The 111,428-nt window shown below is 66.3% G+C and carries 111 protein-coding genes and 1 tRNA gene (1 of these 112 running past the window's edge); 60 read left to right on the top strand and 52 right to left on the bottom strand.

The annotated features are described in order from the left end of the window. From Q0996_RS07190 to Q0996_RS07165, 6 genes are all read right to left on the bottom strand, one after another. Nucleotides 1-442: the beginning of an aminotransferase class V-fold PLP-dependent enzyme gene (locus tag Q0996_RS07190; RefSeq protein WP_299617132.1), read on the bottom strand. Its footprint begins 836 nt before the window's first position; the window shows 442 of its 1,278 coding nt (coding positions 1-442); it begins with the start codon at nucleotides 440-442; its stop codon lies off the left edge, out of view. Beyond that, complete coding sequence (locus tag Q0996_RS07185; protein WP_299617130.1) at nucleotides 439-2,067, bottom strand: ABC transporter ATP-binding protein; 1,629 nt, start codon at nucleotides 2,065-2,067, stop codon at nucleotides 439-441. Before Q0996_RS07185 ends, Q0996_RS07190 begins: the two co-directional genes overlap by 4 nt. Beyond that, nucleotides 2,064-2,915 (bottom strand): nickel transporter permease, encoded by an 852-nt coding sequence (gene nikC, locus Q0996_RS07180; protein ID WP_322096654.1) that lies wholly within the window; start codon nucleotides 2,913-2,915, stop codon nucleotides 2,064-2,066. The genes Q0996_RS07185 and nikC overlap by 4 nt, the downstream gene beginning before the upstream one ends. Before the next feature lie 50 nt (nucleotides 2,916-2,965). Then, on the bottom strand, nucleotides 2,966-3,985 hold the full coding sequence (locus tag Q0996_RS07175; RefSeq protein ID WP_299617126.1) for an ABC transporter permease: 1,020 nt from the start codon (nucleotides 3,983-3,985) through the stop codon (nucleotides 2,966-2,968). Nucleotides 3,986-4,049: 64 nt separating this feature from the next. Next, entirely contained in the window at nucleotides 4,050-5,651 is a 1,602-nt protein-coding gene (locus Q0996_RS07170) for an ABC transporter substrate-binding protein (protein WP_299617124.1), read from the bottom strand. A 71-nt stretch (nucleotides 5,652-5,722) separates the two neighbouring features. Continuing rightward, entirely contained in the window at nucleotides 5,723-7,222 is a 1,500-nt protein-coding gene (locus Q0996_RS07165) for a M81 family metallopeptidase (RefSeq protein WP_299617122.1), read from the bottom strand. A gap of 314 nt (nucleotides 7,223-7,536) precedes the next feature. On the opposite strand from Q0996_RS07165, the gene Q0996_RS07160 reads away from it, so the two are divergent. Beyond that, entirely contained in the window at nucleotides 7,537-8,205 is a 669-nt protein-coding gene (locus Q0996_RS07160) for a GntR family transcriptional regulator (protein WP_299617120.1), read from the top strand. A gap of 228 nt (nucleotides 8,206-8,433) precedes the next feature. Here Q0996_RS07160 and glp read toward each other — a convergent pair whose 3' ends face one another. From glp to Q0996_RS07135, 5 genes are read right to left on the bottom strand one after another with little or no spacing between them, the layout of a single operon-like run. Next, on the bottom strand, nucleotides 8,434-9,651 hold the full coding sequence (gene glp / locus Q0996_RS07155) for a gephyrin-like molybdotransferase Glp (RefSeq protein ID WP_299617119.1): 1,218 nt from the start codon (nucleotides 9,649-9,651) through the stop codon (nucleotides 8,434-8,436). Further along, entirely contained in the window at nucleotides 9,651-10,127 is a 477-nt protein-coding gene (gene moaC, locus Q0996_RS07150) for a cyclic pyranopterin monophosphate synthase MoaC (RefSeq protein ID WP_299617118.1), read from the bottom strand. The genes glp and moaC overlap by 1 nt, the downstream gene beginning before the upstream one ends. 9 nt (nucleotides 10,128-10,136) lie before the next feature. Beyond that, on the bottom strand, nucleotides 10,137-10,961 hold the full coding sequence (gene trpC, locus Q0996_RS07145; RefSeq protein WP_299617117.1) for an indole-3-glycerol phosphate synthase TrpC: 825 nt from the start codon (nucleotides 10,959-10,961) through the stop codon (nucleotides 10,137-10,139). Then, a complete protein-coding gene (gene trpD / locus Q0996_RS07140) occupies nucleotides 10,958-11,995 on the bottom strand; it encodes an anthranilate phosphoribosyltransferase (protein ID WP_299617116.1) in 1,038 nt (345 codons plus the stop codon). Before trpD ends, trpC begins: the two co-directional genes overlap by 4 nt. A 30-nt stretch (nucleotides 11,996-12,025) precedes the next feature. After that, nucleotides 12,026-12,613: an aminodeoxychorismate/anthranilate synthase component II gene (locus Q0996_RS07135; RefSeq protein WP_299617115.1), complete on the bottom strand. Its 588-nt coding sequence runs from the start codon at nucleotides 12,611-12,613 to the stop codon at nucleotides 12,026-12,028. A 166-nt stretch (nucleotides 12,614-12,779) separates the two neighbouring features. On the opposite strand from Q0996_RS07135, the gene cueR reads away from it, so the two are divergent. Together cueR and Q0996_RS07125 are read left to right on the top strand one after the other, a co-directional pair. Next, a complete protein-coding gene (gene cueR / locus Q0996_RS07130) occupies nucleotides 12,780-13,184 on the top strand; it encodes a Cu(I)-responsive transcriptional regulator (RefSeq protein ID WP_299617114.1) in 405 nt (134 codons plus the stop codon). Nucleotides 13,185-13,236: 52 nt separating this feature from the next. Next, nucleotides 13,237-14,409: a divergent polysaccharide deacetylase family protein gene (locus Q0996_RS07125; protein ID WP_299617113.1), complete on the top strand. Its 1,173-nt coding sequence runs from the start codon at nucleotides 13,237-13,239 to the stop codon at nucleotides 14,407-14,409. A 46-nt stretch (nucleotides 14,410-14,455) separates the two neighbouring features. On the opposite strand, the gene Q0996_RS07120 is transcribed toward Q0996_RS07125, so the two are convergent. After that, the gene (locus Q0996_RS07120) at nucleotides 14,456-15,184 is read right to left on the bottom strand and encodes an ABC transporter substrate-binding protein (RefSeq protein WP_299617112.1); all 729 of its coding nucleotides are present in this window, start codon (nucleotides 15,182-15,184) and stop codon (nucleotides 14,456-14,458) included. A gap of 304 nt (nucleotides 15,185-15,488) precedes the next feature. Between Q0996_RS07120 and Q0996_RS07115 the strand changes: the two genes are divergently transcribed. After that, entirely contained in the window at nucleotides 15,489-16,943 is a 1,455-nt protein-coding gene (locus tag Q0996_RS07115) for an ATP-binding protein (RefSeq protein ID WP_299617111.1), read from the top strand. 74 nt (nucleotides 16,944-17,017) lie between these two features. On the opposite strand, the gene Q0996_RS07110 is transcribed toward Q0996_RS07115, so the two are convergent. Continuing rightward, entirely contained in the window at nucleotides 17,018-17,953 is a 936-nt protein-coding gene (locus Q0996_RS07110) for a LysR substrate-binding domain-containing protein (protein ID WP_299617110.1), read from the bottom strand. Between the two features lie 161 nt (nucleotides 17,954-18,114). Here Q0996_RS07110 and Q0996_RS07105 point away from each other — a divergent pair, with 161 nt between their 5' ends. The 4 genes from Q0996_RS07105 to Q0996_RS07090 all read left to right on the top strand — a co-directional run bounded on the left by Q0996_RS07105 (nucleotide 18,115) and on the right by Q0996_RS07090 (nucleotide 22,296). After that, on the top strand, nucleotides 18,115-19,137 hold the full coding sequence (locus Q0996_RS07105) for a glutamate cyclase domain-containing protein (protein ID WP_299617108.1): 1,023 nt from the start codon (nucleotides 18,115-18,117) through the stop codon (nucleotides 19,135-19,137). 83 nt (nucleotides 19,138-19,220) lie between these two features. Then, nucleotides 19,221-20,306, top strand: coding sequence for a TRAP transporter substrate-binding protein (locus Q0996_RS07100; protein WP_299617107.1), 1,086 nt, complete (start codon nucleotides 19,221-19,223; stop codon nucleotides 20,304-20,306). A gap of 102 nt (nucleotides 20,307-20,408) precedes the next feature. Beyond that, nucleotides 20,409-20,999 carry a TRAP transporter small permease subunit gene (locus tag Q0996_RS07095; protein ID WP_299617106.1) on the top strand — a complete coding sequence of 197 codons (591 nt, stop codon included), beginning with the start codon at nucleotides 20,409-20,411 and terminating at the stop codon, nucleotides 20,997-20,999. A gap of 13 nt (nucleotides 21,000-21,012) precedes the next feature. Continuing rightward, nucleotides 21,013-22,296 (top strand): TRAP transporter large permease, encoded by a 1,284-nt coding sequence (locus Q0996_RS07090; protein WP_299617105.1) that lies wholly within the window; start codon nucleotides 21,013-21,015, stop codon nucleotides 22,294-22,296. Between the two features lie 100 nt (nucleotides 22,297-22,396). Here the strand turns inward: Q0996_RS07090 and Q0996_RS07085 are convergent, their stop codons facing one another. Further along, nucleotides 22,397-23,194: an AraC family transcriptional regulator gene (locus Q0996_RS07085; RefSeq protein WP_299617103.1), complete on the bottom strand. Its 798-nt coding sequence runs from the start codon at nucleotides 23,192-23,194 to the stop codon at nucleotides 22,397-22,399. Nucleotides 23,195-23,325: 131 nt separating this feature from the next. On the opposite strand from Q0996_RS07085, the gene Q0996_RS07080 reads away from it, so the two are divergent. Continuing rightward, nucleotides 23,326-23,922: a LysE family translocator gene (locus Q0996_RS07080; RefSeq protein WP_299617101.1), complete on the top strand. Its 597-nt coding sequence runs from the start codon at nucleotides 23,326-23,328 to the stop codon at nucleotides 23,920-23,922. A gap of 384 nt (nucleotides 23,923-24,306) precedes the next feature. Then, the gene (locus tag Q0996_RS07075) at nucleotides 24,307-25,041 is read left to right on the top strand and encodes a DUF4410 domain-containing protein (RefSeq protein WP_299617099.1); all 735 of its coding nucleotides are present in this window, start codon (nucleotides 24,307-24,309) and stop codon (nucleotides 25,039-25,041) included. A gap of 20 nt (nucleotides 25,042-25,061) precedes the next feature. Here Q0996_RS07075 and Q0996_RS07070 read toward each other — a convergent pair whose 3' ends face one another. The 3 genes from Q0996_RS07070 to Q0996_RS07060 are packed head-to-tail and all read right to left on the bottom strand — an operon-like array spanning nucleotide 25,062 to nucleotide 29,161. Then, on the bottom strand, nucleotides 25,062-25,712 hold the full coding sequence (locus Q0996_RS07070; protein ID WP_299617097.1) for a glutathione S-transferase family protein: 651 nt from the start codon (nucleotides 25,710-25,712) through the stop codon (nucleotides 25,062-25,064). 29 nt (nucleotides 25,713-25,741) lie between these two features. Further along, nucleotides 25,742-27,253, bottom strand: a complete 1,512-nt coding sequence (gene trpE, locus Q0996_RS07065; protein ID WP_299617096.1) for an anthranilate synthase component I — start codon at nucleotides 27,251-27,253, stop codon at nucleotides 25,742-25,744. 21 nt (nucleotides 27,254-27,274) lie between these two features. Further along, the gene (locus Q0996_RS07060; RefSeq protein ID WP_299617095.1) at nucleotides 27,275-29,161 is read right to left on the bottom strand and encodes a peptidylprolyl isomerase; all 1,887 of its coding nucleotides are present in this window, start codon (nucleotides 29,159-29,161) and stop codon (nucleotides 27,275-27,277) included. A 223-nt stretch (nucleotides 29,162-29,384) separates the two neighbouring features. Between Q0996_RS07060 and tpiA the strand changes: the two genes are divergently transcribed. From tpiA to Q0996_RS07045, 3 genes are all read left to right on the top strand, one after another. Beyond that, complete coding sequence (gene tpiA, locus Q0996_RS07055; protein ID WP_299617094.1) at nucleotides 29,385-30,131, top strand: triose-phosphate isomerase; 747 nt, start codon at nucleotides 29,385-29,387, stop codon at nucleotides 30,129-30,131. 232 nt (nucleotides 30,132-30,363) lie between these two features. Beyond that, a complete protein-coding gene (gene secG / locus Q0996_RS07050) occupies nucleotides 30,364-30,720 on the top strand; it encodes a preprotein translocase subunit SecG (RefSeq protein WP_299617093.1) in 357 nt (118 codons plus the stop codon). Between the two features lie 263 nt (nucleotides 30,721-30,983). Beyond that, a complete protein-coding gene (locus Q0996_RS07045; protein ID WP_299617092.1) occupies nucleotides 30,984-32,609 on the top strand; it encodes a CTP synthase in 1,626 nt (541 codons plus the stop codon). Here the strand turns inward: Q0996_RS07045 and kdsA are convergent. Beyond that, the gene (gene kdsA, locus Q0996_RS07040; protein ID WP_299617091.1) at nucleotides 32,606-33,466 is read right to left on the bottom strand and encodes a 3-deoxy-8-phosphooctulonate synthase; all 861 of its coding nucleotides are present in this window, start codon (nucleotides 33,464-33,466) and stop codon (nucleotides 32,606-32,608) included. The two genes, Q0996_RS07045 and kdsA, sit on opposite strands and share 4 nt — an antisense overlap. Nucleotides 33,467-33,797: 331 nt before the next feature. On the opposite strand from kdsA, the gene eno reads away from it, so the two are divergent. From eno to Q0996_RS06975, 13 genes are all read left to right on the top strand, one after another. After that, nucleotides 33,798-35,075, top strand: coding sequence for a phosphopyruvate hydratase (gene eno, locus Q0996_RS07035; protein ID WP_299617090.1), 1,278 nt, complete (start codon nucleotides 33,798-33,800; stop codon nucleotides 35,073-35,075). Nucleotides 35,076-35,096: 21 nt separating this feature from the next. Continuing rightward, the gene (locus Q0996_RS07030; protein WP_299617089.1) at nucleotides 35,097-35,654 is read left to right on the top strand and encodes a carboxymuconolactone decarboxylase family protein; all 558 of its coding nucleotides are present in this window, start codon (nucleotides 35,097-35,099) and stop codon (nucleotides 35,652-35,654) included. Nucleotides 35,655-35,789: 135 nt separating this feature from the next. Beyond that, nucleotides 35,790-36,128, top strand: a complete 339-nt coding sequence (locus Q0996_RS07025) for a septum formation initiator family protein (RefSeq protein WP_299617088.1) — start codon at nucleotides 35,790-35,792, stop codon at nucleotides 36,126-36,128. 178 nt (nucleotides 36,129-36,306) lie between these two features. Then, a complete protein-coding gene (pdhA, locus tag Q0996_RS07020) occupies nucleotides 36,307-37,341 on the top strand; it encodes a pyruvate dehydrogenase (acetyl-transferring) E1 component subunit alpha (protein WP_299617087.1) in 1,035 nt (344 codons plus the stop codon). 72 nt (nucleotides 37,342-37,413) lie between these two features. Further along, the gene (locus Q0996_RS07015; protein ID WP_299617086.1) at nucleotides 37,414-38,793 is read left to right on the top strand and encodes a pyruvate dehydrogenase complex E1 component subunit beta; all 1,380 of its coding nucleotides are present in this window, start codon (nucleotides 37,414-37,416) and stop codon (nucleotides 38,791-38,793) included. Between the two features lie 26 nt (nucleotides 38,794-38,819). Continuing rightward, the gene (locus tag Q0996_RS07010; RefSeq protein WP_299617085.1) at nucleotides 38,820-40,157 is read left to right on the top strand and encodes a pyruvate dehydrogenase complex dihydrolipoamide acetyltransferase; all 1,338 of its coding nucleotides are present in this window, start codon (nucleotides 38,820-38,822) and stop codon (nucleotides 40,155-40,157) included. A gap of 36 nt (nucleotides 40,158-40,193) precedes the next feature. Then, nucleotides 40,194-40,853, top strand: coding sequence for a hypothetical protein (locus Q0996_RS07005; protein WP_299617084.1), 660 nt, complete (start codon nucleotides 40,194-40,196; stop codon nucleotides 40,851-40,853). Nucleotides 40,854-41,089: 236 nt separating this feature from the next. After that, a complete protein-coding gene (lpdA, locus tag Q0996_RS07000; RefSeq protein ID WP_299617083.1) occupies nucleotides 41,090-42,493 on the top strand; it encodes a dihydrolipoyl dehydrogenase in 1,404 nt (467 codons plus the stop codon). A gap of 24 nt (nucleotides 42,494-42,517) precedes the next feature. Next, nucleotides 42,518-43,477 carry a lipoyl synthase gene (gene lipA, locus Q0996_RS06995; protein ID WP_299617082.1) on the top strand — a complete coding sequence of 320 codons (960 nt, stop codon included), beginning with the start codon at nucleotides 42,518-42,520 and terminating at the stop codon, nucleotides 43,475-43,477. A 47-nt stretch (nucleotides 43,478-43,524) separates the two neighbouring features. Next, on the top strand, nucleotides 43,525-44,013 hold the full coding sequence (locus tag Q0996_RS06990) for a type II toxin-antitoxin system RatA family toxin (RefSeq protein WP_322096653.1): 489 nt from the start codon (nucleotides 43,525-43,527) through the stop codon (nucleotides 44,011-44,013). A 184-nt stretch (nucleotides 44,014-44,197) separates the two neighbouring features. Next, the gene (locus Q0996_RS06985) at nucleotides 44,198-44,539 is read left to right on the top strand and encodes a hypothetical protein (RefSeq protein WP_299617080.1); all 342 of its coding nucleotides are present in this window, start codon (nucleotides 44,198-44,200) and stop codon (nucleotides 44,537-44,539) included. A 398-nt stretch (nucleotides 44,540-44,937) separates the two neighbouring features. After that, complete coding sequence (gene thrS / locus Q0996_RS06980) at nucleotides 44,938-46,143, top strand: threonine--tRNA ligase (RefSeq protein WP_299617079.1); 1,206 nt, start codon at nucleotides 44,938-44,940, stop codon at nucleotides 46,141-46,143. Nucleotides 46,144-46,247: 104 nt separating this feature from the next. Then, nucleotides 46,248-47,792, top strand: coding sequence for a pentapeptide repeat-containing protein (locus Q0996_RS06975; protein ID WP_299617078.1), 1,545 nt, complete (start codon nucleotides 46,248-46,250; stop codon nucleotides 47,790-47,792). A gap of 10 nt (nucleotides 47,793-47,802) precedes the next feature. Here the strand turns inward: Q0996_RS06975 and Q0996_RS06970 are convergent, their stop codons facing one another. Genes Q0996_RS06970 through Q0996_RS06955 form a run of 4 tightly spaced genes read right to left on the bottom strand, consistent with a single transcriptional unit; the run spans nucleotide 47,803 to nucleotide 50,691 of the window. Beyond that, on the bottom strand, nucleotides 47,803-48,543 hold the full coding sequence (locus tag Q0996_RS06970; RefSeq protein WP_299617077.1) for a CPBP family intramembrane glutamic endopeptidase: 741 nt from the start codon (nucleotides 48,541-48,543) through the stop codon (nucleotides 47,803-47,805). Continuing rightward, nucleotides 48,544-49,017: a nicotinamide-nucleotide amidohydrolase family protein gene (locus tag Q0996_RS06965; RefSeq protein ID WP_322096655.1), complete on the bottom strand. Its 474-nt coding sequence runs from the start codon at nucleotides 49,015-49,017 to the stop codon at nucleotides 48,544-48,546. Nucleotides 49,018-49,031: 14 nt separating this feature from the next. Beyond that, the gene (locus Q0996_RS06960) at nucleotides 49,032-49,508 is read right to left on the bottom strand and encodes a phosphatidylglycerophosphatase A (protein WP_299617075.1); all 477 of its coding nucleotides are present in this window, start codon (nucleotides 49,506-49,508) and stop codon (nucleotides 49,032-49,034) included. 4 nt (nucleotides 49,509-49,512) lie between these two features. Continuing rightward, on the bottom strand, nucleotides 49,513-50,691 hold the full coding sequence (locus Q0996_RS06955; RefSeq protein WP_299617074.1) for a bifunctional 2-C-methyl-D-erythritol 4-phosphate cytidylyltransferase/2-C-methyl-D-erythritol 2,4-cyclodiphosphate synthase: 1,179 nt from the start codon (nucleotides 50,689-50,691) through the stop codon (nucleotides 49,513-49,515). Between the two features lie 260 nt (nucleotides 50,692-50,951). Here Q0996_RS06955 and ccsA point away from each other — a divergent pair, with 260 nt between their 5' ends. The 14 genes from ccsA to Q0996_RS06885 all read left to right on the top strand — a co-directional run bounded on the left by ccsA (nucleotide 50,952) and on the right by Q0996_RS06885 (nucleotide 67,245). After that, nucleotides 50,952-51,752: a cytochrome c biogenesis protein CcsA gene (ccsA, locus tag Q0996_RS06950; protein ID WP_299617073.1), complete on the top strand. Its 801-nt coding sequence runs from the start codon at nucleotides 50,952-50,954 to the stop codon at nucleotides 51,750-51,752. Nucleotides 51,753-51,987: 235 nt separating this feature from the next. Beyond that, nucleotides 51,988-52,986, top strand: a complete 999-nt coding sequence (dusB, locus tag Q0996_RS06945; protein WP_299617072.1) for a tRNA dihydrouridine synthase DusB — start codon at nucleotides 51,988-51,990, stop codon at nucleotides 52,984-52,986. Beyond that, the gene (locus Q0996_RS06940) at nucleotides 52,983-54,137 is read left to right on the top strand and encodes a nitrogen regulation protein NR(II) (protein ID WP_299617071.1); all 1,155 of its coding nucleotides are present in this window, start codon (nucleotides 52,983-52,985) and stop codon (nucleotides 54,135-54,137) included. Before dusB ends, Q0996_RS06940 begins: the two co-directional genes overlap by 4 nt. Beyond that, nucleotides 54,134-55,579 (top strand): nitrogen regulation protein NR(I), encoded by a 1,446-nt coding sequence (ntrC, locus tag Q0996_RS06935; protein WP_299617070.1) that lies wholly within the window; start codon nucleotides 54,134-54,136, stop codon nucleotides 55,577-55,579. Before Q0996_RS06940 ends, ntrC begins: the two co-directional genes overlap by 4 nt. Before the next feature lie 63 nt (nucleotides 55,580-55,642). Further along, nucleotides 55,643-57,922, top strand: a complete 2,280-nt coding sequence (locus tag Q0996_RS06930; protein ID WP_299617069.1) for a PAS domain-containing sensor histidine kinase — start codon at nucleotides 55,643-55,645, stop codon at nucleotides 57,920-57,922. Beyond that, on the top strand, nucleotides 57,915-59,306 hold the full coding sequence (locus Q0996_RS06925) for a sigma-54 dependent transcriptional regulator (protein WP_299617068.1): 1,392 nt from the start codon (nucleotides 57,915-57,917) through the stop codon (nucleotides 59,304-59,306). The genes Q0996_RS06930 and Q0996_RS06925 overlap by 8 nt, the downstream gene beginning before the upstream one ends. Nucleotides 59,307-59,331: 25 nt before the next feature. Continuing rightward, entirely contained in the window at nucleotides 59,332-60,708 is a 1,377-nt protein-coding gene (gene trkA / locus Q0996_RS06920; protein WP_299617067.1) for a Trk system potassium transporter TrkA, read from the top strand. Between the two features lie 61 nt (nucleotides 60,709-60,769). Next, the gene (locus tag Q0996_RS06915; RefSeq protein ID WP_299617066.1) at nucleotides 60,770-61,633 is read left to right on the top strand and encodes a D-amino-acid transaminase; all 864 of its coding nucleotides are present in this window, start codon (nucleotides 60,770-60,772) and stop codon (nucleotides 61,631-61,633) included. A 10-nt stretch (nucleotides 61,634-61,643) separates the two neighbouring features. After that, a complete protein-coding gene (locus tag Q0996_RS06910; protein WP_299617065.1) occupies nucleotides 61,644-62,306 on the top strand; it encodes an HAD family hydrolase in 663 nt (220 codons plus the stop codon). A gap of 208 nt (nucleotides 62,307-62,514) precedes the next feature. Beyond that, nucleotides 62,515-62,766 (top strand): RNA chaperone Hfq, encoded by a 252-nt coding sequence (gene hfq, locus Q0996_RS06905; RefSeq protein WP_299617064.1) that lies wholly within the window; start codon nucleotides 62,515-62,517, stop codon nucleotides 62,764-62,766. A 131-nt stretch (nucleotides 62,767-62,897) separates the two neighbouring features. Further along, nucleotides 62,898-64,247 (top strand): GTPase HflX, encoded by a 1,350-nt coding sequence (gene hflX, locus Q0996_RS06900; RefSeq protein WP_299617063.1) that lies wholly within the window; start codon nucleotides 62,898-62,900, stop codon nucleotides 64,245-64,247. 125 nt (nucleotides 64,248-64,372) lie between these two features. After that, nucleotides 64,373-64,660 (top strand): co-chaperone GroES, encoded by a 288-nt coding sequence (groES, locus tag Q0996_RS06895; protein WP_299617062.1) that lies wholly within the window; start codon nucleotides 64,373-64,375, stop codon nucleotides 64,658-64,660. A 15-nt stretch (nucleotides 64,661-64,675) separates the two neighbouring features. Beyond that, nucleotides 64,676-66,328, top strand: a complete 1,653-nt coding sequence (gene groL / locus Q0996_RS06890; protein WP_299617061.1) for a chaperonin GroEL — start codon at nucleotides 64,676-64,678, stop codon at nucleotides 66,326-66,328. A 113-nt stretch (nucleotides 66,329-66,441) separates the two neighbouring features. Beyond that, on the top strand, nucleotides 66,442-67,245 hold the full coding sequence (locus Q0996_RS06885) for an inositol monophosphatase family protein (RefSeq protein WP_299617060.1): 804 nt from the start codon (nucleotides 66,442-66,444) through the stop codon (nucleotides 67,243-67,245). A 48-nt stretch (nucleotides 67,246-67,293) separates the two neighbouring features. On the opposite strand, the gene Q0996_RS06880 is transcribed toward Q0996_RS06885, so the two are convergent. Then, nucleotides 67,294-67,983, bottom strand: coding sequence for a glutathione S-transferase family protein (locus Q0996_RS06880; RefSeq protein ID WP_299617059.1), 690 nt, complete (start codon nucleotides 67,981-67,983; stop codon nucleotides 67,294-67,296). Between the two features lie 332 nt (nucleotides 67,984-68,315). Beyond that, entirely contained in the window at nucleotides 68,316-68,597 is a 282-nt protein-coding gene (locus Q0996_RS06875; RefSeq protein ID WP_299617058.1) for a hypothetical protein, read from the bottom strand. 895 nt (nucleotides 68,598-69,492) lie between these two features. On the opposite strand from Q0996_RS06875, the gene Q0996_RS06870 reads away from it, so the two are divergent. Further along, a complete protein-coding gene (locus Q0996_RS06870) occupies nucleotides 69,493-70,326 on the top strand; it encodes a hypothetical protein (RefSeq protein WP_299617057.1) in 834 nt (277 codons plus the stop codon). A gap of 228 nt (nucleotides 70,327-70,554) precedes the next feature. Continuing rightward, entirely contained in the window at nucleotides 70,555-71,496 is a 942-nt protein-coding gene (locus Q0996_RS06865) for a DMT family transporter (protein WP_299617056.1), read from the top strand. A gap of 15 nt (nucleotides 71,497-71,511) precedes the next feature. Here the strand turns inward: Q0996_RS06865 and Q0996_RS06860 are convergent, their stop codons facing one another. Further along, nucleotides 71,512-71,991, bottom strand: coding sequence for a GNAT family N-acetyltransferase (locus tag Q0996_RS06860; RefSeq protein ID WP_299617055.1), 480 nt, complete (start codon nucleotides 71,989-71,991; stop codon nucleotides 71,512-71,514). Nucleotides 71,992-72,184: 193 nt separating this feature from the next. Here Q0996_RS06860 and ald point away from each other — a divergent pair, with 193 nt between their 5' ends. The 3 genes from ald (at nucleotide 72,185) to Q0996_RS06845 (ending at nucleotide 76,185) form a co-directional block, all read left to right on the top strand. Further along, nucleotides 72,185-73,303, top strand: coding sequence for an alanine dehydrogenase (gene ald / locus Q0996_RS06855; protein ID WP_299617148.1), 1,119 nt, complete (start codon nucleotides 72,185-72,187; stop codon nucleotides 73,301-73,303). A gap of 91 nt (nucleotides 73,304-73,394) precedes the next feature. Further along, nucleotides 73,395-74,705: a hydroxyacid-oxoacid transhydrogenase gene (locus Q0996_RS06850; protein WP_299617054.1), complete on the top strand. Its 1,311-nt coding sequence runs from the start codon at nucleotides 73,395-73,397 to the stop codon at nucleotides 74,703-74,705. 160 nt (nucleotides 74,706-74,865) lie between these two features. After that, nucleotides 74,866-76,185 (top strand): aminotransferase class III-fold pyridoxal phosphate-dependent enzyme, encoded by a 1,320-nt coding sequence (locus Q0996_RS06845; protein ID WP_299617053.1) that lies wholly within the window; start codon nucleotides 74,866-74,868, stop codon nucleotides 76,183-76,185. Between the two features lie 98 nt (nucleotides 76,186-76,283). On the opposite strand, the gene Q0996_RS06840 is transcribed toward Q0996_RS06845, so the two are convergent. Next, nucleotides 76,284-76,865 (bottom strand): sigma-70 family RNA polymerase sigma factor, encoded by a 582-nt coding sequence (locus Q0996_RS06840; RefSeq protein ID WP_299617052.1) that lies wholly within the window; start codon nucleotides 76,863-76,865, stop codon nucleotides 76,284-76,286. A 16-nt stretch (nucleotides 76,866-76,881) separates the two neighbouring features. Beyond that, complete coding sequence (locus tag Q0996_RS06835; protein ID WP_299617051.1) at nucleotides 76,882-77,316, bottom strand: ArsI/CadI family heavy metal resistance metalloenzyme; 435 nt, start codon at nucleotides 77,314-77,316, stop codon at nucleotides 76,882-76,884. Between the two features lie 259 nt (nucleotides 77,317-77,575). Here Q0996_RS06835 and Q0996_RS06830 point away from each other — a divergent pair, with 259 nt between their 5' ends. Continuing rightward, a complete protein-coding gene (locus Q0996_RS06830; protein ID WP_299617050.1) occupies nucleotides 77,576-79,057 on the top strand; it encodes a PLP-dependent aminotransferase family protein in 1,482 nt (493 codons plus the stop codon). 24 nt (nucleotides 79,058-79,081) lie between these two features. On the opposite strand, the gene Q0996_RS06825 is transcribed toward Q0996_RS06830, so the two are convergent. Together Q0996_RS06825 and Q0996_RS06820 are read right to left on the bottom strand one after the other, a co-directional pair. Continuing rightward, on the bottom strand, nucleotides 79,082-79,633 hold the full coding sequence (locus tag Q0996_RS06825) for a hypothetical protein (RefSeq protein WP_299617049.1): 552 nt from the start codon (nucleotides 79,631-79,633) through the stop codon (nucleotides 79,082-79,084). Between the two features lie 186 nt (nucleotides 79,634-79,819). After that, complete coding sequence (locus Q0996_RS06820) at nucleotides 79,820-80,206, bottom strand: SET domain-containing protein-lysine N-methyltransferase (protein ID WP_299617048.1); 387 nt, start codon at nucleotides 80,204-80,206, stop codon at nucleotides 79,820-79,822. 177 nt (nucleotides 80,207-80,383) lie between these two features. Here Q0996_RS06820 and Q0996_RS06815 point away from each other — a divergent pair, with 177 nt between their 5' ends. From Q0996_RS06815 to Q0996_RS06805, 3 genes are all read left to right on the top strand, one after another. Next, entirely contained in the window at nucleotides 80,384-81,253 is an 870-nt protein-coding gene (locus tag Q0996_RS06815) for an NAD(P)-dependent oxidoreductase (protein WP_299617047.1), read from the top strand. A 53-nt stretch (nucleotides 81,254-81,306) separates the two neighbouring features. Further along, nucleotides 81,307-81,801 (top strand): DUF2938 family protein, encoded by a 495-nt coding sequence (locus Q0996_RS06810; protein WP_299617046.1) that lies wholly within the window; start codon nucleotides 81,307-81,309, stop codon nucleotides 81,799-81,801. 81 nt (nucleotides 81,802-81,882) lie between these two features. Next, nucleotides 81,883-83,064 carry a serine hydrolase gene (locus Q0996_RS06805; RefSeq protein ID WP_299617045.1) on the top strand — a complete coding sequence of 394 codons (1,182 nt, stop codon included), beginning with the start codon at nucleotides 81,883-81,885 and terminating at the stop codon, nucleotides 83,062-83,064. Nucleotides 83,065-83,093: 29 nt separating this feature from the next. Here Q0996_RS06805 and mazG read toward each other — a convergent pair whose 3' ends face one another. Then, nucleotides 83,094-83,924: a nucleoside triphosphate pyrophosphohydrolase gene (gene mazG / locus Q0996_RS06800; protein ID WP_299617044.1), complete on the bottom strand. Its 831-nt coding sequence runs from the start codon at nucleotides 83,922-83,924 to the stop codon at nucleotides 83,094-83,096. 129 nt (nucleotides 83,925-84,053) lie between these two features. Here mazG and Q0996_RS25530 point away from each other — a divergent pair, with 129 nt between their 5' ends. Further along, nucleotides 84,054-84,383 (top strand): PAS domain-containing protein, encoded by a 330-nt coding sequence (locus Q0996_RS25530; protein WP_367575660.1) that lies wholly within the window; start codon nucleotides 84,054-84,056, stop codon nucleotides 84,381-84,383. Continuing rightward, the gene (locus Q0996_RS06795; RefSeq protein WP_299617043.1) at nucleotides 84,329-84,586 is read left to right on the top strand and encodes a hypothetical protein; all 258 of its coding nucleotides are present in this window, start codon (nucleotides 84,329-84,331) and stop codon (nucleotides 84,584-84,586) included. Before Q0996_RS25530 ends, Q0996_RS06795 begins: the two co-directional genes overlap by 55 nt. An 81-nt stretch (nucleotides 84,587-84,667) precedes the next feature. On the opposite strand, the gene Q0996_RS06790 is transcribed toward Q0996_RS06795, so the two are convergent. Further along, nucleotides 84,668-85,306 (bottom strand): hypothetical protein, encoded by a 639-nt coding sequence (locus Q0996_RS06790; RefSeq protein WP_299617042.1) that lies wholly within the window; start codon nucleotides 85,304-85,306, stop codon nucleotides 84,668-84,670. 88 nt (nucleotides 85,307-85,394) lie between these two features. Between Q0996_RS06790 and gph the strand changes: the two genes are divergently transcribed. Then, a complete protein-coding gene (gene gph, locus Q0996_RS06785) occupies nucleotides 85,395-86,144 on the top strand; it encodes a phosphoglycolate phosphatase (RefSeq protein WP_299617041.1) in 750 nt (249 codons plus the stop codon). A gap of 89 nt (nucleotides 86,145-86,233) precedes the next feature. Continuing rightward, nucleotides 86,234-86,749, top strand: a complete 516-nt coding sequence (locus Q0996_RS06780; protein ID WP_299617040.1) for a hypothetical protein — start codon at nucleotides 86,234-86,236, stop codon at nucleotides 86,747-86,749. A gap of 3 nt (nucleotides 86,750-86,752) precedes the next feature. On the opposite strand, the gene Q0996_RS06775 is transcribed toward Q0996_RS06780, so the two are convergent. From Q0996_RS06775 to Q0996_RS06765, 3 genes are all read right to left on the bottom strand, one after another. Next, a complete protein-coding gene (locus tag Q0996_RS06775) occupies nucleotides 86,753-87,397 on the bottom strand; it encodes a hypothetical protein (protein WP_299617039.1) in 645 nt (214 codons plus the stop codon). A gap of 758 nt (nucleotides 87,398-88,155) precedes the next feature. Beyond that, entirely contained in the window at nucleotides 88,156-88,533 is a 378-nt protein-coding gene (locus Q0996_RS06770; protein WP_299617038.1) for a DUF1127 domain-containing protein, read from the bottom strand. Nucleotides 88,534-88,817: 284 nt separating this feature from the next. Then, nucleotides 88,818-89,351 (bottom strand): GNAT family N-acetyltransferase, encoded by a 534-nt coding sequence (locus Q0996_RS06765; protein ID WP_299617037.1) that lies wholly within the window; start codon nucleotides 89,349-89,351, stop codon nucleotides 88,818-88,820. Nucleotides 89,352-89,534: 183 nt separating this feature from the next. On the opposite strand from Q0996_RS06765, the gene Q0996_RS06760 reads away from it, so the two are divergent. Continuing rightward, entirely contained in the window at nucleotides 89,535-91,451 is a 1,917-nt protein-coding gene (locus Q0996_RS06760; RefSeq protein WP_299617036.1) for an ABC transporter substrate-binding protein, read from the top strand. Here the strand turns inward: Q0996_RS06760 and Q0996_RS06755 are convergent. From Q0996_RS06755 to Q0996_RS06700, 12 genes are all read right to left on the bottom strand, one after another. Continuing rightward, nucleotides 91,448-91,726 carry a DUF3303 domain-containing protein gene (locus Q0996_RS06755; RefSeq protein WP_299617035.1) on the bottom strand — a complete coding sequence of 93 codons (279 nt, stop codon included), beginning with the start codon at nucleotides 91,724-91,726 and terminating at the stop codon, nucleotides 91,448-91,450. The genes Q0996_RS06760 and Q0996_RS06755 overlap by 4 nt on opposite strands. A 74-nt stretch (nucleotides 91,727-91,800) precedes the next feature. Further along, nucleotides 91,801-92,118: a hypothetical protein gene (locus tag Q0996_RS06750; RefSeq protein WP_299617034.1), complete on the bottom strand. Its 318-nt coding sequence runs from the start codon at nucleotides 92,116-92,118 to the stop codon at nucleotides 91,801-91,803. A 38-nt stretch (nucleotides 92,119-92,156) separates the two neighbouring features. Beyond that, on the bottom strand, nucleotides 92,157-92,945 hold the full coding sequence (locus Q0996_RS06745) for an MBL fold metallo-hydrolase (RefSeq protein WP_322096652.1): 789 nt from the start codon (nucleotides 92,943-92,945) through the stop codon (nucleotides 92,157-92,159). A 22-nt stretch (nucleotides 92,946-92,967) separates the two neighbouring features. Then, complete coding sequence (locus tag Q0996_RS06740; protein ID WP_299617033.1) at nucleotides 92,968-93,783, bottom strand: TatD family hydrolase; 816 nt, start codon at nucleotides 93,781-93,783, stop codon at nucleotides 92,968-92,970. A gap of 3 nt (nucleotides 93,784-93,786) precedes the next feature. Next, on the bottom strand, nucleotides 93,787-95,334 hold the full coding sequence (metG, locus tag Q0996_RS06735) for a methionine--tRNA ligase (RefSeq protein WP_299617032.1): 1,548 nt from the start codon (nucleotides 95,332-95,334) through the stop codon (nucleotides 93,787-93,789). A gap of 33 nt (nucleotides 95,335-95,367) precedes the next feature. After that, nucleotides 95,368-96,450 carry a DNA polymerase III subunit delta' gene (locus tag Q0996_RS06730; protein ID WP_299617031.1) on the bottom strand — a complete coding sequence of 361 codons (1,083 nt, stop codon included), beginning with the start codon at nucleotides 96,448-96,450 and terminating at the stop codon, nucleotides 95,368-95,370. Then, nucleotides 96,447-97,124, bottom strand: a complete 678-nt coding sequence (gene tmk, locus Q0996_RS06725) for a dTMP kinase (protein WP_299617030.1) — start codon at nucleotides 97,122-97,124, stop codon at nucleotides 96,447-96,449. The genes Q0996_RS06730 and tmk overlap by 4 nt, the downstream gene beginning before the upstream one ends. Beyond that, complete coding sequence (locus tag Q0996_RS06720) at nucleotides 97,121-98,269, bottom strand: D-alanyl-D-alanine carboxypeptidase family protein (protein ID WP_299617029.1); 1,149 nt, start codon at nucleotides 98,267-98,269, stop codon at nucleotides 97,121-97,123. Before Q0996_RS06720 ends, tmk begins: the two co-directional genes overlap by 4 nt. Before the next feature lie 135 nt (nucleotides 98,270-98,404). Continuing rightward, on the bottom strand, nucleotides 98,405-99,385 hold the full coding sequence (locus tag Q0996_RS06715; protein ID WP_299617028.1) for a septal ring lytic transglycosylase RlpA family protein: 981 nt from the start codon (nucleotides 99,383-99,385) through the stop codon (nucleotides 98,405-98,407). Between the two features lie 87 nt (nucleotides 99,386-99,472). Then, a complete protein-coding gene (locus Q0996_RS06710; RefSeq protein WP_299617027.1) occupies nucleotides 99,473-100,696 on the bottom strand; it encodes a lytic murein transglycosylase in 1,224 nt (407 codons plus the stop codon). Between the two features lie 152 nt (nucleotides 100,697-100,848). Further along, on the bottom strand, nucleotides 100,849-101,100 hold the full coding sequence (locus tag Q0996_RS06705) for a hypothetical protein (protein ID WP_299617026.1): 252 nt from the start codon (nucleotides 101,098-101,100) through the stop codon (nucleotides 100,849-100,851). 272 nt (nucleotides 101,101-101,372) lie between these two features. Beyond that, nucleotides 101,373-101,819, bottom strand: a complete 447-nt coding sequence (locus tag Q0996_RS06700; protein ID WP_299617025.1) for a hypothetical protein — start codon at nucleotides 101,817-101,819, stop codon at nucleotides 101,373-101,375. Nucleotides 101,820-102,069: 250 nt separating this feature from the next. On the opposite strand from Q0996_RS06700, the gene Q0996_RS06695 reads away from it, so the two are divergent. Then, nucleotides 102,070-103,191 carry a type III polyketide synthase gene (locus Q0996_RS06695; RefSeq protein WP_299617024.1) on the top strand — a complete coding sequence of 374 codons (1,122 nt, stop codon included), beginning with the start codon at nucleotides 102,070-102,072 and terminating at the stop codon, nucleotides 103,189-103,191. A 4-nt stretch (nucleotides 103,192-103,195) separates the two neighbouring features. Then, entirely contained in the window at nucleotides 103,196-103,699 is a 504-nt protein-coding gene (locus tag Q0996_RS06690; RefSeq protein ID WP_299617023.1) for an isoprenylcysteine carboxyl methyltransferase family protein, read from the top strand. On the opposite strand, the gene Q0996_RS06685 is transcribed toward Q0996_RS06690, so the two are convergent. From Q0996_RS06685 to Q0996_RS06660, 6 genes are all read right to left on the bottom strand, one after another. Continuing rightward, a complete protein-coding gene (locus Q0996_RS06685) occupies nucleotides 103,617-104,675 on the bottom strand; it encodes a branched-chain amino acid ABC transporter permease (RefSeq protein WP_299617022.1) in 1,059 nt (352 codons plus the stop codon). The two genes, Q0996_RS06690 and Q0996_RS06685, sit on opposite strands and share 83 nt — an antisense overlap. Then, nucleotides 104,672-105,535, bottom strand: coding sequence for a branched-chain amino acid ABC transporter permease (locus tag Q0996_RS06680; protein WP_299617021.1), 864 nt, complete (start codon nucleotides 105,533-105,535; stop codon nucleotides 104,672-104,674). The genes Q0996_RS06685 and Q0996_RS06680 overlap by 4 nt, the downstream gene beginning before the upstream one ends. An 11-nt stretch (nucleotides 105,536-105,546) precedes the next feature. Then, complete coding sequence (locus Q0996_RS06675) at nucleotides 105,547-106,248, bottom strand: ABC transporter ATP-binding protein (protein ID WP_299617020.1); 702 nt, start codon at nucleotides 106,246-106,248, stop codon at nucleotides 105,547-105,549. Nucleotides 106,249-106,250: 2 nt separating this feature from the next. Further along, nucleotides 106,251-106,961 carry an ATP-binding cassette domain-containing protein gene (locus Q0996_RS06670; protein ID WP_299617144.1) on the bottom strand — a complete coding sequence of 237 codons (711 nt, stop codon included), beginning with the start codon at nucleotides 106,959-106,961 and terminating at the stop codon, nucleotides 106,251-106,253. Nucleotides 106,962-107,282: 321 nt separating this feature from the next. Continuing rightward, on the bottom strand, nucleotides 107,283-108,026 hold the full coding sequence (locus Q0996_RS06665) for an isochorismatase family protein (protein WP_299617019.1): 744 nt from the start codon (nucleotides 108,024-108,026) through the stop codon (nucleotides 107,283-107,285). Between the two features lie 39 nt (nucleotides 108,027-108,065). Next, the gene (locus Q0996_RS06660) at nucleotides 108,066-109,262 is read right to left on the bottom strand and encodes a substrate-binding protein (protein ID WP_299617018.1); all 1,197 of its coding nucleotides are present in this window, start codon (nucleotides 109,260-109,262) and stop codon (nucleotides 108,066-108,068) included. Nucleotides 109,263-109,508: 246 nt separating this feature from the next. Here Q0996_RS06660 and Q0996_RS06655 point away from each other — a divergent pair. The 4 genes from Q0996_RS06655 (at nucleotide 109,509) to Q0996_RS06640 (ending at nucleotide 111,217) form a co-directional block, all read left to right on the top strand. After that, a tRNA-Ser gene (locus tag Q0996_RS06655) sits at nucleotides 109,509-109,598 on the top strand. 115 nt (nucleotides 109,599-109,713) lie between these two features. After that, nucleotides 109,714-109,950, top strand: a complete 237-nt coding sequence (locus Q0996_RS06650; RefSeq protein ID WP_299617017.1) for a GIY-YIG nuclease family protein — start codon at nucleotides 109,714-109,716, stop codon at nucleotides 109,948-109,950. A gap of 55 nt (nucleotides 109,951-110,005) precedes the next feature. Next, nucleotides 110,006-110,395 (top strand): hypothetical protein, encoded by a 390-nt coding sequence (locus Q0996_RS06645; RefSeq protein ID WP_299617016.1) that lies wholly within the window; start codon nucleotides 110,006-110,008, stop codon nucleotides 110,393-110,395. Between the two features lie 63 nt (nucleotides 110,396-110,458). Further along, the gene (locus Q0996_RS06640) at nucleotides 110,459-111,217 is read left to right on the top strand and encodes a nuclear transport factor 2 family protein (RefSeq protein ID WP_299617015.1); all 759 of its coding nucleotides are present in this window, start codon (nucleotides 110,459-110,461) and stop codon (nucleotides 111,215-111,217) included. The last annotated feature ends 211 nt before the right edge of the window (nucleotides 111,218-111,428 follow it).

The raw sequence follows: 111,428 nt of genomic DNA, 5'->3' as shown, positions 1-111,428 counted from the left end.
TGTTGAAGGCAGGGTGGGCCGAGTAGGGCAGCAGCAGTTCCGGCTCGGTGATCTCCGGCCGCTCCGCGCGCGCCCAGTCGCGCGCCGCCTTCACCGCCAGGAATATGCTCTCGGTACCGCCGGAGGTCATCGAGCCCGCCGCGCCCTCTGGCGCATGCAGCAGGTCGAGGGACATCTCGACTACCTCCGACTCCATGCGCTTCAGGCTGGGAAAGGCGGCCGGGCCGAGGGCGTTCTCAGACATGAACATCGCGTAGGCTTCGCGCGCCACCTCGAGCACTTCGGGGTCGGCAAAGAAGACATATAGCGGGGAGCGGCCACGGCGCCAGTCGACATCGTCCTGCGCGTAGTCACGCATGATACCCTTGAGCTGGCCCCAGCCGTTGCCCTGTTCAGGAAGTGCCCGGCGCGGCACGGGAGAGATTGCGCTCTGAATACTCATCTTACTCCTTCCTTGACAGGCATCGGCCCCACGCTCCCAACCGCCCTCAGGTCATACTTCATCGCGGCGTTCAACAGTTCGGCTGTGTAGGGATGGCGGGACTCGCGGCGCTGTAGTTCGTCAACCGACAGCTCCTCGACGATCTCGCCGAGGTTCATGACGGCGATGCGGTCGCACATAGCGGCGATCACGGCGATGTTGTGGCTGACAAAAACGTAGGTGAGATCGCGCTCCCGGCGCAGCCGGGCCAGCAGCCGCAGGATTTCCGCCTGAACCGAGACATCCAGCGCCGAGGTCGGTTCGTCGAGCAGCAGCACCTGCGGTTCGACGATGAGCGCCCGCGCGATCGCGACACGTTGCCGCTGACCGCCTGAGAGCTGGTGCGGATAGCGGAAGCGGAAACTCTCGTCCAGCCCGACATCGACAAGGATCTGCCGGATGCGGTTCTCGTGGTCGCCGAGGCCGTGAATCTCCAGCGGCTCGGCCAGTGTGCTGTTGATTGTCAAGCGCGGATGGAGTGAGCCGTAGGGATCCTGAAAGACAAGCTGGACCTGGCGGTGCTCCGCGACACTGCGGGCGGCGCGCAGCGACCGCCCGGCCAAGCTCAGCCTGCCGTTCCATTGCCGGACGAGACCGCTGAGGGCGCCCAGCACGGTCGACTTGCCCGAGCCGGACTCGCCAACGATGCCGTAGGATTCGCCTTTTCCCACCGCAAAGGATATGCCGCGCACCGCCTCGACCGTGCCGCGCCCACGTCCGAAGGTCACCGTGAGGTTCTCGGCGCTGAGATGTGGCTGTGGTGGAGCGGCTGGCTGGCCCGTCGGCACCTGCGCGGCGTCGATCCGCGGCACCGCCTCAAGCAGGGTGCGGGTGTAGGGGTGCCGCGACCGATGCAGTTCCCCCGCCTCGCAGGTCTCGACGATCTCGCCCCGGTTCATGATGAGGAGCCGGTCGCAGAAGCCGGCGACGAGGTTGAGGTCGTGGCTGATGAAGATGAGGCCCATGCCGCGTGCTTCCACCAGCTCGTCCAGGATGGCGAGCACAGAAAGCTGAACCGTCGCGTCCAAGGCCGAGGTGGGTTCGTCGGCGATCAGCAGATCCGGGCCGGGCACCAGCATCATGGCAATCATGACCCGCTGGCCCATGCCGCCCGAAAGTTCGTGCGCATGGGCGCGCGCGACACGTTCGGGGTCGCGGATCTTCACGGCCCGCAGCATTTCCAGGCCGCGCGCCCGCGCTTCGGCCCGGCCGACCCGGTGGTGAACCCGGTAGGCCTCTGCGATCTGCTCGCCGACAGGCACTACCGGATTGAGGGAGTACTTGGGGTCCTGCATGATCAGCGAGATCCGCTGGCCGCGAATGCCGCGCATGTCCCGTTCGCTCAGTTGCAGCAGATCGGCACCGTCGAAGCACAGCCGGTTGGCGCGCACTGTCCCGCTGGACGGCACCAAGCGTAGAATTGACCGCCCTGTAACCGACTTGCCCGAGCCCGACTCGCCGACGATGCCCAGCTTCTCGCGCCCCATGCTGAAGCTGACGCCCTTCACCGCGCCGACGATACCGGATGACGTGCGAAAGCGGACGCTCAGGCCGTCGACATCCAGCAGGGACGCGCTCTGCGTCACCGCGTACTCCTCGGATCGAGCACGTCGCGCAGGCCGTCGCCTAGCAGGTTGAAACCCATGCTCACCAAGAAGATCGCGAGGCCGGGGAAGGTGCCGACCCACCAGGCGCCCAGCAGGTACTTGCGCCCGGTGGACAGCATGGCGCCCCATTCCGGCGTCGGCGGCTGCGCGCCCAGGCCGAGGAAACCCAGGCCGGCGGCGATGAGAATGACCGCCGCCATGTCCAGCGTGGCCCGGATGACCACCGACGACAATGACATGGGCACGATGTGGCGGAACACGATGCGCGCGGTGGATGCACCCTGCAGGCGGATGGCGCTGATGTACTCGCTGCGCCGCAGCGTCAAGGTCTCCGCGCGCGCGATGCGGGCATAGGGCGGCCAACGGGTAATGGCGATGGCGATGACCGCGTTCTCGACACTGGGCCCGAGGGCGGCCACGAAGGCCAGGGCCAGGATCAGCGAGGGGAAGGCGAGAACGATGTCGGTCAGGCGCATGAGGATGATATCGACCCAGCCGCCGACGTAACCCGAGACGCAGCCGATCAGCAGGCCGATCGGCGCGGTCAGCACCAGGACCAGGCCGACGATGTAGAGCGTCACCCGGGTGCCGTAGATGACCCGGCTGAGGATGTCGCGGCCGAACTCGTCGGTGCCCATCCAGTGGGACAGAGACGGCGGCTGCAGCGAGCGGTTCAGGTCGATCGCGATGGGATCGTAGGGCGCGAGAAGGGGCGCCGCGGCGGCGACGAATGCCAGCAGCGCAATGATGGCGAGGCCCCAGGTGGCCGTGCGGTTAGCCAGGAACCGCCGCGCGTTGAGGTACTGGCGGCCAAGGTAGGCCTGCAATGGAGAGGATGGCCGCTCCGTGAGCAGCCACGCTCGCGCCCGGGCCGCGCTCACTGCGCCCTCGGGTCGAGCATGCGGTAGAGGATGTCCGAGGTCAGGTTCAGAGTGACGAAGACGGCACCGATGACGATCGTGGCGCCGATGACCGCGTTCATGTCGCCGTTGAACAGCGCCTTGGTGAGGTACTGCCCTAGCCCCGGCCAGGCGAAGACCGTCTCGGTGAGGACGGAGCCCTCCAGCAAGATCCCATAGGTCAGGGCGATGACGGTGACGAGTTGCACAAGGGTATTGCGGAAGGCGTGGAAGAGTACGACCCGCCACTCGGCGAGACCCTTGACCCGCGCGGTGGTGATGTACTCTTGGTTTAACTGATCCAGCATGAAGCTGCGTGTCATTCGCGTGATGTAGGCGCTGGCGGCGTAGCCGAGACTGACTGCCGGTAAGATCATGTGATCTACCGCGTTCCAGAAGATTTCGATCTCGCCGGCAAGCAGGCTGTCGACGAGAAGGAGGCCCGTGCGCACGTCGACGATCCCGTCGTAGTAGACAGCGATGCGGCCCGGGCCGGCGGTCCAACCGAGGACGGCGTAGAACAGCAGCAGCAGCATCAGGCCTTTCCAGAACACCGGCACCGAATAGCCGATGAGCGATACCACACGGATTGTCGAGTCGATCCAGGTACCCTGCCGCGCGGCGGCGACGATCCCCATCGGCACGCCGAGCAGGGTGCCGATGACGGTGCCGATGGTGGCGAGCTCTAGCGTGGCCGGCACGACGCGCTTGATGTCCTCGATCACGGGCTGGGCGGTCGAGATCGACATTCCGAAGTCGCCGCGCAGCACGTCATCAATGTAGATGAGGAACTGCTCATAGAGCGGCAGGTGAAGGCCGAGTTCGCGATAGACCCGGTCGTAGGCTTCCTTCGAAGCGTCCTGGCCGACAATTAGGATCACCGGGTCAATGGGCATGATCCGGCCAATGACAAAGGTCACGGCGATGAGGCCGAGGAAGGTGATCGGAAGAATGGTGACCCATCTGAGAAGAAGGCGGATGCCTGCGCCGGCGCTCAATTCACTGCTCCTCACACGACTCGCGCCGGGCAGACGTCCACCCCTCGGCTGCAAATATCCTGCGTCAGTCCTTGGTTACCAAGCTGAAGCTGGTATCCGTACCCTTGGTGCCGATGACGTAGCCGCTCACGTTCTTGCGCAGGCCGAGAGCGTAAGTGTTGTTGAAGCACCATGCGAAGGGAGAGCGCTCCCATAGCTCCCGCTGAATCTCATGGTACATCTCTCGGCGCCGTGTGGTGTCGCGTTCGCGCACTGCCGCATTGGTGAGCTCGGTCAGTTCCGGGATCTGCCAGTTTAGACGCCACGCAAGAATACTCGGGTCGTCGTCCTCAGGCACTGCCCCCTGAAGCGAGGAGGGATTCATGGCGAACTTGCTGAGCTGCGCGTTGGGATCGCCGTAGCCGCCGGAGTAGGCGAGCAGCAGGGCATCGAGATTGCGATCTCGATAGCGCGGGATGAGCTGGCTGCCCGGCATACTGACAATCTTCACGTCCACGCCTACTGCGCGGGCCGCGGCCTGGAAGGCCGTGGCGATTTCCGCCTCGGGCGAGCGCGTATAGGCCAGAAGTTCGAAGCTGAAGCCCTTCTCCAGCCCGGCCTCGGCCAGCAGCGAGCGCGCCTTTTCCGGATCGTATGCGTAAGGACGCTCGTCGAGCGCGCCGAACATACCCAGCGGAAGCGGGGTCTGTCGCACCTCCGCGAGGTTCTTGAGCACCGAGCGCTCGAGACCGTCGTAGTCGATCAGGTACTTCATAGCCTTGGTGACGCGCGGGTCGTCGAACGGCTCGACCGCCTTATTGAAGCCGAAATACATGATGCGGCGCGCCTTGTTGAGCTGGACCTTGGTCGCCGCGTCCTGGGACACCGCTTCGATGTCCTGAGCCGTCAGATTGAATGCCACATCGACGTCACCCTTTTGTAGCAGAAGCCTTTGGGTCGCGGCCTCTGGAATGTGGCGGACGATTACCCGCTTCATCGCCGGCTCGTAGAGGAAGTAGTTGTCGAAGCGGTCGAACATGACAATGTCGTTAGGCCGCCAAGTCTTCAGCATGAACGGTCCGGAGCCCGCAGAACGGGTGCCCAGCCACTCGACACCCCAGTCGCCATCCTTCTCGTGCTCCTTCAGGAGTTTGCTGTCGACGATGGAGGTGCCCGAGGAGGAGAGGAGGTTCAGCACGTAGCTCGGCGCGAACTGTTCCGGCGTTTCGAGGATGAAAGTCGACTCGTCCTGCGCGCGAATCAGAGACGTCACATTCTCGGCGGTGTAGCCGAGTTGCTTCATGGTGCTGGCGGGTTCTCTGTCCACCAGTAAGAGGCGCCGGAAGGAATACTCTGCGTCGTAGGCGGTCACCGGGTTGCCCGAGTGGAACTTCACCCCGGGCCGCATCTTGAAGGTCAGGGTCTTGCCATCTTCCGACAGCTCATAGCTCTCCGCGAGGCTGGGTTGGAGCTCGGTCGGGTCGCGGGGGTCGTAGTCGAACAGGCGACTGTAGAGGTCGGAGATGTACTCGTTGACCTCGAGGATCTGCGAGACCGCCGGATCCCAATGCGCGATGCCGCTGATCTCGCGGGCGACGACCAGGGTGTCTCTGGGGGTCTCGGCAACGGCGGTGGTCGTGAGCACGGCACTGAGCAGACCTGCAGCGACCCAACGGATGGCTTTCATCGGCTTCTCCCTGCGTTCTTGGTGTGTTTTTCGCGCTTGGTGTATTTTCGCGGCCAAACCGGTTGCGGTGTCTATTCGGCCGCCATTTCGTCCAGCGGCCAGATCGGTCGCGGCAGTTTTTGATAGGTCAGGCGGTGGTACTGGTAGCCGGTCATCCCGCCGGTGTCGCATGACATCACGTCCGCCGCAATCGGCGTGAAGGCGGCGCGGAAGTGGTGCATGTTCTTGCACGACAGCACCGACATTTGTTCCGGCTCGACCCCGAAGATGCGGAACTGCTGGGTGTCGAGGAAGTTCTGGTTACGCGAGCTGACGATGACCTGGATCCCTTCGACCTGCAGCAGCACACTGGTGCCGAAGCTGCCGCGCGCACCGGTCGCGCTAGGGCCGACATGGACATAGTCGCCGTCCGAGACCCTCAACACCTTCGCGGTGACCTCCAGCGGTCCGCCGCCGAACTCCGGCGCGATCTTGCCGCCGAGGGAGACGGTGACCCGGGCGCCTTCGCCGACCGCGGCGCAGTGCTGCGCCACCTCCGGATCGTTGATCGCCCCGAGCGCGGTGTTGGTAAGCCCAGCCTTCAGCATTGCCTGCAGCATGTTGGTGCCGTTACCCGGCGTACCGCCGCCCGGCGAATCGGCATAGTCTCCGATGACTACCGGCGGCCCTTCGGGGTTTTCCCGGTTGTTGCGTTGCGCGCGCTCCATCGCCGCGTCGAGAGAGACCAGGGTCACCGTCTCGCGGGCCCGGTTCTTCCAGCCGAACTCGATGAGTTCCTCGGCGAGCGACTGGTAAAGCGGGTTCTCGCCGTCGCCAACGATGAAGACCGAGGGGCCGGTCTGCGGCGTGTCGGCATGGCTGTAGCCCGCCTGCACGCCAACGCTGAGCACGCCAGGATACTCGCTCTCCCAGCGCCGGGCGATTTCCAGCGCCTCGACCATGGGGCCGGCGCCGTTGTGGGTGCGCGCGCGGTCGAAGGCGTAGAGCATCGGCCGCCGCGCCAGCACCATATGGGGCTTCACCTCGCCGCGCAGGGCGCGCTCCAGGATCGCCGCCGCCCGGCGGGCGGTGTCGTACTGGTCGATGTGGGGCGTGGTGCGGTAGGTGCAGATGATATCCGCGTTGTCGGTCATGCCAGCGCTTACGTTGCCGTGCGGATCAATGGTGGCGGCGACCGGCACGTCCGGCCCGGCGGCAGCGCGCACGCGGCGGAGGATCTCAGCGTCGCCGTCGTCGCAATGCTCGCAGCTCATCGCGCCGTGCAGCACCAGGGCGATGCCGTCGAGGCCCGAATGCTCGTTGATCGCCTGCTCCAGGCAGCCCACCAGTTCGTCGAGCGCCGCCTTGGTGACCTTGCCCCCCGAGGTCGCCCGCGCATTGATCGGCACGGAGAACGACCAGCCGTACTCGTCAGCGGCATCGAGGAAGCCGGAGATCCCGGTACGCGTGCCGCGATCGCGCTCGACCACCACATTGCCATGCTCGACGGTGAACTTGTCGAGATCGGTGGGAACGGGGTTGAAGGTGTGCGACTCATGCATGATCGATGCGACAATGACCTGCTTTGACATGCTCCCCCTTCCTCGTTGGGCCGTCCGTGGGGCCGTGAGTTGCCTCGCAACTCCATTTAAAATGTGATCACAATTGAAACTGGCTGTCAAGGTGGGGAATTGAACATTGAATAGAGTGTTGTATAACAGACATATTTAGCCCTATTAGGGCAGCCTGCGGGCTTCCAGTTAGGTCACAGCTTTAAATAGTGATCACATTAAAGGAATTTTGTGCCCAACTGGCCGCCGGCTCCCGAGCCCTCGCTGTATTCCGCCAGGGCTTTTTGCTAGAGGAGAACTGCGCGACTAGTCGCCTCCGGCCCGCCAGGAACGCCATGACGAATACCAAGCTTGCTCCCACCCTGCACGACCGTGCCTACAAGCGCCTGAAGTCCGCGTTGAGAACCAGTGCCTTTCCACCGGGGCATAAGGTCACCATCCGCGGCTGCGCAGAGGCCCTGGGTATGAGCGCGACCCCGATCCGGGCGGCGATCAACAGGCTGGTCGCGGAAGGTGCTCTTGAGATGCCGTCCAGCCGCACGGTGCGCGTGCCGATCCCCACCATCGCGCGGCTCAACGAGATCACACGCCTGCGCCTGCTGACAGAACCCCTGGCCGTTGCCGAGGCGACGCCGCACTGCGACGAGGAAACCCTGGCACAGCTGGAACGTCATCAGATCGAAATGGCGGCCTCGGCCGCGCGCGCCGACTACAAGACCTACCTCGCTCTGAACGAGGCCTTTCACTTCACGCTCTATGAAGCCTCGGACATGCCGGTTCTCTGTCGCCTCATCGAGACGCTGTGGCAGCAGATCGGTCCCTACCTCTACCTGCTGGAGCCCAGCATGCGGGGCATCGAGTTTCATGCCGACGCGTTGCGCGCGATCCGCAGCGGCGATCCCGAGGCGGCGGCCGCCGCCATCAAGTCAGACATCGAGCGCGCCGCCGATCACCTAGCCAGGATGCTGGCCAAACAGCACGACGCCAACGGAGGTTCGCAGTAATACCAATCGGCCCCGATAATCCCGACCGCCAGGGCAGCATTGCGGTCGCTTCCGCTTCGCGCTGTCAACAGGCCCTAGAAAGCTCGCAAGGTTCTTGCCAGCCGCTGGCACGCGAGCAGCCTTCCCTACGCGAATGTGCTTGGTCCATTACGGTCTTGTCCAGCACCACCTATGCGACGAGATTGAACATCTACAGTTGTGCCCGCAACGGCTAGATCGGTGCCGATCCTAGAGGCCCGGAGCCAGATCCTTCAGGTCCATCACCGGCACCAGCTCGCCCTGGCGGGCGGGCGGCGCGTGGGGCGCGCGCACGATCAGGCCGTCGGCGGCGGCCAGCATCGCCAGCATGGAGGAATCCTGGCGCCCGTAGGGGCTGGCGGTGCGCTGGCCGTCGTCCGCGCCGTTGGCGATGCGGGCCCTCAGATAGTCCTGGCGGCGGTCGTTGGCGGCGAGGTCGGAGCCCAGGCGCATCGGGGTCGTCGGATGGGCCGGGAGGTCGAGACCGCTGAGGCGGTTGAGGGCCGGGCGCGCGAACAGCAGCGCGCACACCAGCGCCGAGACTGGATTACCCGGGAGCCCCAGCATCGGCGTGTCGCCGAGATGGCCGAACATCAGCGGCTTGCCCGGGCGCATCGCGATCTTCCAGAAATCCAGCCTCAGCCCCTGTTCCTCAAGCGCGGACTGGACCAGGTCGTGCTCGCCCACCGAGGCGCCGCCGGCGGTCAGCAGCAGGTCGGCGCCGCGCGCGCCGGCGGCCAGGTCGGCCAGGCGGTCCTTGCGGTCCGGCGCGATGCCGAGTTGAACCGGCTCGCCGCCGCAGGCACGGACCAGCGCCGCCAGGGAGAGGCCGTTGGAGCTGACGATCTGGCTGGGCCCCATGGGATCGCCGGGCATCACCACCTCGTCGCCGGTGGCGAGGATGGCGACCCGCGGCTTGCGGTGGGCCTGAACCCAGGGGTGGTTCATGGCTGCGATCAGGCCGATGTCGCGGGCGGTGAGCTGCCTGCCGGCGCGCGGGCCCGGGTCGCCCGCGGCGAAGTCCAGACCCGCCGGCCGCACGTAGTGGCCGGTGGGGCTGCTTTCCTTCACCGTCACCTCATCGCCGGAGGCCTCGGTGTCTTCCTGGATGACGATGGCATCCGCGCCCGCGGGCAGCGGCGCCCCGGTGAAGATGCGTACCGCCTGGCCAGCTTCGAGCCGTCCTTCGAAGGCGCTGCCTGCCGGCACCGCGCCGATGACTGTGAGGGCGGTCGGGACCGAGGCCACGTCGGCGGCCCGGACCGCATAGCCGTCCATGGCGGAGACGGCCTTGGGCGGCTGGGTGACCCGCGCCGCGATGTCCTCGGCGAGCACCCGGCCGAAAGCCTCGCTGAGGCTCAGGGTCTCGGCCGGCAGGGGACTGAAGTGCTCGAGAATGCGGCTCAGCGCCTCTTCGACGGAGATCATCAGGGCGCCTCGTAGAGGCCTGATTGTCCGCCTTCTTTCCTGAGCAGGCGAATGTCGGTGATCCGCATGCCGCGGTCGACGGCCTTGCACATGTCATAGATCGTCAGGGCGGCCACGCTGACGGCGGTCAGGGCTTCCATCTCCACGCCGGTGCGCCCCTTCAGCTTGCAGCGCGCGGTGATGTCGACCGCGCTGCGGGTATCGTCCAGGGTCAGTTCCAGGCTCACCGAGGTCAGGGCGAGCGGATGGCAGAGGGGAATCAGGTCCGGGGTGCGCTTGGCGCCCATGATCCCGGCGAGGCGGGCCACCGAGAGCACATCGCCCTTCTCGATGGCGCCCTCGCGAATCAGCGCCAGGGTGGCCGGCTGCATGATCACGCAGCCTCCCGCCATGGCGATGCGCTCGGTGACTTCCTTGTCGGAGACGTCGACCATCACGGCCCTGCCTTCGGCGTCGAAATGGGTGAAGCCGGCCATGGCTTGCGCCTAGTGTTCCGGCGCCGCCAGCAGCGCCGCGGTGGCTGCCGCCACATCGTCTTGACGCATCAGCGACTCGCCGATCAGGAAGGCGCGGGCGCCGACGCCGGCCATGCGCTGCAGGTCCGCCGGTGCGTAAAGCCCGCTCTCGCAGACCAGGAAGCGGTCTGCCGGCAGACGGGGCGCCAGGCTCTCCGTCGTCGCCAGGTCCACCGAAAGGGTCTTCAGGTTGCGGTTGTTGATCCCGAGGAGGGGCGAGCGGAGCCTTAGGGCCCGCTCCAACTCTTCGCCGTCATGCACCTCGATCAGCACGTCCATGCCGAGGGCGAGGGCCGCGGACTCCAGCTCTTCCGCCTGGGCATCGCCGAGGGCCGCCATGATCAGCAGCACGCAGTCGGCGCCCAAGGCGCGGGACTCGACGATCTGGTAGGGATCAAGCATGAAGTCCTTGCGCAGGCAGGGCAGGGGGGCCGCCGCCCGGGCCGCCTCCAGATAGATATCGGCGCCCTGGAAATAGGGCTCGTCGGTCAGCACAGACAGGCAGGTCGCGCCACCCGCGAGGTAGGCCCGTGCCAACTCCGGGGGATCGAAGTCCGGGCGGATCAGCCCCTTGCTGGGCGAGGCCTTCTTGATCTCGCAGATCAGCGCGAAGCGGCCTTCATCGGCCGTCTTCTGCAAGGCCGCCCGAAAGCCGCGCGGCGCAGCAGCAGCGCGCGCCCGCTCTTCGACGTGTACCAGCGGCAGACGCCGCTTGGCCGCCGCCACGTGGGCGAGCTTGTCGGCGCAGATGCGCTGCAGCACGTCGCTCCTGGCCGGATCCGGCGCCGAAGTCATGCTGGCACCTCCTCATTGGTCAGGCGCACCAGGCCGTCGAGGACCTTGAGGGCGGCACCGGTGCCGATGGCCTCGGCTGCCATCGCGGCCCCCTCCTTGAGGTCCGCGGCTTTGTCCGCGACGACCAGGGCGGCGGCGCTGCCCAGGACCACGATGTCCCGGTAGGGGCCGGGCTCGCCTTCCAGCAGGCCGCGCAGCTTTGCCGCGTTGTGGTCCCGGTCGCCGCCGACGAGCTTGTCCAGGCTGGCGGTCGGCAGACCGGCGTCGTCCGGGGACACTTCGAAAGTCGTGACCTCGCCGTCCTTCAGCTCCGCCACCTGCGTCGGGCCCAGGGTCGAGACCTCGTCCAGCCCACCGGCGCCGTGGATCACCCAGGCGCGCTGGTGGCCCAGGTCGCGCAGGACATTGGCCAGGGGGACGATCCACTCCGGGGCGAAGACGCCGATCAACTGGCGGCGCACCTTGGCCGGATTGGACAGGGGGCCCAGCAGGTTGAACAGGGTGCGGGTGCCCAGTTCCGCCCGCGTCGGGCCGACATGGCGCATGGCGCTGTGGTGGCGCTGGGCCATGAGAAAGCAGGTCCCGACCTCCGCCAGTGCCCGTTCCACCAGGGTAAAGTCCGCCTCGATATTGACGCCGAGGGCTTCCAGCACGTCGCTGGCGCCGCTCTTGGAGGACGCGGCGCGGTTGCCGTGCTTGGCCACCGGCACGCCACAGGCCGCCACCACGAACTGGCTGGCGGTCGAGATGTTGTAGGTGCCGCTGCCGTCGCCACCGGTCCCGCAGATGTCGATGGCGCCCTGCGGCCGCTCGACGGTCGTCATCTTGCTGCGCATCACCGTGGCGGCGCCGGTGATCTCCTCCACCGTTTCGCCGCGCACCCTGAGAGCCATCAGGAACCCGCCCATCTGCGAGGGTGTTGCATCGCCGGACATCATGATCTCGAAGGCCTGCTCGGCCTCGCCGCGGCTGAGGCTCTGGCCCGCCGCCGCCTTGGCGATGAAGCCCTTCAGGTCCTTTGCTTGCCCGCTCATCTCCGCTCCCCGACCTCTTTCCCCGCGACGCTAGGCCGCGACGGCGCGATCGGCAAGATCCAGGAAGTTGCGCAGCAGGGCGTGTCCCTTTTCCGAGGCGATGCTCTCGGGATGGAACTGGACCCCGTGCAGCGGCAGCTCGCGGTGCTGCAGGCCCATGATCACGCCGTCCTCGGTTTCCGCGGTCACTTCCAGGCGGTCGTGGGGGAAGCTCTCCGGATCGAGGGTGAGGGAGTGGTAGCGGGTCACCGAGATCGGCGAGGGCAGGCCGGCGAAGACCCCGCGGCCCCGGTGGGCCACGTCGCTCAGCTTGCCGTGCATCGGCACCGGCGCGCGCACCACCTTGGCGCCGAAGGCCTGGCCGATGGCCTGATGGCCCAGGCAGACCCCGAGGATCGGCAGCTTGCCGGCCGCCTCCTTCACCAGGTCCAGGCAGATGCCGGCCCGATCCGGATCGCAGGGCCCGGGCGAGATGATGATGCCCTCCGGCGCCAGGGCCAGGGCCTCGGCCACGGTGATCTTGTCGTTGCGGCGCACCTCGACCGTCGCGCCCAGCTCTCCCAGGAAGTGGAAGAGGTTGTAGGTAAAGCTGTCGTAGTTATCGATTAAGAGAAACATTTCAGTTTCTTGCGCCGCGTTCCTGAGATTTCGTTTTGTCGTTGCGGCCTTCCTTATAACAGGTCGCCGCCAACAACGGGAAGCGGCCAGATCAGCGATCTTGACCTTCCAATCACTGGAAGGTTGACTATGGGCGATCGTTCGGTCTGGCCCAGTGGAGAGCGGCATGAACATCGGTGCGGCGGCGCGGCAATCCGGCGTTTCGGCGAAGACCATCCGGTATTACGAGTCCGTAGGGCTGATCGCCCCGGCGGACCGCAGCGCCGGGGGCTACCGGGTCTACGACCGGCGTGACGTGGAGACCCTGCGATTTGTCCAACGTGCGCGCAGCCTGGGCTTCTCCGTGGAGGAGGTGGGCAGTCTGCTGGCGCTGTGGCAGGACCGGCAGCGCAGCAGCGCCGAAGTGAAGGCCCTGGCCCGCCGGCGCGTCGAGGAGATCGACCGGAAGATTGCCGAACTGACGGAGATGCGGGCCACTCTGACTCACCTGATGGAGCGCTGCCACGGCGACGAGCGCCCGGACTGCCCGATCCTGACCGGGCTTGCGGGGAGCGCGAAGGCGGAGCGCTGAGCCCCTTTTGGCCCCAGCTTCCTTAACCAAGCCGTGCTAGGGTCCGCGCGCTATGAGGGCGCGCGATTCGCAATCACCGAGCCGCAGGAACGGCGATGCCTGGTGGAATGCCGCGGCGGTTGCCGGGCTGTTGCTGATCGGTCTGGTGATCGGCGGTTTCCTCGGCGTGATGCTTGACCGACAGGGCCTGCTGGGCGGCCCCGAGGCGGGGCCCGAGCGCTCCGCGATTGTGGCAGACTCACAGGTTCAAGAGCCATCGGGAGATGCGCTCGTCGACGGCCGGGCGTTGCGCCTGATGGAGAGTGGTGTCCCCATCGGCCCGGACGATCCCTTCGACCGGGAGGCTTTGGAGGCCGCGCTGCAAAGCGCCACCGAGGACGGTACGACGCCAGCGCAAGAACCGCGCGGAGCCGCGCCGGGGCAGGCCGTCTTTCTGCCGGCAATCCCGGTCCCGGACCGCGGGCTGCAGGGCCCCGCGCCCTGGCAGGCGCATGCCGTTGCGGTCGCTCCCTCGGAGGGCCGGCCGCTGATCGCCATCGTGCTCGACGACCTTGGGCTCAACCGCCGCAATGCTCGGCAGGCGATCGCCCTGCCGGGGCCGCTCACCCTCTCGTTCATGACCTATGCCGAGGGGCTTGCCGAGATGACCGCGGCCGCCAACAAGGCCGGCCACGAGCTGATGCTCCATGTGCCCATGCAGCCGCTGAGCCCCACCATCGATCCCGGGCCCAATGTGCTGGTCGACGGGCTGCCGGCGGCGGAGTTGACCCAGCGCCTGGTCTGGGGACTGGAGCGCTTCGAGGGCTACGTCGGCATCAATAATCACATGGGCAGCCGGCTGACGGCCTCGCCGGAAGCCATGGCCCTGGTGATGGGCGAGTTGAAGGCCCGCGGCCTGATGTTTCTCGACTCCCTGACCTCGCGCAACTCCGTTGCCGGACAATTGGCAGCCCGGGCCGGGGTCCCCTATGCGGAGCGCGATGTCTTCCTCGACAACGAACCGGACAACCGGCTGGCCATCGAACGCCAGTTGGCGCTGCTGGAGCAGGTGGCCCGGGAGCGCGGCTACGCCGTCGGCATCGGCCACCCCCACAGCGTCACCATGGCGGCCCTGGAAACTTGGATTCCGGAGATGCAGGCCCGCGGCTTCGCCCTGGTGCCCATCACCGCGGTGGTGCGTCACCGGATGGATCTGGCGGCCCTGCGTGGCGGAGGGGACGGTTAGAGGCCGGCCATCGCATCGCGATCCGACCAACAAGCTGTCTGGAAGCTCAGTTGTAGCGGGCGTGGATCTCGGCCTGGGTGCCGTCGGCGATCATGGCTGTGAGCGCGCCCTGCATGCGCGCGACGACTTCGTCGGGGGTTTTCGGCGAGCAGGCGATGGAAAACACCTGCTCGTGAAGCACCGCCGCCTCTTCCACCGGCACGCCCTGCTTGCGCAGGCGATGGAGGTAGGACTCTGAGACCGCCATCAGGTCCACGCGGCCGTTCAGCAGTTTCTTCAGGGTCAGGTCGAGATCGCGCGCCAGGTCGATCTTCGCAAAGCCGGCGTTGCGCAGCAGTTCCACGGTGTAGTCGCCGGTCTGGGTGCCGGTGCGGTAGTGGCTGGCCGTGGTGAGGTTGGCCGGCTCGACCCCCGAGCCTTCGGCGCGGATCAGCAGGGTCCGCTCGACCAGCAAGGGTTCGACCCACTTGAAGCGCTTGTCGCGGTCGACGGTGTGGGCGGTGGTGAAGACGCAGGTCATCGGCCGCTTGCCGGCCAGGGCCAGGGCCCGCGACCAGGGCAGCAACTCCATGTCGAAGGGGATGCCGGTGCGCCGCATGATCTCCTTGACCTGGTCGGCGCCGAGGCCGGCGATCTCCTCACCCTGGGCGAAATTGAAGGGGGCGTATTGCTCGGTGGTGAAGTGCAGCCTCTGCTCCGCACTTGCGGCGGAAGCGGACAGTGCGATGCCGGCAGCCAGAAGGACGGTCGCAAGCGAGCGCCCGAAAGACGTCATTACAAATCGCCAGCGGTCTGACCAAGCCATCTCGTCAATTCCCAGTGGTGGACCAAAAACAAATCCATCAGATCCAGTAGTACCCTTCAGGACTACTGCAATCTGTCTTTGTATAGCTAATGGCTGTAAATGATAGTTTAAGGTGCGGAATATATCATCCCAGGGTTTATTGGATTTGGTAAACGAATGCTTAACGGGATGCTTTGACGGGTCCCGCCAGGCAGGTCCGGCCGACTTAGACGAGATGCGTCAGAAACACCGCAGACACTCCGGGACATCGATCAGGAATCGAATCGTCATCACCGTGCTTGCCACAGTGGTCGTCGTATCGATGATCGGCACCGCCTTGTCCGGCCGCGAGAATGCCGCCCGGCTGCTGATCGATCTGAAGGCGGAATCGCAGGTCCTGACCAGTGTGTTCGGCGACACCCTGGCCGATCCGCTTTGGGACTACGACTACGACATGGTGCAGCTCCGCCTGGAGCGGCTTGCGGCCACCGGGGCCATTGCCGGTGCCCGGGTATTTGACAACAGGGGCGCCAAGCTGGCCGAGGTGATGGTCGACGGCTTCGACCCGGACGCCGAGGAGGATGGGCGGGTGAGCTTTCTGGTGTTCGACCGAAGCATCACCGCCGAGACCGGGGAGGGCGTCGGCACGCTGTTCCTCTGGATTTCGACGGCCGGGGTTTCCGCCGAGGTGTGGAGCGCCATCCGCGGCGATGCCGCGACCACGGCCATCCTGGCGGTGGTCACGGGGGTGGTGGTCTTCGTCGGGGTCAACCTCATCTCCGGGCCGCTCTCACGGGTGACCAACGCGATGATCCGCATCGGCGAGGGTGCGCTGAACACTCCCGTTCCTGAACGCGGCCGCAACGACGAAGTCAGCCGTATGGCCGAGGCCCTGGAGCAGTTGCGCCGCAAGGGCCTGCGCGTGGAGCAGGCGGAGCGGGAGCTGCGCCGGGCCAATGCCAACCTGGAGCAGCGGGTGCTGGAACGCACCGCCGAACTGGAGAGTGCCCGGGAACAGGCGGTCGAGGCGAACCGCGCCAAGACCGAGTTCCTCGCCAACATGAGCCATGACCTGCGCACTCCGCTCAACGCCATCCTCGGCTTCAGCGAGCTGATGCGGGCCCGAACCTTCGGGCCGCTGGGCGACGACCGCTATGAGGAATACGTCGAGGACATCCATCACAGCGGGTCTCTGCTGATCAGCCTGATCAACGACCTGCTGGACATCTCCAAGGTCGAGGCCGGCAAATACGAGTTGGCCGAGGAGGATGTGGACGTGGCTGCGCTGGTGCGGTCCTGCCTTCGCCAGGTGGCGCCGGCGGCGGAGGCGGCTGGCCAGACCCTGGTCTCCGAGGTGCCGGCGGCGATGCCGACCCTGCGTGGCGACGAGCGGGTATTGATGCAGATCCTCATCAACCTGCTCTCCAATGCCGTGAAGTTCACCCCCGAGGGCGGGCACATCGCGGTCGCGGCCTGGTGTGACGGTCGCGGCCGCATTCTTCTCAGCGTTGCCGACAACGGCATCGGCATGACCCAGGAGGGTGTGCGCAAGGCCCTGCGGCCCTTCGAGCAGGCGCACAATCCGCGGGCGCGCGAGCACAAGGGCACCGGCCTGGGCTTGCATCTCTGCGACAACTTCATGAAGCTCTTCGGCGGGTCGCTGGCCATCGAAAGCGAAGCCGGCGCGGGCACCACCGTCACCGTGACGTTCCCGCCGGAGCGCGCCATCCCCACCCGCCGCTCGGCCTAGAACTGAGGTGCGGCCACGTCCGTGGGCGCGACGCATCGCTTCGCCTTGCGGGCGGTCCGTCCGGCCGGCCTGCGCTATGATGTGAGGGTACTGTCGGCCGGCGTCGGATCGCCCTGAGCGAAGTCCCGTTTCATTTCCTCCCGCAGCACGGCACCGAGGGCGATTGCCAGATGGTCTTCCGCCAGGCGCGGCGGATAGATCAATGCAAACTCGTAGGGAATCGTGGGACGGAACGGCCGCACGGTGACCGCGGGCCGGGTCAGGCCGGAGACCACGAAGGGGTCGACAATCGAGACCCCCACGCCCTGCTCTACGAAGCCGCAGGCGGTTGTCGAGTACAACGCCTCGACCCGGACATTGATCGTGACTCCCTCTGCATCGAGCACATTGCGGACCTGTTGACGTAACAGGCTGCTCTGACCGAGCAGAACGAAATCCGCACCATCGAGGTTCCGGGGCTCGATCACGGCGTTCTCGGCAAGTGGATGGCCGACCGGCATGATGCAGACCGCTTCGACGCGATCCAGCATTTCGTAGCGCAGGTTGGGGTGCACCGCAGGCACCGAGCAGATGCCCAGGTCGAACTGCTCCCGCGCGACGAGATCGACGATGTTGACCGAGCTGTCGGAGTGGACCGAGAGCGAGACATCGGGATGGTCGTCGAGGAAGTGGCGGACGACTTTCGGCAGATATCCCATGGAGATGATGGGCATGGCTGCCAGATTCAGGTGCCCTTGCGGAAAGCGCCGGATCGAGCGCGCCACCTGCTCGATGTGTTCCAGCCCGTTGAACATCCGTTCGACTTCGCCAAGCAACCGGGTCGCTTCCCGCGTCGCGCTGATCCTGGTTCCGGCGCGGCGAAACAAGGTGAGGGCGAGGGTGGCTTCCATATCCTTGATCAGCCGGGTCACGGCGGGCTGGGAGATGTTCAGGATACCGGCAGCCGCGGTCATGCTGTTCGTCTGCATGACGGCTCGGAACGCCTCGATCTGTCGCAGGCTGAGCTTCATCGGTCTCTCCTCGGCGGCTGCTTGATAATATACACTTATGAAAGGATCAGTACATGCAATTTGACATTATGAAGCGCCTCCAAGACCGTGGAGCTGTTCCTTGAGCTGTGCCGCGCCGGTGCGGCGGAACGTCCGGAAGCCGAGATGCGGAACGGAGGCCCATGCCCGAGATCATTGGTGAGTTCGCGGACCGTTTGGTGACGACCGAGCTGCGCAACCGGGCCATGAACCACAACATCATTCCGCAGATATACGACCGGGCCCGGGCGGCTTTGGGCGGACGACCCTTAAGCACCCTGGCAGCCGAGGGTCTGCACCAGCGGGTGCAGCCCGGCGATGTGGTCTTCATCGTCACCGGCGCCGGCTATCCCCCGGAAATGCCGCACGGCGAAAGTGACGGGCCGCCCGGGGCGGCGGTGCTCGCCCGTGCACTTTATTGGGGCATGAAGGCCGTGCCGGTCTTCCTGACAGAGGCGCTGCACGCGCCGCCCGTGGTCGCCTCCAGCGAGGCCGCCGGCGTCACGGTCAGGGACTTTGACTTGGCCAAGGAACGCGGTCTCGGTGCCGCGCTGGTCTGCCCGCCGCCGGACCCGGCGGACTATCACCGCTGGATCGGCGAGACCTTTGAACGCTATCAGCCCAAGGCGATCGTCAGCACCGAACGCCTAGGCCCCAACGAAAAAGGCATTACGCACTACTCGACCGGGGTCACCCACAAAGACATCGTCAACTTCGGGCCGATCTTCGACGAGGCGCGCCGGCGCGGCGTCTTCAGCATCGGTATCGGCGACAACGGCAACGAGATTGGCTTCGGCCTGATCCACGACTTCATGCGGGACTTCCACCCCTACGGACGCGACTGTCCTTGCGGATGCGGCGGCGGCGTCCCGACGGTGGTGGCGACCGATGTGCTGTTCCCGGTCTCGATCTCCAACTGGGGGTGCTACGCCGTGGCGGCCACGCTGGCCTTTCTGCTGCGCGATATCGACGTGTTCCATACGCCTGAACTGGAGCGGCGCATCGTCATGAGCTGCCTGGAGGCGGGGGGATACGAGGCGCGCTATTGCACTAAGCGATTCATCGTCGACGGCGCCGAAGGCGAGACGTCGATGGCTGTCGTTCAGATCCTGCGCGACATGGTGCGTCTCAATCTGGCGCCGCCGGACCGCGGCCCCGCGCACTAAGCCCGCGGACCAAGGACGGCGGCCCCGGAGCAAAGATCCTACTTCGTCCATCGGAGGCCTAAAAAGAAAGGGAGGGGGCAGCGATGAGAAACAAGACGATAGCGATGATTATGGGCGCACTGGCCGCCGTGTTAGGGCCGCCGGGAGCGGCCTCGGCGGAGGACCTCGCGCGCACGAACCTGAAGCTTATCGGTTCGCCGGTCAACTCGCCGAACTGGGTCAACATCCTCAAGCCGTTCTGGCTGGAGCGTATCCCCGAGGCAAGCGGCGGCCAGATCACGGTCGACGGCATCAGCATGACCGATGTCGGCGTCAAGGGACCGGAGATGCTGCGCCTGGCGAAAGCCGGTGTCGCCGATCTGATCGCCGGTTCGACGACGCTGGTGTCGGGCGAACTGCCGGAGAACGACGGGATCGATATCGCCGGCCTGATCCAGAGCACCGATACCCTGCGCAAGGTGATCGACGCCTATCTGCCGACCCTGCGCAAGCTTTACGAGGAGAAGGCGGGGGTGACGCCGATCGGCTTCTGGCCGACCGGTGCGCAGGTCTTTTGGTGCGCCACCGCGATTGGGGGCCTGGACGATCTGAAAAACAAGAAAGTCCGTGTGTTCAGCGCGACCACCGCCAACTTCGTCGAATCCATCGGTGCGATCCCGGTTACGATGTCGTTCTCCGAGGTGGTGCCGGCGCTGCAGCGCAACGTCATCGACTGCGCCTTGACCGGCGCGAACTCGGGCAACATCGCCAAGTGGACCGACGTGACGACCCATGTTTATCCGCTGGTGGTGGGATGGGGCATCAACTTCGTCGTGGCCAACACCGCGTCCTGGAACAAGCTGGACCCCAAGGTGCGCGCCTTCCTGGAGGAACGGGTCAGCACAGAAATGGTTCCCGCGGGCTGGAAGATGGCCGAGGACGCGACCCAGCACGGCATCTGGTGCACCGTGGGCGACGAGCGTTGTGACGTGGACGCAACGGCGCCCAAGAAACTGGAGAAACGCGATCTGACGCTGGTCTCGGTCACGCCGGAGGACGAGCAGGCCTTGAAGAACCTGATCGCGCAGAGCCAGCTTCCCGAGTTCTCGGCCCGCTGCGGCGAGGCCTGTGTCGAGCGATGGAATGAAACCGTCGGCGCAGTGGTCAAGGTGAGCGCGCCGGCCCCATAGGGGCTCCGGGCGATTTACTGTTTGGTCCGGCGGGCGGGCGCGAAAGCGCCCGCCTGTCGGCGTCGCCGGTAACTGGGTCCATGACGAAGGATCGAGGTAAGGATGGATCGCTGGTTGGCGCGGCTGATAAGCGCTCTTGAGCGGCTATCGCGCGGCGGCGTCTACGTTGGCTGTGCCATGCTGTTGCTGGCTGCGGGTCTGGTTACCTTCGAGGTCGTGGCGCGCAAGCTGTTCCACTTCTCGCTGAGCGGTGCCGATGAGATCGCCGGCTACGCTTTTGCGATCAGTATCGCCTGGGGATACTCCTTCGCCTTGTTCCAGCGCGCCCATATTCGGGTCGACGCCCTCTATGTGCGCTTGCCGGAACGGGTACAGCGGGTGCTCGACGTCGTGGCGCTGGCCGGCTTCTCGGTCGTGATCGGGCTGGTCGGCTATCGCGCGCTGATGACGCTGATGGAGACCCTGCGTCTGGAGGCCCGGTCGAGCACGCCCTTGTCCGTCCCCTTGTGGATACCGCAGTCTCTCTGGCTGTTGGGCCTCTCGTACTTCCTGCTCTGCATCGTCGCGCTGTTGCTGCGCGCGTCCTTGGCGCTTGCCCAAGGGCGCCACGAAACCGTCAAGCAGGTTGCCGGCGCCCCCTCGGTGATCGGTACGCGGACCGAAGACGCCCCCGTGTCCCGGTCGGCCCGCTAGGAGGCGCCACGTCGTGTTCGTGACCACCGCCATCGTGCTGCTCGCGCTCATCGCCTTCGGGTTTCACATCGCCGTCGTCCTCGGGATCCTCGCCCTCTTCCTGAGTGCCTTCTATTCGCCGTTCCCCCTCGATGCGGCCTTCGGCGAGGTCGCCTGGTCGCACAGCATCGACTTCGTGCTGGTGGCGATTCCGCTGTTCATCATGATGGGCGAGATCCTGCTGCGCTCCGGCATCGCCAACAGCATGTATGCGGCGATGACGCAGTGGCTGTCGTGGCTGCCCGGCGGCCTGATGCACGCCAATATCGGCACCTCGACGCTGTTTGCGGCAACCTCCGGGTCCAGCGTGGCAACGGCTGCCACAATCGGCACCACGGCCATGCCCCAGATCGGCAAATGGGGCTACAACGAGCGCCTGTTCCTGGGCAGTCTGGCCGCCGGCGGAACCCTCGGGATTCTGATCCCACCGTCGATCAACATGATCCTCTACGGATTCCTGACCGATACCTCGGTTCCCCAGCTCTTTCTCGCCGGCATCGTTCCCGGCCTGATGCTCGCTGGCCTCTTCATGGTTACGATCCTGTTGGCCTGTATCATCCGCCCGGCCTGGAGCGGCCGTTCGGTCGCCACCTCATGGTCCGCGCGCTGGCGTTCTCTCGGCGATCTTGCGACGCCGGTACTCCTGTTTCTGATCGTCATCGGCTCGATCTACGCCGGCTGGGCGACGCCGACCGAGGCCGCGGCCATCGGCGTCATCGCCAGCCTCGGCTTCGCCGCCTGGCGCCGAAAGCTCACCTGGGCGATGCTACGCACGGTGATGGAAGGCACGATCCGCACCTCCGCCATGATGATCCTGATCACCATCCTCGCGTTCCTGCTCAACTTCGTCATCGGTGCCGTCGGGCTGGTCGGTCAGGTCAATCAGGCCGTCGCCAGTCTGGGCTGGTCGCCCATGACGACCATGATCTTCATCATCGCCATCTTTCTGCTGCTTGGCATGTTCATGGACACCCTGGCGATGATCGTCCTCACCATTCCGGTGGTCACGCCCATCGTCGTCGGGCTCGGCTTTGACCCGGTTTGGTTCGGCGTGATGATGGTGCTGATCGCGGAGACCTCGGTTCTGACCCCGCCCATCGGCATGCTGTGTTACGTGATCCAGGGGATCCGGCGGTCGGGCCGGCTGACCGACGTGTTCATCGGCGTGGCCCCCTTTGTGCTGACGCTTCTTACGATGATCGGGATACTGCTGGCCTTCCCGCAGATTGCCCTGTGGCTCCCCGAAACCTACTACTGACGCAAAGGCCTGCCGTTCGGAGGAATGGCGACTTCGGACGAGGCGGACGCACCCGGCTCCGCCGCGTCGAACAGACGGCAAAGCCGTAGTGCCATCGGCGTCAGGCGCTGCCTGCCCGGTGGAGCTGCGCGAAGCGGCCGGGGGAGAGACCGTAGCCCGCCTTGAACCAGCGACTGAAATGCGCCTGGTCCGCAAAGCCCGCCTCGGCTGCTGCCGCGGCAAGGGAGGTACCCTCCTGAATGCGGTCGCGTGCGTGGGTCAGACGGCGCATCACCTGGTAGCGGTGCGGAGTGACCCCGAAGCGGGCCCGGAACTGGCGGGCCAGGGCAAAGCGGCTGAGGCCGCTGACCGCTTCCAACTCCGCGGAGCGGATGGACCGAGCGAAGTCTGCGTCGATCAGGTCGCGCACGCGGGCGACAGCGGGAACATCGAGGGTCGGGGCGGGCAGGGGGCCGGCGGTGCCGGCATCGAGGTCCAGCAGACCCTCGGCGATGTTCAGCACCAGGCTGTCGAGAGCCAGGGGCGCCGGCTCTGCGGCGAAGGCATAGGCCAGGCTTGCGGCCAGACGCGGCGAATGGCTGACCGCCGCTGCGGCGAAGGGCAGGGGGCCCGGCCGCCCGGTCAGCTCCACCGCGGCCTCCGCCACCAGGGCGGGTTCCACATAGGCGCCCTGGTAGGCGTAGCCGGCCTCGGTGCCGGCATGTCCGTCGTGCAGTTCGTCGGGATGCAGCACCACGATCTCACCGTGGAGGCTCCATTCCTGCACGCCGCGGTAGGTGAAGCCCTGCACGCCGGCGTCGGTGCGGCAGATCATGTAGCGGTCGTGGCGGTGGGGTGCGTAGCGTTGCCGGGAAAAGCGCGCCTCCACCAGCTCGATCCCTTCGCCTCTTGCCGCCACGCGCAGGAACTCCCCGCTTGAGCGGGCGCACGGACGTTCAAGACCCTGGCCGGCGGATCTGCTGGACTGGGAAGTCATGGCGGCAGTCTACATCGCCGCAGCCGCTTTTCGGGAGCCCGGAACCACGCCCCATGCCCGCCGACCAGATCGTCGCCTTTTTCGTCTTCTCCCTGGTGGCTGCGGGAACCCCGGGGCCGAGCAATGTGCTGCTGACCACCGCGGGGGCCAACCTCGGCGTTTTCCGCGGCCTGCCGACGGTCTTGGGCGTGTCGCTGGGCATGGGCGTGATGCTGTTCCTGGTGGCCTTCGGTCTGGGCGGCCTGCTGCTCGACAGTCCCGCGGCCCTGGAGGGGCTCAGGTGGGGCGGCGGCGCCTTCCTCTTGTGGATGGCCTATAAGATCGCCAGTGCCGAGGGTGGGCCCGGCACCAAGGCCCATTGGGCCCTGGGATTCCTGCCGGCCGCCGCCTTCCAGTGGGTCAATCCCAAGTCGTGGCTGGTTTCCGCCAGCGCCGCGGCCACCTATCTGGACCCCACGGCCGAGGGCGCTTCCGGCGCGGCCCTGGCGCTGGCCGGCGTGTTCGTCGCCGCCGCCCTGCCGAGCTGTTTCGCCTGGCTCAGCTTCGGCGCGGCCATTCAGCGCTTCCTGCACAACGAGCGGCGCCTGCGGCGCTTCAATCTCGTGATGGGTGCTTTGCTGGCCGCATCGGTTCTCTGGATCCTGTTCTAAGGACACTCGCCCCGGCCCGAATCAAAGAGGGCCGCATCGCTGCGGCCCAACCCGAATCAGAAGGGGCCGCATCGCTGCGGCCCCCCATGAGCTGGTGAGTCTTACGGCCCCGAAACGGGGTCCCGCTCCGAAGGTGCTACGCGCCGGATGAAGGCTGCTCCATCAAACCCGTTACGCATCCAAGGCCTTCAGACTTCACCGAAATCTCATGAGACATTGGATCACCTCCTTTCAGCTGTTGAAACCGAGGGCTCTATATCGCCTGGATTCGCAAAATCCGGCAAGGAATTTTGCAGGCCCCCTTGACCATATCTGCATTAATCAAAATAACTATGCTACTGTGACGAGCAGTGGGGTTGGGTTTGTCAGTCTCAGGAGTGATCCATGCAAAGCCGAACCGGTTCAAATCCGAAGCTGTTTGTGCGCTTGCCAGCCTTGGCCTTCGGGCTCGTCGTGCTGGCGGGTTGTGCCTCCACCGATGTTGCCGAGCGGACAACCTATGAAGGTGAACTCACCAAGCCGACGCGGGTGGTGATTTACGATTTCTCGGCGACGCCACAGGATGTGCCGGCCGATTCCGCCTTGGCGGGCATCTATAGCAAGCGGGAGCTGCCGCAGACCCTGGAAGAACAGGCGCTTGGCCGCAAGCTTGGTGCCCGGTCGTCCGAGCTGTTGGTCGAACGCTTGAATGAGATGGGTATCGCCGCCGTGCGCGCGGTCGACGGCACGACGCCGAAAGTCGGCGAGGGTGTGATCAGGGGCGCTTTTGTTTCCGTCGATGAGGGCAGCCAGTGGCAGCGGCTGCTCATCGGCTTCGGGGCCGGTGCCAACGAACTGGTCACCGTCGTCGAAGGCTACAAGATGCGCGATGAGGGTCTCGTTCCACTCGGCTCCGCGAAGATCAAGGCTGAAGGTGGGGCGATGCCCGGTGTGCTGGCTCCGGTCGGGGTCGGCGCGGCGACCGGAAACCTAGCGCGCTCCGCCATCATTTCCGGCGGCGCGACGGCTGTTAAGGAACTCGGGCCCGAGACGATCGAGGCCGCCGCCGACCGCACCGCCGAGCAGGTGGCCGACATCGTCCGCGAAGGCTACGTGAAGCGCGGCTGGCTGGAGAAGTAACGGTTGAGCTGAAGGCCGTCTCAGAAGGACAGCCTGGCCCACAGCTCGTCGAAAGGAACGCAGATGGCCTTGCGGAAGGGCGCGCGCGCCCGCAGACGGTCGTACCAGGCCGCCACCTCAGGGGTCTCCGGGCGCGCAATGGGCATCTCGAACCAGCGGTAGAGCGTCGTCCCGGCGGCGATGTCCGCCAGGGAAAGCGCCTCGCCCGCCACGAAGGGGCGCCCCGCCAGTTGGCGGTCGAGGACGGTGAAGCGCTCGGCGCAGCGGGCGCGCAGAGCCTCGATGGCCTCGGCATCCTGCTGCGCTTCGGGGGTACGCACCCGCATCCAGAACAGCTTGATCCAGTCGGGGTAAAGGGCGGTGCTGGCCCAGGCCTGCCATTGGTCGACCCGGGCGCGTTCCGTTGGGTCCGCCGGCCAGAGGGCCCCGCTGCCGTAGCGGGCCGCCAGATAGCGGATGATGGCATCGCTTTCCCAGATCACCTGGTCGCCGTCGCGCAGGGTCGGCACCTTGCCGTGGGGGTTCATGGCCCGGTAGGCAGGGTCGTCCAGGCCGCCGAAATCGCCGCCGGCATCGATGCGCCGATAGGGCAGTCCCAGTTCCTCGAGAACCCAGACCGCCTTCTGCACATTGCAGGAGGAGAGGCGCCCCCAGAGGGTGATCTCGGCCATGGTGCCGACCTGACCGCCGGACGGGCCGGCTAGTTGCCCCGCCGGGCGGCGAAGCGCACGGCCTCCTCGGCGGAGCGCAGCAGGGCGCGGGCCTTATTGAGGCTTTCCTGGTACTCCGCTTCCGGCTGGCTGTCGGCGACCACGCCGCCGCCGGCCTGGATATGCATGACCCCGTCCTTCACCAAGGCGGTCCTGAGGGCGATGCAGGTGTCCATGGAGCCGCCGGCGCCGTAGTAGCCCACGCAGCCGCCGTAGACGCCGCGGCGTTCCGGCTCCAACTCGTCGATGATCTCCATGGCCCTGACCTTCGGCGCGCCGGAGACGGTGCCGGCGGGAAAGCCGGCAACCAGAGCATCCATGGCGTCGTGGCCGTTGGCGATGGTGCCCTCGACATTGGAGACGATGTGCATCACGTGGCTGTAGTGCTCGATGGTCATCTGCTCGGTAACGGTGACGCTGCCGACCTCCGCCACCCGGCCGACATCGTTGCGGCCCAGGTCCAGGAGCATCAGGTGCTCCGCCAGCTCCTTGGGGTCGGCCAGAAGGTCCTCGGCCAGATCCCGGTCCTCCGCCGGGGTGGCGCCGCGCGGCCGGGTGCCGGCGATGGGCCGGATGGTCACGGTCTCGTCGCGCAGGCGCACCAGGATCTCCGGGCTGGAGCCGACGATGGCGAAGCCGCCGAAATCGATGAACACCAGAAAGGGCGAGGGGTTGAGCCGCCTCAGAGCGCGGTAGAGCGCAAAGGCCGGCAGCTTGAAGGGCAGGGAAAGGCGCTGCGAGAGCACCACCTGGAAGATGTCGCCGGCCAGGATGTAGTCCTTGGCCCGGTCGACCATGGCGTGGAAACCGGCGCGGGTCATGTTGGACTGCGGCTCCGGCAGCGCTTCCAGGTCGGCCGCCACGTCGCGGTGCTGGGGCAGGGCGCGCTCGAAATCCTGCGCCACGTCGGAGAGGCGCTCGCAGGCCTGGGCATAGGCGGCCCGCGCCGACACGTCGTCGCGCGGCCAGACCGGTGTAAAGAGGGTCACCAGGTCTTCGACCCGGTCGAAAACCGCGATGATCGTCGGGCGGATGAACATGCCGTCCGGCACGTCCAGGGCCGCCGGGTTATCGTCGGGCAGGTCCTCCATCAGGCGCACGGTGTCGTAGCCCATGTAGCCGAACAGGCCGGAGGCCATGGGCGGCAGGCCCTCGGGCAGCTCGAAGCGGCATTCGTCGATGAGGCGGCGCAGGCTTTCCAGCACCGGTTCGTCGACGGGTTTGAAGCCCTCAGGGTCGTAGCGCGCCTGGCGGTTCAGTTCCGCCTTGTCGCCCCGGCAGCGCCAGATCAGGTCGGGGCGCATGCCCAGGAAGGAGTAGCGGCCGATGATCGAGCCACCCTCCACCGATTCGAAGAGAAAGGAATTGGCCTTGCCGTCGGCCAGTTTCAGGAAGGCCGAGACCGGGGTCTCCAGATCCGCGATCAGGGCGGTATGGACCACCTGCGCCCGCCCGGCCGCATAGCCGGCCTCGAAGGCGGCGAAATCCGGTGTGGTCTGCATGGCTCCGCCCCAGCCGCCGGCCTAGTATCCGCTGCCCAAAAGCGTTTGGTCGATCAGCGGCTGGTTTATGGTGACGTCGAACTCGGCCTGCAGGGACGCCAGGAACTGCTGGAAGATGTCGTTCCTCATGGCACCGGCCAGTTCGTCGGAGATGGCGTCCAGGCGGTCCCCGGCCGCCGAGCTGTCGGCGCCCTGGATGTCAATGAGCCGTGCCACGATCTGGCTATCAGGGGTCGAGACCAAGACCGTTTCGCCTTTGGCGATATCGAAGAGCCGCTGTGACAGCAGGGCGGAGGGCGTCCGCTCCGGGTTGCCGTCGAAGCGGGTGACGGGCTCGGTCTGCTCCGCGCTCAGGCCCTCGGCCTCCGCCAGGGCGGCCAGAGTGGTGCCGCCGTCCAGCTTTTCCATCAGAGCCTCGGCCCGCTCCTGGGCCAGGCGCCGGCGCTCGCCCGCACGCCACAGCTCCACGACGTCATCGCGCACCTCCTCCAGCGGCCGGGGTGCGGCCGGGGTCTCACCGTCGACGCGTAGGATGAAGTAATCGCCGTCGAGGGTCTCCGTCAGCAGGCTGGTGCCGCCGACGGCGGTCTCGTTCAGCACCTCCAGGAACTCGCTGCCCGCCGGCAATCCCTCGACAGCCGTTCCCGCCGGATCGAGCCCCCGGTCGTCGATCGCCGCGATCTGCCGTGAGTTGAAACCCAGCCCCCTGGCGGCCTCTTCGATGGCCAGCCCGCCGGCAATGGCCTCGTCGAAGCGGTTGGCCTGATCGATCACGATATCGATGGCCTGGGCCTGGGCAATCTCCTCACCCAGTTGCGCGCGGACGGTCTCGAGGTCGGCCTGCTCGGCCTCCTCGATGGCCGTCACGACGACCACGTGCCAGCCCACCGGGCTCTGCAGGGGCCCGCTGGCCTTGCCGAGCTCGAGCTCGAAGACGGGCCCGGCCATTTCCGGAAAGAGCTCGGCTTCTTCCAGGATGCCCAGGGAGACCGGTCCGCGCCCGGTCGCTTCCCGGGTCGCCGCCTCGAAGTCGGCGCCGTCGGCGATCTTGTCGGCCAGTGCCTGGGCCGCAGCCTGGTCCGGCAGGACGGCCTGGGTGACGGCACGGCGTTCGGGTTTGGACAGCTCGGCCCGGCGTGCCTCGAACTCCGCCGCAAGGGCCTCTTCGGAGACTGCGATATCGGCCGCAGCGTCAGCGATGCTCAGGTGGACCAGCGCGATGTCCTTGAAGGCCGGGGTCATGAAGTTGCCGGTGGCGGCCTCGAAGGTCTCGCGGACCGCGGCCTCGTCGGGCTCGCCCAGCGCGCCGACACTGTCGTTGGATACGGTCAGATAGTCGGCCACCCGGCGTTCTTCCCGGTAGGCGAAGAGCTGCCGGGCCAGGCTGCGCGGCGCCACCGCGCCCTCGGTGACGGCTGCGGTCACCTGCCGGCGCTGGGTATCGGTGCTGAGGATCGCCAGATAGCCTTCTTCACTCATGCCGCTGAACTGCAGGGCCTGGGCGAAACGGTTCCGGTCGAAACGGCCGGTCGCGTCGAGAAAGGCCGGGTTCTCGAAAATCTGCGCGCGCATCTGCTCTTCGGTGATCAGCAGGCCGAGGCGCGCCGACATCTCATCCAGGATTGCCTGGCTGATCAGCCGGTTGATCACCTGCTGGGGAATGCCCAGGGCGCGGATCTGATCGATCGTCAGGCGCACACCGAACTGCCGGCTCATGTTTGAGATTTCCTGCGACAGCTCCCGAGAGAAGCTGCGCTGGTCGATCACCGTATCGCCGACCTTGGCCACCTGCTGTGCGTGGCCGCCCGTGCGAAACATGTCGCCGATGCCCCAGACCGCGAAACTGAGGATCAAGAGTCCGAAGAGAATGAAGGTCGCGATCTTGACGAAAAGGTTACGGCTTTTCATTGCTGGTTACTGACTCTCGTAAGGGCTGGATGGGCCGGCTGCCTGCTCGCTCTTCTGCCAAGCCAAGGCGCGGCGGCGGCAGTTTAAGAAGGCCTCTCCAGCCGGGCAACACGCAAATACCCGGTCACAGCCTTGATTTTCCGCAGGATCTTGCGGAAATTGACCGGGTTCGCGCGCCGTGCCGGCTGGCCGGCGCGTCTCAAGGGAAGGAAATGGATCTGCAATGAAGCCGCTGATCGCCGGCAACTGGAAGATGAACGGCCTGTCGGACGACGCCAAGAGCCTGGCGGAAGACCTCAAGGCCCGCAGCGCTGCTGACCTGCCGGCCTGCGAACTGTTGGTCTGCCCGCCGTATCTCCATATCGCCCAGGTCGCCGGAATCCTGCAGGGCACCGAGGTTCGTGTCGGCGGCCAGGATTGCCACACGGCCGGCAGTGGCGCCCACACCGGCGACGTCTCCGGCGACATGCTGCGGGACCTGGGATGCGGCTATGTCATTCTCGGCCACTCCGAGCGGCGGGCCGACCATGGCGAAAACGACGCGCTGGTCCGCGCCAAGGCGGAGGCGGCCCAGGCCGCCGGCCTGGTGCCCATTGTCTGCGTCGGGGAAACGGCGGACCAGCGGGCTTCCGGCGAGGCCCTGGCGGTGATCGCCCGGCAACTCAAGGGATCGGTGCCGGTCGGTATGGACGCGGAGCGCCTGGTGATTGCCTATGAGCCGGTCTGGGCCATCGGCACCGGCCAGACGGCCACGCCGGACGATGTGGTCGAGGTCCACAGGGAGATCCGCAAGCTGCTGGTCGGGCTGGTGGGCGAGGGCTCGGACCGGGTCCGCATCCTCTATGGCGGTTCGGTCAAGCCGGCCAATGCCGCCGAGCTGCTGGCGCAAGCCAACGTCGACGGCGCCCTGGTCGGCGGCGCCAGCCTCAAGGCGGAGGATTTCTGGGCCATCGCGGCGAGTTGCCCCTAGGGAGTCGCGCCCAGGCGGCGGGCGCAGACGGCGCTGTTGCCCTGTGGTTTTTGCTGGTCTTTCCCCCTCTGAGTGATTACATAGCGCGCGTGTGCAGCGGGGCTCCGCCGGCTGAGGCCCGCAGAACAGCCCCGCAAGCCACAGATCGGAACCCGGACCTTGCACCCCGCTGCCGCCGCACGGTAGCCCGCACAGCAAGGACCGAGACCACCCAGTCGAGCGAACGCAGAGCATGCAGAACGTATTACTGGTCATCCACATCCTTCTCGCCCTGGCCCTGATCGGGGTGGTGCTGCTGCAGCGGAGCGAGGGCGGCGGCCTGGGCATCGGCGGTAGTGCCGGCGGTGGCGGCGGCGGTGGTATGGCCGGCTTTCTGACCGGCCGCGGCACGGCCAACCTGCTGACCCGCACCACGGCGATCCTCGCCGCCTGTTTCATGGCCACGAGTATCGTGCTGACCATCATTGCCGGTGGCGGCAGCGAGCCCCGCTCGATCCTCGATTCCGGCACCGAGGCGCCGGCCCACAGCGCGCCGATGGGGACGACCGAGCCCGCCGTTCCATTGGAGCCGACGGTTCCCGCCCAATAGCCTCTCCGCGTTCCGCCCCGGCAGGTTCCCGCCGGGAACCTTGTCTTTGAACGCCAGGGCGGCTCCCGCGCGACTCCATCTGTGCCTGCATTGCCCTTGGGCTTCAGGCCGCCGGCGTTGGCTCAATTCGCTCTCTGACCGGCCGCATTGCATGGTGGGCGAGGGGGAGAATTCGGGGGTTTGCCGAGGCGCAGCGGCAAACTGAGAACGCCGGCCTTCGAATGCTTGCGTCGCCAGCTTCGATCGTTCAATAGTGTTGGCCCATGGCGCGGTTCATATTCATCACCGGCGGCGTGGTTTCCTCCCTCGGAAAGGGTCTTTGCGCAGCGGCTCTCGGCGCGCTTTTGCAGGCGCGCGGCTTCAAGGTGCGGCTGCGGAAGCTCGACCCCTATCTGAACGTGGACCCGGGAACCATGTCGCCCTATCAGCACGGCGAGGTCTACGTCACCGACGACGGGGCCGAGACCGATCTCGACCTCGGGCACTACGAGCGCTTCACCGGCGTGCCGGCGCGCAAGAGCGACAACGTGACCACGGGGCAGATCTATTCCGACGTCCTGGCGCGGGAGCGGCGCGGCGACTACCTGGGCGCGACGGTGCAGGTCATTCCCCATGTGACCGATGCCATCAAGGCCTTCGTGCTCGGCGATCTGACCGACGAGGACTTCGTCATCTGCGAGATCGGCGGGACCGTGGGCGATATCGAGGGCCTGCCGTTCCTGGAGGCGATCCGCCAGTTGGGCAACGAACTGGGCCGGGAGCAAAGCCTCTTCGTCCACTGTACGCTGATCCCGTTCATTGCCGCGGCGGGCGAGCTGAAGACCAAGCCGACCCAGCACTCGGTCAAGGAACTGCAGTCCGTCGGCATCAAGCCGGACATCCTGGTCTGCCGCAGCGAGCGGGAAATCCCGCGGGACGAGCGTCGCAAGATCGCGCTGTTCTGTAACGTGCGCGAGGAGGCGGTGGTGCCCGCCCTGGACGTGCGGTCGATCTATTCGGTGCCGCGCGCCTACCACGAGGAGGGGCTGGACGACGAGGTCTGCCGGCACTTCGGCCTCTCGATATCGCCGCCGCGGCTCGACGAGTGGGACCGGGTCATGCAGCGCGTCGACGAGCCCGACGGCGAGGTCACCATCGGCGTGGTCGGCAAGTACGTCAGCCTTTTGGACGCCTACAAATCGTTGGCCGAATCCCTGACCCACGGCGGCATCGCCAACAACGTGAAGGTCAAGGTCTCCTGGCTGGACTCGGAGATCTTCGAGAAGGACGGCACGATCCAGCAGCTTGAAGGGGTGCACGGCATCCTGGTGCCCGGCGGCTTCGGCGAGCGCGGCTCCGAGGGCAAGGTCGCCGCCGTGCGCTTCGCCCGGGAGCATCAGGTGCCCTATTTCGGGATCTGTTTCGGCATGCAGATGGCGGTGATCGAGGCGGCGCGCAATCTCGCCGACCTGCCCCAGGCCGGCTCCACCGAGTTCGGCACCCCCGGCGACCCGGTGGTCGGGCTGATGACCGAGTGGCTGCACGGCAACAACGTCGAGCGCCGCAACACCGAAAGCGACCTCGGCGGCACCATGCGCCTCGGCGCCTATCCCTGCCTGCTGAAGGAGGGCAGCCGGGTGCACGAGGCCTACGGCGCCAAGGAGATCAGCGAGCGGCACCGCCACCGCTATGAGGTGAATATCAACTACCGGGAGGTGGTGGAGGATGCCGGTCTGGTGTTCTCAGGCCTGTCGCCGGACGGAGAGCTGCCGGAGATCGTCGAACTGCCCAGCCATCCCTGGTTCGTCGGGGTGCAGTTCCATCCGGAGCTGAAGTCGAAGCCCTTCGACCCGCACCCGCTGTTCACCTCTTTCGTCGCCGCCGCTGTCGAGCAGTCTCGCCTGGTTTAAGCCGCGTTGCGGCCGTGCAGCGTGGCGTGCAGCGCCTGGAGCCGGCCCAGCACGTCCCGGGCGGCGGCCAGTGGCAGGCAGCTCGGGCCATCGCACTTCGCCTGCTCCGGGTCGGGATGGAATTCGAGGAACACGCCATCGGCGCCGGCCGCCACTGCCGCCGCCGCGATCACAGCCACCCCCTCGCGCCGGCCGCCGGTCGACACCCCGTCGCCGTCGGCCTTGGCGCCGGGAAGCTGGACCGCATGGGTGGCGTCGATGGTCACCGGGACGCCGAGGCGCTTCAGCTCCGGGATGCTCAGCATGTCGACCACCAGGTTGTTGTAGCCGAACGAGGTGCCGCGTTCGCAGAAGATGGTGAGGTCCTTGCCGGCCGCCTCCTCGATCTTGCGGAGGATGCTGTGGCAGTCCCAGGGGGCCAGGAACTGGGCCTTCTTGACGTGGAGCAGGCCACCCTGCTCGGCGGTCGCCTTGGCGGCAGCCACCACGAGGTCGGTCTGGCGGCAGAGGAACGCGGGGATCTGCACCAGATCCGCCACTGCGGCCACCGGCCCGGCCTGGTCGATCTCGTGCAGGTCGGTGGCGATGGGCAGGCCTTCGCGCTCCTTGACCGCCGCCAGGATCTTCAACCCTTCTTCGAGGCCGGGGCCGCGGAAGCTCTTGAAGGAGGAGCGATTGGCCTTGTCGAAGCTGGCCTTGAAGACCATCGGCAGGTCCAGTTCGGCGGCCACCTGCTTCAGCTCCTGCGCGGTCTCCAGGGCCAGGCCCAGATCCTCCAGGACATTGAGGCCCAGGATGCAGAACAGCGGCTGGCCGTCACCGATCGAGAGATCCCATTTGCGAAGTCTGAGCTGCATGCCGCTCGCCCCTGTCCTGATTGCCGATGGAAAAGCGGGCGCCTGCGCGCCGGCCCTTCGGCCAGTTCATAGCCGCCGCCCCGCATTGCTGCAAGCCGCCCTGCCGCGGCACCCAGATCCGCCAAAGCGGCCGTCAGTCCCCGACGAACAGATCCCCGGTCGACATTTCGCCCGGGCTCGCCTATAGCCTAGTCCGCGCGCCCCTCCTCACGAGGGCCGTCGATCACAGCTTCGTTCAACGAGCAGCACCTCAGCCGCAAGGACGGACCGGCCGGGTTCGGGCCGGCCCCCGCGGCTCCAGGGTGAGCGACCGAAAACCGGCGAGAGGGCCATGACTGCAATCATCGATATCCATGCGCGGGAGATCTTGGACTCGCGCGGCAATCCGACCGTCGAGGTCGATGTAACGCTCGAAAGCGGGGCCTTCGGCCGCGCCGCCGTGCCCTCCGGCGCCTCCACCGGGGCCCATGAAGCCGTCGAGCTGCGCGACGGCGAGGGCGGACGCTACGGCGGCAAGGGCGTGCTGGCGGCGATCGAGGCGGTCAACCATGAGCTCTTCGACGTGCTCTCCGGGCTGGATGCCGACGACCAGGTGCACATCGACCAGATGATGATCGATCTGGACGACACCGAGAACAAGGGCCGCCTGGGCGCCAACGCTATCCTCGGCGTTTCCCTGGCCGTCGCCAAGGCGGCGGCGGAAGAGGCCGGCCTGCCGCTCTACCGCTACGTCGGCGGCAGCTACGCGCGCACCCTGCCGGTCCCCATGATGAACATCATCAACGGCGGCGCTCACGCCGACAATCCCATCGACATCCAGGAATTCATGATCATGCCGGTGGGCGCCGAGAGCCTGGCCGAAGCGGTGCGTATGGGCTCCGAGATCTTCCACGCCCTGCGCAAGGGGCTGAAGGATGCCGGCCACAACACCAACGTCGGCGACGAGGGCGGCTTCGCCCCGAATCTGGCCTCCACCGACGAGGCACTCGGCTTCGTCGCGCGGGCCACCGAGGCGGCGGGCTACCAGTTGGGCGACGACGTGATGCTGGCGCTGGACTGCGCCTCCACCGAGTACTTCAAGGCCGGCAAGTACGAACTGGAAGGCGAGGGCAAGAGCCTGGAGCCCGGCGCCATGGTCGACTATCTGAAGGCGCTCTGCGACCGCTATCCGATCCTCTCCATCGAAGACGGCATGAGCGAGGACGACTGGGAGGGCTGGAAGCTGCTGAGCGATGCCCTTGGCGAGCGGGTTCAATTGGTGGGCGACGACCTCTTCGTCACCAATCCGCGGCGCCTGCGCGACGGCATCGCCCGGGGTGTGGCTAATTCCATCCTGGTGAAGGTCAACCAGATCGGCACGCTCTCGGAAACCCTCGAAGCGGTCGAGACCGCCCACAAGGCGGGCTACACGGCGGTGATGTCGCACCGCTCCGGCGAGACCGAGGACGCCACCATCGCCGACCTGGCGGTGGCCACCAACTGCGGCCAGATCAAGACCGGATCGCTCTCCCGCTCCGACCGCCTGGCCAAGTACAACCAGCTCATCCGCATCGAGGAGGAACTGGGCACCGCCGCCGTCTATGCCGGCCGCTCGGTGCTGCGCGGCTAGCCGGGCGAGGGGAGGACGACGATGGCCTTTCTGCCCTCTCTGGAGCGCAATCCGGTTCTGCTGAACGTCTTCAAGGCCTTTCCGGCCACCGTCGAGCCCCTGCTGGACTACCACGAGGCGCTGATGCGCGGCGCCTCGCCCCTCTCTCCGGCGGAGCGGGAGCTAATCGCGGCCGTCGTTTCGACCCTTAACGGCTGCCGCTACTGCGCGGGGGTCCACACCGCGACGGCGGAATACCTGGGTGTGGCGCCGGGCAGCGTCGCGCGGCTCGCGGAGCAAGGCGAGGCGGCCGGGACTGAGCCGAAGCTGCAGCCGCTGATCTCTTACGTCCGCAAGCTGACCCAGGCGCCCACCAGCCTCAGCCGCGCCGACGCCGATGCGGTGTTCGCCACCGGCTGGGAGGAACAGGCCCTCCACGATGCCGTCGCCGTCTGCTGCCTGTTCAACTTCATGAACCGCTACGTCGAGGGACTGGGCATCGAAGCGGATACCGATTACTTCACCCTCGCCGGCGAACGCCTGGGCCGCGGCGGTTATGCGGGCCTGAAGGATCTGCTGGGCCTCGCCCGGGGTGGGTGAGGTCAGGGGCGGATGAGTCCAAAAGGAGTCCAAAGCGCGAACGCCGGGCGCGGTTTGACCCCTCGCTGAATCTATTTGGAATCCTTGACTCTTTTTCCCTTGACCGGGCGAATCGCCTTGTGATTCGGTGCCCGCATGCGGCTTTTCAGAGAGATCAGGAACCGCGCGCGTCAGGCGGCACCCCAGGTGCTTGCCGCCTGCATGGTCGCCTACTTCGCCTACCACGCCATGAACGGGGACCGTGGCTTCTATGCCTGGCTGGTCCTCAAGCAGGAGCGGGCCCAGGCGCTGGCGACGGCGGAGCGGCTGGGCGAACAGCGCGACCGGCTGGAAACCAGGGTCGCCCACCTGCGCGGCGATGCTCTGGACCCCGACCTCCTGGAGGAGCGCGCGCAGGCGATCCTGAACTACGGGGCAGAGACCGATCACATGATCCTTCTGCCCCCGGAACTGCGGCGCCCGCGGGAACCGTGATAGCGACTAAGAAACCTCGGCGTTCGTCGATTTAACTTATTTGTTATTAATTCACAAATTTGCAATACGATTCAAAGCATTAACCAAGATTGCATCGCATTCTCGGCTGCGGTAAGCTGCGCGCCTTCGGGCTGAACTCAGTCGCCTCGAACCCTTCGCGCAGAGCAGGGAGTCCCCTATGGCAAGCACCAAATCGACGGCCGCGCGGGCGGGCGGGAAACGCAAGGCCGCCGCGGCGCCGATCAAGGCCTCCGTCGAGGAACTCCAGCAATACTATCGCGACATGCTGCTGATCCGCCGCTTCGAAGAGAAGGCGGGCCAGATGTACGGCATGGGCCTGATCGGCGGCTTCTGCCATCTCTACATCGGCCAGGAGGCCGTGGTGGTGGGGGTGCAGGCGGCCATGGGCCCGCTGGACACGGTGCTGACCTCCTACCGCGACCACGCCCACATGCTGGCCTGCGGCATGGACCCCGGGGGCGTGATGGCGGAGCTGACCGGCCGCAGCGGCGGCTACTCCAAGGGCAAGGGCGGCTCCATGCACATGTTCAGCCATGAAGAGCGCTTCTACGGCGGCCACGGCATCGTCGGCGCCCAGGTGCCCATCGGCACCGGCCTGGCCTTCGCCCACCGCTATCTGGAGGAGGACGCGGTCTCCCTGACCTATCTCGGCGACGGCGCCCTCAACCAGGGCCAGGTCTATGAGTCCTTCAACATGGCCGCGCTCTGGTCGCTGCCGGTGGTCTACGTGATCGAGAACAACAAGTACGGCATGGGCACCTCCATCGAGCGCTCCTCGGCCAAGAGCACCGAGCTCTACAACCGCGGCCAGGCCTATGGCATTCCCGGCATGCAGGTGGACGGCATGGACGTGCTGGCGGTGCGCGAGGCGGCGGAGAAGGCGCTGGCCCACGCGCGCGCCGGCAAGGGCCCTTACATCATGGAAATGCTGACCTACCGCTACCGCGGCCACTCCATGTCGGACCCGGCCAAGTACCGCTCCAAGGAAGAGGTGCAGAAAGTCCGCCAGGAGCGCGATCCCATCGAGCGGCTGCGCGGCATCATGACCGAACGCGGGGTCATGGACGAAGATCACCTGAAGGCGCTGGACAAGGAGGTGAAGGCCATCGTCTCCGAGGCGGCGGACTTCGCCCAGACCAGTCCGGAGCCGGATCCGTCCGAGCTTCTCACCGACGTCTACGTCGACGCTTGACAGCCGGTGGGGGTGCCGCGGCGGCAGAACGGCCGCCGGCGGGCCCCGCCGTGCCCAACTCCCGGAGGGGATATGCCAATCGAAGTGTTGATGCCGGCGCTGTCGCCAACCATGACCGAAGGCAAGCTGGCCAAATGGCTGAAGCAGGAGGGGGATGACGTCTCCTCCGGCGACGTGCTGGCCGAGATCGAAACCGACAAGGCGACCATGGAGGTCGAGGCGGTCGACGAAGGTATTCTCGGCAAGATCATGGTGGCCGAGGGCACCGAGGAGGTGCCGGTCAACCAGGTGATCGCCGTCCTGCTGGAAGACGGCGAGGACGCTTCCGCCATCAGCACCGCGCCGGCCGCACCGCCTGCGGCTCCGCAGCCGGCCCCGGCGGCAGAAGCTCCGGCTTCGGCCCCCGCGGCGCCGGCCGCCGCACCGATGGCGGCTCCGGTGGCGGCCGAGCCGGAGTGGACCGGCGCCACGGTCACCCAGACCGTGCGCGAGGCGCTGCGCGATGCCATGGCCGAGGAGATGCGTGCCGAGCCCCGGGTCTTCCTGATGGGCGAGGAGGTCGCCGAATACCAGGGCGCCTACAAGGTCAGCCAGGGCCTGTTGGACGAGTTCGGCGCCAAGCGGGTGGTCGATACGCCGATCACCGAGCACGGCTTCGCCGGTCTCGGCGTCGGCGCGGCGATGTACGGCCTCCGCCCCATCGTCGAGTTCATGACCTTCAACTTCGCCATGCAGGCGGTCGATCAGATCATCAACTCCGCCGCCAAGACCCACTACATGTCCGGTGGACAGATCACCTCGCCCATCGTCTTCCGCGGGCCCAACGGGGCGGCGGCGCGGGTCGCGGCCCAGCACTCCCAGTGTTACGCCTCCTGGTATGCCCATATCCCGGGCCTGAAGGTGGTCTCGCCCTACTCGGCGGCCGATGCCAAGGGACTGCTGAAATCGGCGATCCGCGACGACAACCCGGTGATCTTCCTGGAGAACGAGATCCTCTACGGCCAGAGCTTCGAGGTGCCGGACAGCCCCGACTGGACCGTGCCCATCGGCAAGGCGAAGGTCGTGCGCCCCGGCAAGGACGTCACCATCACCGCCTTTTCCATCATGGTGGGCAAGGCCCTGGAAGCCGCCGAGGGCCTGGCGGCGGAGGGCATCGACGCCGAGGTCATCGACCTGCGCAGCCTCCGGCCCCTGGACACCGAGACCATCGTCGCCTCGGTGCAGAAGACCAACCGGCTGGTGAACTGTGAGGAAGGCTGGGGCTATTCCGGCATCGGCTCGGAGGTCGCCGCGGTGATCATGGAACAGGCTTTCGACTGGCTCGACGCGCCGGTGAAGCGCATCTGCGGCGTCGACGTGCCGATGCCCTATGCCGCCAACCTGGAAGCCCTGGCGTTGCCGCAGGCAAGCGATATCGCCGCCGGTGCCAAAGACGTCTGCTACCGCAGTTAGGCCGGCGGAAGAGGGGACCTGAGATCATGCCGATCAACATTCTGATGCCGGCGCTCTCGCCGACCATGACCGAAGGCACGCTGGCCAAGTGGCTGGTGAAGGAGGGCGACGAGATCGCCTCCGGCGACGTGATTGCCGAGATCGAGACCGACAAGGCGACCATGGAGGTCGAGGCCGTCGACGAGGGCACCCTCGGTAAGATCTTCGTGCCCGAAGGCACCGAGGCGGTGCCGGTGAACCAGGTCATCGCCGTGGTCCTGGAAGACGGCGAGGACGCCTCGGCCATCAGCGAAGCCCCGGCTGCGCCGACCGCGGCCCCCGCACCCGCGGAAGCGCCCGGATCTGAAGAGACGGGACGCGGTGCGAACCGCATCAGTTCCGCCAACGGCGAACTCCAGGAGGGGGCCAATCGAATCAGCAGTTCGATGGCGGCGCCCGCCGGGGCCCGTGTCTTTGCCAGCCCGCTGGCGCGCCGCATCGCCAAGGACAAGGGAATAGACCTCGGCAGCCTCAAGGGCAGCGGCCCCCATGGCCGCATCGTCAAGGCCGACGTCGAGGCGGCGCCCGCCGGCGCCCCTGCTGTTGCAGCACCGGCAGCGGCCCCAGTTGCCGCAGCCGCGCCTGCCGCGGCCCCGGCGCCCAGCGGTCCGGGCGCCAAGCAGATGGCCGACCTGCTGGGCATGGCTTACACGCAGGAGCCGCTCAGCGGCATGCGCAAGACCATCGCCAAGCGCCTCACCGAGTCCAAGCAGCAGGTCCCGCACTTCTATCTAACCGTCGACTGCGAAGTCGCCGAGCTGCTGAAGGTGCGTAAGGAGCTGAACGGCCGCTCCGACGCCTACAAGATCTCGGTGAACGATTTCGTCATCCGCGCCGTGGCCCTGGCGCTTCAGAAGGTGCCGGCGGCCAATGCCTCCTACGACGACTCCGGCCTGCTCTACTACGCGCATGCCGACGTCTCGGTGGCGGTGGCCACGCCCGCGGGCCTCATCACGCCAATCATCAAGGCGGCGGAGACCAAGGGGCTGGCGGCGATCTCCAACGAGATGAAGGATCTCGCCCTGCGCGCCCGCGACGGCAAACTGAAGCCGGAGGAGTATCAGGGCGGCACCTTCTCGGTCTCCAACCTCGGCATGTTCGGCATCAAGGAGTTCTCCGCCGTCATCAACCCGCCCCAGGGCTGCATCCTGGCGGTCGGCGCCGGCGAGCAGCGCCCGGTGGTGAAAGAGGGCGCGCTCTCCATCGCCACGGTGATGAGCTGCACCCTCTCGGTGGATCACCGCGTCGTCGACGGCGCCGTCGGCGCCGAGTTCCTCTCGGTGTTCAAGAAGCTGATCGAAGATCCGCTGACCATGCTGCTGTAGCGGCCGGATCGCCCAACCAGGAAAGGCAGCCCAGCCATGCGGACGCTTCCTCTGTGGAGGACTCTCGGTTTCGTCCTGACGCTGCTCTGCGCGGTGCCGGCCATGGGGCAGGCTGAGCCTGCGGCGGTGCGCGAGAGCTTCGATGCCTACAAGCAGGCGCTCATGGCTGGGGACGGGCCCACAGCTTCCCGCCTGACCGCCTCCGACACCCACGCGTTTCTTGGCGAGACACTCGACCGGGCGCTCACCCTGCGGGAAGAGGAGCTACGCGTGCTGCCGCTGTTCGACCAGATCGCGGTCCTGATGCTCCGGCACAATATGCCCGCGGACCAGCTCCGCGCCATGGCCAAGGACGACCTCGTCGCCTTTGCCGTCAGCCAACAGGCCTTCGACCTGGACGAGGTGGATAAACTCTCGGCGGAGCCTTTCGTCGTCAACGGCGACCGTGCCCGGGCGGAGCTTTCCAAGCTGAAGGGCTCGCCGATCCCGGTGTCCGTGCACTTCAGGGAAGAGGGGGGCACCTGGCGTTTCGACCTGATGCAGTCCATCGCACCCTTCCGCGCCTTCTTCGAGGCCCAGGCCGGCCTGCTGTCGAAGGTTCAGACCAGCGACGGCAAGAACGCTGTCGTGCCCCTGATCATCCATCTCTTCACCGGGCGCGCGCCCGGCCCCGACATCTGGAATCCGCCGGGATGATCCCCGGGAAGTTATGATCTATCGAACTGGAATTGGACTGCGCACGAACGTCTCACTTCCCTCGAATGTCATCCTCGCACCTGTTGCGAGGATCCATGGGAGAGGCTTGGCGCGGGGCAGTGCCATGGACCCTCGGGTCAAGCCCGAGGGTGACAGTGGGAGAGTGGTCCCGCGGGTGCGGTTACGGCAAGCGGCGTGTGAGTTGGTGACGCCTGCCGGCAAAGAGGAGACCTTCTGTGGCTGATACGAAGTTCGATCTGATTGTCGTCGGCGGCGGGCCCGGCGGCTATGTGGCGGCGATCCGCGCCGCGCAGTTGAAGATGAAGGTCGCCGTCGTGGAACGCGAGCACCTGGGCGGCATCTGCCTGAACTGGGGCTGCATCCCGACCAAGGCACTGCTGCGCTCGGCGGAGATCTACCACTACATGCAGCACGCCGATGCCTACGGGCTTTCGGCCAGCGGCGTCGGCTTCGACCTCGCCAAGGTGGTGCAGCGTTCCCGCGCCGTCTCCAAGCAGCTCAACGGCGGCGTCGCCCATCTGTTGAAGAACAACAAGGTGACGGTCTTCGACGGGGAGGCGAAGCTGAACGGTCCTGGGAAGCTCACCGTCTCCAAGGACGGCAAAAAGGTGACCGACCTAACCGCCCCGCACGTCATCCTCGCCACCGGCGCGCGGCCCCGCGCCCTGCCGGGCATCGAACCGGACAAGAAGCTGATCTGGACCTACTTCGAGGCCATGGTGCCGGAGACCATGCCCAAGAGCCTGCTGGTCATCGGCTCCGGGGCCATCGGGATCGAGTTCGCCTCCTTCTTCCGCTCCATGGGCGCCGAGGTGACCGTGGTCGAGGTCATGCCGCAGGTGATGCCGGTGGAGGACGAGGAGATTTCCAAGCACGCCCGCAAGCAGTTCGAAAAGCAGGGCATCAAGATCATGACCGAGGCCAAGGTGACCGCGGCGAAGAAGAACGCCAACAGCGTCACCGCGACCATCGAGGACAAGGCCGGCAAGACCTCCGAGATCACCGTCGACCGGGTGATCTCCGCCGTCGGCGTGCAGGGCAACATCGAAGACATCGGCCTGGAGACGACGAAGGTGAAGACCGACCGCGGCTGCATCGTCGCCGACGACTACGGCCGCACGGCGGAGCCGGGCATCTACGCCATCGGCGATGTGGCCGGCCCGCCCATGCTGGCCCACAAGGCCGAGCACGAGGGCGTGATCTGCGTCGAGAAGATCGCCGGCCTCAACGACGTCCACCCCATGAAAAAGGAGCAGATCCCCGGCTGCACCTACTGCAGCCCGCAGGTCGCCAGCGTCGGCCTCACCGAGAGGCGGGCCAAGGAGGCGGGCCACGAGGTCCGCGTCGGGCGCTTCCCCTTCATCGGCAACGGCAAAGCCATCGCCCTCGGCGAGCCCGAAGGTATGGTTAAGACCGTCTTCGACGCCAAGACCGGCCAGCTGTTGGGCGCCCATATGGTGGGGGCCGAGGTGACCGAGCTGATCCAGGGCTACGTCGTGGCCATGGGGCTGGAGACCACGGAGGCGGAGCTGATGCACACCGTCTTCCCGCATCCCACCCTCTCCGAGATGATGCACGAGTCGGTGCTTGACGCCTATGACCGCGTCATCCACATGTAATAGAGTTCCCAGAGACGCAGGACCATGAGCAGCGACGCAACCACAGAGACCCCACGGGTCCGCCATCCGGAGAAGGCCCACAAGCCGGACCAGGAGGTGAAGCGCAAGCCGGCCTGGATCCGGGTGAAGGCGCCGGTCTCCAAGGAGTACCAGGCGACCCGCCAGATCGTGCGCGATCACAACCTGCACACGGTCTGCGAGGAGGCGGCCTGCCCCAACATCGGGGAGTGCTGGGCCCAGCGCCACGCCACCATGATGATCATGGGGGAGATCTGCACCCGCGCCTGCACCTTCTGCAATGTCTCCACCGGCAAGCCCGGCGCCCTCGATCCCTTCGAGCCCACCAACGTCGCCCAGGCGGTGGCCAAGCTGGGCCTGAAGCACGTGGTTATCACCTCGGTGGACCGCGACGACCTGGACGACGGCGGCGCCGAGCACTTCGCCCAGGTGATCGGTGCGACCCGCGACGCCTCGCCGGAGACCACCATCGAGATCCTGACGCCAGACTTCCTGCGCAAGGAGGGCGCGATCGAGGTGGTGGTGAAGGCCAGGCCCGACGTCTTCAACCACAACCTGGAGACCGTGCCGCGGCTCTACACCGAGGTCCGCCCCGGCGCCCGCTACTTCCACTCCCTTCGGCTGCTCGACGAGGTCAAGCGCCAGGACCCGACGATCTTCACCAAGTCCGGCATCATGGTGGGCCTCGGCGAGACCAAGGAAGAGGTGCTGCAGGTGATGGACGACCTGCGCTCGGCCGATGTCGACTTCCTCACCATCGGCCAGTACCTGCAGCCCACCCCCAAGCACCATGTGGTCGACCGCTTCGTGACGCCGGAGGAATTCAAGCAGTATGAGACCATGGCCTACGGCAAGGGCTTCCTCATGGTCTCGGCGACGCCCCTGACCCGCTCCTCCTATCACGCCGGCGAAGACTTCGCGCGGCTGCGCGCCGCCCGCGAGGCGAAGCTGGCCGCCGCGGGTTAGCCCCCGGTCAGTGGTCCGGCAGATCCGCCCCGGTTAATCTTCCGCCTATGCCAATCCATAAGGAAAAGCGCGTGCTGCCCTATACCCCGGGGCAGCTCTACGATCTCGTCATCGACATCGAGCGCTATCCCGAGTTTCTGCCCTGGTGCCTGGGCGCGCGCATCAAGACCCGGCGCGAGGACCTGATCGTCGCCGACCTGATCATCGGCTTCAAAATGTTCCGCGAGCGCTTCTCCAGCCGCGTGGTGCCCGACCGCAGCGGCCGGCGCATCGACGTGACCTACGCGGAAGGACCCTTCAAGTACCTGGAGAACCACTGGGTCTTCGAGGAGCACCCGGAGGGCTGCCTGATCGACTTCTACGTCGACTTCGAGTTCCGCTCCAAGCTGCTGCAGAAGGTCATCGAGGCGCTGTTCCACGAAGCCGTGCGCCGCATGGTCGCCGCTTTCGAGACCCGCGCCCGCGCCCTCCACGGCGAAAATGGCCTCCAGGCCGAAGCCTCCTCCCTCGCCAAAAGCAGCGGCGGCCGGCCCTGAGGCAGGCGGCTCCGTACGGCAAAGCGGACCGCCTTCTTTCTATCGACGCGTGCATCGCATCCGGCTATCGTGACCGCCAGGAGCGCCTGGCACGATAGCCGGCTGAGTTGATTCCAAAGGTCTGCGGAGCAGGACGATCAGCAGCAAGGACCCGGATCTCGTCACCGTCGGTTGGGCCTACGGCATGGCCGATGCGGTTCTGGCGGTGGCGTTTCTCCGGTCGCACGGCATCTGGGCCCTTGCCCATTTCTGGCATACGGTCAGGGTGCACTGGCACTGGACCCACGCCTGTGGCGGCGTCGCGGTGCAGGTGCCGGCACCCATGGCCGACAGGGCCCTGGACCTCATGGCCGACTTCCAGGCGCCGCTGCGGCCCAAGGGGCTGTGGTGGCGTTTGCTCGTCGCTGCGGCCTCTCTCCTCGCCCTGATCTGGGCCGGCGTTCCGCCACCGGCCTCCGGCTTCTACGGCGCGGACAGGCGGACGGTCGCCCTCCGCCTTTCGACCCCGCTGCGCGAACCTTCTTGAGCCCTCCCAACCAACTAAGACTGTCATACTCGGGCTTGTCCCGAGTATCCATGGTGGGCCCAACCTGGTCTCGGGGAGAAGTGGACCCTCGGGACAAGCCCGAGGGTGACAGGGAAGGAGGCGTGAGGCAGCACCCTAACTGGTTTCCGCCGGGTAACAGCCCTTGGCCTTTGCCGTGGGATCGGGTATCTCTCTGCCCATGAGCACCTTCGCTGGCATCACTGTGACCACCACCATGACGACCCGCTGCGGCGGGCCGCGCGGGGTTCTGTTGCGCTGATCTCAGCACTATAGAAGACCCGAGGGGCCCCGCCGAACCGGACGGGGCTTTTGTTTTTTATTGTTTCGGTCTCCGTCCCTCCCGGCAGGGCCTTTCGCCAACGCGAAAGGAGCAGACCATGGAAGACCAGGACCACCGGGTGATCGCCCGGCGCATGGACCTCTTCCACCAGCAGGAAGAGGGCCAGGGGATGATCTTCTGGCATCCCCGCGGCTTTGCCGTCTATCAGCTCATCGAGGGGGAGATCCGCCGGCGCATGCGCGCGGCCGGCTTCGCCGAGGTGCGCACACCGCAACTGCTGGATCGATCCCTCTGGGAGGCCAGCGGCCACTGGCAGAAGTTCTCCAAGGAGATGTTCGTCTTCGAGGTCGGCGCCGACAACGACGACGGCGCCCGGCAGCTCGCCCTGAAGCCCATGAGCTGCCCCGGCCACGTGCAGATCTTCAAGAGCCGGCTGCGCTCCTTTCGGGACCTGCCGCTGCGCTTGGCCGAGTTCGGCGCCTGTATGCGCAACGAGCCCTCCGGCGCTCTGCTGGGTCTGATGCGCACCCGCGCCTTCGTGCAGGACGACGCCCACATCTTCTGTCTGGAGGAACAGGTGGAGGAGGAGGTGGCGAACTTCTGCCGCCTGCTGCAGGCGGTCTACGCCCGCTTCGGCTTCGATGACGTCGCCGTCGGCCTCTCCACCCGGCCCGCGGAACGCGCCGGGGAGGATGCGGTCTGGGACCGCGCCGAGGACATGCTGGCGGTCGCCGCCACGGCGGCCGGCCTGAAGTTCGTGCTGCAGCCGGGCGAGGGCGCCTTCTACGGCCCCAAGCTGGAGTTCGTGCTGCGCGACCGCAAGGGCCGCTCCTGGCAATGCGGCACCATCCAGGTGGACCTGGTGCTGCCGGAGCGTCTCGACGCCGTCTTCGCGGCTTCAGACGGCAGCCGCCGGCGCCCGGTGATGCTGCACCAGGCCGTGCTCGGCAGCATCGAGCGTTTCATGGGCGTGCTCCTGGAGCACCACGCCGGCAAGCTCCCTTTCTGGCTCGCCCCGGACCAGGTGGCGGTCGCCTCCATCGGCCCCGAGCAGGCGAACGACGCCGAAGCGCTCGTCGCCGAGCTCAAGGCCGCCGGCCTCCGCGCCGTCGCCGACGTTCGCCAGGAACGCCTGGCCAAAAAAGTCCACGACGCCCGCCAGCTCGGCATCCCGGCGTTCCTCGCGGTGGGGGCGCAGGAGGTCGCCAACGGCACAGCCGCGCTGCGAAGAGAAGAAGGCGGGCCGCTGAAGATTCCGAGGGAGGAGTTGGTGGTCCACTTTGAGAAGGAGGCGGCCCCGTAACGGCTTGAGCTGCCGTTTGAGCCCAATGAGGACCACACCGCTCTGCCATTCGCGCCATCATGTTATGCTCGCGTTGCGGGAACAGTAGCAAGGGGCATCGTCACATGAACCGCGAGGAGAGCATCGCTCTCTTCAACCAAGGCCGCGAAGTTTGGAATGCTTGGGCTCACCGGAAGTTTGCCCAGCGCAAGGCATTGATGGACCGTGGCCAATGGTTTGCGGACGACGCCGGCGGGTCAACCGTGGCTTCGCAAACCTGGTGGGACGAATCCACTGCAGACTTTTCAGATCAGGTCTTCGAGGAAGATGCCGACTTTGCCAGCTTCGTCTTTCCGGGCTCCACTTCCTTTCATGGAGCAACTTTTGGAGGTACCGCTGAGTTTGGGCAGGTGCGCTTTGAGGACGAGGTGGATTTCCAAGGAGTGACCTTCGAGGACCAGGCGAGGTTTGGGCTGGCAGTTTTCAAGGGCTATGCGGGATTTGGCCAAGCAACTTTCAAGCGCGGAGCGTGGTTTCAGAAAGCGAAATTCGGCGGCGCAGCATTGTTCGAGCACGCACTGTTCGTGTCGCGTGCGGGGTTTCATGAAGCGGTTTTCGAGAGGAACTCAGCGTTCGCGGCGGTGAATTTCGAGGGGGATGCAGAGTTTGTGCAAGCAACCTTTAGCGAGTTGGCTGCGTTTCAAGAAGCGACTTTCGAGGGGCAGGCGAAGTTTAGCCAAGCAGCATTCACGCGTGGTGTGCGGTTTCGACGCGTGAACTTCAATGGGCCGGCGTGGTTCCGCCAATGTGGCTTCTTTGGCGCCACGGACTACTCCCAGTCTCGATTTCTGCGAAGCGCGGACTTTAACGCCATTGAGACAACGACTGCATTTTCCCTTGCTGGCGCAACGTTCCAAGTGGTGCCGGATTTCGTCCAAGCGCATTTTTCGGAGGCTCTGCGTTGTGACGACATCAGTATCGCAACCAAGTCTTTCCGGCCTCGAACCTGGGCCGAGGCCAAAGACGGCTTCAAGGGCAATCCTGATCTTCCGGCGCGATGGCGAGCACTGAAGCGACTTGCGATCCAAGGACACGACCACGAGCACGAACAGATCTTCTTCAAGGGCGAGCTTCTGGCACGCCGCTGGCACGCGGACAAGCCCTGGAGTGCGGCGTTCTGGTTTGGCGTTCTCTATCAGTGGCTCTCCGATTTCGGTCGTTCGCTTCTTCGGCCGCTGGTTTGGTGGGGCGTTTCACTGGTGCTCTTTGCGGGCGTCTATTTGAGCCAGCATGACTTTCTGAAGACCCACGATGCCTCAACCACAGTTGTATCGATGGCTGCAGTCTTTCCTTCCGTTGAGCCGCCGCAAGATCTCTTGTGCCGTAGCTCCAAAGACAATGCAGTCACAGCGGCCTTCGATCTCTCGATCCGCAATGCGCTTCTGTTCGTCGGGCAGACTTCGCGGGAGAAGCTCAGACAGAACTATGTCTGCCTTTACGGGTCAGAACGGATAGAGACGAGTTCTTCATCGGCTAGCGGCCAGGCATCAAATGCTGCCCCTCGCATCCCGAATTTCGTGGTTCTTATGGGGCACCTGCAGAATGTCATCTCCGCTGTGCTGATCTTTCTCTTTCTGCTGGGCATCCGGAACCACTTCAAGATCAAGTGAGGCCGTCCCGCTACCCCGCCTGACCCATCCCCAGCGCGGCGAAGAAGGTGACCAGGTTCAGGCTGTTGAAGAGGCTGTGGATGATGATGGGGGGCCAGACGGAGCCGCTCCACTCGCGGGCGGCGGCGAGGACGAGGCCCATGAGGGTGAAGGCCGGGACCAGCGGCGGGATCCAGTGCAGGGCGGCGAAGCAGAGGGCGCTGAGGAGGCCGGCGAAGAGAAACGGCATCCAGCGGCGCAGCAGCGGGTACAGAAGGCCGCGGAACAGCAACTCCTCGGTCACCGGTGCCAAGACGCCCACCAGCACCAGCAGGATCAGCAGGTTGCTGAGGCTGAAGCCGCCGGCGCCCAGCACCTCCAACTGCGGGTTCACGAAGGAGTCCTCGAGCAGCGGCTCGAAGAGGAGGCGGGAGAGCGCCACCAGGGGCACGCAGGCAAGGCCGCCGGCAATGGCCAGGCGATACCAGCGGCGTTCGGCCCGCCGGAAGCCCAGCGCCGCCCAGGGGATGCCGCGCCGCCACACGATCAGGATGTAGACCAGCAGGATGGTGAGGGCCGACTGCAGGAGGATGATGGGCACCAGGCCGCCCTGCGAGAGCCCCTCGGGGAGCCGCGCATCCATGATCTCGGCGAAGCGCCCTTGCGCCAAGCCGAGCCCGACGCTGAGGGCGACGAAGAGCGCCAGCAGCAGCAGAACGTCCCCGAGGCGCAGGGCCGGCAGGGGCGGGCGGCCGTCGCTCCGCGAAAACACCTAGGCGGCCGCCTCGTCCAGCAGGCGCAGGGCCTCGGCCACCGTGGCCTGGCGCACGGCCGCGCGGTCGCCGGCGAAGACGAAGCGCTCGGCCTTGGCGTGCCCGCCTCGGCGGGCGATGCCGAGATAGACCAGGCCCACGGGCTTGTCCGCCGTGGCGCCGCCGGGCCCGGCGATGCCGGTGGCGGAGACGGCGAGCGCGGCGCCGGAGCGGGCGAGGGCGCCCAGGGCCATGGCCTCGGCCACCTCCGCGCTGACCGCGCCGTGGGCGGCGATCATCGCTTCGGGCACCGCCAGCATCTCCTGCTTGGCCTCGTTGGAATAGGTGACGAAGCCGCGCTCCACCACGTCGGAGGAACCGGCGATCTCGGTGAGCGCCCCGGCGATGAGGCCGCCGGTGCAGGACTCCGCCGTGGCGATGTGCAGCCCCTTTGCGCGGCAGCGCTCCAGCAGGGCCGTAGCGGCCTCCAGAATTGGGGTGTCGAAGCTCACAGGCTGCCCCAGAGCCAGAGGGCGCCATAGGTGAAGAGCGCGGCGTAGAGCCCGGCGAAGACGTCGTCCAGCATGATGCCCCAGGCACCGGGCAGGGCGCGGTCGGCCCAGCTCACCGGCCAGGGCTTGGCGACATCGAAGAGGCGGAAGAAGCAGAAGGCGAGGAGGATGCCCAGGGGCGCGAGCCCGGCGGGGACCAGCGCCAGCCACTGGCCCACCACCTCGTCGACGACGATCTCACCGGGGTCCTTGCGCTGTGCCGCGGCCTCGTAGCGGGCCGAGGCCCAGAGCCCGAGGAGCAGCAGCGCGGCCGCAGCAAGCAGCAGCGCCAGTGGCCCACCCGCCCAGACCACTAAGAGGCCGACGGGCAGGGCCGCCAGGGAGCCCCAGGTGCCGGGGGCGGCAGGCAGCAGCCCGCTGCCGAACCAGGTGGCGATGAGGGCGGCCGGGTGCCAGGGGGAGAGTGCCGCCACGGGCCTATGGCCCTTTCGACAGGGGAACCGCCGGGAGGGCCAGGGTCGCGGTGGCATGGGCGGCGATGCCCTCGCCGCGTCCGAGAAAGCCCAGCCGCTCGGTGGTGGTCGCCTTCACGCTGATGCGGTCGGCAGGCAGCGCCAGCAGCTCGGACAGCTTCGAGATCATTGCTTCGCGATGGGGGCCGATCTTCGGGCGCTCGCAGATCAGCGTCAGGTCGATGTGGGTGATGCGCCCGCCCCGCGCCCTCACCAGCTCGCAGGCATGACCGATGAAGAGGCTGGAGTCGGCGCCGCGCCACTGCGGATCGCTGGGCGGGAAGTGGCTGCCGATGTCGCCGGCACCCAGCGCGCCGAGGATGGCGTCGGTCAGGGCGTGCAGCCCGACGTCGGCATCGGAATGGCCGACCAGCGCCTGGTCGTGGTCGAGGCGCAGGCCGCAGAGGGTGACGTGGTCGCCGGGCCCGAAGGCATGCACGTCGAAGCCCTGGCCGACCCGCGTGTCCATCACCTGGCCGCCGCGCAGCCAGCGCTCGGCCCCCTCCAGGTCCTCCTGGGTGGTGACCTTGATGTTCTCCTGCCCGCCTTCCACCAGGGCGACGGAGAGGCCGGCCAGTTCGGCAACGGCGGCATCGTCGGTCAGGGTCTTGCCGACGGCGGCGCGGTGGGCGGTGAGGATTTCGGGATAGCGGAAGCCCTGGGGCGTCTGGGCGCGCCACAGCTCGCTGCGGTCCTCGGTGGACAGCACGCTGCCGTCGCGCCCGCGCTTCAGGGTGTCGACCAGGGGTAGGGCGGCGATGGCGCCGGCCGCCTCCTGCAGAGCGTCCAGCACGCGGCCGATGACACCCTCTTCGATGAAGGGCCGGGCGCCGTCGTGGATCAGCACCAGATCCGGCGCGTCTTCTTCGAAGCTCTCCAGACCGAGGCGGACCGAATCCTGACGGCTCTCCCCGCCGGGCACCGGCGCGTCGACGCCCAGCTTCTCCGCCGCCGCGTCAAAGAGCGGTCGGTCGTCCGGGTGGATCACCGTGCGGATACGGGTGATGCGCGGATGCGCCTGAAAGGCCATGAGGCAGTGGCGCAGCACCGGGATGCCCCCCAGGTCTGCGTACTGTTTCGGCAACTCGCCGCCGAAGCGGCGCCCCCGCCCTGCAGCGACAATCAGCGCGGCTGCTGTCTTCACGTGGAAAGGCTCTCCGGCAGACTGGACTTGCCGGCGGACTGCCCGAGTCCGCCCGCGGGGGAGCCTAGAGCATGGCTTTGTCATTTGAAACCGTTTGGCAGGGGCAATTTAAGGGGCGATTTCGGAGGCGGGGCGGCTCTCATCTTTCGCGGTCCCGGCGGCGGCGCACCAACCGATCCGGCGCCGTGACCCGGTGTACCTGCAAATGACTCGCAATGGACGCTGGTGACACCGCCGGGAGGTGATATATAGGGACCATCATGAATCCGCTGGTGCTGTCCTTCTCCGCGCTTTTGTCGCTGCTGCCGGCGACCCTGCTGCCCTTCGCCCGCCGCGGGGCCAAGGCGGACCTGATCTTCTGGCTGCTGCTCGGAGCCGCCATCGCCGGGCCGGCGGCCTATTCGGCGGCGGCCCTGGCGGAGCATTGGGAGGGCAACCTGCCGGCGGCGCTCTGGCTGGCGGTGGCTGTTTCCCTGGGGCTCTACGCTGTTCTGGTGCTGCTGGTGCGGGAAGCCTCCCGCCTCGCGCCGCTGCTGCTGCCCTATGCGCTGCTGCTGGGGATCCTCGGCACCGGGCTGGTGCCGCTGGGCCGGGAACTGGCGCTGTCGACAGAATTCGATGCCTGGCTGGCGGTGCATATCGCGCTCTCGGTGGCCACCTACGGGCTCTGCACCCTGGCCGCCGTCGCTGCTGCCGCCGCCTTTATCCAGGAGGGCGCGCTGAAGCGGCGGGCGCCCAGCGGTTTCACGCGCATGCTGCCCTCGGTGGCCGACGCCGAACGGCTGGTGCTGCGCCTGCTGATCGCCGCAGAGGTCGTGCTCGGCCTCGGTATCGCGACAGGAATATCAAAACTTTACGTGACTTCCGGCATTGTCTTCGAGCTGGATCATAAGACACTGCTGTCGCTGCTGGCTTTCGCCTTTATCGGACTGCTGCTGGTCCTACACCACCGCAGCGGGCTCCGGGGACGCCGCGCCGCCCGGCTGGTGCTGTTGGCCTACCTGCTGCTGACCCTGGCCTACCCCGGGGTGAAGTTCGTCTCCGGCTACCTGGTGTCCTGAGCTAGCCGGAAGGGCAGAGTCCACGCGATTGCCCTTTTTACGGGCAGACCGGCCAAATTCCTCCCGATATGCTCCGGATCGGCGTGACAGCGCCTAATAATTGTGCATCAATCCCCGCGCGACCGCCGAGAGAAGGTCTAGGGTCTCGGACCCATCGCAGCGGAAATCGGCGGCCGGTCAAGGCGATCAGTCAGGTGTTCAGTCTTGCGGCCCGGCCCGGGGAGGAGTGTGTTTTTTGGCTATTGCCATCGGAGATCTGCGGATCGACGAACCGGTCTTTCTCGCCCCCATGTCGGGGGTGACGGACCAGGTTTTCCGGCGCCTGGTAAAGCGCTTCGGGGCCGGCTTGGTGGTCTCGGAGATGATCGCCAGCAACGCCATGGTCCGGCAGATGCAGGACTCGGTGAAGGAATCCCGCAAGATGTCCGGCTCCTGCGCCGAGGAGTTTCCGCTTTCGGTGCAGCTTGCCGGCAGCGATCCGAGCGTGATGGCCGAGGCGGCGAAGCTGAACGCCGACCGTGGTGCCGCGATCATCGACATCAACTTCGGCTGTCCGGCCAAGAAGGTGACCAACAAAGCCTGCGGCTCGGCCATCATGCAGGACGAGGGGCTGGCCGGGCGGATCATGGCCGCGGTGGTGCGGGCCGTGGACCTGCCGGTCACCGTGAAGATGCGCACCGGCTGGAACCGGGAGAACCGCAACGCGCCGGTGATCGCCCGCATGGCCGAGGACTGCGGGGTCAGGATGATCACGGTGCACGGCCGCACCCGTTGCCAGAAGTATCAAGGCGAGGCCGACTGGGATTTCGTCGCCGCAGTCAAGGATGCCGTCTCCCTGCCGGTGATCGTCAACGGCGACATCGACAGTGTGGAAGACGCTGCCGAGGCGCTGCAGCGATCCGGCGCCGACGGGGTGATGATCGGCCGCGGCGCCTACGGTCGCCCCTGGTTCCTGCGCCAGGTCATCGACCATCTGCGCGGGGCGGCAGCGGCGGACGAGCCGTCTCTCGCCACCCGCATTGAGGTGATGCTGGAACACTACGAGGGCCTGCTTACGCTCTACGGCACCCACACCGGCGTGCGCATCGCGCGCAAGCATCTCGGCTGGTACGCCAAAGGCATTCCCGGCGCGGCCAGCTTCCGTGCGGCGGTCTACCGCGAAGAGGATCCGGAGAAGGTCAAGGACATGATCCAGGGACTGGCCGAGTCCGGCGCCCTGAAGGCCGCGGCATGATCGCCCGCGTCACCGGGCTCTTCGCCCGCAATTCCGACGACCCGCAACTGCCGGACCCCGGCGGGGTGCTGGCCGCACTTTCGGTGCCGTTGTTCGTCGTCGACGTGCGAAGTTGCATCAGCTTCGTCAATCAGGCGGCCGAACAGTTCTTCGCCTCCTCGCGCAGCACCCTGATCGGACGGCCGCTGCTCGACCTGCTGCCGGAAGACAGCCCCGTCCTCGACCTGATTCGCCAGGCGCGCGAGGGTGGACACTCGATTTCCGAGGCCGGCGTCACTCTGACCGGCCCCAAGATCGGCTCCCACTTCGTTTCCATCGACGCGGCGGTGTTGGCGGACGTTCCGGGCAGCGTGGTGGTCTCGATCCACGAACGCTCCATCGCCCGCAAGATCGATCACCAGTTGGTCCACCGCAGCGCCGCGCGCTCGGTGACGGCCATGGCGGCCATGCTGGCGCACGAGGTGAAGAACCCGCTCTCCGGCATTCGCGGCGCGGCGCAACTGCTGGAGCAGAACGCCGATCCGGAGGACCACCAGTTGACCCGCCTGATCTGCGAGGAGGCGGACCGCATCGTCGCCCTGGTGGATCGCATGGAAATGTTCTCCGATCAGCGCCCGCTGGCCCGCGAGGCGGTCAACATCCATGTGGTGCTGGAGCACGTGCGCCGGCTTGCCGAGAGCGGCTTCGCGCGGCATCTGCGCTTCGTCGAGCACTACGACCCCTCGCTGCCCGCCGTCTACGGCAACCGCGACCTGCTGATCCAGGCGATTCTGAACCTCGTGAAAAACGCCGCCGAGGCGGCGCCGGCGGAAGGGGGCGAGATCACCCTTTCGACCCGCTATCAGCAGGGTGTGCGCCTGGCCGTGCCGGGCAGCGGCAGCCGGGTCGACCTGCCCCTGACCCTGGTGGTGCAGGACAACGGGCCGGGAATTCCTGAGGATCTGCAGCCGCACCTCTTCGATCCCTTCGTCACCACCAAGGCCGGCGGTAGCGGCCTCGGCCTCGCCCTGGTGGCCAAGATCGTCGGCGACCATGGCGGGGTGGTGGAGTTCGAGAGCGAACCGCGCCGCACCTCCTTCCGGGTCATGCTGCCCATGGCGCCCCAAGAGAGCGATCCCGCGGAAGGCGATGCGGAGGACGGCAATCCGTGAGCGCGGCAACGATCCTGGTCGCCGACGACGACAAGGCGATCCGCACGGTGCTGACCCAGGCCCTCGGCCGTCAGGGCCACATCGTGCGCACCACCGGCAACGCCGCCAACCTCTGGCAGTGGATCAGCGAGGGCGAGGGCGATCTGGTGATCACCGACGTGGTGATGCCGGACGAGAATGGCCTCGACCTGATCCCGCGCATCAAGAAGCTGCGGCCGGGCCTGCGCATCATCGTCATGTCGGCGCAGAACACCCTCCTCACCGCCGTCAAGGCGACGGAGCGCGGCGCCTTCGAGTATCTGCCCAAGCCCTTCGACCTGCGCGAACTGGTCTCGGTGGTCAGCCGCGCGCTCTCCGAGCCGGCGGCCGGCGATGCCGCGGGCCTGGGTGAGGAGGGCGGCGAGGAGGAGCAGCTTCCGCTGATCGGGCGCTCCCAGGCGATGCAGGAGATCTACCGCGTTCTGGCGCGGCTGATGCCCACCGACCTGACGGTGATGATCTACGGCGAATCCGGAACCGGCAAGGAACTGGCGGCCCGCGCCCTGCACGACTACGGCAAGCGCCGGCGCGGCACCTTCGTCGCCGTCAACATGGCGGCCATTCCCCGGGAACTGATCGAAAGCGAGCTCTTTGGCCACGAGAAGGGCGCCTTCACCGGGGCCGCCACGCGCTCCTCCGGCCGCTTCGAACAGGCCACCGGCGGCACCCTGTTCCTCGACGAGATCGGCGACATGCCGCTGGAGGCGCAGACGCGGCTGCTGCGGGTTTTGCAGGAAGGCGAGTACACGACGGTGGGCGGGCGCACGCCGATCCGCGCCGACGTGCGCATTGTCGCGGCGACCCACCGGGACCTGCGCCAGATGGTGCGCCAGGGCCTGTTCCGCGAGGACCTCTTCTACCGCCTCAGCGTGGTCCCGATCCGCTTGCCGCCGTTGCGCGAACGCAGCGAAGACATTCCCGAACTGATCCGCCACTTCTTCACCCAGGCGCAAAGCGAGGGCCTCGCCGCGAAGACCCTCGATACCGAGGCCATGGAGGCTTTGCGCAGTTATCAATGGCCGGGCAATGTCCGCGAGCTTGAGAACCTGGTCCGCCGCCTGACCGTTCTCTACAGCCAGGAGACCATTGGCCTGGATGTCATCGAAAGCGAGTTGAGCGAGGGCGACGGTGGTCCCAAGGAAACCACGGCGCCGCCGGAATCCCTGGGCAGCGCTGTCGAACACCATCTGCGGTCCTACTTCGCGGCCCACGACGGCAACCTGCCGGCGCCGGGGCTCTACGACCGTGTGCTGCGGGAGATGGAGCGCCCCTTGATCGAACTCTCGCTTTCCGCCACAAGGGGCAATCAGATCCGGGCGGCCAAGCTGCTGGGGCTTAACCGCAACACTTTGCGAAAGAAAATTCGGGACCTGGACATCCAGGTGATTCGCGGCCTTAAATAGCCTGTGGCAAATATACAACAGACGAGGGATGCCTCCGGCCCGGCCCTGGGCTCGGAGAGCATGGTGACGGCGGAGCGCCCCTTGGGGGTGTGGAGCCAACGCCTGTTGCGCTGGGCCCGCCAGATCAAGTTCGAACGCAGTCTGGCCATTCTGCTGCTGGTCGCCGGCATGACCTGCGGCATTGCGACCTTCGTTGCGATGACCGGCGGTCTCTCCACCGCGGCCAACACCAACCATATTCTCTTGCTGCTGCTGGCCGACCTGGTGGTCATCCTCGGGCTGGCCGCGCTGATCACCCGGCGCCTGGCCATCCTCTGGATCGAGCGCAAGAAGGGCCGCGCGGGCTCACGGCTGCACGGCCGCCTGGTTGCGCTGTTTTCGCTGGTGGCGGTGGCGCCGACGATCCTTGTGGCGGCCTTCTCGGTCATCATGTTCGACCTGGGCCTGGAGTTCTGGTTCAGCGAGCGGGTCTCCGCCGCCATCAAGAACTCCCGCGCCGTCGCCTCCGCCTATCTCGACGAGCATCAGCAGACCATTGCCGCCGACGCCCTGGCGATTGCCCAGGTGCTGAACAAGGGGGGCGCGGCCCTGGCCTACAATCCGGCGCTGTTCAACAAGGTCATGACCCGCCAGGCCAGTCTGCGCTACCTCACCGAAGCAGCGGTCTACGACAGTTCCGGGCGCATGCTGGCACGCTCCTCCAGTTTCCTCCTGGCCTTCAATCCGGAGATTCCCGAATGGGCCTTCGGGCGCGCGCGTTCCGAAGGCATGGCGATCATGACCTCGGAAGAAGAAGACCGGGTGCGGGCGCTGGTGCGCCTCGATCTCGCCGCCGACGCCTATCTCTATATCGGCCGCCTGGTGGACTCCCGCGTGCTCGGCCATGTGGAAAGCACGCGTTGGGCGGTCCAACGCTACGAGGAGCTTGAGGGAAATCGCTTCAGTCTGCAGATCACCTTTGCCCTGATCTTCCTGGTGGTGGCGATCCTGCTGCTTCTGGTCGCGGTCTGGATCGGCCTAGCCTTCGCCAACCAGATGACCGGGCCCATCGGCAGCCTGATCGCCGCGGCGGAGCAGGTCGGCAAGGGCGATCTCCGCGCGCGCGTCGCCGGTCCCGCGCGCCGGGACGAGATCGGCAACCTTTCCCGCGCCTTCAACAAGATGACCGGACAGCTCGAGCGCCAGCAGGATGCCTTGCTGGAAGCCAATGCCCAGTTGGACTATCGCAGCCGCTTCATCGAGGCTGTGCTCGGCGGCGTCTCGGCGGGGGTGATCGGTCTGGACGACGTCGGGCGCGCCAATCTGGCCAACCGCATGGCCTGTGAGTTCCTCTCGATCTCTGCAGACGAACTCCGCGGGCAGCCACTGACCAGCGTGATGCCGGCGGTGGGCGATCTGTTGGACGAAGCGCGCCGGCGCCCCGAGCGCCTGGCACAGCGGCAGATCACCCTGACCGACAGCTCCGGCGTTGAACGGGTACTGCTGGTGCGCATTTCCGCGGAGCTCGAAGCCGGCACCACCATGGGCTTCGTGGTGACTTTCGATGAGATCACGCAGCTTCTGGCAGCCCAGCGCAAAGCGGCCTGGTCGGACATCGCCCGGCGCATCGCCCATGAGATCAAGAACCCGCTGACGCCGATTCAACTGGCCGCCGAACGCCTCAAGCGCAAGTACGTGAACCAGATCGTCACCGACCCGGAGACCTTCAAGGTCTGCACCGACACCATCGTGCGCCACGTCGGCGATATCGGCCGCATGGTCGACGAGTTTTCGGCCTTCGCGCGCATGCCGGCGCCGGCGATGCAGCGCGAGGACATCAGGAAGCTGGTGGAGCAGGCGGTGTTCCTCCAGCGGACAGCCCATCACGAGATCACCTTTGCGCTGTCGCTTCCGGAAGACCCGGTGGTGCTTGCCTGTGACAGCCGGCAGGTGGTGCAGGCTTTGACCAACCTTATCCTGAACGGCATCGAGTCCATCGAGGGCCGGCATTTCCGCGACGGTGCCGAGGCCCCGGCGGGCGCCATTGAGTTGCGGCTGGAGCTCTCGGGACGGCACTGCACGGTCGAGGTGCTGGACAACGGCAAGGGGCTGCCGCGGGAGGACCGGGGCCGCCTGACCGAGCCTTATGTGACGACCCGCGAGCGGGGCACCGGCCTCGGCCTTGCAATCGTCAAGAAGATCATGGAAGACCACGGCGGCCGGCTGACGCTGAAAGACCGAGAAGGCAGCGGTGCCGTGGTGAGCCTGATCTTCCCGGTCGGCGACGATGCAGCCGAGCCCGGGGAAGAGGGGCAGGAGGAGACAGCGACGATGAGCGGCGAGCGGCTGGCGGGCCATGGCTGACGAGATTCTGATCGTCGACGATGAGTCCGACATTCGGCTGCTCATCACCGGCATCCTCGAGGACGAGGGCTATGAAACGCGCGATGCCGGCGACAGCGATACCGCCTTCGACCTGCTGCGCGACCGCCGTCCCAGCCTGGTGATCCTGGATATCTGGCTGCAGAACTCCAAGCTGGACGGCATGGGGATGCTGGACATCATCAAGCGCGAGCACCCCATGGTTCCCGTCGTCATGATCTCCGGCCACGGCAACATCGAAACGGCGGTGAACGCGATCAAGCTGGGCGCCTATGACTTTATCGAGAAGCCGTTCAAGTCCGACCGCCTGCTGCTGATCGTTCAGCGCGCTATCGAAGCCGCGCGGCTGCGCAGCGAAAACGAGGAGCTGCGTCTGCGGGCCGGCCAGCCCTCGGACCTCATCGGGTCTTCGCCGTGGTTCCACATGGTGAGCCAGGCGGTCCGCAAGGTGGCGCCCACGGGCAGCCGGGTGCTGATCACCGGACCGGCGGGGGCGGGCAAGGAAGTGGTCGCCCGGCAGCTCCACGCCTGTTCGCACCGCGCGGCCGGCCCCTTCGTCGCCCTCAACTGCGCGACCATGCATCCGGACCGGCTCGAGTCCGAGCTCTTCGGCACCGCGCCCGGGCTTGAAGGCAGCGACTCGCCGGGCAAGGTGGGCACCTTCGAGCGCGCCCACGGCGGCACCCTGCTGCTCGACGAGGTGGCCGACATGCCGCTGGAGACCCAGGGCAAGATCGTCCGGGTGCTGCAGGAACAGACCTTTCAGCGCGTCGGCGACGACCGCCGGGTGGCCGTGGACGTGCGGGTGATCGCCTCCACCAACCGGGATCTGCCGGCACTGATCGAGGAGGGCCGCTTCCGCGAGGACCTCTTCTACCGGCTGAACGTGGTGCCCATCGAGGTGCCGGCCTTGCGCGAGCGCCGCGAGGACATTCCCGACCTGGTCGCCTTTTTCATGGACCGGGCAGCGGAGAGTGCCGGGCTGCCGCCGCGCAGCCTCAGCGACGATGCCCTGGCGGCGCTGCGGGCTTATGATTGGCCGGGCAACGTGCGGCAACTCCGCAATGTCATCGAATGGGTGCTGATCATGGCCCCCGGCGGCCAGCCGGATGCGGTCCGGCCAGACATGCTGCCGCCGGAGATCGGCGCCTCGGCACCGGCTTCCCTGCCGGGCGAAACCGGTGAGGAGATCATGTCGCTGCCGCTGCGCGAGGCGCGGGAGGTTTTCGAGCGCAAGTACCTCGAGGCGCAGGTGATGCGCTTCGGCGGCAACATATCGCGCACCGCCAACTTCGTCGGCATGGAGCGCTCCGCGCTGCACCGCAAGCTGCGCTCCCTGGGCGTCGGCTCGGGCGAGCGGGCCTGATCGAAGGAGCGGGGCAACCTAAGCCATGAAGGTCATCATCTGCGGTGCCGGTCAGGTCGGCTTCAATATCGCGCGCTATCTTTCCAGCGAGAACGCCGACATCACCGTCATCGACCAGTCGCGCGAACTGATCGAGAAGATCACCGACTCCCTGGACGTGAAGGGCCTGGTCGGTTTCGCTTCGCATCCCAACGTGCTGGAGAGCGCCGGGGCCTCCGATGCGGAGATGGTCATCGCCGTGACCTATGCCGACGAGGTCAACATGGTGGCCTGCCAGATCTGCCATTCGATCTTCGACGTGCCGACGAAGATCGCCCGGGTCCGCGAGCAGAGCTACCTCGATCCGCTCTGGTCGGATCTCTTCAGCCGCGACCACATGCCGATCGACGTCATCATCTCGCCGGAGATCGAGGTGGCGCGGGCGATCGAGCGGCGCCTGCAGTTGCCCGGCGCTTTCGACGTCCAGCCCCTGGCCGACGGCAAGGTCAGTCTGGTCGGGCTGCACTGCACCGAGGACACGCCGGTCATCAACACCCCGCTGCGTCAACTGACGGCGCTGTTCCCCGATCTGCACATCGTGGTCATCGGCATCGCGCGGGACGGGCAGGGCTTCGTGCCGACGCCGGACGACGACATGCGACCCGGCGACGACGTCTATCTGGTGGCCGACACCAGCCACCTGGCGCGCACCATGTCGGCCTTTGGTCACGAGGAGAAAGAAGCGCGGCGAGTGATCATCATCGGCGGCGGCAACATCGGCCTCAACCTGGCGACGGCGGTGGAGAAGAACCACCCGCAGGTGAACCTCAAGGTCATCGAGGTTGAGAAGCGCCGCGCGGAGACGGTGGCCCAGGCGCTGGAACGCACGGTGGTCATCCACGGCGACGCCCTGGATACCGAGATCCTGGAAGAGGCCAATGCGGCCAAGGCCGAGACGGTGATCGCGGTCTCCAACGACGATGAGGTGAACATCCTGACCTCGCTGCTGGCCAAGCGCTACGGCTGCGGTCGGGCCGTGACCCTGATCAACAAGACTTCCTACGGCCCGCTGATCGGGACCCTGGGCATCGACACGGTGGTGAGCCCGCGGGCGATCACAGTCTCGACCATCCTGCAGCACGTGCGCCGCGGACGCATCCGGTCCGTCCATTCCCTGAGCGAGGGCTTCGGCGAGGTGATCGAGGCGGAAGCGCTGGAGACCTCCAGCTTGGTTGGTGTGCCAATCCGCGAGGCGCGTCTGCCCGACGGCGTAATCGTCGGTGCCATCGTCCGTGGCGACCAGGTGATCATCCCGCGCGGCGACACGGTGACGCGAGCCAACGACCTGGTGGTGATCTTCGCGCGCTCCGACGCCGTGAAACGGGTCGAGAAGCTCTTTGCCGTGAAACTGGAGTTTTTCTAGACTTCGCGGCCTGCGACAGCCGGCCCGGCCGGCGGCGGATCTTGAAGGGAGAAGGTGACCTATGCCGCGTTTAGCCTACGTCAACGGCCGCTACCTGCCCCATGGGGCGGCGACGGTCCACATAGAGGACCGCGGCTATCAGTTCGCCGACGGGGTCTATGAGGTTGTGCCGGTCTTCAACACCATCCTGGTGGACGAGGACATGCATCTCGACCGGCTGGACCGCTCCCTCTCAGAACTGCGCATTCCCCAGCCGCTGTCCCGCCCGGCCTTGAAGCTGATCTGCCGCGAGCTGATCCGGCGCAACGGACTGACCAACGGCATCCTCTACATGCAGGTCACCCGCGGCGTGGCGCCCCGCGATCACAAATTTCCCAAAAAGTCGAAGCCGGCCCTGGTCCTGACCACAAAGCAGATGAAACCCCACAGCGAGGCGCTGCTGCGGCAGGGGCTGAAGGTCGTGACCCTGCCGGACCAGCGCTGGGCGCGCTGCGACATCAAGTCGGTCTCGCTGCTGCCCAACGTGCTGGGCAAGCAGGCGGCGACGGAGGCGGGCGCCTACGAGGCCTGGCAGGTCGACCGCGAGGGGATGGTGACCGAAGGCACCTCCACCAATGCCTGGATCGTCACCGACGGCAACCGCGTGGTCACCCGCGATGCCACCAACGCCATCCTCAACGGGATCACCCGGCTGACCCTCCTGGATCTCATCCGGGCGGAGGGCTATGCCCTGGAGGAACGGTCCTTCTCCGTCGACGAGGCCAAGGCGGCGCGCGAAGCCTTCATCACCTCCAGCACCTCCTTCGTCCTGCCGGTCACCCAGATCGACGGCCAGCCGGTGGGCAACGGACATCCGGGCATCCTCACCGGCAAACTTCGCCAGCACTACGTGGACTATATGCAGTCTCTGCGGCAATCCGCGTGAGTGCGCCCGCATGACCCTTCCGGCGCCGAAGGCCATTCTCTTCGACTGGGACAACACGCTGGTCGATAGCTGGGTCGTGATTCATCAGGCCTTGACGGCGACCTTCGAGGCCATGGGCCAGCGGCCCTGGACCCTGGAGGAGGCCCGCCGCAAGGTGCGTAAGTCGGCGCGCGACAGCTTTCCGGAGTTGTTCGGGGAGCGGGCCGGGGAGGCGACGGAGATCTTCTACAGCGCTTTCAGTGCGATCCATCTGGACCGCCTGACCCCGCTGCCCGGAGCCGAGGCACTGTTGCAGGAACTGGCCGGGCTGGGCGACGTGAAGCTCGCCGTGGTGAGCAACAAGAAGGGTGAGCTGCTGCGGCGCGAGGCCCAACACCTTGGCTGGGACCGCCACTTCATCGCGGTGGTCGGGGCGTTGGACGCGGTACGCGACAAGCCGGCGGCCGAGGTAGTCGATCATGCTTTGGCCGGCAGTGGAGTCGCGCCGGGGCGCGACGTCTGGTTCGTCGGCGATACCGATGTCGACCTTCTCTGCGCGCAGAACAGCGGCTGCAGTGCCATCCTGTTGCGCGCGGAGGTCCCAGGTGAGGACGAGTTCGCGCCGGCGCTCCTTGACCGCCATGTGCCCGATTGCGCAGGACTTTCGCGGCTGGTTCGGGATCACCTCGGCTAAGAGGGGCTTGACTTCCCAAGCGGCGTCCTCACCTTTAGGGCAGGGTCAATTTCCATTCCAACGAAGCCATGGTAGGGAAGGCTGAAAGATAGCGCCGGCCGCGCTATACTCTTGGTGCTAATAGAAGGTGATCGACAGCATCAATAAAGGTGCAAGAAGGCCGATCAAGAACAAGTCCACTTAAGAAAAACAATAAAGGTGTAAAAAAATGGCCGCAGAAAAGAACCAAAGCGTTCAGGATGTATTCCTCAATCACATTCGTAAGAACAAAGTGCCTGTCACAGTATTTCTGGTCAACGGCGTGAAGCTGCAGGGAATTGTTACCTGGTTTGACAATTTCTCTGTCCTCCTGCGCCGGGACGCGCATTCGCAGCTGGTCTACAAGCACGCGATTTCCACCGTCATGCCGGCGACTCCGGTTCAACTCTTTGAGCCGTCGAAAGAAGAAGAAACCGCGTAGGACCGGCCAGCCAGGCGGGCACTGCCGACGTTCCGGACAAAACGGGTTCGGGGCGGCGAAGGCGTTTGCTGTGCCCGGGGCCTACTGGATCCTGAACAAGAGGGGCGGCGTCCGTGGCGTCGCCGTGGTCGATGACTGATTTCGCGCTGGTTGTGCACCCCGACATCCAGGCCGGCTCGGCGCCGCGCCTGCGCTCGGCCGAGGCGCGCCTCGACGAGGCGATGGGGCTCGCCGCCGCCATCGGGCTCGATGTGGTGCTGGGCGAAGTCGTCGCGGTGAAGCAGGCCCGCCCCGCAACCCTGATCGGCGGCGGCGTGGTCGAACGCCTGAGCGAGACCATCGCCGAGCACGAGATTTCGGTGGCGGTGATCGATGCCGCGCTGACCCCGGTGCAGCAGCGCAATCTCGAGCAGGCCTGGCAGTGTAAGGTGATCGACCGCACCGGCCTGATCCTGGAGATCTTCGGCGCCCGCGCCCGCACCAAGGAGGGCAAGCTGCAAGTGGAACTGGCGGCGCTCAGCTACCAACGCTCCCGCCTGGTGCGCTCCTGGACCCACCTGGAGCGCCAGCGCGGCGGCTTCGGCTTCATGGGCGGGCCCGGCGAAAGCCAGTTGGAGATCGACCGCCGCCTGATCACCGAGCGCATCACTCGGCTGAAGAAGGAATTGGCCCAGGTCCAGCGGACCCGCGGCCTGCACCGCGGTGCCCGCCAGCGGGTGCCCTATCCGGTGGTCGCCTTCGTCGGCTACACCAACGCCGGTAAGTCGACCCTGTTCAACCGCCTGACCGACGCGGAGGTTCTGGCGCGGGACCAGCTTTTCGCGACCCTGGATCCGACCATGCGCCGGGTGGTGCTGCCCTCGGGCCAGATCGCCATCCTGTCCGACACCGTCGGCTTCATCTCCGATCTGCCCACCGACCTCATCGCCGCCTTCCGCGCAACCCTGGAAGAGGTGCTGGAAGCGGATCTGATCCTCCACATCCGGGATGCCGCCCACGAAGACAGCCGCGCCCAGCAGGCCGACGTCGAGGCGGTGCTGGCGGACCTTGGCGTGGCGGCAGGTTCCGGCCGGGTGCTGGAGGTGCTCAACAAGAGCGACCTGCTGGCCCCGGAAGAGCGCGCCCGGCTGACCCTGCGGGAGGCGGGAGAGCGGCCGGTAGTGCTCTGTTCGGCCCTGACCGGGGAGGGCTGCGAGGCGGTGCTGGCGATGATCGACCAGGAGCTCTCGGCCAAGCGCCTCCAGGTCAGCCTAGCGCTGCCGCTTTCGTCCGGCAAGGCGCTCTCCTGGCTCTACGATCACGCGGAGGTGCTGAGCCGGGAGGACGAAGATCTGGTCAGCCGCCTTGAACTCAAGATCGCGCCGCAGGACTTGCAGCGGTCTCTCAAGAAGTTTCCGGAGCTCCTTCAATCGAATACCGAACTGGCCAAAAGCCTCCAGGCGGCCGAGGAGCCTGTTGAGAGCCATTTGCAGAGCGGTTGACTCTCGGCCCTGGGCCCTATATATGCTCGCTAGCACTCGCCTGAAGTGAGTGCTAACAAGGGCTGCCGGGCCTGGCTCCGGCGGCTCGAGCCAGTTCAATCCAACTCACACAGGGTGGAGTTTCCATGAAATTTAGGCCTCTGCATGACCGTGTCGTGGTCGAGCCGTTGGACGAGGAACAGAAGACCGCCGGCGGCATCATCATCCCGGACACGGCGAAAGAGAAGCCCGTGCAAGGCAAGGTTCTCGCCGTTGGCCCCGGTAGCCGCGGCGACGACGGCAAGCTCAATGCGCTGGACGTCAAGAAGGGCGACAAGGTCCTTTACGGCAAGTGGTCGGGCACCGAGGTGAAGCTGGACGGCAAGTCCATGCTGATCATGCGTGAATCCGACATCATGGGCGTAATGCAATAAGGAAGAGATGTACTGATGGCTGCGAAAGACGTTAAATTCGGCGCCGATGCCCGCACCCGCATGCTCCGCGGTGTCGACATCCTGGCGGACTCCGTGAAGGTCACCCTCGGTCCCAAGGGCCGTAATGTGGTGATCGACAAGTCCTTCGGCGCGCCGCGCACCACCAAGGACGGTGTGACGGTTGCCAAGGAGATCGAGCTCTCCGACAAGTTCGAGAACATGGGCGCGCAGATGGTGCGCGAGGACGCTTCCAAGACCAACGACGTGGCCGGCGACGGCACCACCACGGCGACGGTCCTGGCCCAGGCGATCGTGCGGGAAGGTGCCAAGGCGGTGGCCGCCGGCATGAACCCCATGGACCTGAAGCGCGGTGTGGATCTGGCGGTCGACGCCATCGTCACCGAACTGCAGAAGAAGTCCAAAAAGATCTCCACCACGGCCGAGGTTGCCCAGGTCGGCACCATCTCCGCCAACGGCGAAGGTGAGATCGGCTCCATGATCGCTGAGGCGATGGAGCGGGTCGGCAAGGAAGGTGTGATCACGGTCGAGGAGGCCAAGGCCCTGGAGACCGAGCTGGATGTCGTCGAAGGCATGCAGTTCGACCGCGGCTACCTCTCGCCCTACTTCATCACCAACGCCGACAAGATGGTCTGCGAGATGGAGAACCCCTTCATCCTGCTGCACGAGAAGAAGCTCTCGGGCCTGCAGCCCATGCTGCCGCTGCTCGAGACCGTGGTGCAGGCCGGCCGGCCGCTGCTGATCATCGCCGAGGACGTTGAGGGCGAGGCGCTCGCGACCCTGGTGGTGAACAAGCTGCGTGGTGGCCTGAAGGTCGCCGCCGTCAAGGCGCCGGGCTTCGGCGACCGCCGCAAGGCCATGCTGGAGGACATCGCGATCCTCACCGGCGGCCAGGTGATCTCCGAGGATCTCGGCATCAAGCTGGAGAACACCACCCTCGACATGCTGGGCACCGCCAAGCGCGTGGTCATCACCAAGGAAGAGACCACCGTGGTGGACGGCGCCGGCAAGAAGAAGGAGATCACGGGACGCTGTTCGCAGATCCGCGCCCAGGCCGAGGAGACCACCTCGGACTACGACCGCGAGAAGCTGCAGGAGCGTCTGGCCAAGCTGGCGGGCGGCGTTGCCGTTCTGCGCGTCGGCGGGGCCACCGAGGTCGAGGTGAAGGAGCGTAAGGATCGCGTCGAGGACGCGATGAACGCTACCCGCGCCGCGGTCGAGGAAGGCATCGTGATCGGTGGCGGCACCGCGCTGCTGAACGCCGCCAAGGCGCTCAACAAGGTGGAGTCTGCCAACGACGACCAGCGTGTCGGCATCGAGATCGTCGGCCGCGCGCTGCAGTCGCCGATCCGTCAGATCGCCGAGAACGCGGGCCACGAGGGCTCCATCGTCGTCGGCAAGATCAACGAGTCGAAGGACGCTGCCCTCGGCTTCGATGCCCAGAACAGCAAGTACGTGAACATGTTCAAGGCCGGTATCATCGACCCGACGAAGGTCGTGCGCACCGCGCTGCAGGACGCCGCTTCGATCGCCGGTCTGCTGATCACGACCGAAGCCATGGTCGCCGACCAGCCCGAGAAGAAGGACGCGGCCATGCCGGCGGCGCCCGACATGGGTGGCATGGGCGGCATGGGTGGCATGGGCTTCTAAGCCATCCATCCAAGGCACTGAAGGAAGGGGCCGTGGCTCACGCCGCGGCCCTTTTCGCTTTTTAAGGGAATGGTCCCGACGCTAGAACCGGCACCCGCCAACGCGAGGGCTCCTTGATCGATATCCAGACCGTCGCCGCCATCCTTGAAGAGACCGCCACCGAGGAGGTGCTGCCGCGCTTTCGTGACCTCGGTCACGGGGACGTGCAGGAAAAGGCCGCGGGCGAACTGGTGACCGTGGTCGACCTGGCGGTGGAGCAGGCGCTCAGCCGGCGCCTGCCGGACCTCTTGCCCGGTTCGGTCATGGTCGGAGAGGAGGGCGCCCATGCGGAGCCGGCCCTCATGGACCGGCTGCACGAGGACGGCCCCGTCTGGATCGTCGATCCCATCGACGGCACCCGCAACTTCGCCCGCGGGCGCGAGGCTTTCGCCATCATGGTGGCATTGGTGAGCGCCGGGGAAACGCGGGCCGCCTGGATCCTGGAGCCCGCAACGGGGCGCTTCGGTGTGGCCGAGGCGGGAGCGGGAGCCTGGATGGCCGGTCGCCGCCTTCAGGTTGCGGCGTCTGCCGCGCCACAAGCCATGACCGGCAGCCTGCATGCCTCCCGCTACGCGCCGCGGGAGCTTGCCCGCCGCGTCGACCAAAGACGCAGCCGGGTGTCGGCGGTCAAGTCCCTCGGCTGTGCCGGCGCCGAGTATCTGCGCCTGGCGGAGGGCGAGACCCACTTCACCCTGTTCACCCGCCTGATGCCCTGGGACCACGTGCCCGGCGCGCTGATCCACCAGGAAGCCGGCGGCCACGCCCGCTGCTTCGACGGCCGGCCATACCGCGCCGACCGCTACAAGGACTTCGGCCTTCTCATGGCCCCGGACCAGGAGAGCTGGCAGGCGCTCTATGAGGTGCTGTTGGCGGAATAGTGGACGAATGCCGCACGGCCGTTTGCCGGCTGTCCCGCAGTTATCCAGTCACGAAGTCCCGTATATCGGCGTGCCGTCAGGTTCGTAGCCGGTGACGCCCGGTTCCCACCAATAGATCGGGTTCTTCGCAAAACTTTCGCGCGCGTCGAGTTGCGCGATGAGTGCTGAAATCTTCGGAAATCTTTGGAGACCGAGATCGATACCGATCGGCCGATTCTCGGTAAACCTGATGTGGCAAGCGAGGAAGATATCCTGAGCGGAAACGCAGTCGGCCATGAAACCGGAGCCTTCGTCCGCGATCTCCGCTTCCAGCCAATCCATAAGATGCGGAACCCGATCAGCGCATCGCGTCAAGTGTCCGTTGGCGGACTTATCCAGGCCGGTCCATTTGAACTGTGAGACGGTGGTGACCGCCGCGCCCAGTGTTTGAATCGTCGCAAACACCAGCTTGTCGCGCCACTCGTGACCGGCGCGCCACGCGCATTCGCTCAGCGGCGGCTGACCATCTCTGTTGCGATAGGTCCGCAGCAGATACTCAGCGATCAGGCCGCTTTCCCAAAGGTGGACGTCGCCATCCCAGAAAGTTGGCACCTGCAAGCTCGGTGTGGCGGCCGCGCGCTGCTCGACAGTTGGTGTGGTAATCTCCTCGCGGCGCTCGTAGTCGAGGGCCAACTCGTCAAGAATGATCCGGACTGCGCGCGCGAAAGGCGATCCCGTCGTGAAGAGCAGAGCCCGCATTGTCACCTCGAAGTCCGGCGGTTTGGCCCTGAAAATCGCCAGATGGTTTCATGCTCACCACCCAGCCTGAGCCGACACTTGAAGCTTCCCTTCGGGTCAGCAAAAACCTCAGAGCCTGACTCGAATTGGACGGATTGATTTCAATGGCTTGCCAACGCCATTGACGCGCATATCGTCACCCTCGGGCTTGTCCCGAGGGGCCATGGGAGGTCCGAGACCCGGACCTCGACGGATTGCCGGAACAAGTCCGGCAATGACAAGCTATGCTGAAGAAGGCCGATAGCCGCTTGGCAGCGTTAGCGCGTCCAAACGCTATCGCCCTCTCCGAAAAATCAGTCTTTGAGTTCGATCGGTTCGACGATAAACCGGCCGCGACCGCGCCGGATTGCGTAGGCGCTGCCGCGCTGAATCCGCACCTTGTCGATCAGGGGGCTGAGCGCGGTTTCGATCACTTCGATGTTCGGATCGACGTTGTTCTCGCTCTTGGCCTCGCGTGCATACCACTTTGCGAAGGCGTCATCGGCCAGTTCGTCGCCGATGGATTTCCGCAGTGCGGTCAGTTTGCGAAGCTCTCCCTTCGTCAAAGACTTCTCGTCAATTGTGCGTTTGGGCATAGCCGAGTTCCGGTCCTCATAAGATTCATTCAGGCTGCCTTATCGCCCGCTATGGCGGAAACTTCAAGTGCTCTGCGCAACTAAATTTATGGCAAAGAGACATAAAGCCTACTTCTAGATTAGGTGCTAATGTATTGATTCAATCATGAGCAGTCGAACCGTGTTTTCTGTAAGATCTTTTTGGTCTTCCAGAGGAGTGCTAGGGCAGCAAGACTGGAGAAGAAACCGAGCAGAGTCGGGGCGGTAGCTTTGATCGATTAGGTACTTGCCGCCGCCTTCACCGCGTCATTTCGAAACGCCCACAGGTGACACTCCCTGACCTCTCTCGGAATTCACAGCGGGATTCCAATCCGTTCCCGGCGGGGTGGCGGCCTTCTTTTTTGTCAGAGAGGCTCACCTTATGGTTTTGCCGAGTTGGCAACTGCTCCTACTTGGATGGTGTTCGCGCTTGGCTTCCGATCTCTATGTCTGGCCGTCAGCCGCGGGTTTGCTCGATGCATGGCACTGATTGAACGCTCAATCGACACCGAGATCGCGGACGTTTCTTTACCGGTTCGCAGGACGATTTTGTGTGTCGGAAGCGTGGCGCTGCGGTCGCCTGTTCGGAACGCGAGATGAGTTGCCAAGGCCATGAGGGGATTTCACCGCAGCGTGTCTTTGTTGATTATCGATGATATTTATTCACCTTTCGGTAGCACGCAAGGATGCATTTGATTGGAGGACCGATCGGGACGCAGATTGCCGTGCACAGTCTGTTGATCTTCGCATTTTGTCGGGAACGCTGTGGGCTGCGGCGGACATGCGCCGGGCCTTGAGCAAGCGCTTGCTCTCTTTTGCTGTGGGCCCTTGCACGATAGTCTGTGCGCCGGTGAGAGTGCTGGATTGAGGAGTCGTTGTGCAGCAGGGGTCGGGCGGACCCGCGATCTATTGGGTGGTGGGCAACGGAACGGATGTCGGCAAGACGACCGTCGCGACGGCCCTGATCAAGGTCTTGAATGCGCGTGGGCAGAGGACCATCGGGTTCAAACCCTATGCCGCCTCGCTGCTGTTCTCCATCGTCGACTTTATGGTCGAGAAGTACCCCCTGACGCCGTGCAAGTTGTTCGGCAACGACGCCTGGGAACTGACCGCGGCCTCGCCCTTGACGGGGCCGGAGATGATCGATCTCGTCGTGCCGGTGCAACTGCTGTGCTATCCCAACTGGCAAAGCGCCATCCTGGTCAGGAGCGGCTCGCTCCTGCTCGACAACGTCGAGTACTTCTGCAGCGACAACGGCGCCGCGCTGAGCGAGCGCACTGACTTTCAGGCCCTGGCCCGCGTAACCGGCCTTCCTTTGGGGGAGGCTGTGGTGCGGGACGGGCTCGGCCTCGACGAGGCGGCACGCCTCGCGCCGGAGAAACCGAAGCAGGCCTTCACCCGCCTGTTGGACCTCGGTGTCGATGCGGTGGTCTGCGAGGGCGCCGGCGGATGGTTACCGGTCTGGCAGGACTGTCCGGCGGCCAATCATGTCCTGGAGGTCGCCGATGGCCGGGTGCTGTTCTGTCCCGATCTGAACTTCAGCCTTCCGTTCGACCCGACGAGCGCGGGCCAGGGCCGGGAGAGTCTGTCCACTGCGCTGAACGCTCCTGATCGGCCGACGGTCTCCTCACCGCTTTACCTGGCCGAAGCCGGGCGCCGCGCCGAGATGGCACAGCGCATCGTCAAAGGGCTTCTCGCCAAGGCCTCGTAGCAGAGTTAGGGCCGCAGAGACAGAGCCACAGAGACAGATCAGAGCGGGTGGAAGCGGTGTCCGCGCATCGGCATCGACGGTCCAAGGCGTGTTGAAGCCGAGCCACCCGGGGAGGCCGAACAGCCAAATTGTCACCAAGGCAATGTTCCTCTTGAGGCGGCTAAGTGACGATGCGAACGTCCCGGCTCGCAGAGAATCAAAGTAAATGTGCGCCTTGGAGTCTCCCGCATGGCAACATCGCGGACGGGGACCGGGATCTCGCTGGCTCTGGTGTGTTTGTGCATCCTCGGCACGATGCCGGTCATCTCAAACAGCCGCCCCGATGGCTTCGGTGCGCTTGGCTTCGCTTTCCTGCTCTCTGTCTGGCAGACCGTCTTCGCCGTTCCTTTGCTCGTTCGGGAGCTGCGCTCCGATAACAAAGGACTGTTCGCCGCGTCCCTGACCGTTCGGGAGAAGCGCCGTGCCGGCGCCATCACTCTGGTGACGGGCGCGATGTTCGGACTGTCGACCTATCTTTACGTGTTCGGGGTCGAGAAAGCCGGCGCCGTCAGTGCGGCCATCGCGATGCAGGCCTACCCTCTCTTCGCCATCCTCTGGGAGACGCTGTTCCTGAAGCGCCGCAAGACCGTGACCGAGCTTCTGCTGACGGCGCTGTTGATTGCCGCTCTCTATTATCTCGGCACCGGCGGGACCTGGACGATCGAGGGCTTTTCGCCCTGGTTCTTTGTTGCGCTGGGGGTTCCCTTCCTTTGGAGCATCGCCCACGTGATCATCAAGGAGGAACTGGGGCGCACGCCCATCACGCCGGCCCAGGTGACATTCTTCCGCGTCGCGGTTTCTGCCGTTCTGCTTGGCGCCGTTCTCGCCGCAGTCGATCCGGCGAACCTGCCGGCCGCGGTCCTGAGGTGGGACTTCCAGTTCGCGGCTGCGGTCATGGGGTTAGTCTATTACTTGGAACTGATCGTCTGGTTCTATGCCGTTCGCCACATCGACGTTTCGCTTGCCAGTTCCATCACCACACCCTGGCCGGCGCTTACCATGGTTCTTGCTGTGGTCTTTCTCGGCGACCGGGTCGCGGCCCACCAGATCGGCGCGTTCCTTGTCGTCGCCGCGTGCATCTACGGCCTGATGGTCGCCGGGTTGCGCAAAGACAGGGCCCGGGCAGCCTGAACCATCACGCTGGGCCTAGCGCAGGACCCGCTCCAGCACCACGTGGGGGCCGATGGGGGGCAGGTCGAAGATGTCGCCGACGCGGCTGAAGCCCTGGGCGACATAGAAAGGCTCCACCGTCGTGCGGCCGTTGCACCAGAGCAGGCCGGGCGGGTCGTCCGGGTTCTGCTGAGCCGTCGCATAGTCGATCAGCCCCTTGAGCAGCAGCGCACCGAAGCCTCTGCCCTGGTATGCCGGGTCCACCGCCATGCCGCGAATGCGCCAGGCGTTGCCGGCGCTGCTCTCCGGCGGCGCCTCATGGAAGACCGAGGCGATGCCGAGGATCGGGCCGTCACCCTCCCGGTAGCCCAGGTGCAGGGTGCCCGGCGCCTCGTCCAGCGGATAGCGGCAGGCGGAGAGCGGCTGGTTGGGCCGCAACACGCGGTGACGCAGGTCAAGGCAGTCGTCGGCCGAGATTGGCTGGACGGGGGCTTCGAAGCGTATCTCTTTTGGCATCAGAAACTGACCGAATCTGGCTCTGGTGCTTCCCAGGGTGCAGGCGTAGGTTTCGGCAGACAAGGGGCTCGCGTCAACGCCTTTTCCCGCGGATCTCAGCGCCGCCGTTGCAGGCGGCGTTTGGCGCGTTCCGGGCCGAGGCCGGCGAAGGGCCCCAATGCGAATGAGCTTCTGGCAGAGAGGAACCGAGGCAATGCTGGTGGGTGTGCCCAAGGAAGTGAAGAACCACGAATACCGGGTCGGCCTGGTGCCGGCTTCGGTGCGTGAATTGGTTCACCATGGCCACAAGGTGGTTGTCGAGACCAATGCGGGCCTCGGCATCGGGCTCAGCGACGCGGACTATCAGGCGGCCGGGGCGGAGATCCTGCCCGATGCCGATGCGGTCTTCGCGACAGCGGAGATGATCGTCAAGGTGAAGGAGCCGCAGCCGGCGGAGTACGCCCGCCTGCGCGAGGGGCAGTTGCTTTTCACCTATCTGCATCTGGCGCCCGACCTGCCGCAGACCCAGGGGCTGGTGGACTCCGGCTGCATCGCCGTCGCCTATGAAACGGTGACCAGCGCCCGCGGCGGCCTGCCGCTGTTGGCACCCATGAGCGAGGTCGCCGGGCGCATGTCGATCCAGGTGGGCGCCCATTGCCTGGAGAAGGAACAGGGCGGCTCCGGCATGCTGCTGGGCGGCGTGCCCGGCGTGGCGGCGGCCCGGGTGGTCATCATCGGCGGCGGCGTCTCGGGCACCAATGCCGCGCGCATGGCCATGGGCATGGAGGCCCATGTGACGGTCATCGACCGCTCCTTGGAGCGGCTCTACGAACTGGACATGCAGTTCGGACCGATGCTGAACACCATCTATTCGACGGTGGACTCCATCGAGCGCCATGTCATCGACGCCGATCTGGTGGTGGGGGCGGTGCTCGTTCCCGGCGCCGCCGCGCCCAAGCTGGTGACGCGGGACATGGTGCGCCAGATGCGCCCGGGCTCGGTCCTGGTGGACATCGCCATCGACCAGGGCGGCTGCTTCGAGACCTCCAAGGGCACGACCCACGATGCCCCCACCTATGTGGAGGAGGGGGTGGTGCACTACTGCGTCACCAACATGCCCGGCGCCGTGGCGCGCACCTCCACTTTCGCCCTCAACAACGCGACCCTGCCGTTCACCCTGGCCCTGGCCAACAAGGGCCATCGCCGCGCTCTGGCCGAGGATGCCCACCTGAAACAGGGGCTCAACGTGGCCAGCGGCAAGATCACTTACAAGGCCGTCGCGGAGGCCCATGGCTTCGATTACGTCCCGGCCGAGGAGGCGTTGGGTCTTTAGGGTCGACTTGGCGGTGACGCCCCGGCCCCGGGCCCGCTATTCTGGGCCCCCGGCGATTGCTGCCGGCTGAGCTGGAGGGGGAGGGCGCGTCATGGGCTGCTGTCATCACTATTTCGAGCCGACGGAGGGTGGCGATCTGGCCTTCTCCGTCGACGTCTCCTCCGTCACCTTCGGGCGCGGTTGCCTTGCGGAGGCGGGGGAGGTCGCCCGGGCGCTCGGCATCCGCCGCATCGCTCTGATGACTGACAAGGTTCTGCGCGGCCTCGACTTCTTCGAGACGGTGGAGAGGGCCCTTGCAACTGCCGGCATCGACACGGTGGTCTACGACGAGGTGCGCGTCGAGCCCACCGATGTCTCCTTTCAGGACGCCGCCGCCTTCGCCCGCGAGAGCAAGGTCGACGGCTTCCTCTCCCTCGGCGGCGGCTCGGTCATCGACACCGCCAAGGCGGCCAATCTCTACGCCAGCCATCCGGCGGACTTTCTTACCTACGTCAACGCCCCCATCGGCGCGGGCCAGCCGGTGCCGGGACCACTCAGGCCGCACATCGCCTGCCCGACCACTTCGGGCACCGGCAGCGAGTGCACCGGCATCGCCGTTTTCGATCTGCTGGCGATGAAGGCGAAGACCGGCATTGTCTCCCGGGAGCTGCGGCCGCAGCGGGCCCTGATCGACCCGGACGTCACCGCCAGCCTGCCGGCGAACGTCGTCGCCGCCAGCGGCTTCGACGTCCTGAGCCACGCGCTGGAGTCCTACACCGCCCGGCCCTACACGCAGCGCAGGGCCCCGGCGAACGCCAGCCAGCGGCCCATGAGCCAGGGCGCCAATCCCTGGAGCGACCTGGGCTGCCGGGAGGCCTTGCGGCTTCTGGGCGCCTACTTCCCCCGCGCGGTGGCCGATGCCGGCGACCGGGAAGCGCGGGAGCAGGTGATGTGGGCGGCGACCCTGGCCGGCATCGCCTTCGGCAACGCGGGCTGCCATGCGCCTCACGGCATGGCCTATTCCGTCGCCGGCCTGGTGAAGGACTATCAGCCCGCCGGCTATCCCGACGACGCGCCGCTGATTCCCCACGGCATGTCGGTGATCGTCAATGCGCCCTCGGTCTTCCGCGTCACCGCGCCGGCCTGTCCCGACCGTCATCTGGAGGCCTCCGGACTCTTAGGCGCCAACGGCCGCGGCGCCGGCGAGACGGACGCTGGGGAGGTGCTCGGCGGGCGGATCGTCGATCTGATGAAAGAGACCGGCATGCCCAACGGGCTGAGCGGCGTCGGCTATGGCGAGGCCGATCTGGCGGCGCTGACCGAAGGCGCTTACCCGCAGCGCCGGCTGCTGGAGAACGCGCCGCTGGACATCACCCGCGACGGCCTCACCGCGCTCTACCGCGATGCCCTGGCCTATTGGTAGGCCAGCGGAGAAGCCCGGAATTCCGCCGTTTTCGACCCGGCTAATGGGCACTCTGGCCTCACAGGTGACAGCCAACTGGGTCTAGCTCCCCGCCAGTGGCGGGGATTACACTGCCTGCTAATGAAACCGCATCAACGCCTAACCTAGGAAAGATGGGCCCATGAACGTCATTCCGCCGATCCCCAATTCGCTCGAGCAGCATTGGATGCCGTTTACCTCAAACCGCCACTTCAAGGCGAACCCGCGCATCCTGACCGGCGCCCAGGGCATGTACTACACCACCGATCACGGCGACCAGGTGATCGACGGTTCGGCCGGGCTGTTCTGCGTGGCCGCCGGCCATGGCCGGCGCGAGATCGCCGAGGCGGTCAACGAGGCGCTGACCAAGATGGATTACGCGCCGCCCTTCCAGTACGGGCATCCGGCGTCCTTCGAGATGGCCCGCCGTCTGGCACAGGTGACGCCCGGGGACCTGAACCACTTCTTCTTCTCCAACTCCGGATCGGAAGCGGTGGAGACGGCGCTGAAGATCGCCCTGTCCTATCACAAGTGCAAAGGCGAGGGGCAGCGGCTGCGCATGGTCGGCCGCGAGCGCGCCTATCACGGCGTCAACTTCGGCGGCCTGACCGTGGCCGGCATCCTCAACAACAAAAAGGCCTTCGGGCTCGGTCTGCCCGGCGCCTGCCACATGCGTCACACCCATCTGCCGGAGCATGACTATGTGCAGGGTCAGCCGGAGACGGGCGCGGAGCTGGCCGACGACCTGCAGCGCTTCGTCGACCTGCACGGCGGCGATTCCATCGCCTGCTGCATCGTCGAGCCCATCGCCGGATCCACCGGCGTGCTGGTGCCGCCCCAGGGCTATCTGAAGCGCCTGCGGGAGATCTGCGATGCCCACGGCATCCTACTGATCTTCGACGAAGTGATCTGCGGCTTCGGGCGCACCGGCAAACAGTTCGGCGCCGATGCCTTCGATGTGGTGCCGGACATGATCACCATGGCCAAGGCGCTGACCAACGGCGTGGTGCCCATGGGTGCCGTCGCCTGCCGCGACCACATCTACGAGACGATCACCGAAGCCACCGCCGGGAACGGGATCGAGCTGTTCCACGGCTACACCTACTCCGGCTGTCCGGTCGCATCGGCGGCGGGTCTCGCCACCCGCAACATCTTCGAAGACGAAGACCTGGTGGGGAACGCCGCGAAGATGACCCCGAAGTTCCAGGAGGCGCTGTTCTCCCTGCGGGACCTGCCGGTGGTCACCAACATCCGCGGCTACGGTCTGCTCGGCGGCGTCGACCTGGCCCCGGCGGAGGCGCCGGGCGCCCGCGGCCTGCAGGCGACCCAGGACTTCTACGACGCCGGCCTCATCGTCAAGATGACCGGTGACTGCGCCCTGGTCTCGCCGCCGCTGATCTGCAACGACGACCACATCGATGAGATCTTCGGCAAGATGCGCACGGTGCTGACGCGGCACTGACCGCCCGGTCACAGCGCGCGACGCGTTTCACGAGCGGGAAGGGACGGCAGCGTCCTTTCCCGCTTCGTCTTTCCGAAAGCCAGCTTTTTCTTTGCGGTTCAGCAGCGCGGGCGTTGCCCGTCTGCCCGGCGGCGGTAGTCGATGACTCCGCCACGACCGTCGATTTGGATGGTGCAGCAGCGCAGCAGGGCGTCCTTCAACTTCTGGCGGCCGCGCTGGACCCGCGATTTCATGCCGGAGACCGAGAGGCCCAAGCGCCGGGCCGCCGCCGCCTGGGTCATGCCTTCGATCTCAGTGAGCATGAGGGCTTCGCCGTAACGCTCCGGCAGGCTGCGGATCAGGGGAACCAGGCAACGGGCGAGCTGATCCGGGGCGGCCGCTTCGTCGTCGTCTTCGCTTGCCGGCTGCATCGCCTCTTCGCCCTCGGCTTCAGCCAGGGCCCGGCGCTCGCTGGCGCGGCGGCGGTGGTGGTCGGCGACGGCGTTGGCCGCGACCTTCAGCGCCCAGGCGATGGGATTCCTGGCTTGCCGCAAATCCTCCTGATGTTGCACCAGACGGAGCAGGATTGCCGCCACCAGATCGTCCACCGAAGCCGGATCGACGCGGCGGCGTACGTAGCCGCGCAGCCGGCCTTCGAAGTCGATCCAGGCTTCGGTGGTGAGGGACAGGGACGCCGTCATGGGGGAGCGAGCCTCGCTATGCTCCGACGCTTTCCATGCGCTTCGGCCCCGTGCAGCAGGTCTTGCCGAGAGAGTCGGCGGCGGTGGCGGGATTGTCGTCGGTCACGCGATACCACTCCCAGCGCAGGCCATCGGGCTCCCGCGACCAGACCTTATCCTGGGTGGCATGGCAACAGGTGTCGTCGCGTTTGACCTCGTCGACGATCCCTGCCGCGGTCAGACGCTCCAAGGCGGTGTCGATCTGAGCTGCCTCTAGCACCTCGACCCCCAGATGGTGCAGACGTTGCTCCGCCTCCGGGTTCTCGAACAGCACCAGCTTCAGCGGCGGTTCGGCAACCACGAAGTTGGCGTAGTCGCTGCGCCGCTTGTGGGGCGCGACGCCGAACAGCTTGGTGTAGTAGGTGACTGCCTGATCGATATCCCGCACGTTCAGGGCCAATTGAAGACGCATGGTTTCACTCCTTTGGATGGATGCTTTGCCCTGTTAGACGCCGCTGTGGGCAAAAGGACGCAAAAATCCCAGCACAGGCAGATTTGTTCCCTCAAAAAACATTATAAAACAGAGTTATAAGTTCTGGTTCTAATGTCAAAAGTCAAATTCAGAAGTTCTCCATAATCCACTTCCGCGATGGTTCGCGGATGCCGGGGCTTGAGCGGTCAGGGGCGGCCCCCTAAGCTATTTTCGCATAGACGGGAGGGTTTTGGAGCCGATGCGGGACTTCATCTTCCCTGTCCGCCACGACGGGGATCTCGGCCTACAGGCGCAGCTTCGCAGGCAACTGATCGACGCCATCGTCGACGGCCGGCTGTCGGGCAGCGACCCGCTGCCGTCCTGCCGCCGCTTGGCGCAGTCCCTGGGCGTCTCCCGCAACACCGTGGTGCTGGCCTATCAGGCCCTGGCCGACGAGGGGTTGCTGATCTCCCGCGAGCGGGTCGGCTACTTCGTCAACACCGACATGGCGTTCGACCAGATCGAAACCAAGAGCAGCTATCCCGAACTGGAAGCTGGGCAGTCCGTCGACTGGTGGAACCGCCTGCGCCTGCGTCCCTCGGAACTGGTGAATGTGGAGAAGCCCCGCAACTGGCGGCGCTACCCCTATCCCTTCATCTACGGCCAGCCGGACCAGACGCTGTTTCCGGTCTCCACCTGGCGCATGTGCTCCCGCCAGGCCCTGGGGATCGAGGCCATCGAGAGCTGGACCAAGGACAACTTCAACGAGGACGATCCCCGGCTGATCGAGGAGATCCGCACCCGTGTTCTGCCGCGGCGCGGCATCAAGGCCGCCCCCTCGGAGATCCTGATCACTCTCGGCGCCCAGAACGCGCTCTACCTCATCGCCGAACTGCTCGCCGGCCCGGGCAAGACCCTGGCGGTGGAGAACCCGGGCTATGTCGACACCCGCAATATCTTCGCGCTGAACGGCACCCAGTTACGGCCCATCCCGGTGGACCGGGAGGGGATCGTGGTCGATCAGCGCCTGGACGGCTGCGCCTGCGTCTACGTGACGCCCAGCCACCAGTCGCCGACCACGGTGACCCTGCCGCTGGAGCGCCGCATTGCGTTGTTGGAACGGGCCCAGCGCTCCGACTTCATCGTCATCGAGGACGACTACGAGGCGGAGGCCAACTTCCTCCACGCGCCGACCACCGCCCTGAAGGCCATGGACCGCTCCGGCCGGGTGGTCTACATCGGCAGCTTCTCGAAGTATCTCGGCCCGGGCCTGCGCATGGGTTACATGGTCGCCGCCGAGGAATTCATCCAGGAGGCGCGCATGCTGCGCCGCCTGATGCTGCGCCACCCTGCCACCAACAACCAGCGCACCATGGCCCTGTTCATCGCCGGCGGACACTACGACGCCCTGGTGCACCGCCTGCAGCGCGACTTCCGCAGCCGTTGGGAGATCATGGGCGAGGGCCTGGCGAGGTTCCTGCCGGACTTCGCGCCGCGCCCCTCCTGCGGCGGCACCAGTTTCTGGTTGGAGGGACCCAAGAGCCTGGACACCGACGTCCTGGCCGCCGATGCGCTGAAGGAGGGGATCGTGATCGAACCCGGCTCCCTCCACTTCCTCTCCAAGAAGCCGCCGCGGAACTTCATGCGGCTCGGCTTCTCCTCGATGGTTCCGAAGCGTATCGCGCCGGGCCTGGAAGCGCTCAGCAGACTGATCGATCGCGGGCCGGGAAAACCGGAGTAGGCGGGACTTGGTGCCGGCTGGCGGTCAGCCGTTCATCACGCGGTCGATCTGGTCCTGGTCCAGGGTATCCATGTTGCCGTTGATGATCGAGGAGGCGACATCGACGAAGCTCTGCAGCTTACGGGTTATGCCGGTGATGCCTTCCTGCAGCGGGCCTTCTTCACCGGCTTCAACGAGGGCCCCGATCTTCGGCAGGCCGCTGGCGATCATCCCGTTCATCTGATCGATGGTCGCATCGAAGGCCTGGCGGTAATTGGCCGGGGCGTTCTCGTAGGCCATGATCGCCAACTCGGCATCGGAAAAGCAGCTGTCCCGGAAGTGATCGGCATAGCTCTTGGGCTGCCACTCCAGGCAGTCCTCGAAGCACTCCGGCATGGACGCGACCATCTCCAGCAGCATGATGATCTCGTTGAAGTGGTTCAGGTAATCCGTGGCCAGCAGGGTGTTCTCGTTGATGTTCTTGCCGCGGACCAGCAGGCGGTAGGTGCGGGTGAAGCCGGCGGACTTGCTCTCATCGCCGGCCGTCTCCTCCCTTCCGCCCTCAGTGGCGAGGCTCTCTGTCTCTGACGCTGACATACTCTGATCCAATCCTGCGCCGGCAGGGGCGCCACGGACCCCAATCCTTCCTGCCTTGAGCCTGCAATTGAACCACGAATTCGGTTTATGTTTCCTTTCCACCGAAGCTTTGTTAAAGAAAATCAAATATTTGAGGGTTCAAACGAGCCCGCATGGGCGCGGACGGCCGGGGTCCTCCTGGGCGACCTAGAAGAAAACCTCCGCCGAGCCGTATTCGTCGATGTTGGTGTAGAATAGGGTCACTTCCTCTGCCTCGCCGATGTCGGCGACGGCGTGGAGCAGGGCCCAAAGGCCGACCTCATCCTCCTCCCAGGAGACCGCGGCGTTGGGCTCGGCCGCGTGGTTGCAGAAGGTCAGGGCGCCGAAAGCCAGAAAGCAGTCGTGGCTGTCTTCCTTGCCGAAGGCGGCGGGGTCCGCGAAGTAGTAGGCAAAGACCCCGGTCTGGTCGAGCAGGGGGCGCTCGGCGGCGGGCAGCCGTACCGCCGCGGCCCGTTCGATCAGCGTGCCCTCGGCAATCGGCTGGCTGGCCAGGACGCCGCGGCCCTTGCCGGGCACCGTCCCAATTCTCACCATCGTTCCCCCCTCGGTTGCAGAACCAATGGTGGCACAGGCACCAGCGAATGCAAAATCTCATGCATCCGCGCCGGCCTTGCGGGGCGTCGCGCCTGCCATTAGTCTCGCCTTCCGCCGGGGCGCCGGTCCCGGCAGTCCAGGCAGCAGCAATTCATCCAACAGCGCGAGTGATCTTCGATGACCAAGGTTGCCTTCATCGGGCTTGGAGTCATGGGCTTTCCCATGGCCGGACATCTGGCCGCGGCCGGCCATGCGGTGACGGTCTACAATCGCACCGCGGCGAAAGCCGAAGACTGGGTCGCCAAGCACGGCGGTGCCGCCGCGCCGACGCCGCGGGCCGCCGCGGAGGGCGCGGAGATCGTGTTCTCCTGTGTCGGCAACGACGACGACCTGCGCAGCGTGCTCCTGGGCGACGACGGCGCCTTCGCCGGCATGGGCGAGGGCAGCATCCTGGTCGACAGCACCACAGCCTCGGCGGCGGTGGCGCGGGAGTTGGCGGCGCAGGGCGGCGCGCGCGGCATCGCCTTCATCGATGCCCCGGTCTCCGGTGGTCAGGCGGGTGCCGAGAACGGCGTTCTGACGGTGATGTGCGGCGGCGATGAAGCCGCTTTCGCGCGCGCCCAGCCGGTGATCGACGCCTTCGCCCGCGCGGTGACCCTCATGGGTCCGGTGGGCGCCGGACAGCTCACCAAGATGGTGAACCAGATCTGCATCGCCGGCCTGCTGCAGGGCTTGGCGGAGGGCATGAACTTCGGCCAGAAGGCCGGCCTCGAGATGGACAAGGTGATCGACGTGATCTCCAAGGGCGCGGCCCAATCCTGGCAGATGGACAACCGCGCCTCGACCATGTGCAAGGGAGAGTTCGATTTCGGCTTCGCCGTCGACTGGATGCGCAAGGACCTCGGCATCTGCCTGGAGGAGGCCAAGACCAACGGCGCCCGCCTGCCGGTGACCGCCCTGGTGGATCAGCTCTACGCCCAGGTCCAGGCCCGCGGCGGCCGGCGCTGGGACACCTCCAGCCTGATGCACCTGGTGGCCAACGACTGAACCCGGCCGTCATGCCAACCTGAGTCGCCGCGACGCGGGGAGGGCGCTTGTCGATGCCCGTCGAGAGTTTCGCGCTACAGGCCGTGATCGCCGGCGTCTTCGCGACGGTGATCCTCGACCTCTGGCAGCGGCTGCTGTGCGCCGCCGCCGGCATCCCGCCCGCGGACTGGGGCCTCATCGGGCGCTGGTTCGTCTACATCCCCAAGGGCCGCCTGATTCACCGGCCGATTGCGGAGACTCCGGCAGTGCCCGGCGAGGCGGCCATCGGCTGGACCATGCATTACCTGATCGGCATCGGATACGGCTTCGCCTATCTGGGACTGATGGTCTTCGTGCTGGAGCGACCGCCGTCGTTGCTGAGCGGCCTGGCCTTCGGTGCCGCCTCCGTGGTGATCCCCTGGTTCATTATGCAGCCCGGCCTGGGGGCCGGCGTCATGGCCCGCCACGCGCCCAAGCCATGGGTGCCGCGCCTCAACGCCCTGGCCAGCCACGTGATCTATGGCGGCGCACTGTTCGCCGGGGCCTGGGTCGCGGGGCTGGCGGGCTAGACCCGGCGCTCGGCGATGCCCTCCAGAACCTTCTTGGCCTCCCGGAGCTGGCGTTCGCGGATCCTGAGAGCCCTCTCTGCGTTGTTGCTGCTCACTGCGGCTTTCGGCATGGGCGCCGGCGCGTTGGCAAACGAGACGCGCCATCTCTGCGAGCCGGCGGGCGGCCGTCCCGATCAACCCAGCGGCGGCGCTGCGGTTCTCCACCGTCTGGACCGGGCGCCGCAGCGCCTGAACGACGGTTGGGCGGTCTCAACCCTCAAGGCGCAAGGGGTCGATCCGAGACCACTGGAGGCGATGCTCAAGGCCGTCGAATCCGGCCGGTTCACGAAGCTTGACAGCATCCTGATCGCCCGCCACGGCACACTCGTGCTGGAAGCCTACTTCAACGGTTTCGACCATGAGACCAAGCACGACACCCGCTCGTCCTTCAAGAGCATCACCTCGGCCCTTGCCGGCATCGCCCTGGACAAAGGCGTGGTTGCGAACATCGACGCGCCGATTGCCGGCTACTTCCCGGACTACTGGCCCGGGATCGAGGAGAGCGCGGAGAAGAAGCGCCGCATCACCCTTGCGCATCTGCTGACCATGACACCGGGCTTTCACGCGGAGGAGAGCTGGGGCATCGGCCCTTTCCGCGAAAACGATATGTGGGAGTCGGACGACTGGCTGCGCTACACCCTCGACCTGCCGATGGCCGGGGAGCCGGGGTCGTACTTCTCCTACAGTTCCTCGACGACTTTCTTGATCGGCCAGGTCGTCGCGCGCGCGGCCGCGGAACCCCTGCCGGCCTTCGCCAAGCGGGAGCTCTTTGACCCCCTCGGTATGACGGACTACTGCTGGACACTGACCGCCAAGGGGCGCGCCGTGGCCCAGGGCAGCTTCTTCATGCGCCCAAGGGACATGGCGAAGTTCGGTCAACTCTTCCTGGACGGCGGCGTCTGGCGCGGCAGGCGGATCCTCTCGGAGGCCTGGGTCAGGACCGCAACGCGGCGCCACGTCGAAGCCGGCCATCCGCGGCGGCAGTCACCCGGTCCAAGCCCCTCCGGTTATGGCTATCATTGGTGGACCACGGCCCCGCGTCCCGGCGAGGACCCCCGGACCGCTCACTCCTTCGCCTCGGGCAACGGCGGTCAGAAGATCTTCGTTTTCCCGAAGCTCGATCTGGTCGTGGTCTTTAACGGCAGTCACTACAACCGCAGGCTCGGCCACCAACAGCCTCGCCAAATCCTGACCGACTTCATCCTTCCGGCGGTGCTGGATTAGGTGCTTTCATCGGCGCTCAGTACTGCCTGTCACCCACCACGCTCTTCGCGTTTCACCGCCTGCCAGAGGTCTTCCAGGGCGTCGAGGCTTTGGTCCTCGGCGCGCCGGCCGGTATCGGCCAGCTTCGATTCCATGGCGCGGAAGCGGCGCTCGAACTTGGCGTTGGTGCGGCGGAGAGCCGATTCCGGATCGATCTTCAGGTGGCGGGCGAGGTTGACCACCACGAACAGCAGGTCGCCGACTTCGTCTTCCAGCCGGTCCGGATCGTGGCCCTGGTCCATCGCTTCCTTGATCTCCGCAATCTCCTCTTCGATCTTCTCGAAGACCGGGGTGGCGCCGGGCCAGTCGAAGCGCACCCGCGCGGCGCGCTTCTGCAGTTTCTCCGCGCGCAGCAGAGCGGGCAGGGCGGCCGTCACGCCGTCCAGGGCGGAAACGGGGGCACCGCCGTTGGCGGCGGCTTTGGCCGCGCGCTCCTGCGCCTTCTGCTCTTCCCAGGTGACCTTCACGTCCTCGGCCGTGTCGGCCCGGTGGTCGTCGAAGACATGGGGATGGCGGCTGATCATCTTCTCGCCGATGGCCGCGGCCACGTCGGCGAAGACGAAGTGCCCGGCCTCCTCGGCCATGCGGGCGTGGAACACCACCTGCAGCAGCAAATCGCCCAGCTCGTCCTTCAGGGCCGCCATGTCGTTCTGCTCGATGGCGTCGGCGACCTCATAGGCCTCCTCGATGGTATAGGGCGCGATGGTGGCGAAGTTCTGCTTCACGTCCCAGGGGCAGCCGCCCTCCGGGTCGCGCAACTGCGCCATGATGGCCAGCAGCCGGTCGATGCTGGGAAGTTCGGGGGACGGGGTCTTGCTCATGGCCGGGAGACTACCCAAAGCCCGGCCCGGCAGCCAGAGCCTGGAGTGGGAAAGGGCCAATTAACCGACTGCAAAGGAATCTGCGATAGCTCTGATCGGGAACGGTAAATCCCCGCACTTCAGGCCTCGATGGACCGATTTTTCAGCCACATCTCGCAAGATCTCTACGACTACTGGCGTGCGCTTTCGCAGCGGTGCGGCGGCATCCCCCAGCGCGACGACCTGGACCCGGCGGAGATCCCCAGCCTGCTGCCCTTCGTCTTCATCGTCGAAAAGCTGCCTGAGGACGGCCGTTACCGGTTTCGCCTCTCGGGCACCGCGATCCGTGAGATCATGGGCTGGAAAACACCGGCCGGCACCTCGACGAACTCCTGGAGGGCGACGACCTGCGCTACGTCACCGAGATGTTCGATCAGGTGCTCTCCCAGAAGGTTTGCCTGCGCTCCGTCGAGGGCCTGACCTATGCCGACCAGAGCCGGATGCGCGTCGAGATCCTGCGCATGCCCTTCACCGACAAGGCGGGAGCCTGCCGTTTCCTGGTCGGCTGCCTGTCCTGCGTCGAGCGCGGCTGCGGGGACGGCCGCAACGCCGCTTCCTGCATGATCTTCGGGCAACAGGTGGTGCGGATTGAAAACGATCTGGTCCCCCGGGAAATCTTCTAAGCCTTGAATCAGCGCGCTGCGGCAGCCCGCCAGAAGGGGGCTGCCGCAGGGGACTGCGCCGGGGCGTTGAAGGCCTATCCGTCATCCCGCCGGGCTGACGCAATAGCTCTCGTATTCGTTGGCCTCGCTCCACTCCTCGACCTCGTCGTGGTCGTCGAGGGTGATGGAGAACTGGCAGATGCCCGAATAGTTCGAGGTATAGCAGCCGTTGGGGATGCCCTGGGTGATCAGCATCTTCCCGTTGGCCGGGATGTTGCCGATCACGTTGGCGGGCGCGGCGCCGGCATTGGGAAAGCTCGGCGTCCACTGGAAGCTGCCGCTGTCGCTGTTGCCGAGGTTGTGGATCCAGAAGCGGATATCTTCCGGCGTTCCGCCGGAGTTTTTCTTCAGGCAGTAGCTGTGGGTCGGAAAGCCTTCGGGCAGGTTGTTGGGGTTGTTGTAGTAGGGGATGACCACCAGGTTGGCCAGTTCGCTGGGGGTCTTCGGGCCCGGCTTGATCTGGTCGCCGCCATAGGTCTTCACCAGCGGACGGGCGGCCGGCTTGGCCTGGAGGCGGCCTTCGCGGGGCGGCTTGGCGGGCTTGACCATCAGCAACTGCGCCGGGGCCTGGCGGGCCTGGTCGCGCAGCGACTGGGCGGCGCTGTCGTGGCTGAGGGCGCCGCTGGCTGCGACGGCGGCGAAAGCGGCCAGGGCGGCCATGGAAAGGGGGCTCTTGCGCATGGGTTTGATCCTTTCGGCGAACTCCGATAAGCATCGGAGCGGGTTGCATCGCCCTGTCGGTCGTGCCGCCCGGTCAAGAGGTTCAATCGTGAAGCGCGGTTCCGAAATGCCCGATGACCCAACGACGCTGAGGATCGAGGCCGTCATCTTCGATCTCGACGGCACCCTGGTGGATTCCCTTCCGGACATCCACGCCGCCGCCAACCGGCTGCTCGGCGAACGCGGCCACGGCCCGCTCGCCCCGGCAGAGGTGAGGGGCTTCGTCGGCAACGGGATGGGCGTTCTGGTGGAGCGCTTGCTGGCCGCGGCCGGCGAGGCGGCGGGGCCGGATGACCTGGCGGCCGCGCAGGCCCGCTATGGCGACCTCTACGACGCGGCGCCCTCGGAGCGCTCGTCTCTCTACCCCGGGGTCCGGGCCGCGCTGGAGCGCCTGCAGGGGCGGGGACTGGCGCTCGGCGTCTGCACCAACAAGCCCGAAACCCCGGCCCGCCAGATCCTGGCCGATCTTGGCATTGCCGGTTGCTTGCCTGTCCTCGTCGGCGGCGACAGCCTGCCGCAGCGCAAGCCCGATCCGGCCCCGCTATACCATGCCGCCGCAGGACTAGACGTGGCGACGGACGCCGTCCTCTATGTCGGCGACAGCGAGGTCGATGCCGCTACCGCCCAGGCTGCCGGGGTCCGTTTTGCGCTCCATACCGAGGGCTATCGCAAGACCCCGGTGGCGAAGATCCACCACGATCTGCGTTTTGAGGAATTCGCGCGGCTCCCGGCGCTGGTCGACGCTCTGTCGCACGGCCGGCTGTCGCGGGAGGCGGCGCGGGAGTCCGCCGCCGACTGAGCGCCGAAACCCCTGCTCCCTATCGCGGCGCGCGGCCTGAGGGCTATACTCAACGCTTCTTCGGGAGCCCCTCTGGGGGAGGAGGTAGCATGAAGGCGGGCACGGCCGTGCCGGATCGCCTGGCGGCCCGCCGTGGCGCGGGCCTCTTCCTGGTCGCCCTGGTTCTCATTCTCGTCGCAAGCGACCTTCGCGCCCAGACCCGGACGGTCACCGTTGAGGCGGCGGAGTTCCTGGTCTCGGTGGGAGACGGGCAGGGCAGCGCACACACCATTGCCGCCGACGTCGTGCCCTTCCTGCCCAACCGCGCCTGCTTTGGCTGGCGCCTGAAGCTGACCGACGCCCCGGCGGTGATCCGCTACCGGGAGGTTCTGCAGCTTCCCAAGGCACCGGCGTTCTGGAGCGGCGAGAACGACGAGTACAGCACGCACCGCTTTTCCGCCGACCGCACCACCGCCATCACCGAAGCCTTCGCCCCGCTGGACGACGGCTGGATCGGCAACGACTGGTGCATCGCCGAGGGCGACCCTCTCGGCCCGCACTCCATCGAAGTCTTCATCGAAGAGCGGCTGGCCCGACGCTTCGAGTTCGAGGTCCGTGAGCCCTAAGCGCTAATAACCGCTGACCCCGGCGACCTCGCAGTCGCCCCGCGTGTAGCTCTGTTGAACCCTGCACTGCTCAGTCAAATCAACGTAGAGCGAGCCCCGACAGGACTTGAGACGAATACGCGCCCGATAATCCGGCTCGGCACCAGACGTGGGACCCGGCGGTGGAGAGGTGAAATGGATACCCCTGATATCGCCTTCGGCCACTTCAAGCTCTGAAAGAAGCTTGTTCACGCTTTCCGCACAGGCATGCTTGGGGGAAGCAATATCGCTACCGCCCAGGCACTTGCCGCCGGGGTCGCAATTGTAGAGCGATGCAAGGTAGCGGCCGATGTCGTCCTTCTCGCTCAACAGGTCCGCCGCTTCCTTGCGGATGCCGGCGCAGGCGGCGCCGTAAAAGCCGTCGCCGGTGGTCACCGCCATGCCCTTGCGGCCGTAGGGCGAAAGGGACGCCAGGTTGCCCAGTTCCGTTGCGGCGGCGTAATCGCTGCAGATGGCCGTGGCCTTGGACATGTAGCCGAGGTACCACTCGAACTTCTGGGAATCACTCCACTGCGGATTGGGTCCGGTTCCCGGCAGCGTGCCCGCCTGTGCGGCCGTCCCACAAAAAAGGCCGACAGCCAAAGCCGCAGCCGAAAGAAATTGTCGCATCCAAAGCTCCCTGCTTACGCAACCCCAAGAGATATCGTTGCCGAAGAGACTAACGCATCGGAGGAGGCCGGTGCAACGCGAGGGTGAGGTTTCAGCGCTAAATTCGCCAATGCTTAAAGAACATGGTGACCAGCGGCGGGTGGGGGCGCCGTCCAGACGGCGAGTTGGACAGCGTGGTCCGGCCCGACGCCATCACGGCCTCCGGACAGACCGCATCACGTCATGGAGCTGCTGCGTGGTGCCGTGGAGCAAGACTAAGCAGATCACGGGCCTGCGGCCGCAATCGGTTTGCAAAGCCTGAGGTCCGAACGGATGCGGGCCGGGCTGGGGACAACCGGAAAGGCGCCCACGGACGGCACCCAAGCGGCATCAATAATGCGCATAATGTATATTATGGAAAATATTGTGAGATGGTTAAGGGGAGGGCGTTTCCGCACACATCTTCATGAGGTTCGGCAATTCAAGGCGGTAAACAGCAGCCGATACGCGAAATCGGCGCTGGCCTTCCCGATCGCAAGCGCAACGCAAGGCACCGGCTTCGATTTGTATCGTACGGACGTACGGATCTTCTGGAGCTGGTCTTGGAGCCGGACATCTCTTTGACCCTTCAGTCAGCCCGAAACGACAAAGGGCCGCGAACTGCGGCCCTTTGGGGTCTGCCCGGATGTCTTGGCCCCGATGTCTAGCTCCGGCCATCTGCGGTGCGCCGCAACCTGGCCGCTGGGAGCTTTTGGGGCTCCCGGCTCCGCCGGCGGCCGTTAAGCCGCGACGGAGGTCCGGTTGTCGTTGGCGCCGTCGTCGTCGCTGGCGGCGAAGGACTGGGTCCGGGCGCTCTGCTGGGCCAGCATGGCCTGCAGGTAGGCTTCGCGCTGCGGGCGCGGATCGTGGCCGCGGGCCACCGCGCCGATGTCGCCGCGGCAGAGGCCGATGTCGTCCAGCTCGCGGTCGCTCATGGCGTTCAGGGTCTCATAGATGCGCCGGTAAGCCAGGTACTTGTTGACGTTTCCGGCGACCGCGCGGAACGCGCCGCCAATGGCGGAAACGGCATTCACGATGTGCTCGGCAGCGGCCTGCGAGCGCATGATCTGGGCACGGACGATGGGGTCCTGGATGCTGTCGAATTGGGTGGTGTTCATCGTATTCTTCCTCAAAAAATGGCTGCCCTCGGTGATCGGAGGCAGCAACTTCAACAAGGAGCCCGCGGTGCCTTCTGTCTCGCTATCTCGGGTAAGGCCGGGCGCTCCCGACAGGACAAATATGGGGGTGGGAATGGTCCGGCGACAGCGCCAATGTTGCGCTGCAGCATTGCACGAAACGCATGGCAGGTTGAGATAGGATTAACGCCTGATTAACAAAAGCTTAGCATAGAGCGATAAGTGCACGTATGAAGCTTCTGGACCGTTCCTGATTGGTATGACCACTAGCCCTGATGGGCGGCAATCTTGTAGATGTCCCGGACCTGCTTGGCCATCAGGCGCTCCGGCTCCGCGGGCACCTCGAAACCGAATTCGCGGTAAAGCTCATGGGCGTCCGCCGTGGCCAGCATCCAGCGGCGCAGACCCTGCAGGGCCGGGTGTTCCATAATGCAGGCGACGAGCCAGCGGCCAAGCCCCCGGCCGCGGACGGACTCCAGCACGAAGACGTCGCAGAGCCAGGCGAAGGTCGCCCGGTCGGTGACGATCCGGGCATAGCCCAGTTGCCCCTCCGGCCCATAGAGCCCGAAGTTCAGGGAGCCGTCGATGGCCCGCTCAAGGGTTTCACGCGGGATCTCCTCGGACCAATAGGCGGTTTTCAGGAATCCGTGGATGAGCGGCAGGTCCAGGCGGGCGGGATCGGTGCTGATCTCGTAGCCGTCCCGGCGCCACTGCTCCACCATCGATCGCATCTCCTGTTCCGCAGGCCGTCGCTCTTCACTCGACTGAAACGGCGCGCGGAGTTCGCTGCGGCTGTTCATGCCGCAGCCTGCCGCCAGGTCCGGCACCGTCTCTCGGGGAGCGACTGTCCTGTCCGCCGATCTTAATTGGCGCTTTACCGCTTGTCGCACTATAATCGGCGGTAAACGGGGAAAAATACCGAAATAACAACACGTTCAGGGACCAGCTTTATGTTGTTCGGATTTCGTGTTGGGGCCGCATTCATGGTCCCTGTCGTCCTCCTTATTCTGCTGGCAGGCACCGGCGCGGCCGAGGTCGCGGTCTATGAGGCGCCGGCGGCGCCCAGCGTTGCAGCGCTGAAGGAGACCCCTTCCCTCGCCCCCATGGTCAATGCCGGCCAGCTTCCCAAGGTGGAGGATCGCCTGCCCAAGGTCCCGCGCATGTCGGTCAGTGGGCCGCGGCTCTCCGTGGGTCGGCACGGCGGCGAACTGCGCATGCTGGTGACCCGCGACAAGGACGTGCGTCTGCTGAACGTCTACGGCTACGCGCGGCTGGTGGGCTACAACGAAGACCTCGAAGTCGAACCGGACATCCTCGAGCGCCTGGAGGTCGAAGACGGGCGCATCTTCACCTTCACGCTGCGCGAAGGCCACCGCTGGTCCGACGGCCACCCCTTCACCTCGGAGGACTTCCGCTACTTCTGGGAGGATGTGGCCAACAACGAGGCGCTCAGCCCCAGCGGGCCGCCACAGGTTCTGCGGGTCGACGGCGAGCTGCCGGAGGTGGAATTCCCCGATGCCGTCACCATCCGCTACATCTGGTCGAAACCGAACCCCTTTCTGATCCCCGCGTTGGCTGGCGCCCGGCCGCTGGACCTGTTCCGCCCGGCCCACTACCTGAAGCGCTTTCACCCCGCCCACGGGGACCAGGAAGAGATCGACCAGGCGGTGGAGGCGGCGGGTGCGCGCAACTGGGCGCAGCTCCATAACCGGGTCGGCAACATGTACAAGGCGACCAACCCGGATCTGCCGACGCTGCAGCCCTGGTTCAATGCAGTGAAACCGCCCTCGACCCGCTTCATCGCCGAACGCAATCCCTTCTACCACCGCATCGATGCCTCCGGTCAGCAGTTGCCCTACGCGGACCGGGTGGTGCTCTCGGTGGTCGGCGGCTCCCTGGTGCCGGCGAAGACCAGCGCGGGCGAGTCCGACCTGCAGTCGCGCGGCCTCAACTTCTCGGACTACACCTTCCTGAAGGCTGCCGAGGAGCGCAGCGGCTTCAACGTCCGTCTTTGGAAGACGGTGCGCGGCTCCCAGCTTGCGCTCTATCCGAACATGAACGTCAACGATCCGGTCTGGCGCGAGCTCAATCGCGATGCCCGGTTTCGGCAGGCGCTCTCCCTGGGCATCAACCGCAGCGAAATCAACCAGGTCATCTACTACGGCCTGACCTTGGAGGGGAACAACTCGATCCTGCCGGACAGCCCGCTCTACAAGGAGGATTACCGCCTCGCCTGGTCGGAGTTCGATCCCGACAAGGCCAACGAGCTTTTGGACTCGCTGGGGCTGGAGAAGCGCAACGATGCCGGCATCCGCCTGCTGCCCGACGGCCGGCCCATGGAGATCATCGTCGAGACCGCGGGCGAGAACACCGAGGAAGTGGATGTGCTGGAGCTGATCGGCGATTCCTGGAAGCAGATCGGTGTCAAGCTGTTCACCAAGCCGTCGCAGCGCGAGGTGCTGCGCAACCGGATCTTCGCCGGCGAGACCATGATGGCCATGTGGTTCGGCTACGAGAACGGCATCCCCACGCCCTACACCAGCCCCGAGGAGTTCGTGCCGATCCACCAGCAGAGCTACCACTGGCCGAAGTGGGGTCAGTACGCCGAGACCAACGGCCAGGCCGGCGAGCCGGTGGACATGGACAAACCCATGCAGCTCATGGCGCTCTACAAGGACTGGATCGAGGCAAGGTCGAGGGAAGAGAAGGTTGCGGCCTGGGAGAAGATCCTCCAGATCCATGCCGAGGAGGTCTATACCATCGGCCTGGTGGCCCAGGTGCCGCAGCCGGTGACCGTCGCCACCGCCCTGCGCAACGTGCCCGAGGAGGGCATCTACAACTGGGACCCCGGGGCCCAGTTCGGCATCTACCGGCCCGAGCGCTTCTGGTTCGACCGCTAGGCGGGTCTCCCTTCGCCGGCTCGCGCAGCCGCTTCTTCGCTGGTCTCGACGGGCACGAACTCGAACTGGACGAGGTCGTCCCATTGGGCGGCCCAGCGCTCCAGCAGCGCCGGATCCTCGCAGCGCATGAGCTGAAAGCACCGCCGGCCTCCGCGCTCGACCCAGCTATCGATGTAGTCGAGACCCGGCGGCAGCATGCGCCCGCGCTCGGCAAAGCGCGCGTAGACCGCCTCGCGGCAGCCGTTCCTGAAGGTTTCGATCACCATGAAGAGCATGGCCGGCCTCCTGCGCTGACCGCGCAATCATCATAGGTAAGGGAAGGACGCCGCCAGGGGCATGAGCATTCAAGCTAAACGATCTTCGCGAACATGCCGATGGCGAACACAAGAGCGACTGTGCCGATGAATACGACTACCGCACCAACGAGCCACCTCCGAAGCAACAGTCCTCTTGGCGTGAGGAGCGATGTGTACAGGACCACGTTGAGCGGGGCGACGCGCAGCCAACCCGTTATGGCACCCGGAACGGTATTGAAGGGTATCAAGAGCAATGTCACGACCACTACGCACCACGCACAAAAACCGACGACCAACAAGAGCACAAAGAAGCCGACGGACATCTGTCCGGGGAGATCGAGGCTTTTGACGATTGTTACCCATTCCTCCATTGCATGCCGCTCTTTTCCGGCTGCCTACGGGACAGTCATCATACCTCGATCGTTAGGCCGTCGTAAGCCGGCTCCACGCCCGGCGGGCAGCGGCCTCGCAGTTCATCGTAGTCGAGGCGCTCGTTCATGTGGGTCAGCACAGCGCGCTCCGGCTTCACCCGGGCGATCCACTCCAGGGTCTGGGCGACGTGGGAATGGGTGGGGTGCGGTTCGTCGCGCAAGCAGTCGACGACCCAGAGCTTGACCCCCTCCAAGGCGGCGAAGGCGGCCTCGTCGAGGGCGCTGGCATCGGTTGAGTAGGCGATGTCGCCGCAGCGAAACCCGAGACTGCTGTCCGGCCCGTGCTGCTGGACGAAGGGTGTCACCGGCACGTCGCCGACCCTGAAGGGTCCGTCGACCACATGGTCCTCCAGCAGCGCCGGATAGAGGTTCTCCGGCCCGCGGCTGGAGACGAAGGCATAGGCGAAGCGGGTGGTGAGCGCGTCGCGGGTGGCGGCGTCCATGTAGGCCTCGATGGGCCGGCGCCGCGCGTAGACGATGCCGCGCAGGTCGTCCAGGCCGTGACTGTGGTCGGCATGGGCATGGGTGAACAGCACGGCATCGAGGGCGGTGATGCGGTTGTCCAGGATCTGCTGGCGCAGATCGGGGGAGGTGTCGATGAGGATACGGGTGGCGGACTCCCCTGCCCCCGCTTCGATCAGCACCGAGACCCGCAGCCGGCGGTTCTTCGGGTTGGCCGGGTCGGCGGCACCCCAGTTGCCGCCGGGCTCGCGCGCCGCCACGGGCACGCCGCCGGAACCGCCGCAGCCCAGAACCGTCAGCTTCATGGCAATTGCTCCGTCCTGCGGCTCAGTCCTGCCGGGCGCGGCTGAACAGGCGGAAAAAGTTGTCGGTGGTGGTGTCGGCCAGGGCCGCTGCCGGCATGCCGTGCAGGTCGGCGAGGGCCGCTGCGGTGTAGACCACGTTGGCCGGCTCGTTGGTCTTGCCGCGCCTGGGCACCGGCGCCAGGTAGGGCGAGTCGGTCTCCACCAGGAGGCGCTCCAGCGGCACCGTGCGCACCGTGTCGCGCAGCGCGCCAGCGGACTTGAAGGTCACGATGCCGGCCAGGGAGATGTAAAAGCCGATCTCCAGCGCCGCCCTGGCCAGATCCGGCCCGGCGGTGAAGCAGTGAATGACGCCGGGGAAGGCCCCTGCGGCGAATTCCTCCTGCAGGATCGAGACGGTGTCGTCGTCGGCGTCGCGGGCGTGGACGATCAGCGGCAGGCCGGTCTCCCGGCTGGCGGCGATATGGGCGCGGAAGCTCACCTGCTGGGCCTCCCGCGGCGAGTGCTCGTAGTAGTAGTCGAGCCCCGTCTCGCCGATCCCCACGACCTTCTCGTAGGCGGCCAGTTCGAGCAGGCGCGTGGGGTCCTTCTGGCCCTCCTTGCCGGCCTCGTGAGGGTGGACTCCGACCGAGCAGTAGACCTCCGGAAAGCGCTCGGCGATCGCCTGGATTTGAGCGAACTCGCTGAGCTTGGTGCAGATGGTCACCAGCGTCTCGACGCCAGCCGCCCGGGCGCGTGCCACCACCGGCCCGATATCGCCGTCCCGCGCCAGGTAGTCGAGATGGCAGTGGGAGTCCACCAGCGGCCGTTCCGCTACTGCAGCCGGCGTGACAGCGGTCACGGCTCAGACGTCCTCTTCGACGAACTTGGCGAACACGGGCTCTGACATCGGCAGCGGCGTACCTGCCGCAAGGCGCGCATCGAGTGCCGTGAAGTCGCGCGCGTCCGGCGCGACGCTCAATTGATCCAACATGGACGCGGTGGCATCGGGCATCACCGGCTGAGTCAGGATCGCCAGCTGGCGGATTGTATCGGCCAGCACGTAGAGTACCGTCGCCATGCGCTCCGGATCGCTCTTCTTGAGCTTCCAGGGGGCTTCCTGGTCGATGTAGCGGTTCGCCGCCGAGACCACTTCCCAGACCTTGGTCAGGGCATTGTGGAACTGCTGGCGGTCGAAGTCCGCCCGCACCTTATCCAACAGTCCGGCCACGGCCTCGAACAAAGCCTCGTCCTGCGCCTGCAGGGCCTGCGGCTGCGGCACCTTGCCTTCGCAGTTCTTGGCGATCAAGGAGAGCACGCGGTGCGCCAGGTTGCCGAACTGGTTGGCCAGGTCGTAGTTCATGCGCCCGACCATCGCCTTGCGCGAGAAGTCGCCGTCGTTGCCGAAGGGCACTTCGCGCAGCAGGAAGTAGCGCACCTGGTCCAACCCATAGGTGGCGACGATCTCGCTCGGCACGATGACGTTGCCGAGGGACTTGGAGATCTTCTGGCCCTCGTTGGTCCACCAGCCGTGGGCATAGACCCGCTTGGGCGGCGCGACGCCGGCGGCCATCAGGAAGGCCGGCCAGTAGACGGCGTGGAAGCGCAGGATGTCCTTGCCGACCATGTGAACGTCGGCCGGCCAGAAGGTTGTGAAGTCTTCCGATGACTCGTCGGGATAGCCGACGGCGGTGATGTAGTTGGTCAGGGCGTCGAGCCAGACGTACATGATGTGGCCCGGCGCATCGGGCACCGGGATGCCCCAGTTGAAAGTGGTGCGGCTGATGGAGAGATCCTTGAGACCGCCCTTCACGAAGCTGATCACCTCGTTGCGGCGGCTGGCCGGCAGGATGAAATCCGGGTTCGCCTCGTAAAACGCCAACAGGCGCTCGCCCCAGGCTTCGAGCCGGAAGAAGTAAGACTCCTCCTCCACCCACTCGCACTCGGCGCCCGAGGGGGCGATCTTCTTGCCGTCGGGGCCGTCTTCCAGCTCGCTTTCGGCGTAGAAGGCCTCGTCGCGCACGGCGTACCAGCCGGCGTAGGTGCCGAGGTAGATGTCGCCGGCGTCCACCAGCTTCTTCCAGAGGCTACGGCAGGCCTCCTTGTGGCGGGCTTCGGTGGTGCGGATGAAATCGTCGTTGGAGAAGTTCAGCAGATCGGAAAGGGCGCGGAAGTTCTGCGACACCTTGTCGGTGAAGGCCTGAGGATCGACCCCGGCCGCCGCGGCCGACTTCTCCACCTTCTGCCCGTGCTCGTCGGTTCCGGTGAGGAAGCGCACGTTGAAGCCGTCCAGGCGCTTGAAGCGAGCCAGCACATCGCAGGCAAGCGTGGTGTAGGCGTGACCGATGTGGGGATCATCGTTCACGTAGTAGATGGGGGTCGTGATGTAGTACGCCGGCTTTCCTGCCGTCATCGGGGGTCTCCATCGGGTCGGCCGGCCGGCGCCCTAGGAGGCCCCGCTCTCCAGCGACAGAAAGGCGGTCAGAACCACCTGTTTCCGGTCCAGATTGGCCGCCTCGGTCCGGGCGAAAAGGCGGCTGATCTTCTCCCACAGGCCAAGCCATTGCGCAAGGGGCTGGCCGGCCAGCAGCCGCCCCGTCAGGGCCGCCTCTCCCGACACCACCTCCTGGACCTCGGTGCCCATGGAGCCGGCGCGGACCAGACGCCCCAGCCACCAGATGAGCAGGGCCATCCCGGTTTCGAAGGCGGCCGGGTCCTTCGCCTGTCCCCAGCGCTCGGCCAGGGCGTGCAGCGCCTTGACGTCGAGGGCAGGCAGGGTCCCCAGCAGCGCGATCATATCGCCATAGAGCGCCAGCCCGCCGTGGCGTGCCAGGGACAGGGCACGCCCGATGCTGCCTTCGGAGAGCCGCGCCAGGGCCAGGGCCTCCTCGCCCGAGAGGCCCGGTTCGTGGCTCTGCAGCAGCTCTGCCACCAGATCCTCCCCGAGAGGTGCCAGCGCGAGCTGGCAGCAGCGCGAGCGGATTGTGGGCAGCAGGGCACCGGGCGCATGGCTCACCAGCAGCAGGAGGCTACGCGGCGGCGGCTCTTCCAGGATCTTCAGGAGGGCGTTGGCGGCGTTGCGGTTCATTTCGTCGATGGAGTCTACAATGGCCACCCGCCAACCCCCCTCGCCCGCCGTCATGCGGGCGAAGGACAGCAGCCGCCGGACGTCGTCGACGGGGATCACGCTGCGCATCTTCCCCTTCTCGTCGGCCTGACGCTCCAGGGTCAGAAGATCGCTGTGGCCGCCGGCGGCGACCCGCCGGAAGACCGGATCTTCGGGCGAAACGTGGAGGGTTTCCGGGGAATCCCCGAACAGGCCAACCTCCTGGGTCGGTTCAGCCAGGAGATAGCGGGCGAAGCGATAGGCCAGCGTCGCCTTGCCGACCCCGCGTGGGCCGGTGAGCAGCCAGGCATGGGGCAGACGGCCGGAGGTGGCGGCCCTGAGCAGCGTGGCTTCGGCCGCCTCCTGGCCTTGCAGGCCGTCATTCAGGCGCGGCTGCGGCCAGACCGGGGCCTTATCGCTCACGGCGAGAGGTCCTGGAAGCGGTCGGCAACGGCGTTTCGGATCGCCGCAGCCACCGCGTCCTCGCTGCCGGAGGCGTCGATCAGCCGGCAGCGCCCGGGCTCGCGCCGGGCAATGTCGCGAAAGCCTTCGTAGAGGCGTTCGTGAAAGCTTTCGTCCATGGACTCGTAGCGGTCCTCCGCCGCGCCGCTGTCGCCGATCCTCTGCCGGGCCCTATCCAAGCCCGCCTGCGCCGGCAAGTCCAGGATCAGGGTGAGGTCCGGCGTGAAGTCGTCCAGCACGAGGCGATAGAGCGCCTCCACCGGGGCGCGACCAAGGCCGTGGCCGAAGCCCTGGTAGGCCAGGGTGGAATCGGCGAAGCGGTCGCTCACCACCCAGGTGCCGGCGGCCAGAGCGGGTTGGATGGTCCGGACGAAATGGTCGCGGCGCGCGGCGAAGTGCAGCAGGGTCTCGGTCATCGCGTCCCAGCGCCCCGCCTCCCCGGTCACCAGCAGATCGCGGATCTGCTCCGCGCCGGGGCTGCCGCCGGGCTCGCGGGTCTCGACGACCGTCAGGCCCTGATCCCTCAGCCAGGCAGCGAGCCGGCCCTGCTGGGTAGATTTCCCGGTCCCCTCTCCGCCTTCCAGCGTGATGAAACGGCCACGCCCGGTATCGGCGGATGTCGGCGGCCCACTCAAGGCGTTCCGAGGAGGAGGAACTTGATGCTGGCGGCAATGCGCCCGAAGGGACCGAGTTGCTCGACGTCGCTGCCCGCCATCAGCGGCACCTCCACCGGCACACCATCGGGCCAGGAGATCCGGAGTTGCGCAATCTCCTGTCCAGCCGGCACCGGGGCCGGGATCGGGCTGTCGTAAACCACGGAGACCTTCATGCCGTTGCGGGCGTTGCGCGGCAGGGTCACCGTCAGGTCGTCGGCGATCACCAGGGGCACCGTGTCCTCCGCGCCCAGCCAAACCGGCGCCTCGTCGACGGTTTCCCCGGCCTTGAAGAGGGCATAGTTGCCGAACTCGCGGAAGCCCCAGGACATCAGCCGCTCGGCCTCGGCGGAGCGCGCCTTGATGCTGGGCAGGCCGTTCAGCACCAGGATCAGGCGGCGGTCATTCTGAACCGCGGAGGCTGTCAGCCCATAGCCGGCTTCTTCCGTGTGGCCGGTCTTCAGGCCGTCCGCGCCGATGTTCTTATACAGAAGCGGATTGCGGTTGCCCTGGCGGATGTCGGACCAGGTGAACTCCTTTTCCGCGTAGTAATGGTAGTGCTCGGGATGGTCGGTGATGAGCCGGTGGGCCAGGGTCGCCAGATCGCGCGCCGTCATGCGGTGGTTCGGGTGTGGCCAGCCGGTGGCGTTGGCGAAGGTGCTGCCGGTCATGCCGATTTCCCGGGCCCTGGCGGTCATCTGGTCTGCAAAGGCTTCCTCGCTGCCCGCCAGCCCCTCGGCCAGAACGATGCAGGCGTCATTGCCCGACTGCACGATGACGCCGCGCAGCAGGTCTTCCACGCGGATCTGGTCGCCCACCTCCACGAACATCTTGGAGCCGCCCATGCGCCAGGCTTTCTCGCTCACCGGCAGCTTGTCTTCGAGGGACAGACGCCCGTCCTTCAGGCGCTCGAAGACCATGAAGGCGGTCATGATCTTGCTCATGGAGGCCGGCGGCATGGAGACCTCGGAATTCTTGTCGAGCAGGACGGCCCCGGTCTGCGCATCGAGCAGCAGGGCTTCGCGCGCCTGGGTTTCAATGGCGGCGGCCGGCGTCGCCAGGGGCCCGCCGAGCCAGAGGCCGGCCGTGACGCCGAGAAGCAGGACAAGGGGCTTGAACCAATTCATGGGGCGGCTACCTCCAGCGCCTGAAGGAAGAAACGGAAGGACAGTCGATGGCCACGGTAACGGCAGATTGGGCCGAAACTGTGGTGCCGTTGGCAGGGCCTCGGGCGCGCAATGCTGCGGGCGGGACAATCCGGGTCATTCGACAACCACCTTGGCGTTGGTGATGCCGTTGTAGAGCAGCCGGTTCAGCATCGAATCCGCCTCTTCGACGCTCCGAAGCGGCCCCACACGGACCCGGAAGAAGCGGTTGTCCCCGATCACCGCGCGGGAGATCTGGACGTTGCCGAGTCCGGAGAGGCGCGCGCGCATGCGCTCGGCATTGGCGATCTGAGTGAAGGCGCCGGCCTGGACATAGAGCCGGGTCGCACGCACCGCCCGCTGGGTGACCAGGGGTTCCGCCGCGACGGGGACGGACGCCTGGGAGGCGTCGAGCACCGAAGCCTGGGCAACCCGGGTCGGTTCGGCCGACGGCGCGGGCGCGGCGGGGGCCGTTCCACCGACCGGGGGCAGTTGCTGCACCGTAACCGTCTCTACGGGGACCGCCGGCGGCGCGCCGGGCGTCGGTTCCAGTCCCTTCGCCTGGCTCTCCAGGCGCCGGCTTTCCCCCTCCAGCACCTGAACCCGCACCTTTGCGGTGCCCTGGCGCAGGAACCCCAGGAGTTCGGCGCCCCGCTTCGACAGATCGATGATGCGGCCATGGGCGAAGGGGCCGCGGTCGTTGATGCGCACGCGGATCGAGCGGCCGTTCTCCAGGTTGGTGACTTGCACCATGGTCGGCATCGGCAGGGTGCGGTGCGCCGCGGTCAGGGCGTTTTGGTCATAGACCTCGCCGTTGGCCGTGCGCTTGCCGTGAAAGCCGGGGCCGTACCAGGAGGCGATCCCGGTCTCGTCATAGCTGAAGTCGACACGCGGGTAGTACCAGATGTTCTTGATCTGGTAGGGCTTGCCCACCTTGTAGGTGCCCTTCGGGACCGGCGGCGGTTCGGGCTGGGCCTGAAACCGCTTGGCGTTGTGCACCGCCAGTTCGGTCTCGGCACAGGCGGCCAGGACCGCCGAAAGGCCCAGCAGAAGCAGGCCGATCCTGACCCATCCGGTCATCATCTTGTAGTCTCGCAAGCATCCCCCCACTGGATGTTGTAGTCTAAGGCGCTTCTTTCTGTCCCGCAATGCCACGGCCCGGCGCCTTCCTGCTGCCCGCCAGCTCTATTGGCCCCGCAGCAGTTTTAGGATTTCTAGGGTCGGGTGGCCGTCGGCAGGCTCGCCCACCGAGCGCTGATAGGCGCTGAGCGCCGCCCGTGTCCGGCGGCCGACCAGTCCATCCGGTTCGCCGGCGTCATAGCCCTTGGCGTTGAGCAAGGTCTGCATCTCTTCGATGTCTCTGACGCTGATCGCCTTCTCCTCCGGGAGCGAGGCCAGGGCCGGCGCGCCGGCGATGCGGTCGGCGAGATGACCCACCGCGAGGGCGTAGAGAATGGAGCGGTTCCAGATCAGAATCGTGCGGTAGTTCCGGTACACCAGGAAGGCGGGTCCGCGATGGCCCGCCGGCAGCACGAGGGAAGCCTCCAGGTCGGCCCGCGGCAACGGCCCGCCGTTGCCTTGCTTCAGACCATGCACCTCGGCCCAGGCGTTGAGGGGTTTGCGCTTCTTGAGGCTGGCGTGGCCGTAGTCGAAGCCCATCGGCAGCAGCACCTCGCGGCCCCAGGTCTCGTCGCCGCGCCAGCCCTCCTGCGAGAGGTAGTTGGCGGCCGAGGCGAAGATATCGGGCAGGCTGTTCCAGATGTCGCGCCGGCCGTCGCCATCGAAGTCCACGGCGAAGTTCACGAAGGTCGAGGGAATGAACTGCACCTGGCCCATGGCGCCGGCCCAGGACCCGGTCATGCGCGCGGCGGCGATGTGGCCCTCGTCCAGGATCTGCAGGGCGTTTAGCAGTTCGCTGCGGAAGAAGGCGCCGCGCCGCGTGTCATGGGCCAGGGTCGCAAGGGCGCCGATCACCGAGAAGCCGCCGGTGTAGTCGCCGAAATTGCTCTCCAGGCCCCAGAACGAGACCAGGAACCGCGGTTGCACCCCGTACTTGGCCTGGACCCGCTCCAACAGGCCGCGATGCTCCTGCAGCAGCCGTTGCGCCCGCTCGACCCGGCTCTCGGTCACGCTGGAGCGCATGTAGCCGCTGAAGGTAAGCGTGAACTCGCGCTGGCTGCGGTCCTTCTCGAGCACCCGGGCAATCGGGGTCACGCCGGCGAAGGCGGTCTCGATGGTATCGGCGCGGATTCCCTTGGCCGCGGCTTCCTGCTTGAACGCGGCCAGCCAGCTTTGGAAGTCCGCGTCGCCCTGCTGCGCCTTCAGGCTCCCCGGGCCGAGGACGGCCATCAGCATGCCAAGCGACAGGGCGGAAATGACTGAAATCAGCCTGGGCATGAAACTGCTCACCTCACGCTTCGCGCCACCGGGTCGCCGGCGCCTCTGATTTGCCATACTGCGCCGGACGCGCCCTTGTGCCACAAGCTCAAGAGTCTTGGCAATCCAGGCGACTCGCCCCGAATAGCCCGTCCCGCCGGCGCCGGTCGCGGTGCCGCCTATCGCTAGTCGGTTACCTCAAAGGTAATGGTGTCGGCGGCGATCAGAAAAATCACCGCCCCGTCCGCCGCCTTGTAGGTCCACTTTTCGAGGGGGCCGAACTTGGAGACTTCGCTGGGCTCGCCGAGGACGGCTTCAAGTTCCGAACTGGTCGAAGCGCCCTCCGCCTTCTTGATGATGTCCGCCTTGCTGGGCGCAAAGCAGCCGGTCAGAAGCAGCAGGAGGCCGAAAGCAGATGCAGTTACGAGACTACGCACGACGTCAACATCCCGAGTGACTTTGGTTAACAACCTTCTAATGGCGCCGGACGGGGCGGGCAAGATCGCCGCTGACGGCTTGGCACCCGCCCGTCCCTGCCTCTGTGGCCCTGAAAACGAGGGATCGAAAGGAAAAGCCCCGCCGGGGAGGCGGGGCTTTCGAGAGGTCGATGCAATCAATTTCAGGAGACGGTCGATGAACCGTGAATGCAGTGTGCACCCCAGATGGTAAACAAATGGTTAACAGCTTAATGATTCGTGAAAAAACTTCGTTACTTTGTTCGGTGGTAGACCCGGCAGTTGGTGGTGCCCTGCCCGCGGAACAGGTAAACCACTTGATTTTCCGCCATTTTCCCCCGATCCACCAGGCTGCCGTGGCCGCCGACCGCCGCGCCGTAGGTCAACCCATCGACGATCCCGACGAAGAACTTGTCGCGTTTCTGGCGGAACCGGCCCTTGCTGCAGGCCTTGGAGAGGTCGGCATTCAGCATCCAGCGCTCGATCAGGCGTCCCTCGTCGCGCACCAGGATTCGCGAACCGGCACGGGCCTGCTTCGTTTTGCCCGAGATTCCGGCGCTTCCGGCGCTGTCGCTGGGCCGGTGTTCCTGATAGTGGCTGGGGTGGGTCGTCAGCATTTCGCCGGCCATCGCGAGGCCGCCGGCACAGCCGAGCACCCCGATCATGGTGCCGACCAGAAACAGCTTGATTCGAATGTCCATCGCACTGGCTACCTACCAGATTGCACCACAGGCCGCTCATCCTGAGCCCGGGAAGCCTATCAGCTTGGCCCTATGGCCGGGTTAAGGGCCGTGATGAACAAATCGTTAACAAAGGGTGCATTGAAACCGAGCGGCCCAGGCGCACGTATCAGACGATGAGGGGAGCAGAGGAATCAGGGGCCTGCCGGCGCGAGGATTCGCCGGATCACGGGCCCCCAAGCATGACCTATGGGAGACGGATATCACCGCCTTGAACCTCTATCTGGCTGACGAGCCGCAAGACCAGCGCGCGCCCGAGCCAGCCCCCGCCGTCGCGCTTGCGTCCATCGCAACGGCGGTTCCCCCCTACACCCTGCGCCAGGAAGACGTGGTCACCACGGCCAGGTCCCTGTTTGGCGGCCGCCGGATCGACATCGAGCGTCTGCTGCCGGCCTTCGCCAATGCTGGAATCAGCACGCGGCGATCCTGCGTGCCCATCGAGTGGTACCTCGAAGCCAGCGACTGGGCGGGCCGCAATCAGCTCTACATCGACAACGCCCTCGCCCTGCTGGAGGACGCCAGTCTTACCTGTCTGGCCGGTGCCGGCGTGAAGCCAGAGGAGGTCGACGCCATCGTGGCGGTCTCCACGACGGGGGTGGCAACCCCCAGTCTGGACGCACGGCTGATGGACCGCCTGCCCTTCCGGCGCGACGTGCTGCGGCTGCCGATCTTCGGCCTCGGCTGCGCCGGCGGTGTCCTGGGCCTCTCCCGCGCCGCGGCGCTGGCCGCTAGCCGGCCGGGCATGCGGGTGCTCTGTCTGGTGGTGGAGCTCTGCGCCCTCACCTTCCGCTCCGAGGACCGCTCCAAGAGCAACGTCATCGCCACCGCCCTCTTCGGCGACGGCGCCGCCGCCGTGCTGCTGGAGTCGCCCAAGGCCGGGGACTCAAGCCCGGTGTCCTCCGGGCCCGCGCTGCGCTTGGCGGGCTCCGGCGAATACACCTGGCCGGCCTCCCTGGACGTCATGGGCTGGACGGTGGAGAACGACGGCCTGGGAGTGCTCTTCTCCCGCGATATCCCGGCGCTGATCCGTGAGCGTTTCGGTGCGGCGCTGGACGAGTTCCTCCTTGCCCAAGGGTTGAGCCGTGCGGATTTCGACGGCTATGTCTGCCATCCCGGCGGCGCCAAGGTGCTCACCGCCCTGGAGGAGACCTTCGGTTTGGCAGACGGCGGCCTGGCGGAAGCCCGCGGCGTGCTGCGCGACTTCGGCAACATGTCCGCGGTCACGGTGCTTTTCGTGCTGGAACGCATGCGCGACGCCGGCATGCAGGGGCGCTATCTGATGACCGCCCTCGGCCCGGGTTTCACCGCCGGGTTCCAGATCCTGGAGGCCTGAGGCCGTGAGCGTCCTCTGGGCCGTCCTGCTTCTGGTGGCGCTGCAGCGCCTGGCCGAGCTTGTCTACGCCCGGCGCAACACCCGCCGCCTGCTGGCGGAAGGCGCGTCGGAGGTTGGGGCGGCGCACTATCCGCTCCTGGTCGGCTTGCACGCGCTCTGGCTGCTGGCCTTGGCGATCCTGGTTCCGCCCGACGCCACGCCGAACTGGCTGCTGCTGGCCGCTTTCCTGGGGCTTCAGGCCCTGCGCGTCTGGATACTGCTGAGCCTTGGCCGCTACTGGACGACGCGGATCATCACCCTGCCGCAGGCACCCCTGGTGCGCCGCGGGCCCTACCGCTTCCTGCGCCACCCCAACTATCTCGTGGTGGCCGGGGAGATCCTGATCCTGCCACTGGCCTTCGGGGCCTGGGAAATCGCCCTGGGCTTCAGTCTTGCCAACGCCCTGCTGCTGGCGCACCGGATCCGTCTGGAGAACGCGGCGCTCGCCCCGCGCCGCGTGGTTTCGTGACCCGCCAGTAGACTTCGCCCAGGAGGCCGCGGGGCAGGAAGATCACGCAGAGCACGAAGAGCAGCCCCAGTCCCAAGAGCCATCCCGCACCCAGCAGATCGGCCAGGCGGTCCTCGGCGAGACGGACGACGATGGCGCCGAGGAAGGCGGTCAGCAGGGCGCTGCGCCCGCCGAGCGCGACCCAGATCAAGACTTCCGTCGACAGCCCGAAGCCGATGAGCGGCGGCGAGACGAAGCCGAACTGGGTGACGAAGAGCGCCCCGGCGAAGCCGGCCACCGCCGCCGAGAGGGTGAAGACGCGCAGCTTCACCGCCCGCGTATCGTAGCCCAGAAACCCGGTCCGGGCTTCGTCGCTGCCGACGGCGCGCAGCAGCACGCCCTGCTCCGAACGCACCAGGCGTTCCAGCAGAACGTAGACCACCAGCGCGGCGACGGCGGTCAGATAGTAGAGCGGCAGGGGATCGAAGATCTCGACGGTGAAGCCGAAGCTGCCGAGATTGACCGGCGGCACGGACATCAGCCCGTTCATGCCGCCGGCATAGGGCCAGCGCGCCATCAAGCGTTCGGCCACGACGGCCACCGCCAGCATGACGATGGCCAGTTGGGCGCCCTGCAGGCCACGCCCGAAGAAGAGGAAGCGCCCCAGCAGGTTGGCGAAGGCCGCCGGCAGGGCGAGCGCCAGCAGCAACCCGAAATAGCTGCTGGTCCAGTTCTCCAGGCCCGGCAGCATGCCGAGGGTCGAGAGGCTCATGGCATAGGCGCCGAGACCGAAAAAGACCGCATGGCCGAAGCTCATCAGCCCGCACTGGCCCCATATCAGTGCCAGGCTCATGGCGAAGATCCCGTAGGTGAGATAGAGCGCGAGCTGGGAAACCTCCCACTCTCCGAGGAAGAACGGCAGTGCGAGCAATACGCCCCAGACCAGCACGTCGATCTGGATGCGGCGGTCGCGCAAGGGCTGCGGCACGGCGCTCATCGCGATGATCCGCCCCGCCTGATGAGGCCGCCGGGAAATACGCGGATGGCGACCACGGCCATGGTGAAGACCACGACCTGGGCCAGCACCGGCGACCAGAGGCCGGCGGTGATGCTGTCGGTGGCGCCGATCAGCCCGGCCCCCAGCACTGGCCCCGCCAGATGGCCGGCACCGCCCACCAGGATCGACAGAAAGGCCGGGATCAGAAAGCCGAGGCCCATCTGCGGATCGACGCTCATGATGGGTGCCATGACGGCGCCGGCCAGCCCCGCCAGGGCCGCGCCATAGGCGAAGGTCAGGCGGTCGAAAGTGCGGGTGGAGATGCCGAGGCAGGCGGCCATGGAGCGGTTGGCGATGACCGCCCGGGCCGCGAGGCCGAACCGCGTGCGGAAGAAGAGGTAGAAGGTCGCCGCCACGACGGCGAGCGCGACTGCCATGATGAACAGGCGGTAGGCGGGATAGCTGCTGCCGAAGATCTGAAGCTGGGTGGCGATGGGCGCCGTGGTGGACTGGGCGCCTGGGCCGAAGAGCAGGATGACGCCCTGCTTGATGGCGATGGAAAGGCCCCAGGTGGCCAGGATGGTATCGAGAAAGCGGTGATAGATGTGGCGGATCACCAGCTCTTCCATCAGCAGGCCGGCGAAACCGACGAAGAGGGTCGCGGCGATGAGCCCCAGCCAGTAGGGATAGCCGGCCTGCTGGAGGAGCACTAGGGTATAGGCGCCCAGCAGGAAAAGCTCGCCGTGGGCCATGTTGATGACCCGCATGAGCCCGAAGACAATGACCAGGCCCATGGCCACAAGGACGATGACCAGCACGTAGTTGGTGGCATCCAGGAGGAGGAGCAGCGCCTGATCCATGGTCCCCGCCCTCAGATCGCCAGATGCTTGTGCAGCAGGCTCATGTCCGCCCGCAGCTCGGCGGTGCCGGCCTCGGCCACCAGCACGCCGTTCTCTATGAACAGACAGCGATCGGCCAGGGTGAGCGCGAGTTCGACGTTCTGTTCGACGGTGATCAGGGTCAGCCCCTCCTCCGTCACCGCCCGGCGCATCGCCGCGCCCAACTCACTGACGATGGAGGGCTGCAGGCCTTCGGAGGGCTCGTCGAGGAGCAGCATGGCGGGCGCCCCGGCAAGGGCCCGGCCGATGGCGAGCTGCTGCTGCTGGCCGCCGGAGAGGCTGCCGCCCTTCTGTCCCCGCCGTTCGGCCAGGACGGGAAAGCGCGCGTAGATGCCTTCAGGAACGGCGGCGGAGAAGCCCTCCTTGGCGAGGGCGCCAAGCAGGAGGTTTTCCTCCACCGTGAGGTCGGCGAAGATCTCCCGGCCCTGGGGCACGAAGGCGAGGCCGGCCTTGGCGATGGTCTCCGGCTTGGCGCCGTCAATGCGCCGCTCCTTGAACCACAGCGCTCCCGTCCGGGCGGGCAGCAGGCCCATGATGGCGCGCAGCAGGGTCGACTTGCCCATGCCGTTGCGGCCCAGCAGGGCAAGGCTCTCGCCTTCCCCGACCTCAAGGTCGATGCCGCGCAGCACCTGGCTTCCGCCGTAGCCGCAAACCAGCCCCTCGATGCGCAGCATGCTCAGGCCTGCCCCAGATAGGCGTCTCTGACCAGCGGGTCGGCCTGCAGTTCGGCAAAGCTGCCCCGGCGTTCGATGCGCCCGCGCAGCATCAGGGCCACCGGGCAGTCGAGCTCGCGCACGAAGCCCATGTCGTGCTCGATGACCAGTACGGCGCAGCCGTGGTCGCGGTGGAGGTCGCGGATCAGCGCCACGGTGGCCGCCGTCTCCGCCCCGGTCATGCCGTTGGTCGGCTCGTCGAGCAGCAGCAGGCGCGGCCGGCCCGCCAGCACCATGGCGATCTCCAGCCACTGCTTTTCGCCGTGGGCCAGGGAGCCGGCCGGAACCTGGTCACGGCCGGAAAGGCGGGCCAGATCCAGCAATGCGTCGATATCGGCAGGAGCTTCGCTTGAACGGCCGCCGGCTGCCAGGACCAGGTTCTCGCGCACCGTCAGTTCGGGATAGATGCCGGGCACCTGGAACTTCCGCAGGATACCGCGACGGGCGATCTGATAGGGCTCCAGGCCCCGCAGCGTCTCCCCATCGAAGCTCAGGCTGCCGCGGTTGGCCGGGATGGCACCGGTGATGATGTTGAACAGGGTGGTCTTGCCGCAGCCGTTGGGGCCGATGAGGCAGAGCATCTCCCCGGCCCCGAGGGTCAGGCTCAGACCGTCGGCCGCGCGCACGCCGCCGAAGTCCTTCTCCAGCCCGGCGACCTCCAGCAAGGCTGTCACGTCTGCCAATGCGCTGCGGTCATTTGGTTTCGGCTTCCGAAGCGGCAAGCAGGCAGCGACCAAGCGCGAAGCTCACCCCCCTCCCGACCTCCCCCCATCAAGGGGGGAGGGAATTTTATAAGCCGCTTCAATAACTTCCCCCTCCCCCTTGGATGGGGGAGGGTCGGGGTGGGGGTGACAACCTCACCGCTAAGAGCCGTGCGCGGGTTTGCTCTTGCTTCTATGTCGCGAACCGAGATTGAACGCATCAGCCTGTTGCGTCCCAACTATTCTTGGCCAATCGAAAATGGTCGAAGCCTGTCAGCCATACACTTCGCCGGATCAGCCCGCCAGAGTGACCCGGCCGGCGATTTCCGCGCCCCGGGAGGCCATGAAGTAGAGTCCCATGTGGTGGGCCAGATCCTGGGGGTGGGCGGCGGTCTTGGGCAGGCCGAGGCTCTCGGCCACGGTCAGCGGCAGGTCGTAGGTCGAGCAGCCGTCGGCGTAAACCGAGATGTCCCTGAGGCTCGGCATGAGGTCGTGGTTGCGCGCCGACAGCAGCGTCAGCACGAAGTCCATGACGCAGATGTCGGTGCATATGCCGACGACCAGCACCCGCTGCAGCCCGGCGCTGTTCACCCAGTCCACCACCGCGTTGCTGCCGTCGGGGCGGATGGCGCCGACGAAGCCGTTGATGCAGTCCTTGCGCACCAGCGTGGTGTTGGGATCCTGCTCCAGCCAAGCCAGTTCCGGCACCAGATCCTCCTCGCCCGTGCCCGCCTCGCAGTGGGGCGGATAGGGCGGCTCCGGCTTGCCCGGCACGTGGGTGTCCAGGAAAGCGAGGATCGGCCAGCTCCGTCCGGTGAAGGCGCGGGCCAGGCGGTCGGTCTCCGCCACCATGGTGCTGACCTGGGCGTTGGGGGCCGGCGGCGCCAGATTGCCGGCGCCGACGGTGGCAAAGCCGTTCACCTCGTCGACGATGACGAGGCCCGTGTTCTCGGCGCCAAGCGTGAGTTCCACCGGGGCGACCGGCATGGCCGCCGCCAGATCGCGGGTGAGACTGGGCTGATCGGCGCTGTCGGGCATGGCGCCCTCCTCTCTTTCCTAGGTGCCGAAGGGCGGGCCTTAGCTGCAGCCGGCCTCGGGAGCGAGACGCCCCAGGTCTTGCACGGTGGTCAGCCCGTCGCCTTCGGTCTTGGCCAGGAACATCGGCAGGGTGACGTGGTGGTCGGCCGAGCCGATGGTGACCGGTCCCGCCGGGGAGGCCACGATCAACCCCTCCAGCCCGCCGACCACGGCCTCGCGGCTCACCTCGCCCTGGCGCTCCACAGCGTCTTTCAGGGCGTTGATGGCGTTGTAGTGGGTCATGACATAGTGGGAGATCGGCACGCCCTCGCCGGCGTTGGCGCGGATGCGCGCGACGAAGTCCTTCACGCCGGGACTGTCGTTGGAGGCGACGAAGGGCACGGTCACCCACATGTTCTGCCCGCCGCCGGGCCCGAAGGCGCCGAGGTAGGTTTCGGCGAAACCGAGGAAGCCGACGGTGACCTTGTCGAACAGCCCGAAGGCTTCGGCCTGTTTGATGAAGGTGATGCCGTCGCCGCCGGGCAGCGCGAAGAGCAGCACTTTGGCGCCGCTGTCGGCGATGCGGCGGATCACCGGCGCGAACTCCTTCACCCCCCAGGGCGTGAACTCGACCCCGGCGACCGAGCCGCCCTGCCCCTCCACGAGACCCTTGGCGGCCTCGAACATTTTCTGAGGCCAGACGTAATCGGCGCCGAACATGTAGGTGCTGCCGCCCACGGAGCCGTGCAGGTGCGGCAGCAGCTTTGCCAGCTCCTGGTTGGGCACGGTGTTGAAGCAGAAGAGATAGCGGTCGCAGGCGCCGCCCTCATAGTTGGTGGCGTAGAGCAGCGGGGTCTTGAGGCGCCGCACCGTCGGCGTCATGGCATCGCGGGCGTTGGAGGTGATGGGGCCGGTGAGCGCCACCACGTCCTCGCCGCGGATCAGCTTGGTCGCCTTCTCCACCGAGGTCTTGGGGTCGGTCTTGTTGTCCTCGTAGAGGACTTCGAGGGGCCGGCCCATCACCCCGCCGCCGGCGTTTATCTCCTTCACCGCCAGATCGATGCCCAGCTTCGCCTGGTTGCCGAAGAGCTCCAACCCGCCGCTGAACGGCAGCACCGCGCCCACCTTTACCGGGTCGGCGGCCCTGAGCGGCCGCGCGAATCCGGCGGCGGCGGCCAGGCCCGCGGCGGCCGTGCCGGCGGCCAGGACGCCGCGTCTGCTGATGTGGTGATGCTGTGGACGGTTCGTCTTGGCCATGTTCGCTCTCCCCTGCTGCCGTTTTCGGCGGTCTCCAAGCTCGGAAGTGTGCCGCGAGATGCAAAGCGCCGCAACCGGCCTGGGGTTGCAGGCCTGCGGACTTGAATTCGGGGGGACTCCCCGGGCCCCGTCCCGCCGCTTGCCTTTCGATCCGGGCCTGCCTAGAACCGGTGTCGGACGGCAGGCGGGCCCGATGGACGCTCAATCAGGGGCTTCGGGCCAGGGGCTTCGGGCAGGCCTTGCTGCGGATGGGTGGCCGAGCGGTTGAAGGCACCGGTCTTGAAAACCGGCAGGCGTGAAAGCGTCTCGTGGGTTCGAATCCCACCCCATCCGCCACCCTACGCCTTCGGCTTCGGGTGGCAGGCCACCCTGGTGGGGCCTGGCGCGCGAAGGCGCCTAGGCGTCGGAGTGTCTCCCGAAGCTCCGATCGGAGCGTAGGGAGACTGGCGCCATGTGGTATGTTTATTTCCTCGCTTTGAGCAACGGCGATATCTACGTCGGATCGACTGACGATCTTCGGCGAAGACTTACATCGCATGAGCGCGGGCAAGTGATTTCAACCGCCAGATTCTTGCCGTTCACCCTTAAATCATACGTAGCCGTTCAGACCGCCGCGAAAGCACGTCAACTCGAGAAGTATTTCAAGAGTGGTTCCGGCAAGGCCCTCGCCAAGAAGCGGTTCTGGTAGCTTCTTCCACATACACGAAAATCGATCACCATGCTCAGGACAGGAGTGAGGCATCGTGAGGACGGCACCATCGAAGACATCGCTAGACCAGTTCCTGCCAAAGTGGCTCTGGATGGTCGTCGGCCTTCAGGTCGTGATCGTTTCGGGCTTTGCCCTGGCGACGCTGTTCAACCCACCGCCAGACTTCAACTATACGACCATGGCCTATGTCACCCGCAATTTGGCGGCCGTGCTTGTCATCGTTGTGGCCGTATTCCTTCGCAGTCACGCAGCCCTGTTTGCGGCCTTGGCCGCGCGCGGCGTAACCGACATCGTCGACGCGACGACCGTGTTCACAATGAACGCGACGGAATTGGAGTCTGTTGTTCTGATGGTGGTGGCATTGTTGATCCTGCCGGCACTGGCCAGTCTGATATATCTGTGGAGACGCATGAAAACGGCGTAGGCGCTCTCGGCCGCTTTTTGACCACCAGAATTGAATTCGGCCCCCGATCAGGAAAGGTGCCCCATGATGTCGAACAAAGATCTGGTCATGAAGCTTCTCAAGGGGATTGAGACCGGCGACCCGGAGGCCGCGGCCGTTGTCAACGAGGCCAAGTACATTCAACACAATCCGCGCACAGCCGAGGGGAGCCCCGGCCTTGCCGAGCTGTTCGCGCGTTTGGCCAAGACCGACCCCCGGGTGACCTTCATGCGCGTTTTCGAGGATGGGGATTTTGTCTTCGCTCATGTCGAATACGACTTCAGCGAAGTGGAAGCGGCCTTCGAGGTCTTTCGCTTCGAGGACGGAAAAGCTGTCGAACACTGGGACAACCTCCAGCCGTTGCAGCCGCCAAATCCCTCAGGCCGCACGATGCTGGACGGTGAAACGGTGATCACGGATCTGGACAAGACAGAGGCCAACAAGGACCTGGCCGGCGGCTTCGCTCAACAGGTGCTGGTGGAACGGCGCCTGGATCTCATCGATACCTATATGGGCGACGATTTGATCCAGCACGACCCGGAACTTACTGACGGTGCTGCGGCGTTTCGAACAGCGCTCGAGGCCGAGACGCACGGCGAGGCCAGATTGGCGTATCGGCAGGTCCATCGCGTCCTTGGAGAAGGAAACTTTGCGCTTTGCATGATCGAGGGACACAAGGACGGGAGGCACTCCGGCTTGTATCATCTCTTCCGTATCGCAGACGGCCGGATCGTGGAGCACTGGAACACCGTGACGCCAATCGCGCCCCGGAGCGAATGGAGAAACGACAACGGGAAATTCTGAAGCCTGATATTGGCTAGGGCCTGTTGAGATTCATTTCGCCGTCGTGGCGGGAGCAGATATTCGCCAGGGCTAGGAGCGGGCGGCGCCGTGGGGTGGATCCCCCACAAGGCGTCCGCGACGCGGCCCTGGCGTATATCTGCCCCGTCCCGAAGGGATCCGGCGCATTTGGCCCGCGGCCGCGTCGCTCCTCGTCGAATATGCTCTGGCATGT

The sequence above is a fragment of the Pelagibius sp. genome, assembly GCF_028289705.1.
Taxonomy (GTDB): domain Bacteria; phylum Pseudomonadota; class Alphaproteobacteria; order Kiloniellales; family Kiloniellaceae; genus Pelagibius.
Note: the sequence above shows the minus strand (reverse complement) of the source record. Positions and strands in the feature narration are given on the sequence as shown.

Coding starts and splice junctions, on each gene's coding strand:
- Q0996_RS07170 (WP_299617124.1), bottom strand. CDS start 5,651: ATGAAAGCCATCCGTTGGGTCGCTGCAGGTCTGCTCAGTGCCGTGCTC.
- Q0996_RS07165 (WP_299617122.1), bottom strand. CDS start 7,222: ATGTCAAAGCAGGTCATTGTCGCATCGATCATGCATGAGTCGCACACC.
- Q0996_RS07160 (WP_299617120.1), top strand. CDS start 7,537: ATGACGAATACCAAGCTTGCTCCCACCCTGCACGACCGTGCCTACAAG.
- glp (WP_299617119.1), bottom strand. CDS start 9,651: ATGATCTCCGTCGAAGAGGCGCTGAGCCGCATTCTCGAGCACTTCAGT.
- moaC (WP_299617118.1), bottom strand. CDS start 10,127: ATGGCCGGCTTCACCCATTTCGACGCCGAAGGCAGGGCCGTGATGGTC.
- trpC (WP_299617117.1), bottom strand. CDS start 10,961: ATGACTTCGGCGCCGGATCCGGCCAGGAGCGACGTGCTGCAGCGCATC.
- trpD (WP_299617116.1), bottom strand. CDS start 11,995: ATGAGCGGGCAAGCAAAGGACCTGAAGGGCTTCATCGCCAAGGCGGCG.
- Q0996_RS07135 (WP_299617115.1), bottom strand. CDS start 12,613: ATGTTTCTCTTAATCGATAACTACGACAGCTTTACCTACAACCTCTTC.
- cueR (WP_299617114.1), top strand. CDS start 12,780: ATGAACATCGGTGCGGCGGCGCGGCAATCCGGCGTTTCGGCGAAGACC.
- Q0996_RS07125 (WP_299617113.1), top strand. CDS start 13,237: ATGAGGGCGCGCGATTCGCAATCACCGAGCCGCAGGAACGGCGATGCC.
- Q0996_RS07120 (WP_299617112.1), bottom strand. CDS start 15,184: ATGACGTCTTTCGGGCGCTCGCTTGCGACCGTCCTTCTGGCTGCCGGC.
- Q0996_RS07110 (WP_299617110.1), bottom strand. CDS start 17,953: ATGAAGCTCAGCCTGCGACAGATCGAGGCGTTCCGAGCCGTCATGCAG.
- Q0996_RS07105 (WP_299617108.1), top strand. CDS start 18,115: ATGCCCGAGATCATTGGTGAGTTCGCGGACCGTTTGGTGACGACCGAG.
- Q0996_RS07100 (WP_299617107.1), top strand. CDS start 19,221: ATGAGAAACAAGACGATAGCGATGATTATGGGCGCACTGGCCGCCGTG.
- Q0996_RS07095 (WP_299617106.1), top strand. CDS start 20,409: ATGGATCGCTGGTTGGCGCGGCTGATAAGCGCTCTTGAGCGGCTATCG.
- Q0996_RS07080 (WP_299617101.1), top strand. CDS start 23,326: ATGCCCGCCGACCAGATCGTCGCCTTTTTCGTCTTCTCCCTGGTGGCT.
- Q0996_RS07075 (WP_299617099.1), top strand. CDS start 24,307: ATGCAAAGCCGAACCGGTTCAAATCCGAAGCTGTTTGTGCGCTTGCCA.
- Q0996_RS07070 (WP_299617097.1), bottom strand. CDS start 25,712: ATGGCCGAGATCACCCTCTGGGGGCGCCTCTCCTCCTGCAATGTGCAG.
- trpE (WP_299617096.1), bottom strand. CDS start 27,253: ATGCAGACCACACCGGATTTCGCCGCCTTCGAGGCCGGCTATGCGGCC.
- Q0996_RS07060 (WP_299617095.1), bottom strand. CDS start 29,161: ATGAAAAGCCGTAACCTTTTCGTCAAGATCGCGACCTTCATTCTCTTC.
- tpiA (WP_299617094.1), top strand. CDS start 29,385: ATGAAGCCGCTGATCGCCGGCAACTGGAAGATGAACGGCCTGTCGGAC.
- secG (WP_299617093.1), top strand. CDS start 30,364: ATGCAGAACGTATTACTGGTCATCCACATCCTTCTCGCCCTGGCCCTG.
- Q0996_RS07045 (WP_299617092.1), top strand. CDS start 30,984: ATGGCGCGGTTCATATTCATCACCGGCGGCGTGGTTTCCTCCCTCGGA.
- kdsA (WP_299617091.1), bottom strand. CDS start 33,466: ATGCAGCTCAGACTTCGCAAATGGGATCTCTCGATCGGTGACGGCCAG.
- eno (WP_299617090.1), top strand. CDS start 33,798: ATGACTGCAATCATCGATATCCATGCGCGGGAGATCTTGGACTCGCGC.
- Q0996_RS07030 (WP_299617089.1), top strand. CDS start 35,097: ATGGCCTTTCTGCCCTCTCTGGAGCGCAATCCGGTTCTGCTGAACGTC.
- Q0996_RS07025 (WP_299617088.1), top strand. CDS start 35,790: ATGCGGCTTTTCAGAGAGATCAGGAACCGCGCGCGTCAGGCGGCACCC.
- pdhA (WP_299617087.1), top strand. CDS start 36,307: ATGGCAAGCACCAAATCGACGGCCGCGCGGGCGGGCGGGAAACGCAAG.
- Q0996_RS07015 (WP_299617086.1), top strand. CDS start 37,414: ATGCCAATCGAAGTGTTGATGCCGGCGCTGTCGCCAACCATGACCGAA.
- Q0996_RS07010 (WP_299617085.1), top strand. CDS start 38,820: ATGCCGATCAACATTCTGATGCCGGCGCTCTCGCCGACCATGACCGAA.
- Q0996_RS07005 (WP_299617084.1), top strand. CDS start 40,194: ATGCGGACGCTTCCTCTGTGGAGGACTCTCGGTTTCGTCCTGACGCTG.
- lipA (WP_299617082.1), top strand. CDS start 42,518: ATGAGCAGCGACGCAACCACAGAGACCCCACGGGTCCGCCATCCGGAG.
- Q0996_RS06990 (WP_322096653.1), top strand. CDS start 43,525: ATGCCAATCCATAAGGAAAAGCGCGTGCTGCCCTATACCCCGGGGCAG.
- Q0996_RS06985 (WP_299617080.1), top strand. CDS start 44,198: ATGGCCGATGCGGTTCTGGCGGTGGCGTTTCTCCGGTCGCACGGCATC.
- thrS (WP_299617079.1), top strand. CDS start 44,938: ATGGAAGACCAGGACCACCGGGTGATCGCCCGGCGCATGGACCTCTTC.
- Q0996_RS06975 (WP_299617078.1), top strand. CDS start 46,248: ATGAACCGCGAGGAGAGCATCGCTCTCTTCAACCAAGGCCGCGAAGTT.
- ccsA (WP_299617073.1), top strand. CDS start 50,952: ATGAATCCGCTGGTGCTGTCCTTCTCCGCGCTTTTGTCGCTGCTGCCG.
- Q0996_RS06940 (WP_299617071.1), top strand. CDS start 52,983: ATGATCGCCCGCGTCACCGGGCTCTTCGCCCGCAATTCCGACGACCCG.
- Q0996_RS06925 (WP_299617068.1), top strand. CDS start 57,915: ATGGCTGACGAGATTCTGATCGTCGACGATGAGTCCGACATTCGGCTG.
- trkA (WP_299617067.1), top strand. CDS start 59,332: ATGAAGGTCATCATCTGCGGTGCCGGTCAGGTCGGCTTCAATATCGCG.
- Q0996_RS06915 (WP_299617066.1), top strand. CDS start 60,770: ATGCCGCGTTTAGCCTACGTCAACGGCCGCTACCTGCCCCATGGGGCG.
- Q0996_RS06910 (WP_299617065.1), top strand. CDS start 61,644: ATGACCCTTCCGGCGCCGAAGGCCATTCTCTTCGACTGGGACAACACG.
- hfq (WP_299617064.1), top strand. CDS start 62,515: ATGGCCGCAGAAAAGAACCAAAGCGTTCAGGATGTATTCCTCAATCAC.
- hflX (WP_299617063.1), top strand. CDS start 62,898: ATGACTGATTTCGCGCTGGTTGTGCACCCCGACATCCAGGCCGGCTCG.
- groES (WP_299617062.1), top strand. CDS start 64,373: ATGAAATTTAGGCCTCTGCATGACCGTGTCGTGGTCGAGCCGTTGGAC.
- groL (WP_299617061.1), top strand. CDS start 64,676: ATGGCTGCGAAAGACGTTAAATTCGGCGCCGATGCCCGCACCCGCATG.
- Q0996_RS06880 (WP_299617059.1), bottom strand. CDS start 67,983: ATGCGGGCTCTGCTCTTCACGACGGGATCGCCTTTCGCGCGCGCAGTC.
- Q0996_RS06875 (WP_299617058.1), bottom strand. CDS start 68,597: ATGCCCAAACGCACAATTGACGAGAAGTCTTTGACGAAGGGAGAGCTT.
- Q0996_RS06865 (WP_299617056.1), top strand. CDS start 70,555: ATGGCAACATCGCGGACGGGGACCGGGATCTCGCTGGCTCTGGTGTGT.
- Q0996_RS06860 (WP_299617055.1), bottom strand. CDS start 71,991: ATGCCAAAAGAGATACGCTTCGAAGCCCCCGTCCAGCCAATCTCGGCC.
- ald (WP_299617148.1), top strand. CDS start 72,185: ATGCTGGTGGGTGTGCCCAAGGAAGTGAAGAACCACGAATACCGGGTC.
- Q0996_RS06850 (WP_299617054.1), top strand. CDS start 73,395: ATGGGCTGCTGTCATCACTATTTCGAGCCGACGGAGGGTGGCGATCTG.
- Q0996_RS06845 (WP_299617053.1), top strand. CDS start 74,866: ATGAACGTCATTCCGCCGATCCCCAATTCGCTCGAGCAGCATTGGATG.
- Q0996_RS06840 (WP_299617052.1), bottom strand. CDS start 76,865: ATGACGGCGTCCCTGTCCCTCACCACCGAAGCCTGGATCGACTTCGAA.
- Q0996_RS06835 (WP_299617051.1), bottom strand. CDS start 77,316: ATGCGTCTTCAATTGGCCCTGAACGTGCGGGATATCGATCAGGCAGTC.
- Q0996_RS06830 (WP_299617050.1), top strand. CDS start 77,576: ATGCGGGACTTCATCTTCCCTGTCCGCCACGACGGGGATCTCGGCCTA.
- Q0996_RS06825 (WP_299617049.1), bottom strand. CDS start 79,633: ATGTCAGCGTCAGAGACAGAGAGCCTCGCCACTGAGGGCGGAAGGGAG.
- Q0996_RS06820 (WP_299617048.1), bottom strand. CDS start 80,206: ATGGTGAGAATTGGGACGGTGCCCGGCAAGGGCCGCGGCGTCCTGGCC.
- Q0996_RS06815 (WP_299617047.1), top strand. CDS start 80,384: ATGACCAAGGTTGCCTTCATCGGGCTTGGAGTCATGGGCTTTCCCATG.
- Q0996_RS06810 (WP_299617046.1), top strand. CDS start 81,307: ATGCCCGTCGAGAGTTTCGCGCTACAGGCCGTGATCGCCGGCGTCTTC.
- mazG (WP_299617044.1), bottom strand. CDS start 83,924: ATGAGCAAGACCCCGTCCCCCGAACTTCCCAGCATCGACCGGCTGCTG.
- Q0996_RS25530 (WP_367575660.1), top strand. CDS start 84,054: ATGGACCGATTTTTCAGCCACATCTCGCAAGATCTCTACGACTACTGG.
- Q0996_RS06795 (WP_299617043.1), top strand. CDS start 84,329: ATGTTCGATCAGGTGCTCTCCCAGAAGGTTTGCCTGCGCTCCGTCGAG.
- Q0996_RS06790 (WP_299617042.1), bottom strand. CDS start 85,306: ATGCGCAAGAGCCCCCTTTCCATGGCCGCCCTGGCCGCTTTCGCCGCC.
- Q0996_RS06780 (WP_299617040.1), top strand. CDS start 86,234: ATGAAGGCGGGCACGGCCGTGCCGGATCGCCTGGCGGCCCGCCGTGGC.
- Q0996_RS06775 (WP_299617039.1), bottom strand. CDS start 87,397: ATGCGACAATTTCTTTCGGCTGCGGCTTTGGCTGTCGGCCTTTTTTGT.
- Q0996_RS06770 (WP_299617038.1), bottom strand. CDS start 88,533: ATGAACACCACCCAATTCGACAGCATCCAGGACCCCATCGTCCGTGCC.
- Q0996_RS06765 (WP_299617037.1), bottom strand. CDS start 89,351: ATGAACAGCCGCAGCGAACTCCGCGCGCCGTTTCAGTCGAGTGAAGAG.
- Q0996_RS06760 (WP_299617036.1), top strand. CDS start 89,535: ATGGTCCCTGTCGTCCTCCTTATTCTGCTGGCAGGCACCGGCGCGGCC.
- Q0996_RS06755 (WP_299617035.1), bottom strand. CDS start 91,726: ATGCTCTTCATGGTGATCGAAACCTTCAGGAACGGCTGCCGCGAGGCG.
- Q0996_RS06750 (WP_299617034.1), bottom strand. CDS start 92,118: ATGGAGGAATGGGTAACAATCGTCAAAAGCCTCGATCTCCCCGGACAG.
- Q0996_RS06745 (WP_322096652.1), bottom strand. CDS start 92,945: ATGAAGCTGACGGTTCTGGGCTGCGGCGGTTCCGGCGGCGTGCCCGTG.
- metG (WP_299617032.1), bottom strand. CDS start 95,334: ATGACGGCAGGAAAGCCGGCGTACTACATCACGACCCCCATCTACTAC.
- Q0996_RS06720 (WP_299617029.1), bottom strand. CDS start 98,269: ATGAATTGGTTCAAGCCCCTTGTCCTGCTTCTCGGCGTCACGGCCGGC.
- Q0996_RS06700 (WP_299617025.1), bottom strand. CDS start 101,819: ATGGACATTCGAATCAAGCTGTTTCTGGTCGGCACCATGATCGGGGTG.
- Q0996_RS06685 (WP_299617022.1), bottom strand. CDS start 104,675: ATGAGCGCCGTGCCGCAGCCCTTGCGCGACCGCCGCATCCAGATCGAC.
- Q0996_RS06680 (WP_299617021.1), bottom strand. CDS start 105,535: ATGGATCAGGCGCTGCTCCTCCTCCTGGATGCCACCAACTACGTGCTG.
- Q0996_RS06675 (WP_299617020.1), bottom strand. CDS start 106,248: ATGCTGCGCATCGAGGGGCTGGTTTGCGGCTACGGCGGAAGCCAGGTG.
- Q0996_RS06665 (WP_299617019.1), bottom strand. CDS start 108,026: ATGCCCGACAGCGCCGATCAGCCCAGTCTCACCCGCGATCTGGCGGCG.
- Q0996_RS06660 (WP_299617018.1), bottom strand. CDS start 109,262: ATGGCCAAGACGAACCGTCCACAGCATCACCACATCAGCAGACGCGGC.
- Q0996_RS06650 (WP_299617017.1), top strand. CDS start 109,714: ATGTGGTATGTTTATTTCCTCGCTTTGAGCAACGGCGATATCTACGTC.
- Q0996_RS06640 (WP_299617015.1), top strand. CDS start 110,459: ATGATGTCGAACAAAGATCTGGTCATGAAGCTTCTCAAGGGGATTGAG.